At 44.5% G+C, this 115,343-nt stretch carries 98 protein-coding genes, 2 tRNA genes, 1 other RNA gene and 1 pseudogene (1 of these 102 running past the window's edge); 31 read left to right on the top strand and 71 right to left on the bottom strand.

The annotated features are described in order from the left end of the window. The 3 genes from frsA to IJ23_RS06795 all read right to left on the bottom strand — a co-directional run. Positions 1–600, bottom strand: partial view of an esterase FrsA gene (gene frsA, locus IJ23_RS06805; protein WP_033905834.1) — the start only. The gene continues 648 nt to the left of window position 1, outside the view; the window shows 600 of its 1,248 coding nt (coding positions 1–600); the start codon lies at positions 598–600; the stop codon falls past the left edge of the window. A 91-nt stretch (positions 601–691) separates the two neighbouring features. Continuing rightward, positions 692–1,156: an oxytetracycline resistance phosphoribosyltransferase domain-containing protein Tet(34) gene (tet(34), locus tag IJ23_RS06800; RefSeq protein WP_005381590.1), complete on the bottom strand. Its 465-nt coding sequence runs from the start codon at positions 1,154–1,156 to the stop codon at positions 692–694. A 264-nt stretch (positions 1,157–1,420) separates the two neighbouring features. Next, positions 1,421–2,710 carry an NCS2 family permease gene (locus IJ23_RS06795; RefSeq protein WP_005381592.1) on the bottom strand — a complete coding sequence of 430 codons (1,290 nt, stop codon included), beginning with the start codon at positions 2,708–2,710 and terminating at the stop codon, positions 1,421–1,423. Between the two features lie 1,021 nt (positions 2,711–3,731). Between IJ23_RS06795 and IJ23_RS06790 the strand changes: the two genes are divergently transcribed. After that, positions 3,732–5,204: an aminoacyl-histidine dipeptidase gene (locus IJ23_RS06790; protein WP_033905832.1), complete on the top strand. Its 1,473-nt coding sequence runs from the start codon at positions 3,732–3,734 to the stop codon at positions 5,202–5,204. A gap of 64 nt (positions 5,205–5,268) precedes the next feature. On the opposite strand, the gene IJ23_RS06785 is transcribed toward IJ23_RS06790, so the two are convergent. After that, the gene (locus IJ23_RS06785; protein WP_005381596.1) at positions 5,269–5,808 is read right to left on the bottom strand and encodes a DUF3332 domain-containing protein; all 540 of its coding nucleotides are present in this window, start codon (positions 5,806–5,808) and stop codon (positions 5,269–5,271) included. A 330-nt stretch (positions 5,809–6,138) separates the two neighbouring features. On the opposite strand from IJ23_RS06785, the gene IJ23_RS06780 reads away from it, so the two are divergent. From IJ23_RS06780 to IJ23_RS06770, 3 genes are all read left to right on the top strand, one after another. Next, a complete protein-coding gene (locus tag IJ23_RS06780) occupies positions 6,139–7,206 on the top strand; it encodes a succinylglutamate desuccinylase/aspartoacylase family protein (protein ID WP_017635689.1) in 1,068 nt (355 codons plus the stop codon). A gap of 263 nt (positions 7,207–7,469) precedes the next feature. Then, positions 7,470–9,656: a TonB-dependent receptor domain-containing protein gene (locus IJ23_RS06775; RefSeq protein ID WP_033905830.1), complete on the top strand. Its 2,187-nt coding sequence runs from the start codon at positions 7,470–7,472 to the stop codon at positions 9,654–9,656. Positions 9,657–9,774: 118 nt separating this feature from the next. Further along, complete coding sequence (locus tag IJ23_RS06770) at positions 9,775–10,215, top strand: hypothetical protein (RefSeq protein ID WP_005381599.1); 441 nt, start codon at positions 9,775–9,777, stop codon at positions 10,213–10,215. 90 nt (positions 10,216–10,305) lie between these two features. Here IJ23_RS06770 and IJ23_RS06765 read toward each other — a convergent pair whose 3' ends face one another. Both IJ23_RS06765 and purL read right to left on the bottom strand, forming a co-directional pair. Beyond that, positions 10,306–10,614: a DUF3622 domain-containing protein gene (locus IJ23_RS06765; protein ID WP_025998700.1), complete on the bottom strand. Its 309-nt coding sequence runs from the start codon at positions 10,612–10,614 to the stop codon at positions 10,306–10,308. A 295-nt stretch (positions 10,615–10,909) separates the two neighbouring features. Then, on the bottom strand, positions 10,910–14,803 hold the full coding sequence (gene purL, locus IJ23_RS06760) for a phosphoribosylformylglycinamidine synthase (protein ID WP_033905829.1): 3,894 nt from the start codon (positions 14,801–14,803) through the stop codon (positions 10,910–10,912). Between the two features lie 299 nt (positions 14,804–15,102). Here purL and mltF point away from each other — a divergent pair, with 299 nt between their 5' ends. Continuing rightward, positions 15,103–16,680 carry a membrane-bound lytic murein transglycosylase MltF gene (mltF, locus tag IJ23_RS06755; RefSeq protein WP_033905868.1) on the top strand — a complete coding sequence of 526 codons (1,578 nt, stop codon included), beginning with the start codon at positions 15,103–15,105 and terminating at the stop codon, positions 16,678–16,680. A 588-nt stretch (positions 16,681–17,268) separates the two neighbouring features. Here the strand turns inward: mltF and tadA are convergent. From tadA to IJ23_RS06725, 6 genes are all read right to left on the bottom strand, one after another. Continuing rightward, the gene (gene tadA, locus IJ23_RS06750; protein ID WP_064376798.1) at positions 17,269–17,778 is read right to left on the bottom strand and encodes a tRNA adenosine(34) deaminase TadA; all 510 of its coding nucleotides are present in this window, start codon (positions 17,776–17,778) and stop codon (positions 17,269–17,271) included. Between the two features lie 252 nt (positions 17,779–18,030). Beyond that, the gene (locus IJ23_RS06745) at positions 18,031–19,590 is read right to left on the bottom strand and encodes an AbgT family transporter (RefSeq protein ID WP_017635695.1); all 1,560 of its coding nucleotides are present in this window, start codon (positions 19,588–19,590) and stop codon (positions 18,031–18,033) included. A 288-nt stretch (positions 19,591–19,878) separates the two neighbouring features. Further along, positions 19,879–20,289: a type IV pilus modification PilV family protein gene (locus IJ23_RS06740; protein WP_031780848.1), complete on the bottom strand. Its 411-nt coding sequence runs from the start codon at positions 20,287–20,289 to the stop codon at positions 19,879–19,881. After that, positions 20,279–21,574 carry a hypothetical protein gene (locus IJ23_RS06735; protein ID WP_033905827.1) on the bottom strand — a complete coding sequence of 432 codons (1,296 nt, stop codon included), beginning with the start codon at positions 21,572–21,574 and terminating at the stop codon, positions 20,279–20,281. Before IJ23_RS06735 ends, IJ23_RS06740 begins: the two co-directional genes overlap by 11 nt. After that, entirely contained in the window at positions 21,574–22,200 is a 627-nt protein-coding gene (locus IJ23_RS06730) for a PilW family protein (protein WP_033905826.1), read from the bottom strand. The genes IJ23_RS06735 and IJ23_RS06730 overlap by 1 nt, the downstream gene beginning before the upstream one ends. Positions 22,201–22,208: 8 nt before the next feature. Next, positions 22,209–22,724 (bottom strand): GspH/FimT family pseudopilin, encoded by a 516-nt coding sequence (locus tag IJ23_RS06725; protein ID WP_033905824.1) that lies wholly within the window; start codon positions 22,722–22,724, stop codon positions 22,209–22,211. Positions 22,725–22,827: 103 nt separating this feature from the next. Between IJ23_RS06725 and IJ23_RS06720 the strand changes: the two genes are divergently transcribed. After that, positions 22,828–23,259, top strand: a complete 432-nt coding sequence (locus IJ23_RS06720; protein WP_033905821.1) for a type IV pilin protein — start codon at positions 22,828–22,830, stop codon at positions 23,257–23,259. A 69-nt stretch (positions 23,260–23,328) separates the two neighbouring features. On the opposite strand, the gene dnaJ is transcribed toward IJ23_RS06720, so the two are convergent. The 4 genes from dnaJ to grpE form a co-directional block, all read right to left on the bottom strand. Next, entirely contained in the window at positions 23,329–24,477 is a 1,149-nt protein-coding gene (gene dnaJ / locus IJ23_RS06715) for a molecular chaperone DnaJ (RefSeq protein WP_005381620.1), read from the bottom strand. Between the two features lie 204 nt (positions 24,478–24,681). Beyond that, on the bottom strand, positions 24,682–26,595 hold the full coding sequence (gene dnaK / locus IJ23_RS06710) for a molecular chaperone DnaK (protein WP_005381623.1): 1,914 nt from the start codon (positions 26,593–26,595) through the stop codon (positions 24,682–24,684). 347 nt (positions 26,596–26,942) lie between these two features. Then, positions 26,943–28,217, bottom strand: a complete 1,275-nt coding sequence (locus IJ23_RS06705) for a dicarboxylate/amino acid:cation symporter (protein WP_005381625.1) — start codon at positions 28,215–28,217, stop codon at positions 26,943–26,945. Positions 28,218–28,634: 417 nt separating this feature from the next. Next, complete coding sequence (grpE, locus tag IJ23_RS06700; RefSeq protein WP_021034134.1) at positions 28,635–29,231, bottom strand: nucleotide exchange factor GrpE; 597 nt, start codon at positions 29,229–29,231, stop codon at positions 28,635–28,637. 146 nt (positions 29,232–29,377) lie between these two features. On the opposite strand from grpE, the gene nadK reads away from it, so the two are divergent. The 5 genes from nadK to bamE all read left to right on the top strand — a co-directional run bounded on the left by nadK (position 29,378) and on the right by bamE (position 34,655). Beyond that, complete coding sequence (gene nadK / locus IJ23_RS06695) at positions 29,378–30,262, top strand: NAD(+) kinase (protein ID WP_005381631.1); 885 nt, start codon at positions 29,378–29,380, stop codon at positions 30,260–30,262. Positions 30,263–30,527: 265 nt separating this feature from the next. After that, positions 30,528–31,718, top strand: coding sequence for a DUF3103 domain-containing protein (locus tag IJ23_RS06690; RefSeq protein WP_005383752.1), 1,191 nt, complete (start codon positions 30,528–30,530; stop codon positions 31,716–31,718). 166 nt (positions 31,719–31,884) lie between these two features. Next, entirely contained in the window at positions 31,885–33,549 is a 1,665-nt protein-coding gene (recN, locus tag IJ23_RS06685; RefSeq protein WP_005383750.1) for a DNA repair protein RecN, read from the top strand. Positions 33,550–33,570: 21 nt separating this feature from the next. Then, positions 33,571–34,053, top strand: a complete 483-nt coding sequence (locus tag IJ23_RS06680; protein ID WP_005381636.1) for a GNAT family N-acetyltransferase — start codon at positions 33,571–33,573, stop codon at positions 34,051–34,053. Between the two features lie 242 nt (positions 34,054–34,295). Continuing rightward, on the top strand, positions 34,296–34,655 hold the full coding sequence (gene bamE / locus IJ23_RS06675) for an outer membrane protein assembly factor BamE (protein ID WP_017820585.1): 360 nt from the start codon (positions 34,296–34,298) through the stop codon (positions 34,653–34,655). Between the two features lie 101 nt (positions 34,656–34,756). Here bamE and IJ23_RS06670 read toward each other — a convergent pair whose 3' ends face one another. Both IJ23_RS06670 and IJ23_RS06665 read right to left on the bottom strand, forming a co-directional pair. Then, positions 34,757–35,116, bottom strand: coding sequence for an RnfH family protein (locus IJ23_RS06670; RefSeq protein ID WP_005381640.1), 360 nt, complete (start codon positions 35,114–35,116; stop codon positions 34,757–34,759). Continuing rightward, positions 35,106–35,549: an SRPBCC family protein gene (locus IJ23_RS06665; RefSeq protein WP_005381641.1), complete on the bottom strand. Its 444-nt coding sequence runs from the start codon at positions 35,547–35,549 to the stop codon at positions 35,106–35,108. Before IJ23_RS06665 ends, IJ23_RS06670 begins: the two co-directional genes overlap by 11 nt. A gap of 119 nt (positions 35,550–35,668) precedes the next feature. On the opposite strand from IJ23_RS06665, the gene smpB reads away from it, so the two are divergent. The 3 genes from smpB to IJ23_RS06655 all read left to right on the top strand — a co-directional run bounded on the left by smpB (position 35,669) and on the right by IJ23_RS06655 (position 37,615). Beyond that, positions 35,669–36,154: an SsrA-binding protein SmpB gene (gene smpB, locus IJ23_RS06660; RefSeq protein ID WP_005381642.1), complete on the top strand. Its 486-nt coding sequence runs from the start codon at positions 35,669–35,671 to the stop codon at positions 36,152–36,154. A 66-nt stretch (positions 36,155–36,220) separates the two neighbouring features. Further along, positions 36,221–36,588: a transfer-messenger RNA gene (gene ssrA, locus IJ23_RS24045) on the top strand. Positions 36,589–37,129: 541 nt separating this feature from the next. After that, on the top strand, positions 37,130–37,615 hold the full coding sequence (locus IJ23_RS06655; protein WP_050550069.1) for a DUF6795 domain-containing protein: 486 nt from the start codon (positions 37,130–37,132) through the stop codon (positions 37,613–37,615). Positions 37,616–38,299: 684 nt separating this feature from the next. On the opposite strand, the gene IJ23_RS06650 is transcribed toward IJ23_RS06655, so the two are convergent. Continuing rightward, complete coding sequence (locus tag IJ23_RS06650) at positions 38,300–38,863, bottom strand: porin family protein (protein ID WP_033905819.1); 564 nt, start codon at positions 38,861–38,863, stop codon at positions 38,300–38,302. A gap of 398 nt (positions 38,864–39,261) precedes the next feature. On the opposite strand from IJ23_RS06650, the gene IJ23_RS06645 reads away from it, so the two are divergent. The 4 genes from IJ23_RS06645 (at position 39,262) to IJ23_RS06630 (ending at position 44,136) form a co-directional block, all read left to right on the top strand. Beyond that, positions 39,262–40,140 (top strand): LysR family transcriptional regulator, encoded by an 879-nt coding sequence (locus tag IJ23_RS06645; RefSeq protein WP_033905818.1) that lies wholly within the window; start codon positions 39,262–39,264, stop codon positions 40,138–40,140. 120 nt (positions 40,141–40,260) lie between these two features. Next, positions 40,261–41,796, top strand: a complete 1,536-nt coding sequence (locus IJ23_RS06640) for a bifunctional GNAT family N-acetyltransferase/carbon-nitrogen hydrolase family protein (RefSeq protein WP_033905817.1) — start codon at positions 40,261–40,263, stop codon at positions 41,794–41,796. A 204-nt stretch (positions 41,797–42,000) separates the two neighbouring features. Further along, entirely contained in the window at positions 42,001–42,588 is a 588-nt protein-coding gene (locus IJ23_RS06635) for a DedA family protein (protein WP_005381671.1), read from the top strand. Between the two features lie 180 nt (positions 42,589–42,768). Next, a complete protein-coding gene (locus IJ23_RS06630) occupies positions 42,769–44,136 on the top strand; it encodes a Na+/H+ antiporter NhaC family protein (RefSeq protein WP_005381672.1) in 1,368 nt (455 codons plus the stop codon). Positions 44,137–44,210: 74 nt separating this feature from the next. Here IJ23_RS06630 and IJ23_RS06625 read toward each other — a convergent pair whose 3' ends face one another. From IJ23_RS06625 to IJ23_RS06610, 4 genes are all read right to left on the bottom strand, one after another. Continuing rightward, positions 44,211–45,050, bottom strand: coding sequence for a 3-keto-5-aminohexanoate cleavage protein (locus IJ23_RS06625; protein WP_033905815.1), 840 nt, complete (start codon positions 45,048–45,050; stop codon positions 44,211–44,213). Further along, a complete protein-coding gene (locus IJ23_RS06620) occupies positions 45,041–46,372 on the bottom strand; it encodes an aspartate aminotransferase family protein (RefSeq protein WP_033905814.1) in 1,332 nt (443 codons plus the stop codon). The genes IJ23_RS06625 and IJ23_RS06620 overlap by 10 nt, the downstream gene beginning before the upstream one ends. Positions 46,373–46,580: 208 nt before the next feature. Further along, a complete protein-coding gene (locus IJ23_RS06615; protein WP_005381677.1) occupies positions 46,581–47,849 on the bottom strand; it encodes an O-acetylhomoserine aminocarboxypropyltransferase/cysteine synthase family protein in 1,269 nt (422 codons plus the stop codon). Between the two features lie 117 nt (positions 47,850–47,966). After that, positions 47,967–48,878 carry a LysR substrate-binding domain-containing protein gene (locus IJ23_RS06610; RefSeq protein WP_033905813.1) on the bottom strand — a complete coding sequence of 304 codons (912 nt, stop codon included), beginning with the start codon at positions 48,876–48,878 and terminating at the stop codon, positions 47,967–47,969. 106 nt (positions 48,879–48,984) lie between these two features. Here IJ23_RS06610 and IJ23_RS06605 point away from each other — a divergent pair, with 106 nt between their 5' ends. Further along, entirely contained in the window at positions 48,985–50,241 is a 1,257-nt protein-coding gene (locus IJ23_RS06605; RefSeq protein WP_017820572.1) for a D-amino acid dehydrogenase, read from the top strand. A gap of 307 nt (positions 50,242–50,548) precedes the next feature. Beyond that, positions 50,549–52,096, top strand: coding sequence for an alanine/glycine:cation symporter family protein (locus IJ23_RS06600; protein WP_005381681.1), 1,548 nt, complete (start codon positions 50,549–50,551; stop codon positions 52,094–52,096). A 100-nt stretch (positions 52,097–52,196) separates the two neighbouring features. Here IJ23_RS06600 and IJ23_RS06595 read toward each other — a convergent pair whose 3' ends face one another. The 5 genes from IJ23_RS06595 to guaB all read right to left on the bottom strand — a co-directional run bounded on the left by IJ23_RS06595 (position 52,197) and on the right by guaB (position 59,694). Beyond that, positions 52,197–52,787 carry an acetate uptake transporter gene (locus IJ23_RS06595; protein WP_033905812.1) on the bottom strand — a complete coding sequence of 197 codons (591 nt, stop codon included), beginning with the start codon at positions 52,785–52,787 and terminating at the stop codon, positions 52,197–52,199. A gap of 182 nt (positions 52,788–52,969) precedes the next feature. Then, on the bottom strand, positions 52,970–54,673 hold the full coding sequence (locus tag IJ23_RS06590; protein ID WP_033905811.1) for a chitinase: 1,704 nt from the start codon (positions 54,671–54,673) through the stop codon (positions 52,970–52,972). Positions 54,674–54,885: 212 nt separating this feature from the next. Further along, complete coding sequence (locus IJ23_RS06585; RefSeq protein WP_033905810.1) at positions 54,886–56,409, bottom strand: Na+/H+ antiporter NhaC family protein; 1,524 nt, start codon at positions 56,407–56,409, stop codon at positions 54,886–54,888. A 165-nt stretch (positions 56,410–56,574) separates the two neighbouring features. Continuing rightward, positions 56,575–58,128 carry a glutamine-hydrolyzing GMP synthase gene (guaA, locus tag IJ23_RS06580; RefSeq protein WP_005383721.1) on the bottom strand — a complete coding sequence of 518 codons (1,554 nt, stop codon included), beginning with the start codon at positions 58,126–58,128 and terminating at the stop codon, positions 56,575–56,577. Positions 58,129–58,227: 99 nt separating this feature from the next. After that, positions 58,228–59,694 (bottom strand): IMP dehydrogenase, encoded by a 1,467-nt coding sequence (gene guaB / locus IJ23_RS06575; RefSeq protein ID WP_017633908.1) that lies wholly within the window; start codon positions 59,692–59,694, stop codon positions 58,228–58,230. Between the two features lie 231 nt (positions 59,695–59,925). Between guaB and xseA the strand changes: the two genes are divergently transcribed. Next, on the top strand, positions 59,926–61,257 hold the full coding sequence (gene xseA / locus IJ23_RS06570; protein WP_033905808.1) for an exodeoxyribonuclease VII large subunit: 1,332 nt from the start codon (positions 59,926–59,928) through the stop codon (positions 61,255–61,257). Positions 61,258–61,270: 13 nt separating this feature from the next. Here the strand turns inward: xseA and IJ23_RS06565 are convergent, their stop codons facing one another. The 20 genes from IJ23_RS06565 to trmJ all read right to left on the bottom strand — a co-directional run bounded on the left by IJ23_RS06565 (position 61,271) and on the right by trmJ (position 80,053). Continuing rightward, positions 61,271–61,495: a zinc ribbon domain-containing protein gene (locus tag IJ23_RS06565; RefSeq protein WP_012842112.1), complete on the bottom strand. Its 225-nt coding sequence runs from the start codon at positions 61,493–61,495 to the stop codon at positions 61,271–61,273. Between the two features lie 309 nt (positions 61,496–61,804). Beyond that, a complete protein-coding gene (locus IJ23_RS06560; protein WP_033905865.1) occupies positions 61,805–62,680 on the bottom strand; it encodes a metal-dependent hydrolase in 876 nt (291 codons plus the stop codon). A 59-nt stretch (positions 62,681–62,739) separates the two neighbouring features. Next, the gene (der, locus tag IJ23_RS06555) at positions 62,740–64,236 is read right to left on the bottom strand and encodes a ribosome biogenesis GTPase Der (RefSeq protein WP_017820569.1); all 1,497 of its coding nucleotides are present in this window, start codon (positions 64,234–64,236) and stop codon (positions 62,740–62,742) included. 167 nt (positions 64,237–64,403) lie between these two features. Further along, positions 64,404–65,564, bottom strand: a complete 1,161-nt coding sequence (bamB, locus tag IJ23_RS06550; protein ID WP_005381696.1) for an outer membrane protein assembly factor BamB — start codon at positions 65,562–65,564, stop codon at positions 64,404–64,406. Between the two features lie 12 nt (positions 65,565–65,576). After that, positions 65,577–66,191, bottom strand: coding sequence for a YfgM family protein (locus IJ23_RS06545; RefSeq protein ID WP_033905806.1), 615 nt, complete (start codon positions 66,189–66,191; stop codon positions 65,577–65,579). A gap of 126 nt (positions 66,192–66,317) precedes the next feature. Continuing rightward, positions 66,318–67,586, bottom strand: a complete 1,269-nt coding sequence (gene hisS, locus IJ23_RS06540; protein WP_005381698.1) for a histidine--tRNA ligase — start codon at positions 67,584–67,586, stop codon at positions 66,318–66,320. Between the two features lie 26 nt (positions 67,587–67,612). Beyond that, complete coding sequence (gene ispG, locus IJ23_RS06535) at positions 67,613–68,731, bottom strand: flavodoxin-dependent (E)-4-hydroxy-3-methylbut-2-enyl-diphosphate synthase (RefSeq protein WP_005381699.1); 1,119 nt, start codon at positions 68,729–68,731, stop codon at positions 67,613–67,615. Positions 68,732–68,737: 6 nt separating this feature from the next. Beyond that, the gene (rodZ, locus tag IJ23_RS06530) at positions 68,738–69,688 is read right to left on the bottom strand and encodes a cytoskeleton protein RodZ (protein WP_005383707.1); all 951 of its coding nucleotides are present in this window, start codon (positions 69,686–69,688) and stop codon (positions 68,738–68,740) included. 435 nt (positions 69,689–70,123) lie between these two features. After that, the gene (locus tag IJ23_RS06525) at positions 70,124–71,251 is read right to left on the bottom strand and encodes a bifunctional tRNA (adenosine(37)-C2)-methyltransferase TrmG/ribosomal RNA large subunit methyltransferase RlmN (protein WP_017633913.1); all 1,128 of its coding nucleotides are present in this window, start codon (positions 71,249–71,251) and stop codon (positions 70,124–70,126) included. A 373-nt stretch (positions 71,252–71,624) separates the two neighbouring features. Beyond that, positions 71,625–72,050: a nucleoside-diphosphate kinase gene (gene ndk, locus IJ23_RS06520; protein WP_005381702.1), complete on the bottom strand. Its 426-nt coding sequence runs from the start codon at positions 72,048–72,050 to the stop codon at positions 71,625–71,627. Between the two features lie 95 nt (positions 72,051–72,145). Beyond that, positions 72,146–73,444, bottom strand: a complete 1,299-nt coding sequence (gene pepB, locus IJ23_RS06515) for an aminopeptidase PepB (RefSeq protein ID WP_033905804.1) — start codon at positions 73,442–73,444, stop codon at positions 72,146–72,148. 161 nt (positions 73,445–73,605) lie between these two features. After that, positions 73,606–73,800, bottom strand: a complete 195-nt coding sequence (gene iscX, locus IJ23_RS06510; RefSeq protein WP_005381711.1) for a Fe-S cluster assembly protein IscX — start codon at positions 73,798–73,800, stop codon at positions 73,606–73,608. 44 nt (positions 73,801–73,844) lie between these two features. Continuing rightward, positions 73,845–74,183, bottom strand: coding sequence for an ISC system 2Fe-2S type ferredoxin (fdx, locus tag IJ23_RS06505; RefSeq protein ID WP_005381713.1), 339 nt, complete (start codon positions 74,181–74,183; stop codon positions 73,845–73,847). Between the two features lie 13 nt (positions 74,184–74,196). Further along, on the bottom strand, positions 74,197–76,050 hold the full coding sequence (hscA, locus tag IJ23_RS06500; protein WP_017820567.1) for a Fe-S protein assembly chaperone HscA: 1,854 nt from the start codon (positions 76,048–76,050) through the stop codon (positions 74,197–74,199). Positions 76,051–76,071: 21 nt separating this feature from the next. Then, entirely contained in the window at positions 76,072–76,587 is a 516-nt protein-coding gene (gene hscB, locus IJ23_RS06495; protein WP_033905803.1) for a co-chaperone HscB, read from the bottom strand. A 55-nt stretch (positions 76,588–76,642) separates the two neighbouring features. Next, positions 76,643–76,966 (bottom strand): iron-sulfur cluster assembly protein IscA, encoded by a 324-nt coding sequence (iscA, locus tag IJ23_RS06490; RefSeq protein WP_005381717.1) that lies wholly within the window; start codon positions 76,964–76,966, stop codon positions 76,643–76,645. A gap of 70 nt (positions 76,967–77,036) precedes the next feature. After that, positions 77,037–77,420, bottom strand: a complete 384-nt coding sequence (gene iscU / locus IJ23_RS06485) for a Fe-S cluster assembly scaffold IscU (RefSeq protein WP_005381718.1) — start codon at positions 77,418–77,420, stop codon at positions 77,037–77,039. Positions 77,421–77,458: 38 nt separating this feature from the next. Next, complete coding sequence (locus IJ23_RS06480) at positions 77,459–78,673, bottom strand: IscS subfamily cysteine desulfurase (protein ID WP_005381719.1); 1,215 nt, start codon at positions 78,671–78,673, stop codon at positions 77,459–77,461. A 28-nt stretch (positions 78,674–78,701) separates the two neighbouring features. Then, positions 78,702–79,208 (bottom strand): Fe-S cluster assembly transcriptional regulator IscR, encoded by a 507-nt coding sequence (gene iscR, locus IJ23_RS06475; RefSeq protein WP_005381720.1) that lies wholly within the window; start codon positions 79,206–79,208, stop codon positions 78,702–78,704. A gap of 125 nt (positions 79,209–79,333) precedes the next feature. Further along, the gene (gene trmJ, locus IJ23_RS06470; protein ID WP_017633919.1) at positions 79,334–80,053 is read right to left on the bottom strand and encodes a tRNA (cytosine(32)/uridine(32)-2'-O)-methyltransferase TrmJ; all 720 of its coding nucleotides are present in this window, start codon (positions 80,051–80,053) and stop codon (positions 79,334–79,336) included. 231 nt (positions 80,054–80,284) lie between these two features. On the opposite strand from trmJ, the gene suhB reads away from it, so the two are divergent. Next, the gene (gene suhB / locus IJ23_RS06465) at positions 80,285–81,088 is read left to right on the top strand and encodes an inositol-1-monophosphatase (RefSeq protein ID WP_005381722.1); all 804 of its coding nucleotides are present in this window, start codon (positions 80,285–80,287) and stop codon (positions 81,086–81,088) included. Positions 81,089–81,158: 70 nt separating this feature from the next. Here the strand turns inward: suhB and IJ23_RS06460 are convergent, their stop codons facing one another. The 8 genes from IJ23_RS06460 to IJ23_RS06425 form a co-directional block, all read right to left on the bottom strand. Next, on the bottom strand, positions 81,159–81,470 hold the full coding sequence (locus tag IJ23_RS06460) for a hypothetical protein (RefSeq protein ID WP_050550068.1): 312 nt from the start codon (positions 81,468–81,470) through the stop codon (positions 81,159–81,161). A 141-nt stretch (positions 81,471–81,611) separates the two neighbouring features. Further along, positions 81,612–82,028, bottom strand: coding sequence for a hypothetical protein (locus tag IJ23_RS06455; RefSeq protein ID WP_017633921.1), 417 nt, complete (start codon positions 82,026–82,028; stop codon positions 81,612–81,614). 164 nt (positions 82,029–82,192) lie between these two features. Next, positions 82,193–83,140 carry a protein translocase subunit SecF gene (secF, locus tag IJ23_RS06450; RefSeq protein ID WP_033905800.1) on the bottom strand — a complete coding sequence of 316 codons (948 nt, stop codon included), beginning with the start codon at positions 83,138–83,140 and terminating at the stop codon, positions 82,193–82,195. A gap of 14 nt (positions 83,141–83,154) precedes the next feature. Continuing rightward, positions 83,155–85,011: a protein translocase subunit SecD gene (gene secD, locus IJ23_RS06445; protein WP_005381724.1), complete on the bottom strand. Its 1,857-nt coding sequence runs from the start codon at positions 85,009–85,011 to the stop codon at positions 83,155–83,157. 21 nt (positions 85,012–85,032) lie between these two features. Then, positions 85,033–85,362, bottom strand: coding sequence for a preprotein translocase subunit YajC (yajC, locus tag IJ23_RS06440; RefSeq protein WP_005381725.1), 330 nt, complete (start codon positions 85,360–85,362; stop codon positions 85,033–85,035). A 177-nt stretch (positions 85,363–85,539) separates the two neighbouring features. Next, positions 85,540–86,676 (bottom strand): tRNA guanosine(34) transglycosylase Tgt, encoded by a 1,137-nt coding sequence (gene tgt / locus IJ23_RS06435; protein WP_005381727.1) that lies wholly within the window; start codon positions 86,674–86,676, stop codon positions 85,540–85,542. Between the two features lie 147 nt (positions 86,677–86,823). Next, positions 86,824–87,876: a tRNA preQ1(34) S-adenosylmethionine ribosyltransferase-isomerase QueA gene (queA, locus tag IJ23_RS06430; RefSeq protein WP_005381728.1), complete on the bottom strand. Its 1,053-nt coding sequence runs from the start codon at positions 87,874–87,876 to the stop codon at positions 86,824–86,826. A gap of 268 nt (positions 87,877–88,144) precedes the next feature. Next, complete coding sequence (locus IJ23_RS06425) at positions 88,145–89,311, bottom strand: trypsin-like serine protease (protein ID WP_033905798.1); 1,167 nt, start codon at positions 89,309–89,311, stop codon at positions 88,145–88,147. A 323-nt stretch (positions 89,312–89,634) separates the two neighbouring features. Here IJ23_RS06425 and IJ23_RS06420 point away from each other — a divergent pair, with 323 nt between their 5' ends. After that, positions 89,635–90,084, top strand: a complete 450-nt coding sequence (locus IJ23_RS06420) for a CBS domain-containing protein (protein ID WP_152560889.1) — start codon at positions 89,635–89,637, stop codon at positions 90,082–90,084. A 123-nt stretch (positions 90,085–90,207) separates the two neighbouring features. On the opposite strand, the gene aceA is transcribed toward IJ23_RS06420, so the two are convergent. The 3 genes from aceA to IJ23_RS06405 form a co-directional block, all read right to left on the bottom strand. Next, positions 90,208–91,521 (bottom strand): isocitrate lyase, encoded by a 1,314-nt coding sequence (aceA, locus tag IJ23_RS06415; protein ID WP_005381733.1) that lies wholly within the window; start codon positions 91,519–91,521, stop codon positions 90,208–90,210. 120 nt (positions 91,522–91,641) lie between these two features. Beyond that, positions 91,642–93,270, bottom strand: a complete 1,629-nt coding sequence (gene aceB / locus IJ23_RS06410) for a malate synthase A (protein ID WP_017820561.1) — start codon at positions 93,268–93,270, stop codon at positions 91,642–91,644. Positions 93,271–93,876: 606 nt separating this feature from the next. Then, the gene (locus tag IJ23_RS06405; RefSeq protein WP_005383681.1) at positions 93,877–94,782 is read right to left on the bottom strand and encodes a hydrogen peroxide-inducible genes activator; all 906 of its coding nucleotides are present in this window, start codon (positions 94,780–94,782) and stop codon (positions 93,877–93,879) included. Between the two features lie 199 nt (positions 94,783–94,981). Between IJ23_RS06405 and IJ23_RS06400 the strand changes: the two genes are divergently transcribed. From IJ23_RS06400 to ppk2, 3 genes are all read left to right on the top strand, one after another. Further along, a complete protein-coding gene (locus tag IJ23_RS06400) occupies positions 94,982–95,593 on the top strand; it encodes a peroxiredoxin C (protein WP_005381738.1) in 612 nt (203 codons plus the stop codon). A gap of 283 nt (positions 95,594–95,876) precedes the next feature. Then, positions 95,877–96,620: a copper homeostasis protein CutC gene (locus IJ23_RS06395; protein ID WP_152560892.1), complete on the top strand. Its 744-nt coding sequence runs from the start codon at positions 95,877–95,879 to the stop codon at positions 96,618–96,620. Between the two features lie 70 nt (positions 96,621–96,690). Beyond that, complete coding sequence (ppk2, locus tag IJ23_RS06390) at positions 96,691–97,467, top strand: polyphosphate kinase 2 (protein ID WP_005381743.1); 777 nt, start codon at positions 96,691–96,693, stop codon at positions 97,465–97,467. A gap of 62 nt (positions 97,468–97,529) precedes the next feature. Here the strand turns inward: ppk2 and phoU are convergent, their stop codons facing one another. The 4 genes and pseudogenes from phoU to IJ23_RS06370 form a co-directional block, all read right to left on the bottom strand. Then, the gene (gene phoU / locus IJ23_RS06385; protein WP_005381744.1) at positions 97,530–98,228 is read right to left on the bottom strand and encodes a phosphate signaling complex protein PhoU; all 699 of its coding nucleotides are present in this window, start codon (positions 98,226–98,228) and stop codon (positions 97,530–97,532) included. Positions 98,229–98,258: 30 nt separating this feature from the next. Next, positions 98,259–99,077 (bottom strand): phosphate ABC transporter ATP-binding protein PstB, encoded by an 819-nt coding sequence (pstB, locus tag IJ23_RS06380; RefSeq protein WP_005381745.1) that lies wholly within the window; start codon positions 99,075–99,077, stop codon positions 98,259–98,261. A gap of 2 nt (positions 99,078–99,079) precedes the next feature. After that, positions 99,080–100,048: pseudogene (gene pstA / locus IJ23_RS25800) on the bottom strand (phosphate ABC transporter permease PstA); the annotation flags it as partial. Positions 100,049–100,783: 735 nt separating this feature from the next. After that, the gene (locus IJ23_RS06370; protein WP_033905790.1) at positions 100,784–102,988 is read right to left on the bottom strand and encodes an ABC transporter permease subunit; all 2,205 of its coding nucleotides are present in this window, start codon (positions 102,986–102,988) and stop codon (positions 100,784–100,786) included. 207 nt (positions 102,989–103,195) lie between these two features. Here IJ23_RS06370 and ppk1 point away from each other — a divergent pair, with 207 nt between their 5' ends. Together ppk1 and ppx are read left to right on the top strand one after the other, a co-directional pair. Beyond that, entirely contained in the window at positions 103,196–105,286 is a 2,091-nt protein-coding gene (gene ppk1, locus IJ23_RS06365) for a polyphosphate kinase 1 (protein WP_005381748.1), read from the top strand. After that, positions 105,270–106,775: an exopolyphosphatase gene (ppx, locus tag IJ23_RS06360; protein ID WP_033905789.1), complete on the top strand. Its 1,506-nt coding sequence runs from the start codon at positions 105,270–105,272 to the stop codon at positions 106,773–106,775. Before ppk1 ends, ppx begins: the two co-directional genes overlap by 17 nt. Before the next feature lie 34 nt (positions 106,776–106,809). On the opposite strand, the gene IJ23_RS06355 is transcribed toward ppx, so the two are convergent. From IJ23_RS06355 to phoB, 3 genes are read right to left on the bottom strand one after another with little or no spacing between them, the layout of a single operon-like run. Beyond that, positions 106,810–107,769, bottom strand: coding sequence for a PstS family phosphate ABC transporter substrate-binding protein (locus IJ23_RS06355; protein WP_033905788.1), 960 nt, complete (start codon positions 107,767–107,769; stop codon positions 106,810–106,812). After that, entirely contained in the window at positions 107,769–109,067 is a 1,299-nt protein-coding gene (phoR, locus tag IJ23_RS06350; protein WP_005383667.1) for a phosphate regulon sensor histidine kinase PhoR, read from the bottom strand. The genes IJ23_RS06355 and phoR overlap by 1 nt, the downstream gene beginning before the upstream one ends. Before the next feature lie 40 nt (positions 109,068–109,107). Further along, positions 109,108–109,797 carry a phosphate regulon transcriptional regulator PhoB gene (gene phoB, locus IJ23_RS06345; protein ID WP_005381752.1) on the bottom strand — a complete coding sequence of 230 codons (690 nt, stop codon included), beginning with the start codon at positions 109,795–109,797 and terminating at the stop codon, positions 109,108–109,110. 224 nt (positions 109,798–110,021) lie between these two features. Here phoB and rdgC point away from each other — a divergent pair, with 224 nt between their 5' ends. From rdgC to IJ23_RS06330, 3 genes are all read left to right on the top strand, one after another. Further along, positions 110,022–110,936: a recombination-associated protein RdgC gene (gene rdgC / locus IJ23_RS06340; protein ID WP_033905787.1), complete on the top strand. Its 915-nt coding sequence runs from the start codon at positions 110,022–110,024 to the stop codon at positions 110,934–110,936. A 165-nt stretch (positions 110,937–111,101) separates the two neighbouring features. Continuing rightward, entirely contained in the window at positions 111,102–112,502 is a 1,401-nt protein-coding gene (gene trhP / locus IJ23_RS06335) for a prephenate-dependent tRNA uridine(34) hydroxylase TrhP (RefSeq protein ID WP_005381754.1), read from the top strand. A 2-nt stretch (positions 112,503–112,504) separates the two neighbouring features. Then, positions 112,505–112,759 (top strand): YfhL family 4Fe-4S dicluster ferredoxin, encoded by a 255-nt coding sequence (locus IJ23_RS06330; protein ID WP_005381763.1) that lies wholly within the window; start codon positions 112,505–112,507, stop codon positions 112,757–112,759. Between the two features lie 42 nt (positions 112,760–112,801). On the opposite strand, the gene IJ23_RS06325 is transcribed toward IJ23_RS06330, so the two are convergent. From IJ23_RS06325 to IJ23_RS06305, 5 genes are all read right to left on the bottom strand, one after another. Next, a complete protein-coding gene (locus IJ23_RS06325; protein ID WP_005381765.1) occupies positions 112,802–113,110 on the bottom strand; it encodes a hypothetical protein in 309 nt (102 codons plus the stop codon). Positions 113,111–113,433: 323 nt separating this feature from the next. Continuing rightward, positions 113,434–114,270: a penicillin-insensitive murein endopeptidase gene (gene mepA, locus IJ23_RS06320; RefSeq protein ID WP_033905786.1), complete on the bottom strand. Its 837-nt coding sequence runs from the start codon at positions 114,268–114,270 to the stop codon at positions 113,434–113,436. Between the two features lie 12 nt (positions 114,271–114,282). After that, complete coding sequence (locus IJ23_RS06315) at positions 114,283–114,615, bottom strand: DUF1904 domain-containing protein (protein WP_005381768.1); 333 nt, start codon at positions 114,613–114,615, stop codon at positions 114,283–114,285. A 496-nt stretch (positions 114,616–115,111) separates the two neighbouring features. Beyond that, positions 115,112–115,188: transfer RNA gene (locus IJ23_RS06310), tRNA-Trp, on the bottom strand. A 35-nt stretch (positions 115,189–115,223) separates the two neighbouring features. Continuing rightward, positions 115,224–115,300 (bottom strand) — tRNA-Asp (locus IJ23_RS06305). Positions 115,301–115,343 lie beyond the last annotated feature (43 nt).

Below are 115,343 nucleotides of genomic sequence, written 5' to 3'. Positions count from 1 at the left end.
AGCGCTCACCATGACCACAGGCAACTGTTTATCCGTTCTTGGTAAATGGAGGTTCGCGATGATTTTGCGATTTTGGTAAGGCACTTCAATTTGCTTGATGGTGTACTTAGTTTTTTCTGCGCCGTCAGAATACGCTTTGTTTGCCAGTACTTGAGCCTGCGATGCCAAGTTGTCATTTTTTAAATGTGGGTAGCCTGCAATACTAAAACACAAAGAAGCAGTGAAGAGTTCATCCGCTGCCTCTTCTCCTTGCATTTCATTTGCTCGCTTCTGATGAGCCATACCAAGCTTGATCCACTCAAATGTCCAGTTACCACTGTGATAACCCATTACAGTGTCCAACCAATCATCATTGGTTCGCGAGTGAGAAGATGAAGCAATTTTGGACAGTACGCCTTCCATTTCGATCGGAGACAATCCTTGCCAAGCCCATTGCAAGCGACGCAAATGACGATACCAAGCACGATCACCCTGCGCTTCTCGTTCATCAAGTATTTTTTTACTGGTCGGCATGTACTGGGTAAGCGCGGAGGTTTCTTTTGCTTGCTTATGTTTCACGAACAAAGTTTCGGAAAGATTTTTACTGACGTCTTCAGACATAGGAAGAACCCTAGGCTATTAGCATGATTTAATATCATAATAAAAAAAATGCCCCTATAAAGGGGCATTTCTCAATATTCTTTAACCGCGTTTATTTTTGCTTGCGGTTTACTGGCTCAGCATACTGGATTGACATATCCCAAGGCTGCTCGATCCAAGTGTCTTGAGCAATATCTACAACGTAATCATCCAGCAGCTCTTTGCCTGATGGTTTCGCACACACAGCGATCATTTTCGCTTTTGGATACATCTCACGTAGTTTGCGCGCTGTATCACCACTGTCTACTAGGTCTTCAACGATTAGGTAACCTTCGCCATCACCTTCAGGTGCTTTTAGTACCGTCATGTCGCGCTGATGATCATGGTCGTAGCTTGAAATACAGATTGTATCAACGTAACGAATACCCAGTTCACGAGCCAAAATAGCGCCAGGAACCAAACCGCCGCGGCTTACCGCCCAAATTCCTTTCCATTGCTCAGCTGGCATTTGTTTTTCAGCCAGTTCACGGCAGTAAGTCTGCATTGCATCCCAAGTGATAATGAATTTTTTACTCATTGTAATAACCTAATAATTTGAAAATATGCATCCTCAAAATCTAGCGAAGTCACTCAAAAGCGGAATGCTCACTAACTTCTCCAAAATGTTTGGAGACGAGGATTTCAAGCTGCGCAAACGATTATTCTACCGAAACACACCGCTAATACCAACGGTGATATCAAAATTCTCTGCCTATTCCGCAGAAAAACCGTCTTCTGTGAACAACGTAAAAAAAGAAAAAGCCAGCGTGAATAAATCCACACTGGCTTTTTGCTCGAGAAATTAACCGACGAGGTATTTAACGATGAAGATGGCTGACATCACCCATACACTCATCGACACTTCACGGCCCTTACCGCTGAATAACTTGATCGCCGCGTATGCGATAAAGCCTAACGTGATACCTTCTGCAATCGAGAATGTTAGCGGCATAACTAAACAAGTCACAACAACTGGGGACGCTTCAGTTAGGTCACGCCAATCAATGCTTACTAGCCCAGACAGCATCAAGATCGCCACATAGAATAGCGCACCTGACGTTGCATAAGCAGGGATCATACCCGCAAGTGGTGAGAACAATAGAGCAAGTAGGAAGAGTACACCAACAACCACGGCTGTTAGACCAGTACGCCCACCCGCAGCTACACCAGAAACGCTTTCAATATAAGATGTCGTGTTGGAGGTACCAAGTAATGCACCTACTGACGTTGCTGTTGAGTCTGCAAGTAACGCTTTGTTTAAACGAGGGATGTTGCCATTCTCGTCAGTTAGACCAGCTTTTTGAGAAACGCCAACGAGCGTACCTGCGGTGTCAAACAAATCGACAAATAGGAAAGCAAATACGACGGAAATCATGCCTACTTCAAACAAACCAGAGAAATCCAGTTGCATGAAAGTTGGCGCAATGCTTGGTGGCGTTGACATAATACCGCCCCACTGCACATCACCAAATAGAAGACCAAGCGCTGTAACGCCAAGAATGGCGATCATCACCGCACCTTTCACACCACGGTGAACCAGTGCAATCGTAAGAAAGAAGCCAATCGCGGCCAATACAGATGGCAATGATGTGATCTCTCCCATAGAAACTAATGTCGCTGGGTTATCAACGACGATACCTGCATTTTTTAATGCGATAAACGCTAAGAAAAGACCAATACCAGCTGAAATACCTGTTCGTAGAGAATGCGGGATCGAGTTAATAATCCACTCACGGATCTTAAATACGCTTAAAAGAATGAACAGAAGGCCAGAAACAAATACAGCCGCCAACGCAACTTGCCACGTATAACCCATTCCCAATACAACAGAGTAAGTAAAAAATGCGTTCAGGCCCATTCCTGGTGCCTGTGCGATTGGGTAATTGGCAACAAATCCCATGATAAAACAGCCGATTGCGGCAGCAAGACAAGTTGCGACAAAAATGGCGCCACGGTCCATACCGGTATCCGACAGGATCGCTGGGTTTACAAAAATAATGTAAGCCATAGTTAGGAAGGTCGTAACACCTGCAATGATCTCAGTGCGCACATTTGTGCCATTTTCACTGAGTTTAAAAAGCCTCTCGAGCATGATCGAATCCTGTAAAGGTAAAAAGTAAACGGTTGCGTAATCGATTGGCGGGAATTATAAAGTTATCAAATAGCAAATTCTAGATAGAATCTTCACTCTAATGCGTTTTTTTCTTTGGATATGAAACACATTCTCTAATCTATCATAGCAAGCAAAGAAATATATTCTTATAAAACAATAGGTAACCCAGATAACACAGTTCTCTAAAAGAGAATAAAAACTGAGCAATGTACTAAACTTTCAGATGAAAAAGGCCCATTTTAAACATGGTATCTAACAGATTTGATGGAAAAGTCGATAAAACCGAAGAATGGGGAATAGAAGAAGGCTTTGATGGCAATAAGTGAGTCAGGAAGAGAAAATAGAGATAAAAAACGCCACCCAATTTGGGTGGCGGTGAATCATGTCAGCACTATCACTGAAAAAAAATTCCAATTTATAGGGGTGAACAAACTGTTCGAGTCACATGCGTTGACTTCACTTAGTAGCCAAAGCTTGTTGGGTATACAAAGTTACCGGTGTAAACAGACTTGCTATTCCAGAACATTGTACTTGGTAAACCTTTCATAACTATCACCTTTTAAATCAATTAAACATTCGTTGATTTCTCGGTTCCTTGGAGGCGATAAAACGGACTCATCCTTTGAGCATTTCATTCTTCTCTCAGAAGCTGGTTACAAATATACCACCAAGAAATTTAATTACAAGCATTTTAGTGATTGGAATCACAAAAAATGCACAAATTGACCTTTATCAAAGTTTATGTGTAATTAAATTACAATTTTATGAATTAAAAAATAAAGCCACTTTCAGAATATATGATAGAGAACACATAGTGCTTGTTATTGTATTCACAAACTGTGACAGTTCTGAGAGAAATCCTTGTGATCGCGACTACTCGTACTCTTTATCTGGTGGTATGCTAACGGCAATTTGAAGGCCAAATCGTATAGCATTTAATGCTACCTTGATAATATTTTTACGGTATATATTTGGCAAAGCACATCAAAAGGAGTCATCCGTGTCTGAGTTCCATTCTGAGATCAGTACCTTATCACCTGCTCCACTTTGGCAGTTTTTCGATAAGATTTGTTCTATCCCTCATCCATCGAAACATGAAGAAGCATTAGCACAGTACATTATCAACTGGGCAACAGAGCAAGGCTTTGACGTTCGCCGTGATCCAACCGGTAACGTGTTCATCAAAAAGCCCGCGACACCAGGAATGGAAAATAAGAAGGCTGTTGTACTTCAAGCACACATCGACATGGTGCCGCAGAAAAACGAAGACACTGAACACGACTTCACCAAAGATCCAATCCAACCTTACATCAATGGCGAATGGGTAACTGCGAAAGGCACGACGCTTGGTGCAGATAACGGTATTGGTATGGCTTCTTGCCTTGCTGTATTGGCATCTAAAGATATTAAGCACGGTCCACTCGAAGTTCTGCTGACGATTGATGAAGAAGCAGGCATGACTGGCGCATTTGGCCTTGAAGCTGGTTGGTTAGAGGGTGAGATTCTTCTAAATACAGACTCTGAACAAGAAGGCGAAGTCTACATGGGTTGTGCAGGTGGCGTTGATGGCACCATGACTTTCGATATTTCTCGAGAATCAACGCCTGCAGGTTTTGTAACACGCCAACTGACGCTGAAAGGCCTAAAAGGTGGTCACTCAGGTTGTGACATTCACACAGGTCGCGGTAATGCCAACAAATTACTTGGTCGTTTCCTTGCCGGTCATGCTCAAGAGCTTGATTTACGTTTAGTCGAATTCCGTGGTGGTAGCTTACGTAATGCAATCCCTCGCGAAGCGTTTGTTACTGTCGCGCTTCCTGTCGAAAACCAAGACAAGCTTGCTGAGCTGTTCAACCACTACACTGAGCTGCTTAAAACTGAATTGGGTAAAATCGAAACAGGTATCGTAACCTTTAATGAAGTGATCACGACTGACGCGCAAGTATTTTCAATCGCCGATCAGCAACGATTCATTGCGGCACTTAACGCTTGTCCAAACGGCGTAATCCGTATGAGTGATGAGGTGGAAGGCGTTGTTGAAACTTCTCTAAACGTTGGTGTGATCAGCACAGAAGAAAATAAAGTCACCGTGCTTTGCTTGATTCGTTCTCTCATTGACTCTGGCCGTAGCCAAGTGGAAAGCATGCTGCGCTCGATTACTGAGCTAGCAGGCGCGCAAATTCAGTTCTCAGGCGCTTACCCTGGCTGGAAGCCAGATGCAGATTCCGAGATCATGGCAATTTTCCGTGATATGTATGAAGGCATTTACGGTCATAAGCCGAACATCATGGTCATCCATGCTGGTCTTGAGTGTGGCCTATTTAAAGAACCATACCCACACATGGATATGGTTTCTTTCGGTCCAACAATAAAATTCCCTCACTCTCCAGATGAGAAAGTGAAGATTGATACTGTTCAGTTGTACTGGGATCAGATGGTCGCGCTTTTAGAAGCGATTCCAGAGAAAGCATAATTCAATCACGAAAAATGACAAAGGGTGCCATACGGCACCCTTTTTTTGGTTTAGTTGAACCCAACTACACACGGTTTTGCGCGTAAGCGGCTAATTCATCCATTGAGGTTTGTGCAGCAACTTCACCATCAATGTAGTAAGTAACAAACTCACCATCGCGTACACCCATGAGTGTCGCCTTTTCACCGTTACTGTAAGTAATATCCATTTGAACAGTGTTCTCATCGATTTGCTGCATTCGCCCCTGCTCAATGACACGGTTATCCGCTAATGGTGCGATTGGTGCCGTCGTTAACGACTTATCTAACTGGTGATTGACATCAATGTAAGTATCTACCTTTGTATCGAAGATATGTGGCTTACCATTTAACGGGTTCTTACCCGTCCAAAATTCTAGAGAGTTAAACACGATATAATCCGCTGCGATCGCGACACCATAAACAGGCGCTAAAAGCATATTTAGGCCACCTCGAGCGTAACGGTTGTCAACAGCTTTCAAGTTAAACCCCATGACATAACCTGTCACGGCATTACTACCTACGCAACCTGAAAGTGAAACTGCTACCGCAGTCAATGCACCAATTTTAGCAATTGCCTTTTTCATCAAAACCTCTAGTTAGAAAGTGTGAAACCTCAAATTCGGCGCGGATATTATCGGATAAAAAGTAGGGTTAAAAGTCCGTTTTTTTGTCCTCCATGAACAGTATTATTTTTAATACAGTCACATTTTTTAAGGCTATTATTGCGCTCTCTTCTCTATGGCTTGTTATGTATTAAACTGATAGAAAAGATCATATTGAAAACAAAAACTTCACACATACCAAAATTTCACGCATGACGATTAAAGTAATTTGTCGTGTCCTTAATGAGAATGATTAGTGCGATTTTGCAGCAATTGTTACATTGCTGATGACGCATTTGACAGAGATGGTTTATGGCCAGAAGTAAAAAAAGCAAAGTATTTGAGCTCTTAGGACATCAAATACAACCAGGACAACGATTAGAGATCGAATTTGAAGCAGCGAAGCTATATACACATTCGCCTTTATCTATTCCTGTGGAAATCATCCATGGGAAACAAGAAGGACCAGTGTTAATGGTGAATGCCGCTATCCATGGTGATGAGCTTAATGGCGTAGAAATCGTTCGTCAGATCATTAACCAACTGGATCCACAAAAACTGAAAGGCACTGTCATTGCAGTACCTATCGTTAACGTTTTTGGTTTCATCCATAAATCTCGTTACTTGCCCGACCGACGAGATCTCAACCGTTGCTTTCCTGGCAGTGAAAAAGGCGCACTTGCATCTCGTATGGCACACGGGTTCTTTAACAACATTGCCAAGCGTTGTGACTACATTTTGGATCTACACACAGGGGCCATTCATCGCACGAACTTGCCACAGATCCGCGCAAACTTAAGCAACTCAGAAACTCTGCGTATTGCTCAAGCATTTGCAACGCCAGTGATTGTTGATTCAGCATTGCGTGATGGCTCTTTACGCAGTGAAGCAGAAAAATGCGATATTCCAGTGCTCACCTACGAAGCTGGCGAAGCATTGCGTTTTGATCCACTTTCGATCAGCGCTGGTGTACTCGGGGTTCGGCGCGTAATGCAAGCCATTGGTATGTTGCGTGCGAGCAGGAAAAAGCTGCCTGAGCCTATCATAGCGAAGTCCACCAGCTGGGTTCGCGCGTCAGGTAACGGCATTTTGCGTACTGTCGTTAATCTGGGAGACAAAGTAGAACAGGGTGAAACGCTCGCTTATATTAGCTCTCCTCTTGGTCATGACGAGATAGAACTAAAAGCCCCGAAGCGTGGTTTGGTTATCGGTCAACAAACATTACCATTGGTGAACGAAGGCGATGCAATTTTCCACCTTGCCTATTTTAACCAAGGTGATAATGCTTTAGAGCAAGCAGTCGAAAGCTATATTGAAGGCCTCACTGAATTCGATGCCGAGCCGCTGACCACCGGACAGATACCGTTAGAAACTCAGTAATTCCTACCAAGTAGGCGCCTGATTAGCTCAAAAGGAGCAACAGTGCTCGCACTATCTTGTTTAAAGCCAATAAGCTCAGCGTCCATGATGCTGGGCTTTTTGTTTTATGTACGCTAACGATACTTATCGTAGTTTCCACGAATGGATAAAAAACTTTACAATCCGTCGCAAAAACACATTTGATAATTAATCTCATTATCATTTATTAATCGTAATAATGTTCTTATAATCCGAGCTTCATAAAAACACTATAAATCATCAATATGAAACGATTAATAAGTCATCCATTCAAAGTAAATCTCATTTCACTGGCTTTGCTCTTCCCTCTTTATTCATATGCCGAGACAGCGCCAAATGAAGAGCTTGAAGTCATAGGCGTTCGTTATGCCAAACCCATTACCATTGCTGAGCCTGCGCAAACCACCATTAATTGGTCAGAGATTGAAGAGCAACAGTACTCTAATTTTGCCTCAATGATCGATGCCGTTCCCGGTGCATCAATAGATGGTGGCGGTCGTTCTGGTGGCGAACGTATTAACATTCGTGGTTTTGATGATCCAAGCGATATCGCCGTCTTTGTCGATGGCGCTCCAATTGGCTTTCAACAATACCGCTACGGTACCTTCTTTTTTGATCCGTTCTTAATTGGCGAAGCAGAAATTATCAAGGGCGCGCACGACTATCGAGCACTCAACGGGAAGTTTGGTGGCTCCATTCGCATTAAAACCAAAAGTGTCGATGATCTCCTGTACGGCGACAGAAACTTTGGTGCTCGCATCTCAAGTGCATATAACAACAACGGCGATGAGAACGCCTACACGCTAACACTCTATGGTAAAAACGATGCTGGTTTTTATTTTCTAGCGAATGGCTCGGTAAAAGATTCTGATGACATTAAAGTCGGTGGTGGTGAAACGCTGGATTACTCAGGTTATGAGCAAGAAAACATGCTCGTAAAAGTCGGTTATGAAAACAACGATCACGAGTTTGAAATTAGCCACACTCGCTACAAAGATGAAGGTCGTAAACCTTGGGCTAACCGCCGCGGAAAAATGCCTAACATCACCGAATACAATATCAAGAAATACGGCTCATTAGAAAAAGCCCAATACGCTTACACCGTCGATAACAAATACACGGACAACACCACAACCATCTCTTACCACTACATGCCGACTAACCCGTATATTGATTTCAATATCAAAATGGCACGTTCCGAAAACGATCGTCATTGGGTTCGCCCTGACGTAGCATTCGAGAAAATGTTCGTTTCTGTTGGCAGTTACGGTCATGAGTCATGGCTGAGTTACGAGCGTGACTACGTTGATGTGTTTAACCAAGCACAATTCGGAGACCACACTCTAGTCACTGGGCTTCAATATCAAAAAACCGATAGAGACTCGTTAGTATTCAACGCATCATACGACAGTAATGAAGCGAAAAACTACGGTTGGTACACCCCTTACTACGAACCATCTGGCACGCAGTCAATTTATGCCGCTTACATTGCTGATCACTATCAAGCAACAGACCGCCTAACAATCACACCTTCTCTGCGTTACGAATACATCAAGAGTGAAGGAAAAGGGAACGCAGCGCCGGATTATAATGATCCAGCTGCCGGACATGACTATGGTGAAACGACGCATAAAGGCTTTAGCCCACGTTTGGATATCGACTTTGATGCGAGCAATAATACGCGTTTAAACGCCTCCTACGCCTACGCTTTAAAAGCACCAACCGTTGATAACATCTACTCAGTGCAATATGCGCGAGCTACCGCTACGGCTACTGCTTTGAATCTGGACGTGTCTCGTATCCATGCTTATCAAGCAAGCGTTATCAACTTAACGGAAGGGCTGGTGAACTCTCGCGATAACCTCGCAACAGAGTTAACTATGTTCTATAACGATGTTAGCGACACAGTTGATATACGAACGGGCGAAAACCTCGACAAAAATACTACTGAGTTACAAAGCTGGAATACAAACCTAGATGGCTTTAAAAACTATGGCTTTGAGCTAATTTCACAATACCGGATTGAAGATTTCTACAGTAATTTCTCAGCAAGTTACATTCGCGGCAAAAACAAAGGTAGCCTATCTGACTCTACAGGTTCAGATGATGATCATCCTGATGTACCGCCATTAAACATTAATCTGGGTTTAGGTTACGAATGGATTCCTGGTTTACGTACGGGCTGGGAAGTCCGCTGGTATGATGCGCAAACCAAAACCAAGGCAAGCGGTAATAATTTAAAAGTGAAATCGCCAAGTGAGCAATACACGCTACAAAACGCTTACGTGGTTTGGGAAATACAACAAGTCGAAGGCTTGAGCGTTGGCGCGGTTGTGAAAAACTTAACCGATCGTTACTACGAAGCATACCTATCTAATGGCGTGCCTTCGCCTGGTCGCGAAGTCAAACTGCACCTCACTTATCAATACTAACCATACCTAAAAGATGCAGGGCAGACATTAACTGCCCTGTTATATCGTATCCAATGGCCATAATTGCACGCCGTTTTATTTATCAGTATTATCATTTCCTTTTGCTTACATACACATTATGAACAATCTAAAAACACGGCTTCTTCTGATTTGCTTCTTCCCTGTAGGTAGCCTAGCGCAAGCTTCTGAGAACATTGCAGACTACTTACAAGAACAAAGCAAGCACCAAGTTTCAGAAGATTTTTACGCACAGCCAACAGCAAATAACCTGAATCTAGATGCAAAAACTAACTCTTTAACTTGGCACGAAGATGGTAAGCCGGATCACTGTCGTTACGCCAAGCAGCCCAAAGACGTCGCAACACATTTCGACTACGGTGAAGCAAACGATCTATCTGACGGCTTACAACACTTTGATTTACCGGAAAGACATTCTGCAAAGGTCAAATCGACACATCGCACTTATGCTAATAACCCTCACCTTCTTCCTGGCAATAAACAATTTGCAGCCCCTGAAGACGGCACGTTTAGCTTGTCCGTATCGTCGGATTGTTTTTAGCCGATATAAATAAAAAATGCCCTGAGACAAAACTCAGGGCATTTTCACTATTTGTTTGATGGGTAACGTCACCATCTCACCGATTTAAACTTATTCTTCGTCAGTGTCTACTTCGGTTTCACGTGCTTTGCGGGCTTCTTCTTTACGAACTTTTGCCGCTAGTTGTTCTGCTTCGCGCTCTTGACGTTGCGCTGCTTTACGCTCGTTACGAACCACTTGGTTTTGGATAAATCCAGCCAGTTCTTGTTCAGCCCAAGCTTGTGCTTTCTCTTCGCTGTCAAAGCCTGTTTCACGCTTTGATACTACAGTCTTACGAGATGTCACTTGGCGAGTGATTTCTGCGCTCCAGCCGTTACGTTTTTCAGTGACGCGGATAGCAAATTTTGGATTCTTAGACATTTCTTTCATTTCCTAAGGGATTTAGGGATCAATCAGGGATTCGGTCAACTTGATAACTCCATCTAAGCTGAGCTGTTTAACACCATCCCTTGGTAAGCGCGGTATTAGAGCATAAAAGTAATCTAAACGCTGCAAGTTTTTTACGCTAGATAATAGATGACAAAGAAGAGGCAGAACAAAGCAACGTTTCGCCAAGTCACTAGAAAGAGCGACGAAGAAAAAAGAGTGATAAGAAAAAAGAAAGCGCTGGTCTCTCAACCAACGCTTTACTTAAGCTAGATTAACTTTTGGTTAATTAACCGATATTCTTACGGGCATTTTGGAACATACGCATCCAAGCGCCATTTTCACCCCAACCTTCCGGAGCCCAAGAATTTGCAACTGTGCGGAATACGCGCTCTGGGTGAGGCATCATGATAGTTACGCGACCGTCTGCTGTTGTTAAACCGGTAATCGCGTTTGGCGAACCATTCGGGTTGTTCGGGTATTGTTGTGTTGGGTTACCGAGGTTATCCACGTAACGAACCGCAACCGTACCTGATGCCTCGATCGCTGCTAGGTGCTCTGCATCACGTACTTCTACACGCCCTTCTCCGTGGGAAACCGCGATTGGCATACGCGAACCAGCCATGCCATCAAAGAATACAGAATCAGATTTCTGAACTTCAACTAGACTAAAGCGCGCTTCAAAACGCTCAGATTCGTTGCGCACAAAACGTGGCCACAAGTCTGCACCTGGGATCAGCTCTTTCAGGTTTGATAGCATCTGACAACCGTTACATACACCTAAAGAGAACGTCTCTTCACGGTTGAAGAAGGCTTGGAACTGTTCACGAGCTTGTGCGTTAAACAGGATAGACTTAGCCCAACCTTCACCCGCACCTAGTACGTCGCCGTAAGAGAAGCCACCACAAGCTACTAAGCCATGGTATTCATCCAGTACCGCTTGGCCCGTTAGGATATCGCTCATATGGATGTCGGTTGCTTCAAAACCTGCGCGGTCAAACGCTGCTGCCATTTCGACGTGGGAGTTAACGCCCTGCTCACGTAGGATTGCCATCTTAGGTTTAGCACCTTTCGCAATGTACGGTGCTGCAACGTCTTCATTTACGTCGAAGCTGAGCTTAACGTTTAGACCAGGGTCAGAGTTGTCTTTCTTAGCTTCGTGCTCTTGGTCTGCACACGCTGGGTTATCACGTAGACTTTGCATCTTATGCGTTGTTTCAGCCCAGATAACGCGTAGTTCGGTACGTGAACGTTCAAGCACAACTGCATCACCAGAAGTGATAACAAAGTCGTCTGAAGCTTCAACAGAACCAATCACATGTGAGCATGCCTCTAAGCCGTTTGCCGCCAGAGTAGATAGAACTGAATCTAGATCATCATTCTTAACTTGAACAACCGCACCTAGCTCTTCGTTAAATAGAACGGCTAGCGCATCATCACCCAGCTCTGCGATGTTCGCTTTTACGCCACAGTGACCCGCGAACGCCATCTCAGCCAGTGTAACAAAAAGACCGCCGTCGCCTTTATCGTGGTAAGCCACTAGCTTGTCATCACGTACTAACGCTTGCATTGCATCAAAGAAGCCTTTTAGCTGCTCTGCATTATCTACGTCAGCAGGTTTGTCACCCAGCTGTTTGTATACTTGTGCCAATGCTGTCGCACCTAAGCGGTTTTTTCCGTTACCCAAGTCAACAAGAACTAGAGAGGTATCTCCTTTGTCAGTGCGTAGTTGTGGAGTCACGGTCTTACGTACGTCTTCCACACGACCAAATGCCGTGATAACTAGCGACAGTGGAGAAGTGACTTCTTTGCTCTCGCCGTTTTCTTCCCACTTGGTTTTCATCGACATGGAGTCTTTACCAACTGGGATCGTCAAACCTAACGCAGGACACAATTCTTCACCAACCGCTTTCACTGCTTCGTAAAGACCCGCATCTTCACCTGGGTGACCCGCTGGAGACATCCAGTTCGCAGACAGTTTAATGTGTTTAATATCACCGATGTCTGTTGCCGCAATGTTCGTTAGTGACTCACCAACGGCTAGGCGAGCCGATGCTCCAAAGTCTAGTAATGCCACTGGCGTGCGCTCACCCATCGACATTGCTTCGCCATGGTAAGTGTCGTAGCTTGCCGCTGTTACTGCGCAGTTTGCTACTGGTACCTGCCAAGGACCAACCATTTGATCACGAGCAACCAGACCCGTTACTGTTCGGTCACCGATAGTAATTAGGAATGTTTTTTCTGCAACAGCAGGAAGACGAAGTACGCGATCCACCGCTTCATTAAGCTCCATACCATCACGAACAATGGCAGGGCTTTCCACTTTTAGTGTGGTTGCGTCACGGTGCATCTTCGGTGGCTTACCAAGCAGGATATCCATTGGCATATCGATTGGCGTATTGTCGAAGTGAGAATCTTCTAGCGTTAGATGACGCTCTTCTGTCGCCACACCCACCACTGCATACGGTGCGCGTTCACGCTTACAGATGGCGTCGAATGCTTCCATGTTTTCTGGCGCTACCGCTAGAACGTAACGTTCCTGTGATTCGTTACACCAGATTTCCAGTGGGCTCATGCCCGGCTCATCGTTTGGTACATCGCGTAATTGGAACTTACCGCCACGCTCACCGTCGTCGACAAGTTCAGGCAATGCGTTAGAGATACCGCCTGCACCCACATCGTGGATAAATGCGATTGGGTTATCGTCGCCTAACTGCCAACAACGGTCGATCACTTCCTGACAGCGACGTTCCATCTCTGGGTTTTCACGCTGTACCGAAGCGAAGTCCAGATCTTCTGCTGACTGACCAGATGCCATGGAAGATGCCGCACCACCACCAAGACCGATGTTCATTGCCGGACCACCAAGTACGATTAGGCTCGCACCTACAGGGATCTCTTTCTTCTGTACGTGTTCATCGCGGATGTTACCCATACCACCAGCAATCATGATTGGTTTGTGGTAACCACGAATTTCTTCACCCGCATGAGAAGTGACTTTTTCTTCGTAAGTACGGAAGTAACCCAATAGATTTGGACGACCAAATTCGTTGTTGAATGCCGCGCCGCCAAGAGGGCCTTCAAGCATGATGTCTAACGCATTCACAATACGACCCGGCTTGCCGAAGTCGGTTTCCCATGGCTGTTCAAAACCAGGAATACGTAAGTTAGAGGTTGTAAAGCCAACCAGACCCGCTTTTGGCTTACCGCCGATACCCGTCGCGCCTTCGTCACGGATTTCACCGCCTGAGCCAGTCGATGCGCCCGGCCATGGAGAGATTGCCGTTGGGTGGTTGTGCGTTTCTACCTTCATCAAGATGTGCGTATCTTCATGGTGGTACGTGTATTGACGAGATTTAGGGTCAGGGAAGAAACGCCCCGCTTTAGAACCTGTCATAACGGCTGCGTTGTCTTTGTATGCAGACAGTACATAGTCAGGTGTCGTTTCAAAAGTGTTTTTGATCATTTTGAACAAAGACTTAGGTTGATCTACCCCGTCGATAGTCCAATCTGCGTTAAAAATTTTGTGGCGACAATGCTCTGAGTTCGCCTGAGCAAACATCATCAATTCAATGTCGTTTGGGTTACGCCCAAGCTTAGTAAAGTTCTCTACCAAGTAATCAATTTCATCTTCTGCGAGTGCCAAGCCAAGGGAAACGTTTGCCTCTTCAAGCGCAAGACGACCGCCAGCTAAGATATCAACATGTGCGACAGGCTTAGGCTCTGCAACAGTAAATAATGCTGATGCGGCTTCAAATTCTGTGAATACTGTTTCCATCATGCGGTCGTGAATTAACGCTTTAACAGCGTCAGCTTGAGCTTCTGATAGAACAACTGAAGACTCGACATAATAAGCCGTACCACGCTCTAGACGTTTCACTTTATCCAGACCACAGTTAACAGCGATATCGGTAGATTTAGAAGACCAAGGCGAGATAGTGCCAGGACGAGGCGTGACAAGAAGTAGAAGACCTTCAGGCTCATGCTCTTCGATGGTTGGGCCGTAAGTTAGTAACTTTTCAAGTTTTTCTAACTCTTGGTCATCAAGGTCTGACTTTAGATCGGCAAAGTGCATAAACTCGGCATAAATGCCAGTTACAGGCAGATCTTGTTCACGACAAAGTTCCAGTAGTTTATTAACACGAAACTCAGAAAGAGCTGGGGAGCCACGCAAAATTCTCATGTGCTTAGGTCTCTTATGCAATTGATTAAGGTGATATTGGAATAAATTCAGACACTTAAAATAAGCCCTGTCGAACCTATGCCGATTCCACCTCGTCATTGCGAGCGCATTATATAGTAATTGTTTTTGTGATGTAACACCAAAAGCAACCGTTTGCGTCATTTTTTTTGTCAAATTTGAATTACAACTAAAATGTCGATAAAACACACAATGTCACGTTATAAGTGTGTGATTCACTTTGCCCCATGAGCTCGCTTTGATATAAAGGCAAATAGAAATTTTCCAAGATGTACCTATTAATGCAAATAAGTCACTTCAACCGGCTCAAGCGCAGTGCTCTAATTTTAGTTTCTGTTCTTTTACTCTCTGCTTGCCAGATTGAGTCGGAGCCCAAAAGTGAATTTGAAAAAATTCAAGAACGTGGTGTGCTTCGTGTTGGCACGCTAAACAATCAGCTTTCCTACTACATAGGTCCCGATGGTCCCGCAGGGTTGGATTACGAATTGGCGCGTCAGTTTGCGGAGCAGCTCGGCGTCAAACTCGAGATTAAACCAGCCTTTCGCCAGGCTGAGCTTTTTCCTGCTCTTAAGAAAGGAGATATCGATATCATCGCTACGGGTTTAAATCAAACGTCACAAGCAGTCAAACGATTTAGACCAGGCCCTGCCTATTATTATGTAAGCCAACAAGTGGTATATAAAAAAGGGCAACTTCGACCACGTGATATCGAACAACTCATTGAATACCAAGCCTCGAAAGACGACGAGTCCGACGAAGATACAAATGCAGGAGCGCAAACATTAAAGATCGTTGAACAATCGCAATATGTTCCGACCCTAACAGCGTTAAAGAAGCAGTATCCAGAACTTCAGTTTGAAATTGTTGGTGATGCTGACACGAGAGACTTACTCAAATACGTATCGACGGGTGAGTTACGTTTTACTGTGACTGATTCGGTGGAACTTTCCCTAGCTCAACGCCTTTACCCCGATCTTGCGCTCGCATTTGAACTTACAGAAGATCAACCAGTGTCTTGGTTTACTCGACGTTCTGAAGACGAAAGTTTGTATGCGATGCTGATAGAGTTTTTCGGTAACATCAAACAATCAGGAGAACTGTCCACCCTCGAAGAAAAGTACATTGGTCATATTGAGGCATTTGATTACGTTGATACTCGCGCATTCATTCGAGCTCTGGATGACAAATTGCCTAAATGGGCACCTTTATTCCAAAAATACAGCGAAGAGTTCGACTGGCGCTTAATTGCAGCATTGGCTTATCAAGAGTCACACTGGAAGCCAACAGCAAAATCGCCAACGGGTGTTAGGGGGATGATGATGCTGACTCTGCCAACGGCGAAAAGCGTCGGGGTGACTAACCGTTTAGACCCTGAGCAATCTGTTCGTGGTGGTGTCGAGTACTTACGTCGTATTGTAAGTCGCGTGCCTGATAGCATTAACGAGCATGAAAAAATATGGTTTGCGTTAGCTTCATACAATATTGGTTACGGCCACATGATGGACGCACGACGACTCACCAAAGCACAAGGTGGCGATCCGAACGCTTGGGCCGATGTAAAAGACAGGCTGCCTTTACTTCGTCAGAAGCGCTATTACAGCCAAACTCGCTATGGGTACGCCAGAGGCGATGAAGCGCGTAATTACGTAGAAAATATTCGACGTTACTACCAATCCATCATTGGTCATGTCAGCCAACAGCCAGCGATTGATGAGAATAGCGATGACTTGCAAGTGATTCCGCCGCTCAACCCCGACATTTTGATATCGGGCGCAGTAGAGACCGTCGTAGAACAAGTCTCTGGCGCTTCTGACGTCACGGTTGAAGAAGACACCAAACAAGAAAGCATTGAAGAATAAACCCGCGGTAAACTAAAAAATGACGAGCCTATGAAGCTCGTCATTTTTATTGAGTCCTAACGAAAACTTATCTAGAATCCAATATTCTGAGTGACACCAACCACACTCAACCATTCCTTTGGTTGGTCGCCTTTTCTTCATCGTTAGTAAAACTGATTGCTTTGTAACAGATTACTTTACAACCAAATGGTTTAGCTCACTTGATGAAGCGGCGCCTTCGGCTACACTCTGCCGAAATAACGTCACTCCTATTATTAAGCATCGTATTGAAATTGTTTGCTGGCTCTGTGCAATGCAGAAGTCAAATGAAGAACGTTTAAACCATACAATGTTTAGTGCGATTATCGAGCCTATTGCCAAGCATCGATGAGCCGCGCTTTACTGGTATAAGTCTTGTCTGCAGGAGGTTTTGAATATGAGAAGACGTAGAGTGCAGTCAAAGCGTTTAAATAACACAGTAGCTGCTATCCGACGTAAACGTAAACTGACATGTATGAAAAAGAAAGTAAGTTCACGTAATCGTGTTTTTGTACATTTAGTCAATCACTAGTGCGTCCAAGCAAACATCTACCACGTTGTAGGTGTTTGCTAGCCCTCACTACTCCCACTACCTTGTTCGCTCTCTCCATTTTCTAATGCTTTTTGTGCTTGCTTCTTCGCTTTAATTTCCTTTCGGCGGCGCTTAAAAAACGCTTGTAGCTGAGTGCGGCACTCATCTTCTAGCAGCCCCTTTTCAACTAAGGCGTAATGGTAAGCTGCTTGGCTTTCAAACAAATTAAGCACTGTTCCTGCTGCTCCAGCTTTTAAATCTGGCGCTCCAAAAACAACCCGCTTAACGCGGCTATGCAATAAGGCTCCGGCACACATTGGGCATGGCTCAAGTGTTACATATAACGTCGTATCCAGAAGGCGGTAATTTTCTAGCTTTTGGCCTGCTTTACGCAGTGTTTGGATCTCAGCATGTGCGGTAGCGTCATTAGTACCAATAGAGCGATTCCACCCCTCAGCGATAATTTCACCATCTTTGACAAGCACTGCGCCGACAGGTACTTCCCCCTCAGCTTCTGCTTGCTCGGCAAGCACCATCGCTCTGCGCATAAACAATTCATCTTGAGGGGTAAACGGATGGTTAGACAAAGGAGGCTCCAAAGAAACAAAAAACGATTGAAGTCGGGAATTTTATCACCAACTTCGGTTTCACTACAGCAACACATCACGGGACAAAGTCTGCAACCCCAAAAAACCTAGTTACAAGACCTATCGATGTTCGTTGTGCGAGAACAAAAAAGCGCAGATCGAAGACCTGCGCTTTTCGGCTGCCAATTAGCGGCTTTCACACCCTACACGTTTTTACATTGTGTAAGTGTAAGGAGCTTGAATGCCTAGCGGGATACCTACCATCCAATAAGCAACTAGGAAGATAGACCAACCGATCAGCATTGCGATCGAGAATGGCATCATTAGTGACGCAAGCGTACCGATACCAGCCGACTTCACATAACGCTGACAGTAAACCACTACAAGAGGGAAAAATACCATTAGAGGCGAAATGATGTTCGATACAGAGTCACCCACACGGTAAGCCGCCTGAGACAGCTCAGGCGAGATACCAACCGCCATTAGCATTGGCACTAGGATTGGACCAATTAAAGCCCATTTTGCAGATGCCGAACCAATAAGTAGGTTTACAGACGCGGTTAGAAGTATCATACCGATGATGGTCACTTCACCTGGTAGGTTCATCGCTTTTAAGCCTTCTGCGCCATACAACGCTAGCATCGTACCGATGTTTGACTGAGCAAATGCAGATAGGAACTGAGCACAGAAGAACGACATAACAATGTATGCACCCATGGTTGACATAGTATCAGCCATCGCTTTGATAATGTCGTTGCTGGTCTTGAACGTTCCAGACACTTTACCGTAAACGTAACCAGGAATGATAAACAGAATAAAGATCAACGGCACGATAGACTTCATTATCGGTGCTGAGAAGGCAGTAATTTCACCTTCAGGCGAGCGAAGTGCTGATGTTTCTGGAATTAACGCTGCAACAAGTAAAGCAATACCCGCCATCATTGCCCAACCTGCATAACGGAATGCTTTTGATTCCAGTTCAGTAAATGAACCTAGGTTTGGCGCGGTTTCCGCATCATCATCAATTGGCATTTTTGATAAACGAGGCTCGATGATTTTCTCTGTCACGTACCAACCAATCCCCACAATAATGATAGAGGATAGGCCAGTGAAGAAGATGTTCGCTAATGGGTTAACCACATATTCAGGATCAAGAACCTGCGCCGCAGTTTGCGTAAAGCCAGCCAATAGCGGATCGATACCTGAAGGGATAAAGTTTGCAGAGAAGCCACCAGATACACCTGCAAATGCTGCCGCAATACCTGCTAAAGGGTGACGACCTGCCGCATGGAAGATAATACCGCCAAGAGGAATAACCAGAACATAGCCTGCATCTGCCGCAGTATGCGATACAATGGCAACCAAAATAAGCATTGGAGTAAGAAGCTTAGCTGGCGTGAAGTTCAGCATCTTCTTAAGACCCGTCGTAATAAAGCCCGAAGAATCTGCAACACCCACACCTAGCATTGCGACAAGTACGATACCCAGTGGCGCAAAGCCAGTAAACGTCGTCACCATGTTAGCAAGGAAACTTGCTAGCGCTTCGCCCGTAAGTAAGTTGGTGATAGTAAGAGCTTCGCCCGTTCGAGGGTTTGGAAGATCGAATGATACATTCGACAAAAGTGCTGACGCCGCCCAAGTAATGATCAATGCCCAGAAGAACAAAATCGCAGGATCAGGAATTTTGTTACCTGTCCTCTCGATAAAGTTTAAAAAGCGCTCCATCCCGCTCGGCTTCGATGATGGTGCCTTATTTACAGCTTGGTTACTCATGGTAACTCCATAGTGAATGATGTTGGTGCCAAGGCCTATTTGAATAATTATAACGACCTACTATCCAACGAGTATTCTAGTAAACACTAATGGAGAAAGCACAAGGTTCTAGATTTTTTTTCATAATTGGAGACATATTTTGCAAAAACACCACTTCAATTAAACATAATAAAAACAGTAGCACATCAACTCAATTAACAGTTCAAAAACCATTTATTAACCGTGAAAAATCCGGTATCAAACAGAAATTACACCCGCATTTGTCTCAGCCCATGTATGCAATTGAACTTAGTTTTCGAATTCACTGTACTGTGAAATCATAGTTTTCAGCTGAACGGATTGCGTCTGCCCCATTCTATCTTCCCAACTTGTTGTGATGATGATCGTCTTTAGTGAACCTGATACAGTAGCAGGTGGCACATCCCACTCCACCGTGTACGCTCCAGTGGCGGAAGATCCTGTCACGATAGAGGCAAAACTGGCAGTAGAAATCGTAGAAAGCGCATCCGAAGCACCACGCGTTCGGAACCATTCAAGCTGGTTCTCTGTTAGACGCAGTGCTTCAATACTTTTTATGGCATATTCGGATTCGCGTTCTAGATATACGTTTAGCTTAGTTAAACCTAGAGCCCCAACACCGATAAGCAGAAAAGAAATTAGAACTTCAAGAAGGTTAAAACCTTTTTGTTTAGAGATCATTCCAGGAGCCCTTCTTCCAGCGGAAATTAATAATCGGATCAACGACCTCATCGATGTTATCTCGGTTGTAAGCAAAATTTAGAGAGTTAACAAAATAAGCACTGTAACCTGGACTATCTAAGACTTGTCCCCCCGAAAAACTAAATGAGCCACGCTGCAGGTAAACGACTTTATCTAGAGCAAGCGTGGGAAAGTTAGCCGCATCCCCAAAATGATCTTTGGCCTCGAACAAGTTCCAATGTGTATCTAAATCTGTAAGTGAATTAGTCGTAAGTTGATAGAGCATACCAGGGAATGTCATTGAACCATGTACAGCAAAAATACCATCTTGAACCACAAGTAATATTGGAGCTTCTCCAGTAGCGGCAAAAGCTTCATTAAGATAATCAATGCCTCCTTTGATTATTATCCCATCAGAATCATTCTCATACTCTCCAGAGCTATTCTTTTTAGAGGAAGTAAACTCACAGGACCCCGTAACCCAAATATGAGTTTTCCCTGCTGAAATTTGCTCCCCAACTTTCTTTCCACAATCAGTAACGACTTGGTTAGTTGAGTCGTCGTAATCAATCGTAGTAAACCCCCAGCCTGATTTCACCGAGTTCCAGTCACTGCGTTGCTCTCTAAAAATGTCGTAAAATGGCTCTAGGTCTGCATCTTGAATAAAGTCCTCTCCGTAATCTGAGTCAGAAGAGGTCACACTCATATGTTCCGATTTACAATCTATATTGTTGTGAACAAAATCAGCATAAGGAGCAGAACCATGTATAACCCCTTGGTTTGTCGCTCCAGCACGTGAGTGAAATGCATTCTTATAGCGAATAGCAACACACTCCCACCCACTTCCTACAAATTCGCCAGGATCTGGTGTTGAAAATGCGGAGCTACCATTAACGTATAAATCTGTACTACTTTTTAGTGCTCCGGACGCTCTTCCTCTTGAAAGGACAAGTTGTTTTTCAACGGTCCGGCTGGAGTTTGGAGCTGGTTTGCTTAACAGCTTGTTGTCGGGTTCCAATGCTAATTGATGTAAACCTAAAGGTGTTTCACATCGGCTTGAAATTAGTGAAGTTGCAGAAGAAATATCACCGGTACTTTGAACTAAAGAATAGAAACACTCCAATCCCCCTTCTGCAAGCCAATGTTCTTGTCGTGCTTCAATTTGATTGTTGGCACGCTTGATCTGATAAAAAAGAGACTTGTAGCTACCAAGCGACATCATTAATGCCGCAACTAGCAATACACCCACAACTAATAACGCAGCTGCACCTTGTTGTTTCTTCATTACTGCCAGTTCCTTTGCATCGCAGTAAACGACTGCTGCGTGCGAATATCTGTCACGTCTTTCAATTCGGTTCCCAATGTAATGGTCACCAGTGCACTTTTTGCATCAGTGCTTTCTAGCAAATCACTAGTCAGGTCAAATCGATTAACGTGAATAACTTTTTTATCAAAGAGAGTGTTACATGAGCCTGTGCCTGCAAGGTTGACCACGTCATTAACATCCCATATCGTTATTTGCTTTTTTTCACACACAAATAGCGACTCTGGCGTATTAACTCGTTGCTCATAAGCCACGTTTTTATATAAAGGAGCAGAGCCAGAAACACCTATGTAATAGGCGTAAGCAATTAGCCCCCTATCAACATCATCAAGAGTGTAAATTGTGTTCGCTGAGCCCGATATTTTTATAGAATGACCATTGTTACCGTCAAAACCAGCACGCTGAATGTCGCTCTTGAGCATCTGCACGACACTTTCAGAATTCTGTAACAACATTAACTCTTTCGAACGCTCCATTATCACTCGTTGACCACTCACATAGATTGACCCCACTGTCGCAAGAGAAATAAGCCCAAGCACAGATGCGATCATAAACTCAATAAGGCTCGCCCCTTTTTGTTTAAACATAGCCATCCTTAAGAGCAAGTTGAATAACCGTAATATTCTGTGCCGCTGTTATCACTACATACTCTTACGCGGGCTGATAAAGTATGAGAAATGAGTTTTAAGGCTTTTGATGATTCACCAACAGGATGAAACTTCAAGTTTCCTGATGATGGTCGACCATGGACATCGTCGAAGCTGATTTGATCGGAAGCATAGCTCGGGGTAACGACAATACCGTAATACGGCTTACCTGATAAAGAGAACAACACAGTCCCAGCTCCCTCAGCTCCGTTATCTGTCAAATCAATACGCCAGTTTCCGTCACTGGATGAGCTCCCAGACATGATGATGTGTGCCCAAAGTCTTTCACGCCGTAATACTGCTTCAGACTTGCCTTCAATAACAAAGCCATGCAATTCATTAGCTAAGCGCTGCATTTTGTTGGTTTCAAAGACATTCTTGAAAGATGGTGCAGCTGTAGCCAATAAAGCACTCAGTACAGCAACAGTAATAAGAAGCTCCAACAACGTAAACCCGCGAGGCATTTCCCAAATTCCTATGTAAACGGCAAAAGGGCCGTAATTCATCTTGCACAGATGCTATCACCTGCCAAAAATAGGCGGAAAAGTGAAAAGGAAACTACTCGTGATGATTCGAATTTCTCGTTGTAACGGCTACAAAAAAGGATTGAGAGGGATGACATTGATCGAATTACTGATAGCTGTCGTGATTGTCGGGATCATTGCTGCGGTCGCCTACCCCTCTTACACTAATCATGTAATCAAGTCTCATAGGACGGTTGCCTTGAGCGATCTTAGTCGAATTCAGCTAGAGCTAGAGACATCTTATGATGGTGGGTACGACTGGAGTCATATTCTCTCTGGAGGCACATGCACTCTATGTGACTCAGACACAAATAGATTTTCTTTCGATATTGCGAGCTCTGCAAGTACGGCCTATACCATTACAGCAACAGCAAAATCGGCTCTGGGACAAGACGACGACGAGTGCTTGACTGGTTCTAAAACGATTACTTTAACGTCAACAAATGTCGAAGAACCAAGTGATTGCTGGAATTAGGAAGAACACCGAGATGCAAAAAGGCCTGCATTTTAGCAGGCCTTTGTATTTGTGCTTTTCACTAAAGTCTTAGCTGGTTAAATCATCAAAGAACTTTTTCACACCGTTGAAAAAGCCTTCTGATTTAGGCTTGTGCTTAGTTGCAGCTTCACCACCACAAGACTCTTCAAACTCTTTGAGCAGTTCTTTTTGGCGTGAGCTTAGATTTACTGGTGTTTCGACAACCAACTTCACAATAAGATCACCAACACCGCCACCGCGAACGCCTTTCACACCTTTACCACGCATGCGGAACATACGACCTGTTTGCGTTTCTGAAGGTACTTTTAGGCTTACGCGACCATCCAGAGTTGGTACTTCAACTTCACCACCTAAAGCCGCCATCGCAAAGCTTACAGGCACTTCACAGTATAGGTTGTTACCATCACGTTCGAAGATATGATGCTCTTTCACGTGCACTTGTACATACAAGTCACCCGCTGGTGCTCCCATTTCTCCCGCTTCACCTTCGCCAGATAGACGAATACGGTCGCCAGTATCAACACCTGCAGGGATCTTAACATTAAGTGTTTTTGTTTTCTGCTTACGACCTTGACCATGACACTCATTACAAGGGTCTTTAATGATTTTACCTTTGCCGTGACAGGTAGGACAGGTTTGTTGCACTGCGAAGAAGCCCTGGCGCATCTGTACTTGACCATGACCATGACAGGTACCACATGTTTCAGCAGATGAACCTTTCTTCGCGCCACTACCATCACAGGTATCACAGTGTACTAGTGTCGGTACTTCGATCTCCTTCGTTACACCACGAACCGCTTCTTCTAGCGTCAATTCCATGTTGTAACGTAGGTCAGCACCTCGCTGGGCACGATGGCCACCACCGCCACGACGACCACCACCAAAGATGTCACCGAATACATCGCCAAAGATGTCGCCGAAATCAGCACCGCCGCCGCCAAAGCCGCCGCCACCGAAACCACCGCCGCCTTGTTCAAAAGCAGCATGACCGTATTGGTCGTACGCCGCTTTCTTTTGAGGGTCGGTCAGAACTTCGTACGCTTCTTTTACTTCTTTAAACTTGTCCGCCGCAGAATCATCACCCTGGTTTCGGTCTGGGTGGAATTTCATCGCTAGACGCTTATACGCCTTTTTGATATCGCGCTCTGAGGCATCACGGCTTACGCCTAATACTTCGTAAAAATCACGTTTTGACATGTTCTTCGTCACCAGTTAATTACTACAAACGGCATCGATTCACCGCTTGGTGTTTGTATCGTTCTAGGTAAGTGCACTTGTCTGCAACATACTTAACTAGAAAGACAGCGTTTACAAACAGACGGGCGTAAGAGTTGCCCCAAACGCCCGCACACGAAGTCTTATCGACCCCAGATGGCTATGCAGCCATCTGGTTAAGAAATATTATTTCTTGTCGTCTTTAACTTCTTCGAACTCAGCATCTACAACGTCGTCTTCTTTAGACTGTGCACCTGCGTCAGCACCTTGTGCTTGCTGCGCTTGAGCTTGTTGTTGAGCGATTTCCATCAGCTTTTGAGAAGCAGTCATTAGTGCTTGAACTTTAGCATCGATAGCTTCTTTGTCTTCGCCTTTACGTGCTGTTTCTAGCTCAGAAATTGCTGCTTCAATCTTCTCTTTCTCTTCTGCAGGTAGCGCTTCACCAGCTTCTTCTACTTGCTTACGAGTACCGTGAATCATTTGGTCAGCTTGGTTACGTGCAGTCGCTAGCTCTTCGAACTTCTTGTCCGCTTCTTTGTTAGCTTCTGCTTCTTGAACCATTTTCTCGATGTCTTCATCGCTTAGACCGCCAGAAGCTTGGATAGTGATCTTCTGCTCTTTACCAGTCTGCTTGTCTTTCGCAGACACGTGTAGGATACCATCCGCATCAAGGTCAAACGTAACCTCGATTTGTGGCATACCACGTGGTGCAGGCTGGATGCCTTCTAGGTTAAATTGGCCTAGAGACTTGTTGTACATCGCTTGCTTACGCTCACCTTGTAGAACGTGGATAGTTACCGCGCTCTGGTTGTCTTCCGCTGTAGAGAAAACTTGGTTCGCTTTAGTTGGGATAGTTGTGTTCTTCTCAACTAACTTAGTCATCACGCCACCCATTGTCTCGATACCTAGAGACAGTGGAGTTACGTCTAGTAGTAGTACGTCTTTAACGTCACCAGCAAGTACACCACCTTGAACTGCAGCACCCATTGCTACTGCTTCGTCAGGGTTTACGTCACGGCGCGCTTCTTTACCAAAGAACTCAGCAACTTTCGCTTGAACCATTGGCATACGAGTCTGACCACCAACTAGGATTACGTCAGTGATGTCGTTTACTGATAGGTCAGCGTCAGCTAGAGCTACTTTTAATGGCTCAAGAGAGCGTTGTACTAGGTCTTCAACTAGAGATTCTAGTTTTGCACGAGTCACTTTAATGTTCATGTGCTTAGGACCAGTTGCATCTGCAGTAACGTAAGGTAGGTTTACGTCTGTTTGAGAAGTAGAAGAAAGCTCGATTTTCGCTTTCTCTGCTGCTTCTTTAACACGCTGCATTGCTAGTGGGTCGTTCTTAAGGTTGATGCCTTGCTCTTTGTTGAACTCATCAACCAAGTAGTTGATTAGACGGTTATCAAAGTCTTCACCACCTAGGTGAGTATCACCGTTAGTTGCTAGAACTTCGAATGTTTTCTCGCCTTCAACTTCATCGATTTCGATGATTGAAATATCGAATGTACCACCACCAAGGTCGTATACCGCGATAGTGCGATCGCCGCCTTTCTTATCTAGACCGTAAGCTAGTGCAGCTGCCGTTGGTTCGTTGATGATACGTTTAACTTCTAGACCTGCGATACGGCCAGCATCTTTTGTCGCTTGACGCTGAGCATCGTTAAAGTAAGCAGGTACTGTGATAACTGCGCCAGTTACTTCCTCACCAAGGAAGTCTTCAGCAGTTTTCTTCATTTTCTTAAGAACTTCAGCAGAAACCTGAGGAGCTGCCATTTTTTGGCCTTTCGCTTCTACCCAAGCATCACCGTTGTCAGCCTTAACGATTTTGTAAGGCATGATTTCGATGTCACGCTGAACTTCTTCGTCTTCAAAACGACGACCGATTAGACGCTTAATTGCAAATAGCGTGTTTTCTGGGTTAGTTACTGCTTGACGTTTCGCTGGTTGACCTACTAGCGTCTCACCGTCAGTGTAAGCAATAACCGATGCAGTAGTACGTTCGCCCTCTGCGTTTTCAATTACACGTGGTTTGTCGCCGTCTAATACAGCAACACATGAGTTAGTAGTACCTAAGTCAATACCAATGATTTTACCCATCTGGCTATCTCCGAATAAATTCTATTTTCGTTTGGTTATAACCCCAATGTGGGGGGAGGAGAATCGGGTTTCAACCCTTGCTCACAAACAAAAATAATCAATGTTTGCTTCTCTATGCCACATAGATAAGGGCGGCAAAATGCTTTTCAAGGGCAGAATTAAAAAAAAGCGTCTTTTTTCGAAATTTATGTGTTTCTTTCTGATTAGTTGGGAACTCGTCACACTGCTGTAGCGCAACAAAACGTCATTTCCCAGATAAATTTATTTATGCCCGACTCTTCCTAAATAAAAAACGAGCTCATAAGAGCTCGCTTCAATATTAGGGTTAAAATAAATGATTCAAGGTATTAGGCGTTCGCTTGAGCAGGCTCAGCATCAACACCTTCTTCTTTACCTATCTCACCTTCTGTTTTTGCAACAATGGTGTTCACTGCCGTGTCGCCGACAACGTTAGATGATGTACAGAACATATCATTAATACGGTCGACCGCTGCAATGATTGCCAAACCTTCAGGTGGTAAGCCTAGCTGGTGAAGCAAAACACCTACCATTACCACGCCGCCCCCAGGAACGCCGCCAGCACCAATAGATAACAGAAGAATAGTTAAGCCAAGTGTGAAGATGTCTGCGGTGTTAATTGGCTGGCCAAAAGCGTTCGCAACAAACATCGTTGCTAGAGCAATATAGATAGACACACCAGACATATTCATCGTTGCGCCCAGTGGTACACCGAAGCCAGCAACCGATTTAGAGACCTGAAGCTTTTCTGTCAGTGTGCGCATCGTTACCGGGATAGTCGCGTTTGAGCTCGCGGTAGATAGAGAGAAAAGAATCTGCTCACGAGTTGCACGTAGGAAAGTCTTTGGAGAAGTTCCTGTCGCAATACTCACTGCCATTGGGTAGAAGAAGAAGATCCAGAACACCAACATCGCAACCACCAAAGCCACGTAACCGGCAACGGACATTAATGTATTGGCGTTTAGCGTTGCACCTAGTTGAATCATTAGTGCGAACACACCATATGGTGCAAGACTCATCACTAATCCAACCAATTTCATCATGATTTCATTTGCCATTTTGAATGTGCGAATAGCTGGGCCACCACGAGAATCCAAAGCTTGAATTGCAAGCCCCGTCAAAATTGCCATAAAGATGATTTGCAGCATGTCGCCGCTAGCAAACGCTTGTACAGGATTGCTAGGAACAATGTTAACAACTAAAGAGAAAATGTCCGGCGTCTCTGTCGTTGTCAGCTGTACAGCCTCAGATACCGTTCCTGCTAGATTAGCGCCCGCTCCTGGCTGGAAGATCAAGCCGACAGTCAAAGCCGCCGTAATCGCAATGATGGTGTTAAGAATGTAAAGGGTAAAAGTTTTTCCACCAAGACGACCAAATGCACTGATGTCTTTCAAGTCAACAATGCCGCATACGATTGAAACGTAAACTAAAGGAACAACAAGCAATTTGATCAGTGAGACGAACATGCCGCCAACACCTTCTGCAGCTCCAAGTAGGTATGTATCAAAAATCGCAATACCGCTAAATAAGTACTGAATTGCTGTCCCCAGCACAAGGCCGGCAAACAAGCCTATAAAAATCTTACTAGAAAGCGATTTATCCATTATAAATCTCCGATATGTTGTGTTTGCTATTTACATTTTTGTAGTTATATATGCTTACTTTTAAAGCATTAGTCGCAAATCATACACACCAAAGTTACAAAATAAAGTGATAATTTACATTTTTGTTAACGAAATTGTTTTAGAAAAAATGACTATATTTACATTCCTATGCAGAACAAACATTCACGCAGCGAATGATTACAATCACTTATAGCCCTTCCCGTTAATAAACACGCAGCGAGATGAGAGAAAATCTCCTATAGGAAAATAATTAACCAATAGGAAAAAATATGAAGGGGATCAAATTTTCATTTATCGATATACAACGAAGTTCGATGCAGTCATTTATGTTTAAAACAAAAAAGCGCCCATCAAAAATGATGGGCGCTTTTATATTTAAAAAACAGGGAGTTAAAGTTACTTAGCAACCATTACCATTGCCGGACGAATCACACGGCCGTTTAGTTCGTAACCTTTTTGCATAACAAACATAACAGTGTTTGATTCATGATCAGGGCTCTCCTGAATCGACATCGCTTGATGGAACTCTGGATTGAATGCTTCACCTTCAGGGTTGATTGCTTTCAAGCCAAATTTCGCTACAACGTCTACAAACGTTTTATGGGTTAGTTCAACGCCTTCTAGGAACGGCTTCACAGTTTCATTCTCTGTATCTGCCGCTTGAATTGCACGCTCTAGGTTATCAATAACAGGAAGCAGCTCTTCTGCAAACTTGTTCAACGCAAACTTACGTGCTTTATCGATCTCTTGCTCAGTGCGACGACGCATGTTTTCTACTTCAGCTTTAGAACGCAACACCGCATCTTGTTGCTCTTTTACTTTTGCCTCGCTAGACAATAGTGCCGCTTCTAGTTGAGCAATCTTAGCGTCTGTCTCATCACCAAGCTCTTCAAGCTCAGCTTCAACTTCTTGTGCTTCAGCTTCTACTTTTTCAGCCTCTTCGATGATTTGATCAAGCTCTTCTTCTGTAACTTTGTTTTCTTCGTTGCTCATGATATCTCCAGAATTCAACATAATGCCCTTAAAGCCATGCGCGTTTTTGCGGGCTTTAACCACATAAAAATTCGCATATTTAGGTGACTTGCCATTATTATGGGGATGAAGATTCCTGATTCAAGCCTCTTTAATGCGGAAATGCTATGAAAAATCCATGTAACGTGATCGCGATTATCGGAAAACCAAGAGATCAACAAGCAATTCAAACTCATAAAGAGTTGTACCAATGGTTGACCTCTGAGGGCTATAAAGTATTCATTGACGATCGCCTTGCCGCAATACTGGATGATATCCCACAGAGTCAGTTTGCTAGCTTAGTTGAACTAGGAAAAAATGCCGATCTAGCCATTGTGGTTGGTGGCGATGGCAACATGTTAGGTGCGGCAAGAATTTTATCCCGATTTGATGTGCCAGTTATAGGCGTGAACCGTGGAAATTTGGGCTTCTTAACTGACTTGAACCCAGACGACTTCCAAGCGTCTCTGCAAGCGGTACTCGACGGTGAGTATATTGAAGAGGAACGTTTTCTTTTAGAGGCGGAAGTACACCGCCACGGACAAATAAAGAGCCATAACGCTGCGCTAAACGAAGCCGTACTTCACCCAGGGCAAATTGCTCATATGATTGAATTTGAAGTGTATATTGATGAAAGCTTCGCCTTCTCTTTACGGGCCGACGGTTTGATTGTCTCCACTCCGACTGGCTCGACGGCATATTCACTTTCTGGCGGCGGCCCAATTCTTTCTCCTAGCTTGAATGCCATTTCACTCGTGCCAATGTTCCCTCATACATTGTCGAGTCGACCTTTGGTGGTTGATGGAAAACGTCGAATTAAATTGGTGGTATCACCAGAAAACCGTGGAACACAAGAAGTTAGCTGTGATGGACAAGTCTCACTTCCAGTTACCCCTGGCGACGAAATTCACATCTATCAAAGTCCAAATGTACTAAAGCTCATCCATCCAAAAGACTACAGCTACTATCACGTCTTACGGAATAAGCTTGGCTGGTCTAGTAAATTGTTCTAACACTTGTTACTCAGGGCAATAACTTCAATAAAAAAGCCAGCAGCTTAATTGCTACTGGCTTTTGGCTTTCTTAGACAAGAAATAGACACAAAGTAGTGAGGCGACACGATATTTGTCATCATTAAAGAGAAGCTTATAAATTTTGATCCTGTGGGCAAACTTTACACAAAAGATAGAAAAGCAAATTCAATGATCTATGTCCGGTGATATTCTCACCATGAATAGAGTATTAACTCTATTTCATACAATCAATAAAGGACATATTATGAAGAAAACCATCATTCTGTCTGTTCTCAGTACATTAGCACTTATTGGCTGCCAATCAGAGGAAACGCAAGTCAACAGTGTATCCAACGCAAAAGCGGAAGATATCACTAAGACGAAGCGTGCCCTAGCTCAACAATTGAGTGAGAACTATGCTGCCATTGAACCCATGTTGAGAAGAGATATTACTCCACAACAGACTAACGTGTCTGTATCAGCATTTGTTAAGCAAAACCCTAACTCAGAGTTCAGCCGCCAGCTTGTACAAGCTGACACTCAAATTCGTAGCTGGAAAGGTATTTCTGAATACTCAGATCAGTTGTTAGAAGTTCGCTTGGCAAATGAAGCCATGATAACAGCATGGCAAAGTGGCGAGGTCGAGCCATTATTTGCGTTTGAACCAAGTGGTGATGATGAGAATTGGCAATACATCGAAGCATTTGATGTTTATGGCAACATCCATCAACTCGATGTTTACCAGCTCCCTGAGGTACCTGTACTTGTCGTTGATAACAATAGCTCTGCAGAGCTAAAAGCAGGCTTGCAAGCTATGCAAGCTGAGATGAAAAAACTCGGTCAACCAGCTTTAGTTCAACCATATATTGCTGATGAACAACGCCAAAATACACCGTTATTGTCAAGTAGCGCAGTGGGCGAAGCGGCTCCAATTCAAACCACGCAGTTGAAAAAGATCCGTCTAGCCGATGACAAAGAACCTTGGATCTCTGGCAAGGCAGAAATCTACGCTATCGTAACGGGCGTCAATCCAAGTCGTGATGAACCTACTCTCGATTTGGTGGAGCTTCCATACTTAGACTACGATAACCAAGATTATTATCCAAATCAGATCATTATTCACTGGTCTCGTTACCGCTGGGGTGCGGCAGACATTGTGCTCATGGAGCAAGATGACGGCACAGACTATAAACAATTGGCAAAACTCCTTGTTCAAGTTGCCGAAGAAGTATTGAAAGCGATTCCAGATCCAGAAGTTCAGGCTTATGCGATTATTCCGCAAATCACGAACAAGATCATCGACACTATCCCCGATGGTGTACTCACGAATGATGATGACTTCGTCGACGTTTACTACACTCTAATGCAAGACACTTCATACGTGGATCACCCAGGTGCAGGTGTGAATGCAGTCGTCACACTAGAACCATTAACGATTAACCCAACTCGTCCGTAACCTGTTCAATTTTAATGAGTCGTTGTAATCACATCGGCTCATTTTTCCCACTTCATCACAAAAAAACAGCCTACAAAGAAAATTTTCCTTACCTGACTTTACTGTATAAAGAAACAGTATATACTGTTCTCTTATACAGTATTGTTCAGTTATACAGGTAAATAAAATGCTGGCTCATCTAAGTGTTAATAATTTTGCGATTGTTAAGTCTTTACAACTCGAGCTTTCTAAGGGCATGACCACCATTACAGGTGAAACAGGCGCGGGTAAATCCATTGCTATCGATGCTTTAGGGCTCTGCTTAGGCGGACGAGCCGATGCCGGCATGGTGCGACAAGGTGAAGAGAAAACCGAAGTTAGCGCCGCTTTTTTATTGGACAACAACTTACATGCAACACGTTGGTTAGAAGATAACGATCTGCTAGATGGCAGTGAGTGTATTTTGCGTCGTATTATCACAAAAGAAGGCCGCTCAAGAGCCTTCATTAATGGCAGCCCTGTTCCACTATCACAACTCAAATCTCTAGGGCAGCTACTTATCAATATCCATGGGCAGCACGCTCATCATCAATTGATGAAAAGTGAGCACCAAATGGCCATGCTCGACCAATATGCTGGGCATTTAAACCTACTAAAAAGCACACGAAGTGCTTACCAGCATTGGCGTCAGGCGGATAATAACCTCAAGCAGCTAAAAGAAAATAGCCAGCAAAACCAGGCGCAAAAACAGTTGCTTGAATACCAAATCAAAGAACTGAATGAGTTATCGCTAGGTGAAGAAGAATTTGCAGAGCTCGAGCAAGAGCATAAACGACTATCCAACAGTGGTGAACTCGCCACTACCTGTCAGCAAGCCATCGAACTTATTTACGAAGGTGAAGAAGTCAATGCGCTTGGTATTTTGCAATCGGCCAATCACTCCCTAATTCAATTAGCCGAATTAGATGAAAAGCTATCTGAGCTACCTAACATGCTGTCAGAAGCGATGATTCAACTTGAAGAAACGAAGAATGAATTACGCAGCTACTTAGATGGCATCGATGTTGATCCTGCTCGTATGGCTTATGTAGAAGAACGTTTTTCTAAAGTGATGTCTGTAGCTCGTAAACACCACGTAATGCCAGAAGAACTATACCAACATCATCAAGATCTTCTGGCCCAAGTAGAAGCGTTAGATTGCTCCGATGAACGTTTAGATGAGCTTGCTCAAGAAGTAGAACACAAGTACCAAAGCTTTCTAACACAAGCAGAAAAACTGCACAAATCACGCAGCCGTTACGCAAAAGAACTGAACAAACTGATCACACAAAGCATGCACGAATTGAGCATGGAGAAAGCAGTATTCAGTATCGAAGTTAGCAATGACAACACGCACCCATCGCCGCTTGGCATGGACAGCGTGTGCTTCTTAGTATCGACCAACCCGGGACAACCATTGCAACCTATAGCAAAAGTTGCGTCAGGCGGTGAGCTATCACGTATCTCTCTAGCGATCCAAGTGATCACCGCTCAGAAAGTAGATACACCAAGTTTAATCTTCGATGAAGTGGATGTAGGTATTAGTGGCCCAACAGCTGCCGTAGTGGGCAAAATGCTACGCAAGCTTGGCGAATCTACTCAAGTATTGTGTGTCACTCACCTCCCTCAAGTTGCCGGATGCGGCCATCAACAAATGTTTGTTGCTAAGCAAACCAAAGCAGGCCAAACCGAAACCCAAATGCACGCATTAGATGAACAACAACGTGTGGCAGAATTAGCTCGCTTACTTGGTGGTAGTCAAATAACCGACTCAACGTTGGCCAACGCAAAAGAACTGCTTATCGCCGCTTAATAAATCGACAAGGGATGATATATGGATATCAGAGCAATACACAAAACCAACTGCTTAGATCTCATCCCTATTTTTATTGAGTTAGAACATTACTACTTCAAAGAAAAAGCTTCATCAAAACACGATCTGGTCCATTATCTAAAGAGCCAAGTCTTCTCTGAACATTCTGGTGTTAATATCATTGCGGTTTACGATAATGATGACGTCGTAGGCTTTGCATCTTATACCGTCATGTTCCCTGCCCCAAAACTCTCAGGGCAGATGTACTTAAAAGATCTGTTCGTATCTTCGAAGGTTCGAGGAAAAGGGGTTGGTCTCAAGTTAATGAAGTATCTGGCATCTTTGGCGATCAAGTGTGGATGCCAAAGGTTGGACTGGACAGCTGAAAGTAGTAACCCTACCGCAGGTCAGTTTTACCGCTCAATTGGTGCAACACTAATTCATGAAAAAGAGTATTATCGTTTTTCAGGTGATGCATTACGCGAATTCGCCAAAACCGACTAACGAGTCACTAGGCTTGGCTCACCGCTGAAAGCGTCCATCACCCTACCTCCGATTGAAATGTGCTCTTCGTCACCTAACTAATACGTCATGTGGTGACATTTACCGCCTAATATCGGTGAATAAATGCAACTCAACTCAAAATTCGTTGTCAGATTGTCTACCATACGACGCATAGCTTTTTACATCTGCGTCGAGCTTGTTTATTATCAGCGCAGTATTTTAAAGGTTACTAAGAAATTATTATGCAATTAAAGAAGTGGTTAGTTGCCGTACCATTAGCAATGACATTGCTGACAGGATGTTCGGTATTGGAAAGACTGGTTTATCGTATTGATATCAACCAAGGCAACTATGTAGAACAAAGTGCGGTTGATAAATTAAAGTTTGGGATGACTAAAGCACAGGTTCGCTTCGTATTAGGGTCGCCAATGCTTATTGAAAACGGCTATCCAAACACTTGGTATTACATCTATCATCATACTCCTGGCCATGGCGAACCAGTACAGAAAGATCTGATTGTAAACTTTAATGACCAAGGCACACTCGCAGACATCAGTGGTGACTTTCCAAAAAGTGACGCATTTTACGAGCAAATTCAGTAAACTGACTTTTGCAAAAAAACCTCCCGTTTGGGAGGTTTTTTATTATATAGAAATCACGTTAGTCAAACTTTGAGTAACTCACATGAGCTATTGGGTTTATATTAATCCTGCTTATTTTTACGTACAGAACTAGGCTTGCCACCGGTGACTGGGTCTGCACTTCCCTCGGCTTTAGCCTGCTCCGCCCGCTTACGGCGAATCTCTTTCGGATCGGCGAGTAACGGACGATAAATCTCTATTCGGTCTCGATCTCGAACGGTCGCATCCAACTTCACGTTACGACTAAACACACCCACTTTGTTCTTGGACAAATCAATTTCAGGGTACAACTCCAATACACCGGATTGTCGAATGATCTCTTCTACCGTTGCGTGATTATTTACCACTAAGTTAAATACACGCTGTTCATGAGGAAGAGCATAGACAACCTCAACGTGAATCATATCTGACTCAATACTCATAACACTCGTAGACCTGTTTTGCGCGTTTAGTAAATGCATTTACCATATTACTAGTAAGCTCGTTAAAAATCTTACCGAAGGCCATCTCAATCATTTTACTTGAGAATTCAAACTCAAGCTTTAGTTCAACCTTGCAAGCTTGTTCATCTAGCGCGGTAAAAATCCAACCACCACGCAACGTCTTAAACGGGCCATCCACCAAGTTCATCATAATTGCCTGACCGGGGATCAACTCATTTGAAGTCGTAAACGTTTTGCTGATTCCAGCCTTCGCCACATCGACAGAAGCCACCATACCATTCCCCGAAGACTCAATGATTCTAGAGCCCGAGCAACCAGGCAGAAATTCAGGGTATTTAGCAACATCATTAACCAGATTGAACATCTGTTCGGCGCTAAAAGACACAAGCGCAGAACGGCTGACTTGCTTCATACATACTCCTATCGATACATGTACAGATTTAAAGCTACTCGCCAATTTTACTTTTATTCCACGATTGCGCAAATAAAAGGATTTCCTATCCGATATCCAACCCGTATAATGACGCTATTATGGCAAAGAAAAAAACGAAACAAAAAGCGGGTAGCAATACTATCGCGCTGAATAAAAAAGCTCGCCACGAGTATTTCATCGATGATGAAATCGAAGCTGGCTTGGAGCTCCAAGGTTGGGAAGTGAAAGCCCTTCGCCAAGGTAAAGCCAATATTTCTGAAAGTTACGTATTTATGCGTGACGGTGAAGCCTTTGTGAGTGGCATGACAATCACTCCTTTAAATCAGGCATCGACACACGTTGTGGCGAACCCTACACGTGTGCGTAAACTACTAATGAGTCGTCGTGAGCTGGATAACCTATTCGGACGTGTAAACCGTGAAGGTATGACATTAACGGCCCTCTCACTGTACTGGTCTCGCTCTTGGGTGAAACTAAAAATTGGCGTAGCAAAAGGTAAAAAGCTGCACGATAAACGTACGGATCTAAAAGAAAAAGACTGGGCAAGAGAAAAAGCACGCGTAATGAAGAGCGCGCTGCGTTAATCTTGACCACTTAAACGCATAGTACTGGACAGCCAATGCTTTTCTGTTACTATGCGAATATTACCTGGGGCTGATTTAGGATTCGACGGGAATTCAGAAGTCTGAGGTGCATGCCGAGGTGCGGTAGGCCTCGTTAACAAACCGCAAAAAAATAGTCGCAAACGACGAAAACTACGCACTAGCAGCTTAATAACCTGCTAAGAGCTCTCTCGCCCTAGCTTCCGCACGTAAGACGGGGATCAACGAGGGATCAAACCCAAACGCGCTAGCCCGGATTCTCCCGCCTGAGAGATGAACGGCGAATTTTAATTCAGGCTAGTCATTCATTAGCGTGTCGGTTCGCAGGTGGGTGGCGAAATTAAAGATCGACTAAGCATGTAGTACCAATGATGAACGGTTTTCGGACGCGGGTTCAACTCCCGCCAGCTCCACCAAACGTTTGGAAAAGGCCACCTTCGGGTGGCCTTTTTTGTATCAACTAAAATAGTCTCTTTTTTCAAACATTCATGCTTTCTGAAATCTTACTACATGGATTACCGCATACCTTTGGCCCATGTAGGTTTACAAACTCGTTGAGTATTAATCAGTAAACAAGAAGTTCATAAGTACTAATCAAAAAGGCAGAAAGCATGGTACTAAAAGCCCTGCAACTTAAAAGTCTTCTGCTTACCTATCCTTTCTAAGAGATAACTAGATCTAAGTCTAAAGTCTAAAGTCTAAAGTCTATACTCATCTCCCTCGATGAATTGATTGATGTATTCATTGTTAGTCCCTACTCGCTTGTTTCATTACAACTCTATAGATGTAATGACTACAAACAGTAGTTACAAAAAATAATGTAACTCTAATCACAAAGTTAACCTTAGATATTGAACAGAAACACAACATATATAGATTTTTAAATTTCAAAATGAAAATATTGTTGTGAAAAATTAAGTTGCTGGAATTATTACAGTCATATTAGTGAGCATTGTAATGAATTTTGAAGAAAGTAAATTGAATGACGAACACGTTAATCAATACACACCGAAAATCAATGGTGTGTTAACAAAGAAAGGAAAACCACTTAGTAGCCTGAAGGTTAGCCTTAGTATTGGTTTAAGCACCTCAGGGAAATCAATAGACTTATCAACATTCACAGACAGTACTGGTCGCTTTGAATTTTCTCCAGTCTATGAAAATAAAAACATCATAAGCACTCCTCTTATTGAGCACTATGTAACTATTGTTTTAGTCGCAGAACTCAGTAATGATGAAAGTACTATTATTTGGGAAGGAAGCTTTGATGGTTATAAAATAGAGGATTACGTAAAAAATAACATGGCTAACCTTTCTTGTGACACTGAGAACCCTCTTAAGTACTTTGCTTTTTCAATTGATGATGGAGAAAACGATGACTACTACGTGAACAGTCAATGTAACTTATTTGGTTATATAGACTCTGACTTGTATGGAAATTAAATAATGCACTCATGATGCAACTCCAGTTCCTATGTCTCCTCTTTGGCCATTTACTCACGGTGGTATTGAGTATCGGCTAGATGGAAGTTCTGGCATCTACTTCTGCGCTCATGGACTAGGAAAAACATCTGTTCCGGGTTATGTCAATACCGCTACAAGTAATGAGTGGTCGGCACTACAACCCAAATCTCAAGCTTACCTAGAACGCAACGTATTTCTTGACTTCAACAATAGATATAATGCTCGGATGACTGATGGTTGGGTAAGTAAAATAGTCTCTTCAACTTTGACTTTACTAAGAATTTCAGGTCTGGGTCATATAATACAACAGATGCGACCGTAGGCCTTGCTACTTGGGTTCAATTAGCTAATTTCAGAGCTAAAAGATGAATGTAACGAACACGTGCGCGGTATTATAGGCCACATAAATGTAATGTCAGGCAATGCGGAAATTAACCTATCTAATATTACTTGTAGAGCAATAAAGCTTTGTTTTTCAAGGTTAGTAAAAAGGCTAGACAGTCATGCTAGTAACGTATTAAATACCCTGGAGTAACAATAAAATAAATTAGCCATCGTTTTATATATACGCTTCATCGGTCTTAAATTATTTGAATGATAAATAATAAAAGTGCGAAGCTATTTTGCTTCGCACTTTTATTGAGTCCAGCACGGCTAACTATATTAGAAGCGATACTCTACACCTAGTGATGCTTGGTTAAAGTCTGTTTCCGTGTTTGCACCGTTCGCGACATTCTCCGCATTGAGTTCTACGTCGTACCACATATATTCTGCGTTAACTAAGAAGTTATCAGTAACTTTAAAACCGATACCGGCACCAGCGAATACACCTTCATCATCTTTGTTGCCTTGGAAGCCCGCAACGTTGTAATCCGTCGAGTACCACATTTGACCGCCTTTTGCGTAAAGGTCGACACGATCAGCAATGGGAGCGGTAACTTTTAGAGCCGCTGTATAGCCGTCCGTTTCGGCATTTGCTAGGTTATTACCATAGCTACCGAAATCAATGTAACCACCTTCCAACGCTAAGTAAGGATTAAAACGGTAACCAACTAAACCTTGAATAACATCGCTGTCATCATCAAAGTCATCTTGTCCATCAACTTTTAAGTAACCGTAGTTGGCGCCAACATATACACCATGATCGTTGGAGTCCGCAGCATGTGATAAAGTACTAAACGTTGCTAAAGAAAAAAGGCTAATCAAAGTAACAACATTGCTTTTCATTTCGTTCTCCTAATATAAGTTCCATTGAAGGTTCGAATAGTAAAGAGCAAATGCAATGCCAACTTTAAATTAATGAAAAATATATTTAATTTTATAGAATACTGACAATCCTCTAAAGAACGCCGAACAAAAACAGAAAAAAAGATCTGTCTGTTTACTTTATATAAACAATACTAAATTGAGGTTAATCGATGATGTGAAAAAGATTCTTGTTAATTTGTAGATTTTTCAAAGAAATTAAATAAACATCTAAAATACTCTTGTAGATTAATCAGTAAAAAAACGCTTAGCTAGTTTTTATAAGAAAGGAAGCTAATCACACATACGTTGCATCTTACTTTGCTTCAAGCCGTGAATATTCTACTCTTTGCCTAAGCAGAGTTTAATGGAACTGAAGTATGTTAAAAGGCAGTGAATACCCTTCTATTCGAGCATTAAGGACGTTTGTCGCGGTCTCTAATTACCTCAGTTTCTCTAAAGCAGCGGATGCCCTATGTATTACGCAAAGCGCAGTAAGCAAACAAATCGCATCGCTGGAGCAATTGGTGGGTTTACCTTTAATACAAAGATGGGCGAGTGGTATTGAGTTAACCGAAGAAGGCAAGCGTTATCTGCCGCAAGTCACAGAAGCTTTGGAGCTTATTCAGCATGCAACTGCCAACTTAATCCAGTCAGATTCAAAGCAAGAATTACTCACCGTGGACGTAACCCCTTCTTTTGCCAGTCTTTGGTTGATACCTAATATTGATGACTTCCACCAGCAACATCCTAACATCCGAGTAAGAGTCTGTACTGGGGATGGGAACGTCAAAGATTCGAGCAACGAAAGTGACTTACATATTCGCTGCCTTCCATTATCCACGCATTATGAATACAGCCACTTACTATGCGAAGAAATACTACTATTGGTCGGTACTAACGCTCCTGCACTCAAGAATGTGCACGCTGTTAGCGACTATCCGCTGATACCTCAAATCACTCGTCCTCAGTTGTGGGAGCAATTTAAGGCGGCACATGCAGTAGAATCAACCGTTACCTATCACTCTGTAGGCTTTGAACATTTTTACCTAGCTTACGAAGCCGTCAAAATGGGAAAAGGACTCGCCTTACTTCCTGATTTTATGGCGCAGAATTCTATTTTAAGAGGGGATATCCAACATATTCTCAACCTAACTTTACAGAGTGGTTATGGTTATTACGTGATGATCCCGAATTATCGCCTATCGGCTAAGAAAGTGGCGGCGTTTTACGAATGGTTGAAGAGCAAACTAAGCTAATATTGTTTTCTTGAAATGCTTTTGGTAAACCAAAACAACTCAAAGACTTCAGTATCTGTCTGCTCCAAATTGTGGCATTCTCATTAACACTGTTTCAAAAGGATAAATGGATTGAAAGATATGGACAGCAATTCGCCCAAACTCTCATTACGTACCATTGAGCCAACGGATTACCCTGAGCTTGCAGAACTAATGGACTTAGTGTTTCCTGATGTTGGCGGCTCATGGCCACGGCTGACTATTATGGATCTCATTCATCAGTTTCCTGATGGCCAAATCTGTATTGAAGATAACGGCAAAATAGTCGGTGCAGCATTGACCATTAAAGTGGACTACAACCGCTTTTCTCTTCCTCATCTATATACCGACATCATTACCGAAAACAACGTCATACAGAATCAAGTAACCGGTGATGCAATGTATGGTCTCGATGTATTTGTCCACCCGGACTATCGAGGGCTACGTTTAGGTCGACGTTTGTATGATGCGCGTAAAGAGCTTTGCCGGAGTAAGAACTTCAAAGCAATTTTAGCCGGTGGCCGCATCCCGAATTACCACAAATATGCTGACGAATTGAGCGTGGCTGAATACATCGACAAGATAAAACGCCGTGAGCTTCACGATCCTATTTTGTCTTTTCAGCTTGCAAATGACTTCGATGTAAAGCGTATTATGCGTGGTTACTTGCCAGAGGATAGTGCTTCTAAAGGCTACGCAACTCTACTGGAGTGGGATAACTTTTTCTACGAAGAGGATATTCAATCCGTCCATGATGTAGAAAAAACGCTGATTCGTATTGGTGTTGTGCAGTGGCAAATGCGCGCCATGAATGACTTAGAGGACTTGCTCGATCAGGCTGAGTTCTTCATTTCTTCTCTTGCGAACTACAAAGCCGATTTCGCCCTATTCCCTGAATTCTTTAACGCGCCGCTGATGGGATTGCAAAACGACCAAAATTCCGTCGAAGCAATTCGCTTTTTGGCTAGCTTTACGGAAGAGATCAAAAACCGTTTCTCGCAGATGGCAGTCACCTACAACATCAACATTATTGCAGGCAGTATGCCCGTTATCGAAGATGGCAAACTGTATAATGTGGCCTACTTGCTGCAACGAGATGGTGAAATTAACGCTCAATATAAAATCCACATCACGCCTCATGAACAAAGAGACTGGGTGATCGACGGTGGTGACAATGTTCAAGTGTTCGAAACCGATGCGGGCAAAGTCGGCATACTGATTTGTTATGACAGCGAATTCCCTGAATTGGGAAGAATGTTAGCAGAACAAGGCGCACAAATTGTATTCGTTCCTTTCTGGACGGACACAAAAAATGGCTATCAACGAGTACGAATTTGTTCCCAATCGCGTGCTATTGAAAACGAATGCTATGTTGCAATTGGTGGCAGTGTTGGCAACTTACCTCGTGTTGATAATGTCGATATCCAGTACGCACAATCTGCCGTATTTTCACCGTCGGATATCTATTTTCCACACGATGCGACCTTGACAGAAGCAAGCGCCAACACCGAAATGATAATCTTCGCTGATGTTGATTTGACTAAGTTGAAACAGCTTAATACCGAAGGCTCTGTCACCAACTTACGTCATCGCCGCCTTGATTTGTATGGTGCATTCACCAAAGCCAAAGAGTCATAAGGATCTCCCTAATTCGCCGCTACCAAAGAGCGTGGCGGCGAATAAAGCCTGCTGCAGGTTGATTCTGCGCAATTATCAGAGGCATGTCAGTTTTTCTCAATGGTGAGAAACAAGAATTGACCCAATAGGACATTCGGAGTATCACTCCAACTTCGTTCCGCTTTTATTGGGGGAAAGCTTTTGGAACAGATTAACGAACTTCTCGTGTCAATGAAGCCTTTGCTTGAGCAATACGGCTACGTTGCGCTGATTGTCAGTATATTTCTAGAAGGGATAGGTATCCCGATGCCTGGTCAATCACTGATGATCGCGGCATCTTTGCTCTCGTCAGAACAAGTCATGAACCTAAGTATGGTAATGATGGTATCGTGGCTGAGCTGCTTTTTGGGTAATACCTGTGGTTACCTAATCGGCTATTACTTTGAAGGCTGGTTGGATAAAAAAGGCTACATTTCCGGCCCGAAGATGCAAACGCTTCAATTGACTATCCAGAAATACGGCCCTACGTGCTTGGTCGTCAGCCGCTTTATTGAAGGAATGAAGCAATTTATGCCTCTTGCATGCGGTATCGCGAAAATGCCACGTAGAGAGTTTTTGCTCGGTAACGCTCTCGCGGCGACGGTTTGGGTATTGGTATTCAGCTTGTTAACTCACTTTGCATTTGAGCATTTAAGCGTGTTGAGCAACCTGTACACCGAATACAAATATCTGGTATGGGCATTTGCTGCTGTCTTATTTACGTGGATGGTTTTAGGTATTGTTAAACGCAAAAAAGCCAAATCAATGCAATAACGACAGTCTCTTCATTAGCGCATAACTAAAGCTCGTGGTATCAGTGAGATACGCAACACGAGCTTTTCTCTTTTTCTTTACGTGTAAAATTTAAACGGCCATTTAGACGTCTAGACGTTGACAATGTAGAAATGTGATATTAGTCTGCTCTTCTCTCTTATCATTAACATTGTCGTTTACATGTCCGGTTCCCAACAAACTACTAAAACAGTTGCACCGTCTGCGGTCGCACTGATCCCATTAATTGTATTCCTTGCGCTATTTATTGGCGTAGGCACTTACTTATCTTTGCAAGGCGTGGAATTTGCCTTCTACCAGCTGCCAGCACCCATCGCGGTATTACCAGCCATCATCATTGCGTTTCTTTTAAGTAAAGAGAAACTTAACCGCTCAATCGAACACTTCATGCGTGGTGTTGGCCACCCAGACATCATCGCAATGTGTATGATCTATCTGCTTGCAGGTGCCTTTGCTGCGGTAGCAAAAGCCTCTGGTGGTGTTGATGCAACAGTGAACCTTGGTTTATCCGCTATTCCAACCAGCATGATTTTACCGGGCATTTTTCTGATTTCTGCTTTTATCGCAACAGCAATGGGCACTTCGATGGGTACCATCGCAGCCGTTGCCCCCGTAGCGTTGGGTATTGCTGAATCAGCAGGAATGAGCTTACCGTTAACCGCAGGCGTTGTGCTGAGCGGCGCTATGTTTGGTGATAACCTTTCTATCATCTCTGACACCACGATCGCGGCGACACGCTCTCAAGGTTGTGAGATGAAAGACAAGTTTAAAGAGAACATTCGTATTGCTTTGCCTGCGGCGTTGATCGCGATTGCAGTGTTCGCTTTCAACAGCACCGCGACTCAAGTGCCTGCAACTGGCGATATTGAGTGGCTAAAAGTCTTGCCGTACATCACTATTTTGATCCTAGCGGTATCTGGTGTGAATGTGTTTGTGGTTCTGTCGATTGGCATTCTTTTGGCTGGCGGCGTGAGCTTGGCATCGATTGACAATTACGGACTAACTAATCTAGCCCAAGACGTATACAAAGGCTTTGGTAACATGCAAGAGATCTTCTTGTTATCCATGCTGATTGGTGGCTTGAGTGAACTGATGCGTCGCCAAGGTGGTCTTGCTTTTCTAACAAATTTCGTTAGTAGCCTTATCCACGCGTTTGGCTCTAGTCACTCTAAGCATGCGAACAGTCGTGCAAGCGAGCTAGGTATTGCAGGTTTGGTATCAATGGTCAATGGCTGTACGGCAAACAACACCGTAGCCATCATTGTATCGGGCAGCGTTGCTCGCCAACTGGCGGAAGAGAATAATGTCTCTCCTCGCCGCTCAGCAAGCTTGTTAGACATTTTCTCATGCGTGGTGCAAGGCGTGTTGCCTTACGGTGCTCAAGTACTACTGCTAGGTTCCGTGTTCAACCTCTCGCCACTTGAAGTAGTTGCCAATTCTTACTACTGTTTTGCATTAGCGATAGCGGCTGTTGTCGCGGTGTTTATCAAACATCCCGCTCGTCAACCTGTAGCGCAAACTGAGAACTAACGACAAATACCGAAAAGGCTCCGATGGAGCCTTTTTACTTTCCTTTCTTCTTTTTTTCTTTTCCGCGAGCAGATTTACTTCAAAGCTGAACGCAAACTTTGCGCACTGCGTAAAGGAATCGCAAAGCGATGCGCCACATCGCGTAGAGCTTCCACCTGAGCCGCGTTACTGATTGCTAATTCGCCTGCCACATCGACGTGGTTATTCTCAAACCCCACTCTCACATCGAATCCAAGTAACATCGCACTCGCTAAACAGTCTTGCTCTCGCGCGCCAAAAGCACAAATGGCACATCGAATTTCTTCCTCGACAAAACGCGCCAAATTCAAACCTCGTAAATCCCATGGCGAAGACTGTTGAGCTTGGTGATAACGCCCTAACACCACTAATGCATGCTGATGCGTTTTAGGTAACACGCCCGCATCACGCAGTTGGAAATAACGTTCAATGTCGGTTGCATCGTAGAGAATAATTTGGCTCACGATGTTGTGTTCTGCCACCCAATGGAAAAAGGCATGCCCTTCTTTCTCACTTGCGCGATCAGGGATTAACTCCCTCAATGCAAAAGAAGCCGCTTCTGGTTTCACAGCTTTAACTAACGCCATCTGTTGTGGCGGAGAATACAAGCCCACCGCCTCTGTGGTGAGCTGTACCATCATGTTTTGTCCCACCGCTTCTTTCACGGCATGGTAAATTGCCATGTTGTCGTCGATGTCTAATGAATGACGTCCGTTGGCGTCTCTAGCATGCAAATGGATCATGGCAGCCCCTACCGTTTGACAAGCGATAGCCTCTGCAACCAGTTCGTCTGTTGTCATGGGTAAGCTGGCGTGATCGTGCTTAGTTTTTCTTGCACCGTTTGGGGCCACGATAATAGCGATAGGCTCTCGTATACATCGATTTTCTAATTCCATTCCTTCGCTACCTCTTTTAGCGTTAATGAGAGTTTGCCAACTAGCTCATCAATATGGTGAGGCTGAATAATGAATGGCGGCGCAAGCAAGATATGGTGCCCATTAACGCCATCAATCGTTCCGCCCATTGGATAGCACATTAAGCCATTTTCCATTGCTCGCTGTTTGATGCGTTTGTCTGCCAATGTGGCTTTACTCAGAGGCGCCTTGCTTTCTTGATCGGCCACCAGCTCAATGCCAAAAAACAAACCTTTACCACGAATGTCGCCAATGTACGGTAAATGGGCCAATGCAGAAGTAAGCTCATTACGCACCAAAGCACTTTGCCGATTCACCGCCGTTAACAAATCATCTTGGAAGATGGTTTGAATGGTCGCCACGGCAGCAGCGCACGCCACAGGGTGCGCCATAAAAGTATGACCATGTTGGAAAAAACCGCTTCCACCGGCAATAGCTTGGTAGACTCGATCATTCGCAACCACCGCGCCAATAGGTTGATAACCCGCACCAAGCCCTTTAGCCATACAAACCAGATCGGGCTCTGCCTCTTCTTGCTCAAACGCAAAAAAACTGCCACTGCGTCCAACGCCACACATGACTTCATCCAAGATCAATAACACATCGTATTGGTCGCATATTTCGCGAATACGCTTGAAATAGCCTTGCGTTGCAGGCACAGCTCCAGCGGTGGCACCCACAATGGGCTCGGCGACAAAAGCCATGACATTATCAGCCCCCAACTCAAGAATTTTTGCCTCTAGCTCATTCGCCGCTCGCAATGAGTAATCCAATTCCGACTCATGACTCTGCTGATAACGATAAGCATAGCACGGGGCGATATGATGGCTCGGGTGTAAGATGGGTTTGAACGGTTCACGTCGCCATTCATTACCTCCGACAGCCAAAGCCCCCAAGGTATTGCCGTGATAACTTTGCTGACGCGCGATGAATTGCTTTTTCTCTGGCTTACCTGATTCCACGAAATACTGCCGCGCCATTTTTAGTGCCGACTCCACCGCTTCTGACCCGCCACTGACTAAGTACACATGGTTGAACTGTTCAGGCATGTGCTGACAAATCAATTCTGCTAGGCGCTCACTGTTGTCACTAGTAAAAAATCCAGTATGAGCAAATGGCACTCGCTCGAGCTGTTCCAACATGGCTTTTTTAACGGCGTGATGACTGTGGCCAAGGTTTGATACCGCAGCACCACCACAAGCATCGAGATACTGCTTTCCATGCTTATCGAATAGATAAACACCTTCACCTCTATCGATGATTGGTAGCGTAGCATGGCAATGACGGTGAAATACGTAAGACATTTGAGTCCCTTCCAATGTATAAGATTTGCACACATCATCAGGAACAAACCCAAACGTGACAAGAGAATAAATCTCACCCTCTATGAGCTTTTGGAATACCACAAACCAAAAACACCAAAACCCTTGATATTTAAACAATAAAATAAAAATAGGCCAGCTTTTTTAAAGGCTGGCCTATGGGTAACCCAAAGCTAAAAACAGAATCGTTTTACGCGTTTAGTGCCTGTTCTAAATCGGCTAGAATATCGTCAATATGTTCAATACCCACCGATAAACGAATCATCTCTGGAGACACACCAGCTTGTTTTTGTTCTGCTTCGCTCAATTGACGATGAGTCGTCGATGCAGGATGGCAAGCCAATGATTTTGCATCGCCAATGTTCACCAAACGCTTAAAGATTTTCAAAGCATCATAAAAACGCACACCAGCGTCATAACCATCTTTTAAACCAAACGACAAAATCGCAGAAGGCTTACCTTTCATGTATTTTTCGGCGAGATGGAAGTGTTCAGAACTTGGCAATCCGGCATAACTTACCCAACTGACTTTGTCATTCTGTTCCAAGAATTCAGCCACTTTGAGTGTGTTCTCGGTATGGCGCTCCATACGCAGCGGTAACGTTTCTAACCCTTGCATAAGCATAAATGCATTCATCGGTGATAATGCTGCTCCGGTATTACGCAGTGGTACGGTACGCGCACGCCCGATAAATGCCGCCTCACCAAACGCTTCGGTATACACCACGCCGTGGTAAGAAGGTTCTGGTTGGTTGAAAACAGGAAAGCGGTCTTTGTGCTGTGCCCAAGGGAATTTACCGGAATCCACAATCACGCCACCTAATGTGGTGCCATGCCCACCAACGTATTTAGTGAGAGAGTGAACTACGATATCCGCACCAAATTCGATGGGTTTGCAAAGCACTGGCGTCGCAACAGTGTTATCCACAATCACAGGCACGCCTTGTGCGTGAGCAAGCTCCGCCACACGTTCTAAATCGATGATATTACCTGCAGGGTTACCAATGCTCTCGCAGTACACCGCTTTGGTATTTTCATCAATTAACTCGGCCAAACTTTCTGGTTTGTCATCTTTAGCAAACTTCACCTGAATACCCTGATTTGGCAGCATGTGCGCAAACAAGGTATAAGTACCGCCATAAAGTTGCGGCGTAGAAACGATGTTATCGCCCGCTTGCGCTAAGGTCAGAATCGCATAGTTAATCGCTGCACTCCCCGCACTCACGACCAATCCAGCAATGCCGCCTTCTAACGCTGCCATGCGTTTTTCCAGCACGTCATTAGTCGGATTCATGATGCGAGTGTAGATATTCCCCGGCACTTCCAAGTTAAACAGATCAGCACCATGCTGCGCGTTATCAAACTCGTACGCGACCGTTTGATAAATCGGTGTCGCGACAGATTTGGTGGTCGGGTCAGTTTCGTAACCAAAATGGATAGATAGCGTTTCGTCTTTCATGTTCTTCCCTGTCTTTCATCACTCAAATAGCGGCAAGCAAAGCACTTACCTTGCTTAAAACTTATATTGCCCAATTTTTCAACAAATAACGTAGGGATGAATCACAGAGATAAAACGCTAATTCAACTGTCCAAGTAACCAGTGACGAAACGTTTCTGTCGCATTCGTACGTGTGTTCATGATCAAGTAATACCCTGCATTGGCAGGAATCGGTTTGAATGGAGAAATCAAACGCTCTGTCGTCAATTCATCCTCAATCAGTGCCATTCGTGCCATCGCAATCCCAACGCCTGCTTCGGCTGCAGACATCGCCATATCCGTTCGATTAAAAAAGTGTCCGATATCGGTTTTAAAATCCAACCCCATCGCTGACGCCCAATATAGCCACTCATAGTCACGCGTTGCTTTTTCCCATGGCATCGCATCGTGTAGTAGCGTCGCCTCTTGCCATTGCTTCACTGGCATTGAGGTTTTTTGTTCACCAAACAACGTTTTTAGCCAGCCATGATCCTCAAGGTATTTTGGACTCATCACCGGTAGCAGATGCTCATCCAAAATCAGCTCCGCGTTAGCATTTCTATAAGGATGAAGACCATAGTCAATTGCGACGTCATAGTCTTTTATCTCACTATTTACCAGCGCACCTTCCGCAAAGATTTGTACTTGGATATCCGGATTATCATGATGGAAGCTTTCGAGCTTTGGGACTAACCATTTGAAAGCAAAAGAAGGCGTCAACTTCAAACGAATTTCATTGGTTTGTTTTTCTACTTTGAGCTCATCAAGCAATTTGCTCAGTTCCGAAAAGTGAAACTGCGTCGCTTGGTGTAACTGAGTGCCTTTTACGGTTAAACGAGTACCGCGAGAGTGGCGTTCAAATAAAGTAAAACCTAATAACGCTTCCAAATGAATAATTTGTTGGCTTATGGCACCAGTGGTGAGGTGTAAATGTCTTGCAGCACCAGTAAAGCTGTTGTACTCCGCGACTTGGCTAAATAGACACAAGCCACTTATCAGATTACTTTTCATCCTTGAGCCTATAGTTTTTCTAAACGCTGTGTGTAATTTATATCGATTGTTAACAAAAGGTAAAGAAAAGAAACTGAGCACTCTGATAAATGTGTGGAGTGCATCAATGGAAGTCATCGTATTAGGCAGCGGCGTTATCGGCTTAACCTCTGCTTGGTATTTATCTCAAGCAGGCTATCAAGTTACCGTCATTGACCGCCAACCAAGCAGTGCCATGGAAACGAGCTTCGCCAATGCCGGGCAGATCTCATATGGCTATTCTTCGCCTTGGGCTGCGCCTGGTGTTCCTGTTAAAGCCATTAAGTGGTTAATGGAGGAGCATGCTCCACTTAAAATCAAACCCACTCTGAATGCCGACATGATCCGCTGGGCGAGTAAAATGGTCGCGAACTGCACCCTACCTCGCTATCAAGTTAACAAGGCTCGCATGCTTTCGATCGCTAACCACAGCCGTATTTGCTTAGAACAGTTACGCCAAGAACACGCCATTGAGTATCAAGGACGTCAGTTTGGGACCTTGCAAGTATTCCGAACACATCAACAGCTGCAAGCTATTGAAAAGGACATGCAGCTCCTTGAACAAAGCGGAACCCGATTTAAGCTAATGGACGTCGAACAATGTATTGAACAAGAGCCAGGGCTTGCACTTGTGAAAGACAAACTGGTTGGTGGCTTGCATCTACCTGATGACGAAACGGGCGATTGCCATCAATTTTGCCAACAACTAACGGAGCTTGCTAAGGCACACGGTGTCCGATTTGAGTTCGATACTGAAGTAAGCAATTGGGTTACAGTAGGCAAAAAGATCATAGGTGTCCAAACGAACCGAGGACAATTTAAAGCAGACCAATATGTAGTGGCCTCTGGCAGCTACTCTACAGCGCTACTCAAGCAACTCGATATTGATATTCCGGTCTACCCTGTCAAAGGCTATTCACTCACCATCCCGATGGAAGATGAACACTTCTCTCCTCGATCTACTGTGATGGATGAAACCTATAAAGTCGCTATGACTCGATTTGATGACAGAATTCGCGTAGCTGGCACCGCAGAATTAGCAGGGTTTGATGCTTCCCTTCCACAAAAGCGCAAAAACACCATCGAAATGGTCATCCGTGATCTTTTTCCTCGTTGTGGTGACTTCAGCCAAGCTGAGTTTTGGAGCGGCTTTAGGCCAATGACGCCTGATGGCACACCAATTATCGGCGCGACTAAATACGATAACCTTTTTACTAACACCGGACACGGAACTCTGGGTTGGACGATGGCTTGTGGTTCAGGTCAATTGCTAGCAAGCGTAATGAAAGGTGAAAAAACAAAAGTGATGGATAATGCGGAGCTTAACCTTTGTCGTTACGCCTGAGGACATGACTGAACAAAAAACAGGCAGACACTTACTCCACAAAATGCATAACCACTGGCATTTTTAACTCATCAAAATCGCAGCACATTTAAATGACAATGTGCTGCATAATTAATCATCAGGCAAATCTTCTACCTAAAAGGAGCAAATAAGCAACAAGAACCAAATTTTAACAACTACTCTCCATTCTGTGTTCATCATCACGCTACAAAGGATTTGTAGCTAAAAAAGTTAACAATTGCATTACATAAAGGGTAATGTATTGTGTGAAAAACAACCACAAACACAACTAACAGGGAAAATACTCATGCAGTCATTAGTTGATTTTCTGAATGGAATTATTTGGAGCCCGGTACTGATCTATTTGTGCCTTGGCGCAGGTTTGTTCTATTCAATCATGACGCGTTTTGTACAAATTCGTCACTTCTTTGAGATGTGGCGCTTATTACTTTCAGGGAAGAGTTCAACAAAAGGGATATCATCATTTCAGGCACTTGCCGTTTCACTATCTGGCCGTGTAGGTACAGGTAACATTGCTGGTGTTGCTGCTGCTATCGGTTTCGGTGGCCCAGGCGCAGTATTCTGGATGTGGGTCGTTGCCTTCTTTGGCGCTGCAACCGCATACGCAGAATCAACACTTGCACAAATTTATAAAGAAGAAGACGAAGGCGAGTTCCGTGGTGGCCCTGCTTACTATATTGAGAAAGCAATGGGACAAAAATGGTACGCTTGGATCTTTGCTATCGCGACCATCTTTGCTTGTGGTGTTCTACTTCCTGGCGTTCAATCGAACAGTATCGGTAACGCAGTAGAAGCCGCATTTGGCTCAGGTGACATGATTGAAACCGCTATTGGTACCTTCAGTTTTGCTAAAATTTTCACTGGTACGGTTGTTTGTGTCATTTTGGCTTTCATCATTTTTGGTGGCGTAAAGCGTATCGCGAACTTTACCCAAGTCGTTGTGCCATTTATGGCGTTAGCTTACATCATTACTGCGTTTGTCATCATCCTTCTAAACATTGGTGAGGTTCCACGCATTTTCGGCATGATCATTGGTGACGCGTTCACACCAATGGCAGGCGTTGGTGCAGCAATCGGCTGGGGTGTAAAACGTGGTGTCTACTCCAACGAAGCAGGTCAAGGTACTGGTCCTCACGCAGCAGCAGCAGCGAGTGTTGATCACCCTGCTCAGCAAGGTCTTGTTCAATCTTTCTCTATTTACATCGATACACTACTTGTGTGTTCAGCAACCGCGTTCATGATTCTTATCACTGGCGCGTACAACGTAAATGGTGCGATTGAAGGTACATTCCTGGTTCAAAACCTACCAGCGGATATTGGTGCAAATGGCCCTGTGTTTACACAGATGGCGATCGAAAGCGCACTACCTGGCGTGGGTAAACCATTCATCGCAATCGCTCTATTCTTCTTCGCGTTTACGACCATTCTGGCTTACTACTACATTGCAGAAACGAACATTGCTTACATTCGTCGTACGTTCAAAGTAAATGGACTGATGTTTATTCTGAAAGTCATCATTATTTCATCCGTGTTCTACGGAACCGTGAAAACCGCCAACTTAGCATGGGCGATGGGTGATGTAGGTGTAGGACTGATGGCGTGGCTAAACATCATCGGTATTTTGATCATTTTCTTTATGTCGAAGCCTGCACTCAAAGCACTGAACGACTACGAAGAACAACAAAAACGTGGTGTGACCGATTTTACATTTAACCCTGTTGCACTGGGCATTAAAGGCGCAGATTACTGGGAAGATAAGTACCGACGTAAAACGGGTAAAGCTCCAACGGCAGACAGCAATAGCGCAGAAACTGTTGAGCAACCATCAACATAGCGTTATCACATAAATAAGAAAAAGCAGTGGTCCGATTGAGGACATAAAAAAGGGGGATTAACCAATGGTTAATCCCCCTTTCTTCATTATGAGTAACAGCTTAGGCGATAACCGCTTCAACTTTACGAGCGATTTTTGCTTTACCGACAGGTAACACTTCACGACCAAATTCGTTGTTCAGTACTTGCGCCATTGCGAAGTAAATTGCACTTGCGCCACAGAAGATACCCTCGAAGCCAGCGATAGCACCGATCACTTCGCTACCAGTGAAATCACGAGCAGCAAGCAAGAAGAACAGGATAGTTAGAGAACCAAATACCACTTGCTTCGCTGTTGGGTAACATAGAGAACCAATGAACATGAAACCAGTGAAGATGCCCCAAAGCGCTAGGTACCAACCCATAAAGCTTGCAGGGCTTGCAGGAAGACCCATGTGAGGCATTACGATTAGACCAACCAATGTTAGCCAAAATAGACCGTAAGAAGTAAACGCAGTTGTGCCGAATGTATCACCGCGTTTAAAGCACATGATGCCAACGATTACTTGGCTAAGGCCACCGTAAAAGATGCCCATCGCTAGAATCATAGAGTCCATTGGGAAAAATCCTGCATTATGAATATTGAGCAGAATAGTGGTCATACCGAAACCCATAAGACCTAGCGGTGCTGGGTTAGCCAGTTTTGTCGACATGTACAAATACCTTTTTTCAAAAATGTTGATAAAAAATGCGCGCGAATTTTAATGGGCTCCAGAACAAAAGAGAAAAGCTGTTATTGAAAACTTAGATTCCATAAATAAACCACTACATATATAAAAAAAGACCCTGCAAAAAAGCAGAGTCTTTATAGATGGTTAGGTTGTTTTTTACTCGATCACTGACAAGAAATCTCGTCCCAGAACCAGTTGCTTTGCGTTGGGCTTTCCCACACTCCTGGGCCATTTTTCGCAACAAAACATTTGTTTTGGTACGTCACTTTATCGCCGTTAGCGACTTGCGTTACACCCGGCTCCCACTGAATAAAATTGCCTGTCACTGGTGGTTCTGGCTCGGTTACTGGCGGCTCAGGTTCTGTGACGGGCGGCTCTGGCTCAGTCACCGGTGGTTCAGGTTCCGTTGTAGGCGGCTCCGTAGGAGTGCCTGAAACCAGCTTCCACGGGTCTCCTTTCGTTGGCTCATTACCTTGTGACCACCATTTCGCTTCGTAAACAGCACCTTGGTAAGAGACTTGTTCCCCCGTGTTATATACTTTGCCAGAATCCCAAGCTGCCACACCACCTACAGGCGGCTCAACCGGATCCACTGGATCTAACTTGTCAACTACACGAACTTCTGGCCAACCCGCATGAGATTGGTAGAAGTTAGTTACACATTTCTCATAATCACCTGCAACTAGCGCAGAGTAAGCCGTTTGGAAACCAACAAGTTCACATTCAAAAGAGTGGCCTCCCGGACGATCTGAGTAGTATTTCCAGTTTCCATCCCAGTTGGTGTACAACACGTCTGTCGCACCATTCAGATTTAAGCTACCGTAAGGCGTCTGCTGCCAACAGGTATTGGTCTCATCGGCTTCAATTGGAATTTGATAATGGGCGGCAAGACCTTCCCAATAACGAATACGGTTAACAGGTTGACCTTTATCCTTGTTTTGCTCACCACACTCAATACCACCATTGATCACGTTGATGGTGGTACCAAAGCCGTAACCAATGCCAGCATCAAGCTCACGCTGTGAAGGCACCCAAGTACGGTCAATCACATGTAGCATTGCAGGTTTCGGTGCTTGTGGGGTTAGGAAGAACCAGATAGCCGATGCTAAGTTCAGCCACGAATCCGCAACCAAGCCTGGATTTTTCAGCAATACAGATGCATCGCCATCAAACATCACTTCAGAGAACGCGCCATAGTTAAAATGGTAAGAAAGCTGTTTAGCACCACGTCCAAAATAACCTTGTCCTGGTTCACATGGCCAACGCTTATTTTGCCAGTCATTCTGACCACAACCTGTTGTGTAACCTTCTTGCCCTTCAGACCATCCCATTTCTCGCACATGAACCAAAGCTTGCTGCCACTCTTCCAACCCTAGCGGATTATCCGATACGTTATCAATCGAAATATGGCCACCGGTTTCTTGTGCAAAGTGAGCAAACGCTGTCACGATCGATTTTTTACAAATTGCATCCGAATCACGACCGTCTGTGTACTCACCACAGAATGCAGGGAACTTACCAATTGCACGTAGGAAACGCGTGTAAGTGTATTCAGGTGCCGCCATTTGAGTCAGGAAGTCCCACTCACTTTCGGGGAATACACGCTCTACACGCTTCACGTTTTCTGGGTTGGTTGCCGCTCCAGGAACAATCGCCTCAACCACTGAGTTCGGGCGTGTCTCTAATGCTTGTGACCAAATGGCATACATAGGATCAGAAGTTTTGCTTTGCTCTACGGCTTGAACGTCACCACGAGCAATAACATAACCATTCGGATTTTGCGGATCGGGCTGAATATTCATACTCGCATTCACTTGTGCTGCTAAGACACAACTCAATGCAAGAGGAAGATGTTTGAGTGCAAACATGTCTAGTCTCCGGATTTCAACAATACAATATACGAGGAATAACTAGACATATAGTGGATCATATATACGAAACACCGAGCCAAGTACGTTGATTCTGCGAGACAAAATGAATAAATAGGTCCTCACACACATTTTGTCACAAGAAAAATGTTACCTTGACTCAAAAGAAAAGCGGAGACCCTGTGAGCCTCCGCTTTGTGATGTTTCTCTCTTTATTGTCCTGCCGAAACCACCTCTAGCTTCGCGGTTGACTTTTGTTTAGACAGCACAAAATAAACCACACACTGAGAAATAATTGCGGCAAGCACAATCACTGGTGAGGCGTTGATTCCAGCTAAAAGAAAACACCCCAATGCGATCATTCCATTGAGTAATGCGTAAGGCAATTGTGTACGGAAGTGCTCATACTGTTCACACCCCGCTCCTGTCGACGACAAAATCGTAGTTTCAGAGATGGGAGAACAGTGATCGCCAAACAAGCCACCAGATAATACCGCACCAATACAAACCAACAGTGGTGCATCAATCGCAACGGCAGTTGGGATCACTAATGGCATCATGATGGCGAACGTCCCCCAAGATGATCCCGTAGCGAATGAGATAACACCAGCAAGCAAAAAGGCGACTGCTGGCAATAGCCAGTAAGGGAAACCGGCTTGAGCTTGTTCAGCAATGTATGCAGCTGCACCTAATTCTTTCCCAACCGAGCTAAGCGCCCAAGCCAATACCAGAATCACCGCCACTGACATCATGTTTGACATCCCTTTCAGATAAACCTGAATACCATCCGAAAGCTTTCTTACGCCATAAAACGCCATCAGCGCAATTAAAGTGAAGGCCGCGAAGAAATATGCAGAAGAAAGTGCAGCCCTAAACGTTGATCCTGCCACTTTTTGAATTGGAAAACCGTGTGGCACGAGGATGGTACATAGAACCACCAGCATAACGAGCAAAGGCGCCCATACAAAACTGGATTTTGCATTTTTATGCGTAAACACATTCATAGACTCCTGTACTTTCCCAAAGTCGGAGCCCTGTTCTGCTAACTGCTCAGCCTTCGCCATCGGTCCGAAATCTAATTTGAAGAAAGAGACAATCGGCACAATCGCGATCGCAAGAAAGGCGTAAAACTGATACGGGATCGCGCCAATGAAAGCATCCCAATCACTCATACTGACATTCAGGGCAGTAAACTCTTTTTGAATCAATCCCATGATGTAAACGCCCCATCCGATAAAAGGGATCAAGATTGCGACGGGAGAGGAAGTAGAGTCGATAATAAAAGCTAATTTTTGGCGTGATACTTTTAACTTATCAAATAAAGGGCGAAAAACAGGACCAACAATCAACGGTGTACCAAGGTCAGAGAAGAAAATAACCACACCACCGAACCATGCGGACAGTTGAGCTTGGCACTTACTCGCCACCCATTGAGTGACCTTTTTAGCAAACGCCACACCACCGCCAGATTTCTCCATCAAGGCAACAAAGCCACCAATAAAGACCAAGAGCAAAATGACGCCCGCATTGTAGCTGTCAGTTAATTGCGGCAGTAGATAGCTTTTCATCAATGCACTAAACGAGTCTAGTGGCCCTTTTTCGACAAATGTCCCTTCAAGCATAGCGACACCACTCACCACACCGGCGAATAAACCAACAACGACATTTCTTGTGGTCAGCGCGAGGAAAAGAGTAATAAGGATGGGAATGAGAGAGGTAACGTCAGCCTGTTCCATAGCAATACCATTTATGATAATTAAACAACTAAAATGAATATATATTTAATTTAACCGCATGTATATATCTCTCACAAAAAAGTTGAGCCACCTCTTCACAAACTTGAAGTACAAAAAAACCAGCCCGAAGGCTGGTTCTTATAAACTCAACTGTCTAGAGGAAAATTATTCCCACTCGATAGTCGCTGGTGGCTTACCAGAAATGTCGTAAACAACACGAGAAATGCCATCAACTTCGTTGATAATACGGTTAGATACCTTACCTAGGAAGTCGTATGGTAGGTGCGCCCAGTGTGCCGTCATAAAGTCGATGGTTTCTACTGCACGCAGTGATACAACCCAGTCGTATTTACGGCCATCGCCCATTACACCAACAGAACGTACTGGTAGGAATACCGTGAACGCTTGAGATACTTTGTCATATAGGTCTGCAGCGTGAAGCTCTTCAATAAAGATAGCATCAGCACGGCGTAGCAAGTCACAGTATTCTTTCTTGATTTCACCAAGAACACGAACACCTAGACCAGGACCTGGGAATGGGTGGCGGTAAAGCATGTTATAAGGCAGGCCTAGCTCTAGACCAATCTTACGTACTTCATCTTTGAACAGCTCACGTAGTGGCTCAACAAGACCCATTTCCATGTCATCGGGAAGACCGCCCACGTTGTGGTGCGATTTGATCACGTGCGCTTTACCAGTCTTAGATGCAGCTGACTCGATTACATCAGGGTAAATCGTACCTTGAGCTAGCCATTTCGCATTTTTCAGCTTCTTAGACTCTTCATCGAATACATCTACGAATACGTGACCGATAGTCTTACGCTTCTCTTCTGGGTCAGACTTGCCTTCAAGTGCTTTGAGGAAGCGTTCTTCAGCGTCAACTTTGATGATGTTCAAACCAAATTGGTCGCCGAACATATCCATTACTTGTTGACCTTCGTTTAGACGCAGTAGACCGTTATCAACAAATACACACGTTAGCTTGTCGCCGATTGCACGGTGAACCAGCATCGCAACTACCGATGAATCAACACCACCAGATAGACCTAGGATAACTTCGTCGTCACCCACTTGCTCTTTAATGCGAGCAACCGCGTCTTCGATGATAGATTCCGAAGTCCATAGACGCTCACAGCCACATACGCCAAGAACAAAGTTCTCAAGCATTTGTAGGCCACCTTTTGTGTGTGTCACTTCTGGGTGGAACTGAACGCCGTAGTATTTCTTCTCTTCGTTCGCCATCGCAGCGTAAGGACAAGTGTCTGTCTCACCAACTTTTACGAAATCGGCTGGGATCTCTACTACTTTGTCGCCATGGCTCATCCAAACGTCTTGAGTTGCTTCAAGGTCTTTAAATAGAGCACATTCACCAGAAACTTTAACCTGAGCGTAGCCAAACTCACGTTCGTTAGAGCCCGCTACTTTGCCTCCTAACTGTTCCGCCATGGTTTGCATGCCGTAACATACGCCAAGCAAAGGAACACCAGAATCAAACACATATTGAGGCGCGCGTGGAGAGTTCTCTTCCGTTACGCTTTCTGGACCGCCAGATAGGATAATGCCATCTGGGTTGAATTCGCGAATATCCGCTTCTTCTACATCCCAGCTCCATAGTTCACAGTAAACGCCGATTTCACGTACGCGGCGTGCTACTAATTGAGTGTACTGAGAACCGAAGTCCAAGATCAGAATACGTTGGTCATGGATATTTTTAGTCATTTTGAGCAGTCTTTTTAAGGCTAAGTGATTAAAACCGAGGCGAGTGTACTCGCCTCTTCTTAATGCTTCAAGGAAAAAGCAAACGTTTCCGTTAGGTAATTAGTTCCCTAGACGGTAGTTCGGTGCTTCCTTAGTAATTTGAACATCGTGTACATGAGACTCTTGCATACCAGCACCAGAGATACGTACAAATTCAGCTTTCGTACGCATATCTTCGATAGTTGCAGAACCAGTTAGACCCATGCTTGAACGTAGACCACCCATTTGTTGGTGTACGATCTCTTTTAGACGGCCTTTGTATGCGATACGACCTTCGATACCTTCTGGTACTAGCTTGTCCGCTGCGTTGTCAGACTGGAAGTAACGGTCAGAAGAACCTTGAGACATAGCACCAAGAGAACCCATGCCACGGTAAGACTTGTAAGAACGGCCGTTGTATAGAATCACTTCACCCGGCGCTTCTTCAGTACCTGCAAACATAGAACCAACCATCACACATGATGCGCCAGCTACGATTGCTTTACAGATATCACCTGAGAAACGGATACCACCGTCAGCAATAACCGGAATACCATAATCATTAGCCACTTCTGCCGCATCTGCGATTGCAGTGATTTGTGGAACTCCCACACCCGTTACAATACGAGTTGTACAGATAGAACCAGGGCCGATACCCACTTTCACTGCGCTTACGCCAGCTTCGATTAGTGCTTTAGCACCAGCACCTGTTGCTACGTTACCACCGATGATGTCTAGATCTGGGTAAGCAGCGCGAGTTTCGCGGATGCGGTTTAGTACACCTTCAGAATGTCCGTGTGAAGAGTCGATAAGTAGAATGTCAACGCCTGCTTCAACTAGAGCAGCAACACGCTCTTCGTTACCCGCACCAGCACCAACTGCTGCGCCAACACGTAGGCGACCACGCTCATCTTTACATGCGTTTGGTTTACGTTCTGCTTTGTGGAAGTCTTTCGCAGTAATCATACCGGTTAGTTGGAACTCATCATTCACAACCAATACTTTCTCTACACGAGCTTCGTGCATTTTCTCTTGCACTTCTTCTCGTGTTGCACCTTCTTTAACTGCTGCCAACTTCTCTTTTGGCGTCATTACTGAAGATACTTTCTTAGAAAGGTCCGTCACAAAACGAACGTCACGACCAGTGATAATACCAACAAGCTCATTGCTCTCAGTGACAACAGGGAAACCTGCAAAACCATGCTTTTCAGTGAGTGCAACAACATCAGCGATGGTCGCGTCAGGGTTTACAGTAACCGCGTCAGTTACCATACCAGCTTCGAACTTCTTAACTTTACGAACTTCGGCTGCCTGCTGCTCAATAGACATGTTCTTGTGGATAAAGCCAATGCCACCCTCTTGCGCTAGCGCAATTGCTAGACGAGCTTCAGTAACAGTGTCCATAGACGCTGAAATCATTGGGATGTTTAGGGTGATGTTCTTAGTTAGCTGAGTGCGAAGATCAGCTGTGTTTGGGAGAACGGTGGAGTGTGCTGGCACAAGTAGTACGTCATCGAATGTCAGCGCTTCTTTGGCAATTCTTAGCATTTGCAATATCTCACAATTAGAGGAGTAAAAAGAACAATCCAATCTCATCGTTTCGCATAATGAGGGTAACCTGCGTTAGCAACTAGCTACATTTGGATTAGATATTGCGGAGGGATTATACGGTTAACGCAATCGCTTGACCACAAATTTTTTAATTTTTTTCTTGCAATTACCCCCTTGCTATGTATTATATTGCCGCTAATTTCCATACTCACGTCTAAGAGATTAGCTGTGCTCTCCAAGACCAATCAAAACATCTTTACTGTTTCTCGTCTCAACGCAGAAGTTCGTTTACTCCTTGAAAACGAAATGGGGATCGTTTGGCTCGTCGGAGAGATATCCAACTTTTCAGCTCCTGTCTCTGGTCACTGGTACCTCACTCTTAAAGACTCTCGCGCTCAAGTTAAATGTGCCATGTTTCGTGGTAACAATCGCCGCGTTACTTTCAAACCCGCTAACGGTAATCAAGTCCTAGTAAAAGCTCGTCTGTCTCTTTATGAGCCTCGCGGTGACTACCAATTGATCATCGAAAGCATGCAACCGGAAGGTGATGGCCGTCTTCAACAAGAGTTTGAAGAGCTGAAAATGAAGCTTGCAGCAGAAGGGTTGTTCGCGCAAATCAATAAGAAATCTTTGCCTGAGCACCCTAAACGTGTTGGCGTCATCACATCGAAAACTGGTGCCGCGCTTTACGATATCTTAGACGTATTGAAACGTCGTGATCCTTCCCTACCTGTTGTGATTTATCCGACAGTGGTACAAGGTGAGGACGCAGCCATTCAAATTGCACAAGCCATTGGTCGCGCTAACAGCCGTGATGAATGTGATGTACTAATTGTGGGCCGAGGTGGTGGTTCATTAGAAGACTTATGGTGCTTTAACAACGAGATATTAGCTCGCACGATTGCAGCAAGCCAAATTCCTATTATTAGCGCCGTTGGACATGAAGTTGACGTGACAATAGCTGATTTTGTCGCCGACGTACGCGCGCCTACTCCATCAGCAGCCGCTGAGCTAGTAAGCCGTGATAACAGCCACAAAGATCAAGCTTTAGTTACCCGCCAGCATAAGTTAGCGAGCGCGATGCGTTACTACCTAGCACAACAAAAGCAGCAATTTGCTCAATTAGTGCACCGTCTAGAGAGACAGCACCCAAGCTATCGCTTGCAACGTCAGACGCAACAGTTAGATGAGTTGGACATGCGCTTACAGCGAGCGATGAGTCGTTTTATTGCCTTGCGTCAACAGCGAATCGAGCGTCAACATTATCGGCTGCAATTAAATTCTCCTGTAACACGCCTTGCCGAGCAGAAGTCGAAGCTAGAACGTGTTGAGCAAAAGCTCATGGATGCAATGGATCGCAAATTACTGACTATGCGCCATCAACTCGCGATTGCTGCAGAGAAATTAGACACCGTCAGCCCACTAGCGACATTGAAACGAGGTTACTCAATTACTCAAACTGAGCAAGGTAAAGTGATTACTCAATCTTCAGATGTAAAATCGGGAGATGTATTGATTACTCGATTAGCCGAAGGCGACGTTCGCTCTACCGTTAACTGAATACAAACTCTGGTTAACTGATTTTCTGGAACTCAAATCGGACACGTGATTTTGATTTGAGTTCATTACACACATTACAAAAGTAACTCGCAGCACCGCATGCTTGCAGCTTCTCCAGCTCCGCCTCACAATCAGGGCAAAAACCTACTTTTTTAAAATCCGATTCACACTGTGCACAATGGTATTGTCCTGTCCATTCCAGTTCGACATTGCAAGTCGGGCAAATGTTCTGCTGCATATCCCGTTCCTCTCTCTAAACTAAGCAATTTCGAGTAACGCATGCTACTCAAAATAACGAACAAGTATGTTGATCTTCATCACCGCCCCAACAAGTTTCACGAGGCGTTAACCATACTTGATACGTAGGATCTTATACTGATCGTCTGATATTTACTCCTTGATCAGCGATCACCCCTTAAAAGAATATTTATATAACCACACACCGAAAGCATAAGTTACATATTCTGCATTCCAATTTAAGATAGAATAAAAAACCTTAAAGAGATTTAATTAAACGAAAAATCAGAATTTAATAAAAAGATCTTATTCAAAAAGCAGTGTTTACATTGGTGTGCATTTCGATAGTTTGAGCGTCGAGCTTAACGAGTTTAACTTGGATAAAAGCAAACTCATTTAAATGGCTCGCATGCGTTCCACCACAAGGGATTACCGCTAATTGACCTTCCCCTAAATCGCACTTCCAATAGCGAGAATCCGTTAATCTGTCACCGTGGCATTCCATGGTGATCATCGCATCTCTTTGAAGCCATTCAACCAGTTGGCCATTCACTTTTTCTGCAATCGCCTGGAGGTCATTCAGCATATCTGCACTGTTTAATCCTCTTTTACGGAGTGTTTTGCCTAAACGGTACGTATCGAGGCACTTGTCTGGAGTGACATAACTAGTAACTTGCGCATAGCTATTAAAGTCATAATAACCATGTGGGTCTTTGCGGTCTGCGTCTTTTCGCCAATAGTCTTCCGATAGTACTTTATTCAACGCCAAATACGCTAAGTGTCCTGCAGTGTGGCCTCGACTCACAGCATTTTGATAGTCTTTATCTACCGCTAATGTTACCAAGTCATTAATTGCAAATGATTCCGTACGTGATAAAACATGCACGACGACAAACACCCAACCTTCAGCATCACGCTTTACAGGGATGTCACTACCCACATACAAAGCACCACTCTCCTGCTCCACTGCTCCAACTTGGCAATCTACTACGTCATGCTCAGACCCATTCACCTTCAACGTTCCTTTATCTGCAGGGTGATCCGGCCATATGTGACTAACGGGATGGAACGGCGTGACATCTGTAATAACGTAAGTCACTTCTTCCGTAGATTGAACGAGCTGTATTTGTGCTTCTAATTGCCATGTTTGATGACAAAAACGAGTCTTTGTTGCTGTGATAGTCATTTTTACGATTACTTTTGATAAAAAAATACCCAAGTAGAAACTTGGGTATTCGAATTTCATTATTTATTGCGGTTTTTCACCATCGACATCATACGTTTGCGTTTACGCTCTTGTGATAGCGTAAGCTTATTCGTACGGTTCTCGTATGGGTTATCACTGTTGTGGAAGTTAATGCGAATCGGTGTTCCCATAATTTCCAGAGACTTACGGAAGTAGTTCATCAGATAACGTTTATACGAATCTGGCAATTCACGAACCATGTTACCGTGGATAACAACGATCGGTGGGTTGTAACCACCTGCGTGTGCGTATTTGAGTTTGATACGACGACCACGAACCATTGGCGGTTGGTGATCATCCACAGCCATCTTCATGATACGCGTCAGTACTGACGTACCCACACGCGTTGTCGCCGAGTTATATGCTTCTTGAATAGATTCAAACAAGTGACCAACGCCAGTACCGTGCAGCGCAGAGATAAAGTGGATACGCGCGAAGTCGACGAATCCTAGACGGCGGTCCAGTTCTTTCTTCACGCTTTCTTTCACGTCACTGTCTAGACCATCCCACTTGTTAACGGCGATGACAATTGAGCGGCCAGCATTCAGTGCAAAACCAAGCAAGCTTAGGTCTTGGTCTGAAATATTTTCACGTGCATCAATCACCAGTAGAACGACGTTTGCATCTTCTACCGCTTTCAGCGTCTTAACAACAGAGAACTTTTCAACCGTTTCATTGATACGACCACGACGACGAACACCTGCGGTATCAATTAGTACGTATTCGCGTCCATCACGCTCCATCGGGATGTAGATAGAATCGCGCGTTGTACCAGGCATATCGTATACAACCACACGTTCTTCACCCAGAATACGGTTAGTCAGTGTCGATTTACCTACGTTAGGACGACCGATGATCGCCAACTTAATCGGCTGCTCTTGAAGGCGTTTGAACTCTGCTTCTGCGTCTTCTTCAGTGTAATCTTCAACAAGAGGCTCTTCGTCTTCGAATCCAGTCAGGTCTTCAATCTCACCTTCTTCAGATTCACTTGTTAGTAGATCATCAAAGAATGGAGATAAAGCACGCTCAAGCAAAGCGGTCACACCACGGCCATGAGCGGCCGCAATCTGGTACATATCATCCACGCCGAGCTGCCAAAAGTCAGCACACGCCGCATCGGCATCAATACCATCGATTTTGTTTACTACCAGCATCGCTGGCTTTTCAATTTTACGCAGATGCGCAGCAATTGCTTCATCTGAAGGTGTCAGACCAGCACGACCGTCAACAAGGAACAATACAACATCAGCCTCATCAATCGCGGCTAATGACTGTTCTGCCATCTTTGTTTCCACGCCTTCTTCTGTGCCATCGATACCACCAGTATCAATCACAATGAATTCGTGCTCTTCACCAAGTCTCGCCTGGCCATATTTACGGTCTCGCGTTAGGCCTGGAAAGTCCGCAACCAACGCGTCACGAGTGCGAGTCAATCGGTTAAATAGTGTAGATTTACCTACGTTCGGACGCCCTACTAGAGCTACAACAGGTACCATAACAACCTCTACAATAATCTTTCTTCTGTAGTTATAGGTAACGACTTGCTCGATGCCAAATCAAACCAGCTTTTTACCTATAACCACGTCAGGGTTAATAAATTCAAACAACAAAACGGCTCCTAGCTGTCACCAGCCAGGAGCCGAATGTGAATTATATCACGATATTATTCGTTAATGGTTAGTTTCTTTACATCGCCGTTGCGAGTTGTAATCACATAACCATCCGACAATAACGTCGGGCCAACTGCCAAGCCACTATCATCGACAAACTGCTGCGCAACAAATTCGCCCGTTGAACGATCCATCCAGTGAAGGTAACCAAGCGTGTCACCGACAACGAGATAATTGCCAACAATAACTGGCGCTGTAAGTTGTCGGTGCTCAAGCAAGCTGTTTTCCCACAACTCAGTCCCGCTTCGTGAATCAACGGCAACAACATGATCTTTTTCCGTTATCACAAAGATGCGACTACCATCTGTAGAAATGTCTGTCGCAGATGAGTAATTACGTTTCCAAATCGGGTTCGCTGAACGCAAGTCAATGGCGATAAGTTGACCATTGTATCCAATGGTGAAAAGAGTACCGCCTAGCACAATTGGCGATGAATCAACGTCAACCAAACGATCAATTTCTGTCGCGCCTTTTGGCGTACCAACAGGCTGTTGCCAAATCAACTGACCACGCTCAACGATAGCAGCTGCGAGTCGGCCATTTGCCGTTCCCCAAAATACACCGCCGCCAATTGCAGTTGGAGTACTGTCGCCACGTAAAGTTAAGTTCGGCACTTCTGTACTCAATGCCCAGCGTTGCTCACCTGTACTCTCATTAAGGGCAATCAACATGCCTCGGCTAGTATTGATGATAATAAGGCCTGAATCTGCAACTGGCTTCGCCAGTACCTCACCACCAACTTTTACACGCCAAACAATTTCACCTGTTTCTTGGTCAAGAGAGATGACTTCACCATTCTCAGAGCCAATGTAAAGGTTTCCGTATGCCGCTGTGATACCACCAGAGAGACGAGCAATGACATCTTCTTCTAGGTCCGTTTGCCAACGTTGTTTACCATTCTCAGGATCCAGCGCTTTTACTAAGCCATCACGACTTGCCACGAACAATGTATCATTCGCAAATACAGGGGATAGCTTTGAAAAGTAATGACCGACACCATCGCCAACCGATGTGCTCCACTCACTACTGGTTGTAAACTGACTGTCTACCTGAGGTAGTGGCGCCATTACAATGGTGTCTTTCTCACCTGCACAACCGGCAAGTACTCCCATTGTTAACGCCCCTAGCAAGGCTTTCTTAAAGACTCTTTTCATCCAATGCGGTCCTTATTTCGCCAGATCGTCCAATTTCATTTGTAGTGTCGGGCTTGCATCTACCGCTTGCTGAGCTTCAGTATACGCAGCGTACGCAGCATCTTTGTCACCTTGGCGAATCGCAATATCGCCACGAAGTTCAGCAATACGACCTGTCCATGCTGTATCAGTGACGTTACTTAGCTCTGCCGTTGCAGCGTCGAAGTTACCCATTTCCGTCTCAATACGCGCAATGCGGTAACTAATCAATGGTAACAACGCAGCATCTTGAATGTTGCTTTGCGCCCACTTCAGTTGCTCCAATGCAGCAGAAAGGTCTTGAGCTTCAACTTGTGCTTTAGCAAGTTGTAGCGCAGCCAATACTGAGTATTCTTTTACTTCATTTGACTCAATGAAAGCTTTCACGTCAGCTTGAGCATCAGTGCCTTTGTCTTGCAAAGCATTCATTGCTGTCGTGTAGCTTTGAGAAGCTGCTTCACTCGCCTGAATCACAGAATCCTGGTAGTAACGCCAGCCAAATAGACCACCTAAACCAACGACCGCACCGATGATGACGGCTTTGCCGTTTTCCTTCCACCAGTCTTTAATGGCTTCAACTTGTTGTTCTTCAGTATCGTAAAGTTCCACTTCCTGTCCTCTTAAAACATGTAAATGGCAGCTTAGCTGCCATTGTTCCTATTTCGTTTAAAGGCTCCACATTTGGGAGCCTTAGCTTACGAACTAGGATGTAATTTTGTTAGATTACTAAAAGACTTAAATCAGTGCTGCGATCTTTTCTGCAACTTCTGCTTGGTTGTAAGTCTCTTGCTCACCACCAGCTAAGTCTTTCAGTACTACGGTATTATCCGCAACTTCGTTTTCGCCCAGAACCAATGCTACAACAGCACCAACTTTGTCTGCGCGTTTAAACTGTTTCTTGAAGTTACCGCCACCGAAGTGATTCATCACACGAACGCCTGGAACAGACTCGCGAAGCTGTTCTGCTAGCTTCATTCCTGCCATCATGGTGCCTTCACCCGCTGTGACTACGTACACGTCAACACTGCGACGAACGTCTGTCAGTTCCAACGTTTCTAGCATCAGTACTAGACGCTCTAGGCCCATTGCAAAGCCAACCGCTGGTGTTGGTTTACCACCTAATTGCTCTACAAGACCATCGTAACGACCACCGCCACATACAGTGCCTTGAGCACCTAGGCTCTCAGTGATCCACTCAAATACCGTGCGATTGTAGTAATCCAGACCACGAACTAGACGTTCGTTAACTGTGTATTTGATACCTGCAGCGTCTAAAAGTTCACATAGACCTGCGAAGTGTGCTTTAGATTCTTCACCCAAGTAATCTGAAAGGCGAGGCGCATCACCTAAAATAGCTTGAACGTCTGGGTTCTTCGTATCCAGAACACGCAGTGGGTTCGTGTGCATGCGACGCTTACAATCTTCATCTAGCACATCAATATGTTGCTCAAGGAATGCAACCAGTGCAGTACGGTAGTCTGCGCGGTCTTCTTGAGAACCGATAGAGTTCAGCTCAAGACGAACATGTTCATTGATACCTAGCTCACGCCATAAACGCGCCGTCATCATGATAAGCTCTGCATCAACATCTGGACCATTTAGACCAAACACCTCAACACCACACTGGTGGAATTGACGGTAACGACCTTTCTGCGGACGTTCATGGCGGAACATAGGCCCCATGTACCACAGACGCTGTTCATCACGGTTGATAAGGCTGTTTTGAATACATGAACGTACACAACCCGCCGTACCTTCAGGGCGAAGTGTTAGGCTGTCGCCGTTACGGTCATCAAAGGTGTACATTTCTTTTGAAACGACGTCTGTTTCTTCACCAACAGCGCGGCTGAATAGGTTTGTTTCTTCAACGATTGGCATGCGCACTTCGTTATAACCGTATGCGCTAATTACATTTTTCACTGTGTTTTCTAGTTTTTGCCACAGTGGCGACTGAGTTGGGAGGCAATCGTTCATGCCTCGAATTGCTTGAATTGTTTTTGCCACAATACTTACCGTAATTCTCGTTGAGATTAATCTTGTACTTTAACTTCGATGCGGTTTTCGCCATTCATCATAGCTGCTTTCGCACGGATCTTAGCTTCTAGCTTATTCACAAGGTCATCGTTATCAAAGCGCTCTTTCTGGCGTTTACCATCTTCGTAGAATGCGCTCTTCTTGTTACTACCTGCTAGACCTAAGTGAGAAACTTCTGCTTCACCAGGGCCGTTTACCACACAACCGATGATAGACACATCCATTGGCGTGATGATGTCTTCTAAACGTTGCTCCAGTGCATTCACCGTACCAATCACATCGAATTCTTGGCGTGAGCAGCTTGGGCACGCAATAAAGTTGATGCCTCGAGAGCGAATGCGCAGAGATTTAAGGATGTCGAAACCGACTTTGATTTCTTCAACTGGATCGGCAGCCAAAGAGATACGCAGCGTATCGCCTATCCCTTCAGATAACAGCATACCTAAGCCAACAGATGACTTAACAGCGCCAGCTCGAGCACCACCCGCCTCTGTGATACCTAAATGAAGAGGCTGATCGATTTTCTTCGCCAGCAGACGATATGAATCCACCGCAAGAAAAACGTCTGAAGCTTTCACGCTAACTTTAAATTGGTCAAAGTTAAGACGATCGAGATGATCTACGTGACGCATCGCCGATTCAACCAAGGCTTCTGGCGTAGGCTCACCGTATTTCATCTGTAGATCTTTTTCCAAAGATCCACCATTGACACCAATACGGATCGGGATATTTTTATCGCGAGCGCAATCAACAACAGCGCGAATGCGCTCTTCATTGCCGATGTTACCTGGGTTGATACGTAAACAGTCAACTCCGTACTCCGCCACTTTCAGCGCGATACGATAGTCGAAATGAATATCAGCCACTAATGGTACAGAAACTTGCTGTTTAATCAGTTTGAAAGCTTCTGCTGCGTCCATCGTAGGTACAGAAACTCGAACGATATCTGCGCCGACTTTTTCTAGTGCTCGGATTTGAGCGACTGTCGCTTCTACGTCAGTCGTGCGAGTGTTAGTCATTGACTGTACTGCAATTGGCGCACCATCACCAATTGGCACATCACCCACATAAATACGCGTCGATTTACGACGAATAATTGGAGATTCGTGTTGCATAATTTTTTATAACGGTAGAGTGAATCTAGCTACTTTGCCTGAAGTATACCCAGAAAGGTCGACAGGTTCACTTGCAAATGTCATTGTAACCCCTTCCGGTGCGCCTAATATCACTTTAAATGGCGCTTTTCCGGTAAGTTCTACATCTTGTCCTGGCTTATGAGTACCACTTACCAGCGTTTTACCATTGGTGTCTTTTACTTGAATCCAACAGTCCGCTTTAAACTTCATAGTAAGAAGTGTCATGCCTTCAGGTACTACTGGCGCAGGCTGTTCCTCTTCCGCCGCTTCAATCACGGCAACAGGTTCTTCAGAATCTACGCTTGTTGTATTTTCAGTTTCAGTCAGCAAAGGATCCGCCCCTTGCTCAACGGGTGCTTCAGTCAATTCAGCAACACCTTCATTAGTTGAAGCAACTTCTTCAGGAGTGCTTGCGATTAACTCTTCAGCCGTCATCAAATCGATATCAGCTAATTCTTGAGCAGTGGGCTGCGGCGCTTCAACACTTGAATCCGTTACTTCCTTAGTTAGGCTATTCTCTTGTTGGTTTTGCCACCACCATGCAGCTGAAATGCCAATAATGACTAGCCCGATAACCCAAGTAAGGAGCATAATACGGCTATTGTGCTTCTCGTCTTTTGTTTTACGAGAGAAGCTTTGCATTTCAATTTCTTGCTCTTGAGGCTGAGCATCGGCAGTCTGCTCTAACGCCGTCAAAACCACCTTCTCATCAAGACCTACGAATTTAGCGTAAGAGCGTAAGTAACCACGCGTAAATGTCGCGACTTGTTGAGATTCAAATCGGTTATTTTCAATATCTTCAATCACAGAAATGCGAAGCCTCAGGCGGTCGGCAACTTGCTTTTGGCTCATTCCCAAGGATTCACGTTTGTTTTTCAGTAATGTGCCAGCTTCAATAGAGAGTGGCACTTCATTCGTATTTTCGTGTTCTGTCATAATGGCGGTATTTAATCTGTTTTAGTGGCTAACGTGGTCATGTATTTTCGTTATTTTTCTTAAGCCTCTTTAAAGATAGCTAGCCAAAACGCGTTAACCAAAAATAATAATTTTAAGAAACTCTCAGCGATCTGAGTGCGAATACCCGTTTTGCAAAAATCAGCAAAACGTATGTGAGAAAGTGCTGAGAATTATCGGTGTCATCGTTAGTGTTACATATCATGATAAGCGAATGCGCAACGAAGACAAAAACTCTTTACACTCAAACTAACAGATAGCTCAAGCTTTTGTCCAAACTTTGACAAAGGAATTCGAAATTATACCCAAATAACCTTAGGTTGAAGAGTGATAGTCCCAAATCTTGGCGAAAATGTCCTAAACAATAAACAAAATAGCCAGAGCGAATGGCTCTGGCTATTTTTGAATTCCGGTCGTTTATACAGCTTTCACTTCAATGGTATCGGCACCGCGTGACGCTTTCAGCATTGCCGTACGTTTAGTTCGGTCAATTACATCACCGACCAACTGACCACATGCGGCATCAATGTCATCACCACGTGTTTTACGAACCGTAACTGTGTGCTCGTATTGCATCAATGTTTTTTGGAAGCGATCAATACGTGAGTTACTTGGTTTCTTGTAAGGTGAACCTGGGTACGGGTTAAACGGAATCAAGTTAATCTTACATGGTGTGTCTTTCATCAATTCAGCCAGCTCGCGTGCATGGTCCATGTCATCGTTCACATGATCAAGCAACACGTACTCGACTGTTACCTTGCCACGGTTTGCATTCGATGAAGCAATGTAACGACGAACGGATGCTAGGAAATCTTGAATATCCCAACGATCGTTAATTGGCATGATTTCACTACGCAGCTTATCGTTTGGCGCATGAAGAGAGATCGCCAACGCAACGTCGATTTTGCCCGTCATCTGATCAAGACCAGAAACCACACCTGATGTTGATACGGTTACGCGACGCTTCGACAAACCAAAGCCAAGGTCATCCAACATTAACTCCAGTGCTGGAATCAAGTTCTTCATATTAAGAAGCGGCTCACCCATACCCATCATCACGACGTTCGTAATTGGGCGACGGCCTGTTTCTTTCTCAAGACCAATTTCACGTGCAGCACGCCACACCTGACCGATGATCTCTGAAACTTTCAAGTTACGGTTAAAGCCCTGCTGTGCTGTTGAGCAGAACTTACATTCCAATGCACAACCTACTTGAGAAGATACACAAAGCGTTGCGCGATCATCTTCTGGAATGTAAACCGTTTCTACATCCTGATCACCAACCTTCATTGCCCACTTGATCGTGCCGTCTGAAGAATGCTGAGCTTCTGCTACAGTTGGTGCTTTAATTTCACACTTGTGTAAAAGCTTTTCGCGCAGCTTCTTGTTGATGTTTGTCATTTTTTCGAAGTCATCTACACCGAAATGGTAGATCCACTTCATAACCTGATCGGCACGAAACGCTTTCTCGCCAAGTTCTTCCGCGAAAAACTGACGCATGCCTTTGCGATCAAAGTCGAGTAGATTGATTTTTTCAGTGGTCATGTTGCCTCTCAATGACTGAAACAAGAATAAGGGCGCGAATTGTACAGCCTTTATGCAGCTACAACAAGGGGTGTAAGACCCTGAGTTTGCTAAGGCATTAAAATAAAAACGATTAAATTTTAATCAGGCTTTACGGTGAGAATAATGATTAGACAACCGACAACAAAAGCGTAGAAGTGGTACAGAGAAAACAGTGAGAACAAACACACGTAACTAAGCTTTCACCCCTGTAAGATGCTCAGATTAGCCAACATCTTCGCGAATAATTACGAATGAACTCGCCGGTGAAATGGAGAATGCGGAATAAAAAACCTCGGACAATTCCGAGGTTATTACGAACTAGATCATCACGCAAAAGTGATGCATGAACGAGTTAGCGAGAGAAAACTTCTGATTCAGGGAAGAAAAACTCAATTTCACGAGCGGCAGACTCAGGGCTATCTGAACCATGAACTGAATTGTGACGCATGCTGAGTGCGTAATCAGCACGCAAAGTGCCACATGCCGCGTCCTCTGGGTTGGTTTTACCCATTAGCTCGCGGTAACGTGCAATCGCATTTTCGCCTTCCAATACCTGAACCATAATAGGACCAGATGTCATGAACTCTTTTAGAGGAGGGAAAAACTCTTTACCTTCATGCTCTGCATAAAAGCCGCTTGCCTGATCTTCTGTCAGGTGAACCATTTTGGCAGCGATGATACGTAGGCCAGCCTTTTCAATACGATTGTAGATTTCACCAATTAGGTTTCGCTCTACAGCATCAGGCTTAATGATTGAAAATGTTCTTTCTAGAGCCATAAAATTTCCTTTCTGTACTTGTAATAATAGTTGTGCTTTTAAAGTGACTTACTGGGTAAGAGCAGCACTCAAACAAGAGAGTGCTGCAATCAATCTTATTTTCCAGCTTGCTCATTGAGGAAACGAGCAAGTGTACGAACACCCATACCCGTTGCTCCCGCAGCCCATTTATCAGAAGCGGCTTTACGATACGTACCCGCACAGTCGAAATGTAACCAGCCTTTTTTGTAGTCCTCAACGAAGTAAGACAAGAATGCAGCTGCAGTACTTGCACCTGGAGAATAATCACCAGAGCTGATATTCGATAAATCGGCAAAATTAGATGGCAGCATTTCTCGATGGAAATCAGCAAGTGGTAGCGGCCACAAGCCTTCTTTTTCCTGGCTTGCCGCCGTAAGCGCTTGATGCGATAGCTCATCATCAAAGCTCATTAGCGCATGGTAATCGTTACCTAACGCATTCTTCGCTGCGCCTGTTAGCGTCGCGCAGTCAATGATTAACTCAGGCTTTTGCTCACTGGCGTAGATAAGACCGTCTGCAAGCACCAAGCGACCTTCCGCGTCGGTATTCATAATCTCAACGGTTTTGCCGTTTTTGTAAGTGATGATGTCGCCAAGCTTAAGGGCACGGCCAGAAACCATGTTCTCAGCACAACACAAGATCAGTTTTACGCGCTTGTTTAAACCGCGCAAGATAGCTAATCCTAGGCCACCAGTGATAGTACCCGAGCCACCCATATCTGCTTTCATTGCACTCATGAAGGTAGAAGGCTTCAAGCTGTAACCACCGGAATCAAAGGTGATGCCTTTACCCACAAGACATGCGAATACAGGTGCGTTTTCGTCACCAGTTGGGTTGTAGTCTAACTGAAGCATCGCAGAAGTACGCTCAGAACCACGGCCTACTGCGTAAATACCTTCCCAACCTTCTGCCAACAAGTCTTTGTCTTTGACGATACGTGCTTTCACCGTGCCTTTCGGCGCAACAGATTTGATGAATTCAGCAGCCATTGTCGCTAGCTGACGAGGAGCAACTTCTTCTGCCGTTTTGTTGATAATATCGCGGGTAAAATCAGTCGAAGTAATACGAGCTTGAAGCTCTGCTTGATCTTCATCAGACAATGCAGCCCACTCAACTGAGCCATGTTTTTTAGGGTTACGGAACCCTTGGTGGAAAGCCCATACGCTCTCTAGATCCCAGTTATCACCAGAAAGAAAAATAGAACGAATTCCTTGGCCATCTAGCTGACGAGCTGCACGTTGAATTGCGCCGAGATCATAACCTTCACCTAAGTGAATAGTTGCGCCGTTTTCAGCGAATGAAAGCAGTGCTTTTTCACCCCAATGTGGTGCTGCCGACTCTTGACTTAAAAATACAGACATCTGTGTAGACATGGTTTCTCCTTGTCTTATAGCAGCGTTGCCTACGCTGCTTCTTTTTAATAACTCACGGATGTTAGCATTATGTAGGGCAAAAATGTCAATTGGATAAAAAAACGGACCTAAAGGTCCGCTTTTTTTAGTAAGAATTGTTAACTAGGCTGTGTTTTACAGACTTAGTCTGCTTCGTCCATCCAGCACATGATAACGGCTTCTAGAATCTTTTCATTAGAACGGTTTGGCTCATCGTCAAACTCATCTAACTCCATGATCCATTGATGAAGATCGGTAAAACGCACTGTTTTTGGATCGACATCTGGAAACTTGTCACAAAGTTCAATCGCGATATCGCGAGAATCTGTCCATTTCATTGCTCATCTTCCTTTTGCTTCTTCCCTATATTGGGAAGATAGTTTTAGTGATCTTCTGAAGCGTGGTTTAGTGTGTATTTAGGAATTTCTACCACCAAGTCTTCATCAGCGATTCTCGCCTGACACCCTAGGCGTGACTCAGGCTCTAGACCCCACGCTTTATCTAGCATGTCGTCTTCTAGTTCTTCACTTTCTTCTAGTGAATCAAAACCTTCACGGATGATTACGTGGCAGGTAGTACACGCACATGACTTCTCACACGCATGTTCAATACCGATACCGTTTTTTAGCGCTACGTCTAGAACGGTGTCACCAGAGTTTGCTTCCAACACTGCACCTTCTGGGCACAAATCGTCGTGTGGTAATACAATAATCTTAGGCATAACTACTTATCTCTTATATATCGTCTACTGATTGACCTGACAACGCAGCTCGAATCGATTTATCCATACGGCGTGATGCGAAATCTTGACTCGCTTTATCGGTATCTTTAATGCCTTGCTCTATCGCATCTGCATCATCACCATTACGCAGCTCAATCAAGGCTTCGATGGCTTTAATCAAGTTTTGTTTCTCTTGTTCTGATAGTAAGTCATCACCATCAGCTTGCATCGCTGCAATCAAACCTTCTATCACTCGGTCGGCTTCAACACGCTGCTCAGCTAAGGCACGAGCTTGCATGTCTTCTTTTGCGTGCGTCATTGAATCACGCAACATATCCGCCACTTCATTGTCACTTAAGCCGTAAGAAGGTTTTACTTGAATCTCTGATTGAACACCAGTGCTCTTCTCCATTGCCGTAACAGAAAGAAGGCCATCTGCGTCAACTTGGTAAGTCACGCGAATATGTGCCGCACCCGCTGCCATCGGAGGAATACCTTTTAACGAGAAGCGAGCAAGTGAACGACAGTCATCAACCATTTCACGTTCACCTTGTACCACATGAACACTCATCGCCGTTTGGCCATCTTTGAATGTGGTAAATTCTTGCGCACGCGCAACGGGAATCGTAGTGTTGCGGGGGATGATCTTCTCGACCAAACCACCCATGGTTTCAATACCGAGCGACAGTGGAATCACATCAAGAAGCAACATTTCAGAGTCAGGTTTGTTACCCGCTAGGATATCAGCTTGAATACCCGCACCGATTGCAACAACTTCATCTGGGTTAATGCTTGTCAGTGGTGTACGGCCAAAGAATTCGCCAACCATTTCTCGTACAAGCAATGTGCGTGTTGAGCCACCAACCATGACGACCTCGAGTACTTCATCTGCGTCGACATCCGCATCTTTTAATGCGCGACGACAAGACATCAGGGTTTTCTTCACTAGCGGACGAATCAGATCTTCGAACTGCTCGCGAGTCACGGTGCCTTTCCAACCAAAAACGTCAACGTCAACACTGTCTTGCTCAGAGAAAGCAATCTTAGCTTCAGTAGCAATGTTCAACAGTGTACGGTTCTTTTCTGCAGAAAGCGGCGCTTCTAGACCCGCTTGCTCCATTAAATAATCGGCAAATAAATGGTCGAAGTCGTCACCGCCTAATGCAGAGTCGCCACCTGTTGCTAATACTTCAAATACGCCTTTCGATAAACGTAGGATAGAGATATCAAAAGTACCGCCACCTAGATCGTAAACCGCAATCACACCTTCTTGACCTGAGTCTAGGCCATAAGCAATTGCCGCAGCGGTTGGTTCGTTAAGTAGACGGAGAACATGAAGACCAGCTAATTTCGCCGCATCTTTTGTACCTGCACGTTGCGCGTCATCAAAGTAAGCAGGAACGGTAATAACGACACCTGCTAACTCACCACCTAACGTATCTTCAGCTCGCTTACCCAATACTTTTAGGATGTCCGCAGATACTTCAATCGGGTTTTTGTCACCTTGAGGTGTTTGCAAAATTGGCAGGCCGTTTTCACTCTCTTTAAAACGATAAGGAAGTGAAGAGTAACGGGACTGAATGTCCTTTAATGAACGACCGATCAAACGTTTTACAGAGATAATCGTGTTCTCTGGTTCAAACTCTGCTTTGGCTTTGGCTTCGTGGCCGACCGTTAACGTTTCCTCAGCGTAATTAACGACTGAAGGTAAAATAGTACGGCCCTGCTCGTCCGCAAGTGGAGTTGCATCGCCGCTACGTACAGAAGCAACCAAAGAGTTGGTAGTACCTAAGTCGATACCCGCTGCTAACTTATGCTCATGAGGTGCCGAGCTTTGGCCCGGTTCTGCGATTTGAAGTAGTGCCATGATAGGTCCTTGTCACGCTTACTAGCCGAGGAGTTTGTCTTCGACTAGCTCAATTTCGTTCTTTAGTTTGGCAATGAATTTTAGCTTACGAACTCGGTCTGCGGCTTCAGCCCATAGACCATCATCAAGCTCTTGCTCGACGCTTGCCAGATGCTGTTTGTACATTTTGCTGACCTTAGAGTCGAAGTCAAAAAGCGCCGATTCAGGATCGGACTTGTCAGCAATCTCTTCCAGTTCTTCGCGCAGTTCCATTTGCTCCATTAAGAACATCGGATCTTGCATTGTTTGCTGTTCACCTCGGATCTCAACACCTTGCTCTGCGAGGATATACTCGGCGCGAGAAATAGGATTTTTCAGAACTTGATAGGCATCGTTGATTTGCGCCGCCTTTTGCACCGCCATCAAACGGTCACGTTCTGAGCCCGTTGCAAAGTTATCCGGGTGGAAGCGTTTTTGTAGTTCTCGGAACTGAGAAGAAAGAAGGCTACCATCCAGCTTAAACTGACTTGGTAGCCCAAATAATTCAAAGTGATTCATTAAGTTCGGGTCCTAGTAAAGCCTTCCGGACTCGTTTGCCCAGAAGGACAATCAATTAGACGTTGAAGCTTTCACCACAACCACATTCACTTTTCGCGTTAGGGTTGTTGAATTCAAAACCTTCATTCAACCCTTCTTTCACGTAATCCAATTCAGTACCATCTAGGTACACTAAGCTCTTTTGATCGATGATAATTTTCACTCCAGAGAGTTCAAATACTTCGTCTTCTTCATTGAGCTCATCAACAAACTCAAGTACGTATGCCATGCCGGAACAGCCAGTCGTCTTCACTCCAAGACGTAAACCGATACCTTTGCCTCGGTTATCTAGGAATGCTCTTACGCGACTTGCCGCTGATTCTGTCATTGTGATGGCCATACTGCACCTTAGTCTGTCTAAATTTCGATTGGAATGGGAGCGTCAAAGCTCCCATTATATTACGGAATAATTATTCTTGGTGTTTTTTCTTGTAGTCAGCAACCGCTGCTTTGATTGCATCTTCAGCAAGAATAGAACAGTGAACTTTCACTGGTGGAAGCTCTAGCTCTTCAGCAATCTCAGAGTTTTTAATTGCTGCCGCTTCATCAACTGACTTACCTTTTACCCACTCAGTTACTAGTGAGCTTGATGCGATTGCACTACCACAACCGTATGTTTTGAACTTCGCATCTTCGATGATACCTTCAGGTGTCACTTTGATTTGAAGCTTCATTACGTCACCACACGCAGGAGCGCCAACCATGCCGCTACCTACTGATGGATCTTCTTTATCGAATGAACCAACGTTACGTGGGTTCTCGTAGTGATCAATTACTTTTTCGCTGTATGCCATGATAAATTACCTCGAATCCTCTATTTCAATCCCTGAGATTAATGGTGAGCCCATTCAACAGTGCTCAAATCAATCCCTTCTTTGTACATATCCCATAGAGGAGACATGTCGCGTAGCTTAGTCACTGCAACGCGGATTTGTTCAATTGCGTAATCAATTTCTTCTTCAGTCGTGAAACGACCAAACGAGAAACGAACCGAGCTGTGAGCCAATTCGTCATCCATGCCTAGGGCACGAAGAACGTAAGAAGGCTCAAGGCTTGCAGACGTACAAGCACTACCAGAAGATACCGCTAGATCTTTAAGCGACATTAGTAGTGATTCACCTTCTACGAATGCGAAACTGATGTTTAGGTTGTGTGGTACACGCTGCTCAAAGTCACCGTTTACCGTCACTGCTTCTAAGTCTTTCACGCCATCAAAAAGACGGTTACGAAGCGCTAAAGCATGATCGTAATCTTTTTGCATGTCTTCTTTTGCAATGCGGAATGCTTCACCCATGCCTACGATTTGGTGAGTAGGTAGTGTACCAGAGCGGAAACCACGCTCATGACCGCCACCGTGCATTTGCGCTTCAAGACGAATACGAGGCTTACGACGTACGTAAAGTGCACCGATACCTTTAGGACCGTAAACTTTGTGAGCAGAAAGTGAAATTAGATCAACTTTCATCTCTTGAACGTCGATTGGTAATTTACCTGCAGATTGCGCAGCGTCCACGTGGAAAACAATTTTACGCTCACGGCACAGTTCGCCGATCGCTGTAATGTCTTGAACCACACCAATCTCGTTGTTTACATGCATAATAGACACAAGCACGGTGTCATCACGCATGGCTGCTCTAAGCTTCTCTAGATCGATCAAGCCATTTGATTCTGGCTCAAGGTAAGTCACTTCAAAGCCTTCACGCTCAAGTTGACGACATGGGTCAAGAACGGCTTTGTGCTCTGTTTTACAAGTGATTACGTGCTTGCCTTTCTTCGAGTAAAAGTGCGCTGCACCTTTAATCGCAAGGTTGTCTGATTCTGTCGCACCAGATGTAAATACGATTTCGCGAGGATCTGCATTTAGAAGGTCAGCAATTTGCTCACGAGCAGTATCGACCGCTTCTTCTGCCTGCCAGCCGTAACGGTGCGAACGTGACGCTGGGTTGCCAAATGTGCCATCCATTGTCATGTACTGAACCATTTTTTCAGCAACACGTGGATCAACTGGACATGTAGCGGAATAATCAAGATAAATCGGCAGTTTCATTCTCTACTCCAATGTAAAAAGCTGACCGCTAAGAGCGGACGTTTACACCGATGGGCGCGGCGGTTGTATTTTTGTTTGATAGCCCATGGGTTACCGCCAGATCAATGTCCTGACGATCAGAAATTTCGAGTACTTCATTGTCTGTCATCAACTCACCAAGAGTGATGTTATTCAAAAAGTCACTAATGCGAGAGCTTAGGTCACGCCACAGCGTGTGAGTAAGGCAACGTGTTCCACCTTGGCAATCTCCTTTACCTTGGCATTTGGTTGCATCTACTGACTCATCAACGGCAGCAATCACGGTACCAATAGCGATACTGTGAGCGTCGGCACCAAGTCGGTAACCACCACCAGGACCACGAACGCTGGCAACGAGACCTGCTTTACGCAATTTTGAAAATAGCTGCTCTAAGTAAGAGAGCGAGATCCCTTGACGCTCTGAAATATCAGCCAGAGGTACAGGGTTTTGTTGCGAATGCAGTGCCACATCCAGCATGGCTGTCACCGCATATCTTCCTTTAGATGTAAGTTTCATACCACACCGTATCCACATGGTTTGTAATGGTTAAGATTTTTCCATACCTGAGTAATTTGGTCAAGTATTTATTTGACCATTTTACTCAGGTATTCATCCTCACATCTAAAGTGGTTATTATTCACTCAGAACTTCTTTTCTATCGAAGTCAAAACGCCTCGTAGAATATTAAGTTCTTGGGTTTCTGGTCGAGCACGAGAGAACAAACGGCGCAACTTATTCATCACCTGTCCAGGTTGCTCTTTGTTAATAAACTGGGTCTCAACCATCACCTTTTCAAGATGCTCGAAGAACAATTCGAGTTCTCGATGACGCGGGTATTCTTCCGATTCATTTGGGGAAAACTGGCTTTGCTCTAAGTTCAAGTGTGCAACTCGCACTTCGTAACTGAGAGTTTGTACAGCCATCGCTAGGTTAAGCGAGCTGTACTCAGGATTAGCGGGAATACAAACATGGTAGTGGCACTTTTGTAGCTCTTCGTTTGTCAAACCAGTTCTTTCTCGGCCAAACACGAGCGCAACCGGATGCTTTCGGCCTTCAACTGCAAATTTCTCACCGCATTCACGTGGCTCGAGCATTGGCCATTCTAATGTACGAGAGCGGGCGCTAGAACCCACAACAAGGCCACAATCTTCAACCGCTTCTTCTAATGTGCCGACAATCTTTGCATTTTGAGCAATATCACCAGCACCCGCAGCTAAAGCAAGAGTTTGTTCATCCACTTCACATTGTGGATCGACTAATACTAGTTGGTTTAAACCCATCACTTTCATTGCTCGAGCTGCTGAGCCAATATTGCCTGAATGAGAGGTACCTACGAGTACAATTTTTACTTGATCCAACATCTGTGTTTGCTACCTAAATTAAAACCGCAGAATGTTATCATAGTTTTTTAAGACACCCTAGAGGCAAGCAGACCTCTCTTCTCATTCTTGGTTATTGTTCTCGTCCGCAGTATGATCTGTACACTCAGTCGGCCGCAATTAGAGTAAAAAATAACCACTTCCCTTTTTGATTATCTCTGGTATACTCGCCGCCGCTTTCATTTGTTCTTTAACATCCGTTGGGAAATTCGTATGCATCCAATGCTAAACATTGCTATTCGCGCTGCGCGAAAGGCAGGCAATCATATTGCTAAATCATTAGAAAACACTGATAAAGTAGAATCTACTCTTAAAGGCACTAATGACTTTGTCACTAACGTAGACAAAGAAGCAGAATACATCATCATCGATACTATCAAGCAGTCTTACCCTGAGCACTGTATCGTTGCTGAAGAACAAGGTCTTATCGAAGGTAAAGATAAAGACGTACAATGGATCATCGACCCACTGGATGGCACCACTAACTTTGTAAAAGGTTACCCAACTTTCGCGGTTTCTATCGCTGTTCGTATTAAGGGCAAAACTGAAGTTGCTTGTGTTTACGATCCAATGCAAAACGAGCTATTCACTGCACAACGCGGTGCCGGCGCTCAACTAAACAGTGCACGTATTCGTGTTGCTCAACTAAAAGACCTTCAAGGTACTGTTCTAGCAACAGGCTTCCCATTCAAGCAGAAACAACACGCTGAGTCTTACATCAAGATCGTTGGTGCGCTATTCACTGAATGTGCTGATTTCCGTCGTAGCGGCTCTGCTGCTCTTGACCTTTGTTACGTGGCTGCTGGCCGTGTTGATGGTTACTTCGAGCTAGGCCTAAAACCTTGGGATATGGCAGCAGGTGAGCTTATTGCTCGTGAAGCTGGCGCAATCCTAACAGACTTTGCTGGCGGCACTGACTACATGAAGTCTGGTAACATCGTTGCTTCAAGCGCTCGTGGCGTAAAATCTATCCTTAAGCACATCCGCGAAAACGGTAACAGCGCGATCCTTAAGTAAGATTTGAAAGTCATATATAGCCCGTCACGCTGATGACTTTAGAAAGCCCCGCTCATTGAGCGGGGCTTTTTTATTTCGAACAATCAGCCTGTTTGTAGAAACGGTCGTAGTCAGATAAGTGGTCTATTTTTACGTGCTTAACCTTCCATATTTGTTCCTTCATTAAAAACTGCAGCGAAACCGTGACTGGCTGGTATACATCACCAAAGCCGTTTACAGAAAGACATCCAACTCCTCCACCCTCACTGTACTCTTCAAAGTAAGACAGCTCTGTAACCAAACTTGATGGGATAGATGATAAAAATGGAAATTGATGACCAAATTTTATTGGGTGAGACTTAATACTGTTCAGCTCTTCAATCGATAGATTTGGTCCTGCCATAGCTTCTACCACCTCTATATACTGCATCTTGTATAAATTATTACGTATATCAAGGTAAGTATCGTGGAGTGGACTTGCGATGCAGGGCGTTGAAACACTTAGTAAAACCGGAATAGGTAGAATTCTATTTAGCATAACCAACTAAACCCCAGCTTCACGGAGCGCTTGATCAATTTTACTCGGCTTAAATCTGTACTTACAAAGCCCCCACTCGCACTGCTCTAAAAGCTCACGGACATTTACCTGCCCAGTAACTCCAAAGGAAACAACACCAAAAAGAGAAACACTCCCACTGTATGTCAAAACACCATCACGAGTAGTTTTAAAAGTAACAGAAACGGCTTTTAATTTTATGCCCAGCTCTTCAACCATTTCTTTTGAAACTTCAAACTTAGTAAATCCAAGCTCACCAGATAAAGTTACTTTACCTGACTCATCAACTGCTAACTTGAACCTTTTCCCTCCAGTAACTAGCTTGGTGGTAACACCTTTATTGTGCTTGTAAGAAATCTCTACAAACTTCAGTAACTGTACTTTTATTTCAGCTTGCCTTGACATTATTTCCTCCCGAAATTGTTGAACATACTTCCGATATTCAACTCAATCAAAAAACTACAATTCAAGCTGGAAGTACCTCAAAAAAAAATGAAACTTTCAAATCTATCAGGCATAAAAAAACCGCTGATTGTTCAGCGGTTTTTGTTTTCGGTTCTCAATCTGCCTTATGGCATTTCGTCGAACTCTGCACCCTCTTTTTCTACTTGAGGTGGCATCAAGTGCTCTTTCTGGATACCCAGTTTTAGAGCCAGTGCTGATGCTACGTAGATAGAAGAGTAAGTACCTACAGTGATACCGAGTAAAAGTGCGGTTGCAAAGCCGTGAATCATAGCACCACCCTGCATGAACAGTGCAATTACCACGAACAACGTCGTACCAGATGTAATCAATGTACGGCTCAACGTTTGAGTGATTGAGGCGTCCATAATGTCTGAAGGTTCACCCTTACGCATCTTACGGAAGTTTTCACGAATCCGGTCAAATACAACGATGGTATCGTTGAGTGAGTAGCCCACAACCGTCAGTAGCGCAGCTACGATAGTCAGGTCAACTTCAATTTGTAGAAACGAGAAGACACCTAGCGTGATAATTATATCGTGAGCCAATGCCATTACCGCACCAGCCGCTAGACGCCATTCAAATCGCATCGATACATAAAGCAGGATACAGATCAGCGATACCAAGATCGCTAGACCACCAGCTTCTGTTAGCTCATCACCAACGTTGGGACCTACGAACTCAATACGACGCATTTCTACGCTTTCGCCAGTACCATCTTTGATAGCACCAATGATTTGGTTACCTAGCGTTTCACCAGAAACGTCATCACGTGGACGAAGACGGACCATGACTTCACGAGCACTACCGAAGTTTTGTACTGTCGCATCACTAAAGCCTTTGGAATCTAGTGCTGCACGAATCTCTTCAAGGTTTGCTGGCTGTTCAAAACCGACCTCGATAAGCGTACCGCCAGTGAAATCTAGACCCCAATTAAGCCACTTGGTTGACAAAGTGAAGATAGAAGCAGCAATCATTATAATTGAAAAAACGAATGCTACTTTCGACCAACGCATAAAGCCGATCGTCTTCTCTGCTTTTAGAATTTGAAACATATTAATTCCCAGCCTTAGATCGACAATTTATCAACGCGTTTGCCACCGTAGATCAGGTTCACGATACAACGTGTACCAATAATGGCGGTGAACATTGAAGTTAAGATACCGATAGATAGAGTAACTGCGAAACCTTTCACCGCACCTGTACCGACCGCAAATAGAATGATTGCAGTAATTAGTGTTGTGATGTTCGCATCAGCAATCGTGCTGAATGCATTCGCGTAACCTTGGTGAATCGCTTGTTGTGGACTACGTCCATCACGAATTTCTTCACGGATACGCTCGAAGATCAGTACGTTCGCATCAACCGCCATACCGACTGTTAACACGATACCGGCTATCCCCGGAAGCGTCATGGTAGCGCCTGGAATCATCGACATAACACCAATGATAAGCACCAAGTTTGCCATTAGAGCGATGTTTGCAATCAAACCAAAGCCGCGGTAGTAAAGCAGCGTAAATAGCATTACGGCAACCATACCCCAGATACATGCTTGGATACCCATATCGATGTTTTGCTGGCCCATTGATGGACCAATGGTACGTTCTTCAACGATAGAGATAGGTGCAATCAGTGCACCAGCACGTAGTAGAAGTGCTAGGTTGTGTGCTTCTGCAGCAGAGTCGATACCTGTGATACGGAAGTTACGACCAAGAGCCGATTGAATCGTTGCTTGGTTGATGACTTCTTCATGCTTATCCAGAATAACTTTGCCTTCAGGCGTACGACGGCCACTGTCTTTGTATTCTGCAAACACGGTAGCCATTAGCTTACCAATGTTCTTCTTAGAGAACGCAGACATCTTATTACCACCTTCGCTGTCTAGCGAGATGTTAACTTGTGGACGACCATATTCATCAACACTTGAGCTTGCATCTGTGATGCTTTGACCGCCAAGAATAACGCGCTTCTTAAGCACAACTGGGCGACCATCACGGTCCATCTTGATTTCACTACCTGCTGGCGCACGACCATTTGCCGCTGCCGATAGGTCAGCTTTATCATCAACTTCACGGAATTCAAGCGTTGCCGTAGCTCCGAGAATTTCTTTTGCACGAGCAGTGTCTTGAACACCAGGCAGTTCAACCACAATGCGACTAGCACCTTGACGTTGAACCAATGGTTCCGCAACACCTAGTTCGTTGACACGATTACGTAAAATCGTAATGTTTTGCTCAACAGCATAGTTACGGATCTCTTGTAAACGTTGCTCAGTAAAGGTTGCAGTAAGAGCGTAACGGCCATTTGAATCAGAATCGACAAAAATCATGTCCGGGTGATTCTTTTCTAGCGTTGCTTTCGCTTCTGCTAATTGCTCTTCGTTACGCAACAACACTTCTACCGCTTCTTTTCCAGAAGGGCGGATTGCACGGTAACGAATCTTGGCGTCACGAAGTTCGCTACGGAAAGCTTCTTCTTGTTGACCAACAAGCTTTTCCATCGCTGCATCCATATCCACTTCCATTAAGAAGTGAACACCACCGCGAAGGTCAAGACCTAGCTTCAATGGTGACGCGCCAATCGCTTCTAGCCAATCGGGTGTAGAAGGTGCAAGGTTAAGTGCAACAATTGTGTCTTTGCCTAGCGCTTCGCTGATGACATCACGAGCACTGATTTGTGTGTCAGTGTCGTTAAAACGAACAAGAATTGATCCATCTTCGAGAGCAATGGATTTATGAGAAAGTTGCTCTTTGTTAAGAGCAGTAGTGACAGCATCCAGCGTTGACATATCTACAGAGGCGCCACGCGCCCCTGTAACTTGAATAGCCGGATCTTCACCGTAGATATTTGGAAGTGCGTATAACGCAGCGGTGATGATGGCAAAAAGCACCATCAAGTACTTCCATAATGGATAACGGTTTAGCACAGCGAGGATCCTTTAGCTGTTTTATAGAGACTTAAGCGTACCTTTTGGTAGCACTGCAGTGATGAAGTCTTTCTTGATTACTACTTCATTGTTCGCGTTAAGCTCAATTGAAATGTAGTCATTGTCTTCAGCAATCTTAGTGATTTTACCCACTAGGCCACCGCTAGTTAAAACTTCGTCGCCTTTGCCCATAGAAGCCATTAGGTTTTTGTGTTCTTTTACGCGTTTCGCTTGTGGGCGGTAAATCATGAAGTAAAAGATCACTGCGAACATGCCAAGCATGATTAGCATTTCAAAACCACCGCCTGCTGGCGCGCCTTCTGCTGCTGCGTGAGCCTGAGAAATAAACATTAAAACATCCTCATTATATTTTATTGATAATCAAACAAATTGGGCTTTCGCATTTTAGATTCAAGTCTGAGAGTAACTAATAGAGATCGCTCTCTCAAAAATAACGTGCGTTAGCCTACTTTATTAGCAAAAGCCTCTGGCGACATGCCAAAGGCTTTAATTCTTTTAGTTTTTCAATTACTGCTCTTTTGCTAGTGGTGGCACTTCACGGCCACGACGCTCATAGAACTCAGTAACAAATTCATCGAAGCGATCTTCATCAATTGCTTTACGAATGCTTTCCATCAGACGCTGGTAGTAACGCAGGTTATGGATTGTATTCAAGCGAGCGCCTAAGATTTCATTACAACGCTCTAAATGGTGAAGGTACGACTTGCTGTAGTTTTGACAAGTGTAACAGTCACAATGCGGATCCAATGGTGTTGTATCCGTTTTATGTTTCGCATTACGGATCTTGATCACACCACCAGTCACAAATAAGTGACCATTACGTGCGTTACGCGTTGGCATTACACAGTCAAACATGTCGATACCACGACGAACACCTTCAACCAAGTCTTCTGGCTTACCTACGCCCATCAAGTAGCGAGGTTTGTCTTCAGGAAGTTGAGGACAAGTATGCTCAAGAATACGGTGCATGTCTTCTTTAGGCTCACCTACTGCCAAACCACCAACCGCGTAACCGTCAAAACCGATTTCCGTTAGACCTTTTACCGACACATCACGTAAATCTTCGTAAACACCACCTTGGACAATACCAAATAGGTTGTTCGGGTTTTCTAGCTTCTCGAAGTGGTCACGTGAACGCTGTGCCCAGCGTAATGACATTTCCATCGATTTCTTCGCTTCATCGTGTGTCGCTGGGTAAGGCGTACACTCGTCAAAAATCATAACGATGTCAGAGCCCAGGTCTTTTTGAATTTCCATCGACTTTTCTGCGTCCATGAAAATCTTGTCACCGTTTACTGGGTTACGAAAGTGAACACCTTCTTCAGTGATCGTACGCATCTTACCAAGGCTGAATACTTGAAAGCCGCCTGAATCAGTAAGAATAGGACCGTGCCAGTTCATAAAATCGTGCAGGTCACCGTGCATTTTCATCACTTCTTGACCAGGACGTAGCCACAGGTGGAACGTATTACCTAGCAGAATTTCTGCACCAGTACCTTTTACTTCTTCTGGTGTCATACCTTTAACGGTACCGTAAGTACCTACTGGCATGAACGCAGGAGTTTGAACAGTGCCGCGTTCGAAAGTCAGTTGACCACGACGTGCATTGCCGTTTTTCTTCTTAAGATCGAATTTTAATTTCACGATGCCTCCGGGTGTCAGAGAAACAGTCTGACTGAGTGTTTAGGGCTCTACCCTACTTTAAGGAGCGGTCGCTTTTCCTTGCGAGAGACAAAGCAATGGATGCTTTATTTCCTAGCTTACTGCTAGCACTCGTAAATCTATTTTTAACTACGCTGTTTTCTTCTTGATGAACATTGAATCGCCATACGAGAAGAAACGGTATTTGTTTTCCACCGCATGTTTGTAAGCATTCATGGTGTTCTCGTATCCAGCAAATGCACTCACCAACATGATCAGTGTTGATTCAGGCAAGTGGAAGTTTGTGATCAAGCAATCCACTAGCTGATATTCGTAACCAGGGAAAATAAAGATTTCAGTATCGCCAAAGAATGGGGCCAGCTCAGTCCCTTTTTGCAATGCGTCTTGCGCTGCACTTTCAAGTGAACGCACAGATGTGGTACCAACAGCAATAATTCGTCCGCCACGCGCTTTCGTCGCTTTAATTGCTTCGACGACTTCTTGCGGTACTTCTACGTACTCGGCATGCATGTGGTGATCGTTGATATTTTCCACTTTTACTGGCTGGAATGTACCCGCCCCAACGTGCAAAGTAACGTAAGCAAACTCTGCACCTTTCGCTTTGATTTTCTCCAAGAGAACATCATCAAAGTGAAGGCCCGCTGTCGGTGCCGCAACCGCACCTGGCTTTTGATTATATACCGTTTGGTAACGCTCTTTATCTGCATCTTCGTCTGGACGGTCGATGTAAGGAGGAAGCGGCATATGGCCGATTTCTTCCAGAATTTCTAGTACCGTCTTATCAGAACTAAATTTCAGTTCAAATAAAGCATCATGGCGTGCAACCATTTCTGCTGAATATTCATCATTCTCGCCAACAATAATGGTTGTACCTGGTTTTGGTGATTTAGAGCAACGAACGTGCGCGAGGATGCTTTTCTCATCCAACATACGCTCCACCAGCACTTCTAATTTACCGCCCGATTCCTTGCGGCCAAAAAGACGAGCAGGAATAACGCGAGTATTATTAAACACCACTAAGTCACCGGGTTGAACTTGGCCCAATACATCAGTAAATGTGCCATCAATGAGCTCTCCGGTATTGCCGTCCATTTGCAGCAGTCGGCTAGCGGTACGCTCTGGTTGAGGGTAGCGAGCGATGAGTTCATCTGGAAGGTCGAAATGGAAATCTGATACTTGCATGTTACTTGTCTTATCTATTGGTCAAATCACGTCTAGGCGACGATAAAATTGCGACGAGTTTTTCGCAGCAGACTAGTATATGTTTACATGCTGCAATAGCAAGCAAATCACCAGAATATAGCAGTAAAAGCCATGGTGAAGAGTGTAATAAAACGTGAAAAGCCTCGATTACTTGGCACTATTTTTAATTTGAGCCCCAAAGAGAGAACATGAAAAAAGCAAAGCAGCGTATACCGCTGCTTATTAGTTTGGCATTCCAATCGCCCTATCAAACCTCACGCTTTCGCCACAAGAATAACGGCACGAATAAACCCAATAACCAAAACCCTAGACTGCCACCTTCATCATCTGAGCCTTTGAAATCACAGTTATTGGTCGCAATGCCATCGTGACACTCTTTATTGTCACCACTTTCATTGTTAGCACTTTTGATAAAATTCGGCGCAATGATGTAACGACTTGGTGGCGCATCGGCAGTGATGTAAGACTGTACCCAGTCGTAATAGTGGCTCACCTTGGTGTAGAAACTTGGGATCGTCAAAGAGCCACACGTTGGTAGAATAAGGGGGCCGCCACTAACAATACCAATTTGTTTGCCGGTCGCCACATCGACCAACGGGCCACCACTGTCACCTTTACATGCAGAGTTGCCATATTGAGTATGGCTATCTGGCTCCAATACATGGTTTTGTGTTGGTAGCGTACAAATTTTGGTTTGGTTGTCTCTTGAATCAATGATCCCCGGAAAACTGCTGCCAATTTCTAAACGCTCATAACATTTGTCGATGGGTAAAAATGTGCTAATGGTGGTTTTGAGCGTATTAGAAGGTTCAGAAGCATCCGGCTGAGTAGCCCCCCATCCAAACACTTGCACATTTTCGACACGTTGATTGGTCAGGTAATTATCGTTCCAATCCGCCGCCAAACGTGCTTCGATACTCTCCATGTCAACTTTACTCGCTAGGTCAGCAAAGCTCGCGTTTGCCACTGGGCGCGTGAGATACAGCAACGCGATGTCTGAATCTAAACCGGTTTGGATAGGTTTCACGTTGCCATTACTGTCGGCCTCAGCTTTTGAAATCCGGGTGTAATCCGGATGAACCACAACGTGAGACACCGGATAGAAGTTATCAAGCCCTGCAGAATTAAGTTCATACACATTCGCATTCACCGACAACTCACCCGGCGGGGTCACATAGTAGGTTGCTTCATTGGTTCCTTGTCCCATCACCACACAGTGCGCCGCAGTCAGTACCCATTGCTCTGTCAGCATCGTTCCCCCACACAGCGGAAACTCTGCCATATTACTTGCTCGCAAAGTAACGCGGTCAACAGGATCGGTTTGTTCATCTCCTAACACAATCGCCTGTGTTGATGGCACACTGAATGCCGCCACTGCCAGCGCAATAAGTTTGTTACACGTTGTTCGTTTCATCTAGGTTGCTGTCTTCAATTTGGTAAGCCTGGGCGTATCTTCTTCGAGAGAAGAATCTTGGAAAATCCAGCGAATAAAAATGTGCGATTCAATTCATTGGATTACCTTGGGGACACATTCAATATCAACTAAAAATGCCAACTGACTCGCACACAAACCGACTTATTCAAATTAATAAAAACACCAATAAAACACCAATAAAACACAGATTACGCAGCCCATCAGCATTGTGCTATTTAATTGATGAAAAACGAGTTAGCTCCCAGATATACAGAAAAATATTCTCTATATTTAAGAGAAGGACAATGCCGCTGGAGGTCTCTATGATCAAGGTTGAAGACATGATGACTCGTAATCCTCATACCTTACTGCGCACGCACACCTTGCGTGATGCAAAAAGCATGATGGATGCGCTTGATATTCGACACATTCCGGTTGTTGATGCCAATAACCACTTACAAGGCTTGGTGACTCAACGCGACATTCTTGCTGCTCAAGAATCGAGCTTGCACCCAGATGAGGCTGAACAATCTTTTACTTTTGACACACCGCTCTACGAAATGATGCACACCAATATCATGACGGCAGAGCCTATCGCGGGGCTCAAAGAGAGCGCTATCTATATGCAAAAGCATAAAGTTGGCTGTCTACCTGTTGTCACCAAAGGTCGATTGGTCGGCATTATTACTGATAGTGACTTCGTGACGATTGCGATTAACTTATTGGAACTACAAGAAGAAGTGGAACCTGAAGAAATCGAGCAGGAAGAATAGTACGCAAGCGTATTCTCTTTGTTGTAAGTTTCGTTTTTACACCGGTTAAACGAAAAAAGAGCGGCAGGGTTGCCGCTCAAAATGCCATTACTGACGCTGATTAAGGAAGTGTTTCTCTGCCAATTAGAATTGGTCTTCTTCGGTCGAACCTGTCAATGCTGTCACTGAAGAGTTACCACCTTGGATAGTATTGGTCATTCTATCGAAGTAACCTGTACCTACTTCTTGTTGGTGCGCAACAAACGTATAACCTTTTTCAGCCGCTTGGAATTCAGGACGCTGAACTTTCTCAACATAATGACGCATACCTTCACCTTGAGCGTAAGCGTGTGCCAGTTCAAACATGTTGAACCACATGTTGTGAATGCCTGCTAGCGTGATGAATTGGTACTTGTAGCCCATGTCTGCAAGCTCTTGTTGGAACTTAGCAATGGTTTCTGCATCTAGGTTTTTCTCCCAGTTGAATGAAGGCGAGCAGTTGTATGCCAACAATTGATCTGGGTATTCAGCGTGAATTGCTTCTGCAAACTTACGTGCTTCTTCCAAACATGGCGTAGCCGTTTCACACCAAATCAAGTCTGCATATGGTGCGTAAGCCAGACCGCGAGAAATCGCTTGGTCGATACCCGCGCGAACGCGGTAGAAACCTTCTTGAGTGCGCTCACCTTCAATAAAGTCTTTATCATATGGGTCGCAATCTGAAGTAATGAGATCCGCCGCATTCGCATCAGTACGAGCAATAACTAATGTTGTTGTTCCCGCTACGTCAGCAGCCAAACGAGCTGCAACGAGCTTTTGTACAGCTTCTTGCGTAGGAACTAATACCTTACCACCCATATGACCACACTTTTTCACCGATGCTAACTGGTCTTCAAAGTGAACGCCCGCGGCACCGGCTTCGATCATCGATTTCATTAGTTCGTAAGCGTTAAGCACACCACCAAAGCCCGCTTCCGCATCCGCTACGATAGGTAGGAAGTAATCAATACCACCTTCATCTTCAGGCGTCTTACCAGCAGCCCACTGAATTTGGTCTGCACGACGGAATGAGTTGTTGATACGCTTTACTACTGACGGTACAGAATCTACTGGGTAAAGAGATTGGTCTGGATACATCGTCGAAGCGGTGTTGTTATCCGCCGCTACCTGCCAGCCTGACAGATAGATCGCTTCAATACCTGCCTTAGCTTGTTGAACGGCTTGACCACCCGTTAGCGCACCAAGACAGTTTACGTAACCTTTTTTCGCACTACCGTTGACCAGTGACCAAAGTTTGTCTGCACCACGTTGTGCAATTGTGTTTGCAGGCACCATAGAGCCACGCAGTTCCACCACTTCCTCGGCAGTGTAAGTACGCTTCACATTTTTCCAGCGTGGGTTAGTTGCCCAGTCTTTTTCCAGAGCTTCAATTTGTTGGCGGCGAGTTAAGTTAGTCATTGGTCTATCCCTCTTTATAATTTGCACTTTATGCGTGTGCGTTGAGTTTCCGTTCTCAGGCAGTACTTCCCTATCTGCCTTGAAAATCCTTCACGTTATTGGTGTTACAGTTATTCTTTATTAATCCAGGTAGTCATAACCAGGAACTGTCAAAAAGTTGGTCAGTTCATCGCTCGTCGTGAGCCTTGCCATTAAGTCTGCTGCTTCTTCAAATCGACCCGCATGGTAGCGCTGCTCGCCAATTTCTTGCTTCACGACTTCAATCTCCTCTTTGAGATAGAGCTCGAACAGCTCTTTAGTGACCTTTAATCCGTTGTCTAGCGACTTGCCGTGTTGAATCCATTGCCAGATAGAGGCGCGTGAGATTTCTGCCGTTGCTGCGTCTTCCATCAGTCCGTAAATCGGCACACAACCATTGCCAGAAATCCAAGCTTCGATGTATTGCAGCGCAACGCGAATATTGTGGCGCATTCCGCCTTCAGTGCGCTCGCCTTCACAAGGCTCAAGCAGTTCAGCTGCTGTAATAGGCGCATCCTCTGCACGGCTCACATCCAACTGGTTGGTGCGTTCACCCAGCACAGCACTAAAGACTTCCATAGCAGTGTCAGCCAAACCTGGATGAGCCACCCAAGTACCGTCGTGGCCGTTGTTAGCTTCTAACGATTTGTCAGTCTGGATCTTGTCTAATACTTTTTGATTCTCTTTCGGGTCTTTAGCTGGGATAAATGCGGCCATTCCTCCCATCGCGAAAGCACCTCGTTTATGGCAAGTACGTACCAATAATCGCGAGTAAGCGTTTAAGAATGGCTTGTCCATCGTTACCACTTGGCGATCTGGCAGTACTCGGTCTGAGTGTTTTTTCAATGTTTTGATATAGCTAAAGATGTAATCCCAGCGACCACAGTTCAAACCAACGATGTGTTCTTTAAGCGAGAACAGAATCTCGTCCATTTCGAATACCGCTGGTAAGGTTTCAATCAGCACAGTCGCTTTGATGGTGCCTGTATCCAAACCGAAATAGTCTTCCGTGAAATGGAACACTTCGCTCCACCACTTCGCTTCGTGATGCGATTGCAGTTTTGGAAGGTAGAAATAAGGGCCGCTGCCTTTTTGAAGTAACGCTTTGTAGTTGTTATAGAAATACAGTGCGAAATCGAATAGCGCACCTGGAATGATCTGACCGTGCCACGTAACGTGTTTTTCTTTTAAATGAAGGCCGCGAACACGGCAGATCAACACCGCTGGGTCATCTTCCAGCTGATAATGTTTGCCATTGCCAGGATTGGTGTAACTGATGGTGCCATTAACAGCATCGCGCAAGTTAATTTGACCATCCAGCACTTTACTCCATGCAGGAGACATTGAATCTTCGAAGTCTGCCATGAACACTTTTACATTCGCATTCAGTGCGTTAATCACCATCTTGCGGTCAGTTGGTCCGGTAATCTCCACACGGCGATCTTGCAGATCTTGTGGGATTCCTAGGATCTTCCAACTTCCTTCACGGATGTCTTGTGTCTCTGGTAGAAAATCTGGTAGCTCACCAGCATCAATACGTGCTTGCTTCTCTTCTCTTGCTTCCAGCAACTGTTCAACACGTCCGGCAAATTTTTCACACAGTAGAGATAAAAAGGTTTGGGCTTCAACAGGGAAAATTGCTTGATGTTCTGGAGCAACGACTCCATTCACCTCAAGCATGCCTTGGGTTTGCTTTAGTTGTTGTGTTTTTTGTTCTGTCTGAGCAAGCATAATCATTCATCCTTAACGTGCTTTATCAATCTTGGGCAGTCAGCGTAAAGCTACATTTGTAAGTTATGAACAACAAATTACATCCTTTAACTTTGTGTTCAACTCGTCTAGCCATGCCGATAGATTGCGTAATGCTACGTGTATTTTCAATCTAGACATAAGTCGTATCGGCCTTTAAATAAGCTATATCAACAAAGGGTTTAGTGAAACCCCTAATATAAACAAAACAGAAAATTCAAAGTTTTATTCCGCAAGGTAAAAACCATCTATCAAGCGCCTTATTTTGTAAGTTATTACGTAATAAAATTACATTAAATTTAAAGTCGCTTTATAATTTCAAACAAGCGTATGAATATTGACAGGTAAACAAACACCTTGTATTCACAAGGGCTGAAGAGATGGATTTAAACAGGGGTCAAACAAGACATGCAGGGCTTTGTGTAAAATTAACATTGTGAAATTTCACTATTTTATGAAAGCTTCATCAAAGAAGAGCTGTAAAATTTTACAAGTCAAAGTTTACCAGCAGAATAAAATACTAGAAAGCGCACTGTTTCCAGTGCGCTTTTAGATAAATAATGGAGAAGTAAGGGCTAATACTAATAGCTAAAGCAGCTCTGAAACGACTTCTGCAAGTTGATTAAATGTTTTCGTTCTTGACGAGCTCGGACGCCAAACTAAGCCGATTTCGCGATAAGCTTGTTTACCTGGAGGATCGATCACGACTAAATTCTGGTTATGCAGCAAGCCATGGTCGATAGCCATTTGAGGAATGAACGTTGTTCCCAAACCATTCGCAACCATTTGCACCAGTGTATGGAGGCTGGTTGCCGTAAACGGATTGATTTTTTCTTTGTCTGTTAATTTACACGCTGATACCGCATGTTCCGTTAAGCAATGTTCTTTCTCTAGTAGAAAGACGGATTCGTCAGGTAAATCCGCGTAACGAATCGGCACAGGGACCGATTGGGCTTGATTAGCGCTTATAACCATTCGAAACGGATCCTTACCCACTACTCGGCTTTCCATGCCATCAATTTCGACTGGTAACGCTAAAATAAGCACATCCAGCTCACCATGTCTGAGCGCTTGAAGTAAGTTTGTCGTCGTGTCTTCTCTTAATAAAAGATTCAGTTGTGGAAAACGGTAGTTCACCTCTTGTACCAAATCACACAGTAAAAACGGAGCAATTGTTGGTATACATCCTACTTTTAGCTGGCCTTGCATATCGTCGCCTTGGCACATACGTCCAAGCTCGACCAAATCTTGCCCTTTTGCTAACAGCTCTCGCCCCTGCTTTACTACCATTTCTCCTGTTTGGGTAAAAACCAGTGGACTTTTCTTGTCTTTCTTTTCATATAATGGACAGCCAATCAACTCCTCTAAGTTTTGAATACCCTTACTTAAAGTCGACTGACTGACAAAACAACGCTCTGCAGCGTCACTAAAATGTCTTGTTTCATGCAGTGTGACTAAATAGTGTAACTGCTTCAAACTGGGCCATTTATTCATAATTGTATTTGTATCTACCGCCGTTCCAGTGATCGAGTTAAGAGTTTTGTTATTATCGTTTTTTTCGATTAACTCAATCTATTTATTTCGCTTTTTTCAATACTACAATCTGTACTATAGTTTGTCTCGTACAAACACGAACCAAACCGACACAACTGAATTCGGTTTGGAGCTAACCATACTTTTTAGGAGCAAAAAAATGGTACTAGTAGGTCGTCAAGCCCCTGATTTTACTGCAGCAGCTGTTCTAGGTAACGGTGAAATCGTTGAAAACTTCAACTTTGCAGAGTTCACTAAAGGTAAGAAAGCAGTAGTATTCTTCTACCCACTAGATTTCACTTTCGTTTGCCCATCTGAGCTAATCGCATTCGACAACCGTCTAGCTGACTTCCAAGCTAAAGGTGTTGAAGTAATCGGTGTTTCTATCGATTCTCAGTTCTCTCACAACGCATGGCGTAACACTGCTATCGAAGATGGCGGTATCGGTCAAGTTAAGTACCCACTAGTTGCTGACGTTAAGCACGAAATCTGTAAAGCTTACGACGTTGAGCACCCAGAAGCAGGCGTTGCTTTCCGTGGCTCTTTCCTAATCGACGAAGAAGGCGTTGTACGTCACCAAGTAGTTAACGACCTACCACTAGGCCGTAACATCGACGAAATGCTACGCATGGTTGACGCTCTTAACTTCCACCAGAAGCACGGCGAAGTATGTCCTGCACAATGGGAAGAAGGTAAAGCAGGTATGGACGCATCTCCAAAAGGTGTTGCAGCGTTCCTATCTGAGCACGCAGCTGACCTAGGCAAAAAATAATAGACCTTCACCCTAGCTCAACGGGTGTGATGGTTGGATGTATATAAAGCAATAAGCTAATGCGGAAAACCGCAAACGCCAATCAGTCTAAGTAAAGTCCTATCAAAGCCCAGAGCCTCTGCTCTGGGCTTTCTTTTTCCTTCAGATAAACCGCCAAAATGAGGTAACGCTTTAGCGTAAACTTTACCTCTATTTATCATCCCCTCCATACAGATTCTGCTTACTGGCCCTGTTAATATCTTAGCCACAACACTTATTTGTAACGTTAGCAGGATAAATGAACGTGGTTACTCACCTAGAAGTCTGTATTGATAATATTGAATCTCTGCACTACGCCATTGCTGGCGGCGCCACTCGGATTGAACTTTGCTCCTCTTTGGCTTTAGGCGGACTAACACCCAGTTATGGCTTTATGCAGCAAGCGGCTAAGCTTTCTAGTGTTCCAGTTTATGCCATGATCCGCCCACGCCAAGGTGACTTCTTCTACAATGAAGAAGAGATCGAAATGATGCGTTGGGATATTGAAGCGGTTCACCAATCAGGCTTGAGCGGTGCCGTGTTCGGCGTGCTCACTCAAGACGGTGATATTCATATGCCTTACGCGGCTACGCTGTGTGAATTTGCTCAAGCGCTTGGCTTAGGCGTGACCTTCCATCGTGCCTTTGACCAGTGTCGTGACGCTGAAAAAGCTTTGGAAGAAGTGATCAGCTTAGGTTGTGAACGTATTTTAACCTCCGGTCTTGCGCCTTCAGCACCACAAGGGATCGATGTGCTTAGAGCTTTGGTTAAGCAAGCCCAAGGACGTATAGCAATCATGGCGGGTGCTGGCGTTAATGCGAGTAACGTACGTGAGCTAGTAGAAGACACTCAAGTTCCTGAAATCCATCTGTCAGGCAAAACCACACGCCCTAGCCAAATGACCTTTGTTGCTGAACAAAGCAAAATGGGCGCATCCGATGTCGATGATTTTTTAATCCCCATCACAAGTACACAAGCCATTACCGATGTCGTAGCAGCTCTCAAATAGACCACCGTAACCTCACGCGCATAGCTTTTGAGTGCTAACATATTGTTTATCAAGGAGTGAGGAAATGTGTATGTCTAAATTGAAGAAAAAGGAATACGAAAAGGAGCTCAAAAACCTTCAAGTTGAGCTCGTAAAACTTCAAGAGTGGGTCAAACACAAAGGGTTAAAAGTGGTGGTTCTGTTTGAAGGACGTGATGCTGCGGGCAAAGGCGGAGTGATAAAGCGAATTACAGAAAAGCTAAACCCGCGTGTTTGTCGCGTAGTGGCTCTGCCTGCACCGACCGAAAAAGAAAAAACGCAATGGTACTTCCAACGTTACGTCGCTCATTTACCATCTGCTGGTGAAATCGTTTTATTTGACCGAAGTTGGTATAACCGAGCAGGTGTCGAAAAAGTCATGGGGTTCTGTACTCCAGACGAATACGAGGAGTTTTTACGCTCTTGCCCTGAATTCGAGAGAATGTTGCAACGCTCTGGGATTATTCTGATTAAGTATTGGTTTTCGGTTTCAGACGAAGAGCAGGAAAAACGTTTTCTAGGTCGAATTAATACGCCGATCAAACGTTGGAAATTCAGCCCCATGGATTTGGAGTCACGTCATCGCTGGGCGGAGTATTCGGAAGCAAAAGATAAGATGTTTGCCTATACAGACACGAAAAACTGCCCTTGGTGGGTCGTCCCTTCTGATGACAAAAAGAAAGCGCGCTTGAACTGTATCAGTCATTTACTAAGCCAGATTGACTACAAAGCACTTGAGTACTCACCCATCGAATTACCTGAACTCAATAAAGAAGGTTACGTCAGAGCGCCCATTGATGATCAGACCTTCGTTCCTGATAAATATTGACGTGCTTTCCTTCTCTCTAATAAATAGGCCAGCCTAAAAGCTGGTCTATTTGTTGAAGTCAGTTACTTCAGTACGTCATCAATACTTTGATCACCTAGGTGGCGTACATCTTTCCCTTTCACAAAGTAAATAATGTATTCACAGATGTTCTGGCAGCGGTCCCCCACGCGTTCAATCGCGCGTGCAGACCACATCACTTGCAGAATATTAGGGATATTTTTTGGATCTTCCATCATGTAAGTCATCAACTGACGAATCACCGCTTCATACTCGGCGTCTAGTTTGTCATCTTGTTTGTGCACCTCTGCTGCCGCTTCTACATCCATACGGGCAAACGCGTCTAAAACCTGATGCAGCATATTAATTGCCTGACGGCAGAGAGGCTCTAACGACACTTGGAATTGTCGTTCTTTTGATGATGGGCTTTCAATGGCAACGTAAGCAATACGTGTCGCCACGTCACCGATACGTTCTAAATCAGTGATCGTTTTGATGATAGCCATAATTAAGCGCAAGTCTTTTGCCGTTGGCTGACGCTTAGCAATAATGCGTGTACAAGCGTCATCGATCGAGACTTCCATCGCATTCACTTTATGATCGTCACGCACAACCTTACGCGCCAGTTCGATGTCTTCTTTATGCAAGGCTTGAATAGCATACGAAAGCTGCTGTTCTACCAAGCCCCCCATGGTTAATACATGAGTACGAATCGATTCTAGCTCTACGTTAAACTGTCCTGAAATATGACGTCCAAAGTGCATGATGTTCCTTATTCCGTATAGAGTCGCGACTTAACCGTAGCGACCCGTAATGTAATCTTCGGTCTGCTTCTTCATTGGCGAGGTGAAGATCGAGTCCGCGTCAGAGTATTCAATTAACTTACCCATATGAATGAATGCAGTATGATCACTCACTCGCGCCGCTTGTTGCATGTTATGGGTAACGATAACGACAGTATATTGAGTCTTCAGCTCATTGATAAGCTCTTCAATAGTTAAAGTTGAGATTGGATCCAACGCTGATGTTGGCTCGTCCAATAACAGGACTTCCGGCTCAATCGCCACCGCGCGCGCAATGACCAAGCGCTGTTGCTGCCCCCCAGATAAGCCAAATGCGTTCTCATGCAAGCGGTCTTTTACCTCATCCCACAACGCCGCCGAGCGCAAGGATCGCTCCACTGCGTCATCTAAACTGCGGCTGTTTTTTACACCTTGTAAGCGTAAGCCATAAACTACGTTTTCATAAATAGACTTAGGAAATGGATTGGGTCTTTGAAACACCATCCCCACTCGGCGTCGAAGTGTCGCAACATCGACATTAGGATGATAAACATTCTTTCCATGGAGACGCACTTTGCCTGTGACTCGACATCCTTCCACTAAGTCGTTCATGCGATTGATGCAACGTAATAACGTCGACTTTCCACACCCTGAAGGACCGATAAAAGCGGTGACTCGCCCTTTGGGAATTCGCATCGAAATATCATGCAGCGCCTGAGTTTGACCATAGAACAGATTAAGGTTCTCGATTGAGATGGCTGTTTGTTCATCCGTTAAATTATGAACGTCCAATGGTGGCTCATAACCTAATGTACTATCAAAATTAAACATACTTAATCTTGTCCTAACGTTCTGTATTTTTCTCGTAAATTATTGCGAATACTGATTGCTGTTAAGTTTAGCCCGACAATCACTGTCACGAGTAAGAAAGAGGTGGCATAAACTAATGGTCGCGCCGCTTCGATGTTGGAGGTTTGAAAGCCAACATCGTAAATGTGAAAACCTAAATGCATGAACTTTCTATCCAAATGCACATAAGGGAATTGTCCGTCAACCGGTAAACTGGATGCCAATTTCACGACCCCCACCAGCATCAGTGGCGCTACTTCGCCAGCTGCACGCGCAATCGCAAGGATCAAACCTGTGATAATAGCTGGCGTCGCCATAGGCAAAACCACGCGCCATAGCGTTTCGAACTGAGTTGCACCAAGTGCCAGAGAGCCATGTCGTACTGAACTCGGAATACGAGTTAAACCTTCTTCCGTCGTCACAATCACAACTGGAAGCGTCAGCACGGCAAGAGTTAGTGCAGACCATAACAAACCCGGCGTACCAAAGGTTGGTGCCGGTAGCTTCTCCGCATAGAATACGTTGTCGATAGAGGCACCAATCGTATAAACGAAGAAGCCTAAACCAAACACGCCATAAACAATCGATGGAACACCCGCTAGGTTTATAACCGCAATACGAATAACTCTGGTTAGAGCGTTATTCTTAGCGTATTCATGTAGATAGATAGCGGCGATCACCCCGAGTGGCATCACAATGATCGACATGATGAGTACTAAGAAAACCGTACCAAATATCGCAGGGAACACGCCTCCTTCGGAGTTAGACTCTCTTGGATCTTCAGATAAAAACTTCCAAACCTGTTTTCCCCAATGCATGACTTTATCAGGCAGTGACATTTGGTTTGGATACCAGTAGTCCAAAATATCTTCGAGCGGAATCGATACTTGTGACCCCGTCATATCCTCGGCAATCAAGGCATAGTCAGAGAGCTGAAGTCGTAAACCATCAAGTTGCAAATCTAACGTCGCAAGCGCTTTTTCTATCTGCTCTTTTTTCGTCTGATTTTCCTTTAAGAAGCTTTCTGTCAGCGTGTCATTCAATTCATGCTTGCGCTTTTCTAATCGCAACTGCTCTAGCTTCCAACCAAGCTCTTTAAGCTGATCGACCACCAAAGAATCAATCTCATGGCGCAGAGTTTCTGCATCATCAAGCTTTTTATTTAGTATCGATTGAATATCACTGGTGTATATATTATCGCCATCTTGAAACGCCACCAGCTTACCAAAGAAATAACCACCGCTACTGCGCTCTATCACCGCCCACTCTTTTGGCGTCGTGGGCTCATCCAACTGCATTTGCAATACGGAGATAAAATCGGCGGGATACAACTCTCGGTTAGCGATTTTGATACTGAGTCGAGTGGCAAAATCTTCATCGTCTTCTAACTGTTGTGCTGCGCTTTCAGGCAAATAACTCTTCGGTACAAAGCTGCGCTCATACACTTGACCAATCAGAATAGTATTTTCATGTAGCACTTCGCCTTGTACAGGAGTCAACGACGTTACGTTCCATTGATACAATGGCGCAGGCCAGAAATAGGTTAATCCTTTCCAACCAATGAGGAGCAATAACCCTAACACCGACAACAGACTGATGCTGACCGCACCGCCTGTTAGCCATATCCACGGTGCGCCAGAACGAATCCAATTTAACATTCTGTAACTCGCTCTTTTTCCTGATCTAAACTACAACGCACGGTATTTATCTCTCAATCTTTGACGTACCAACTCTGCCAGCGCGTTCACCGCAAAGGTGAAGACAAACAAAATCAACGCAGCGAGGAACAACAAACGATAATGCGAACTGCCAACCTCTGACTCTGGCAATTCCACCGCAATGGTTGCCGATAAGCTGCGCAATCCTTCCAAAATATTCCAATCCATTAATGGCGTATTGCCCGTTGCCATTAACACAATCATGGTTTCGCCAACAGCGCGTCCCAGGCCCATCATAATGGCAGAAAAAATACCTGGACTTGCAGTAAGCAAGACAACATAGATTAAAGTTTGCCAAGGCGTGGCCCCTAATGCCAAAGAGCCATCCGATAAATGCTTCGGTACAGAGAAAATGGCATCTTCGGCAATGGTAAAAATCGTCGGGATAACAGCAAACCCCATCGCTAACCCCACCACCAATGCATTGCGTTGATCGTAACCAATACCATGCTCGGTTAAGAATAAGCGCATATCGCCACCAAAGAACGTCTGCTCAATCGTAGGCGAAATCCACACTCCAAGCACAATCAGTACCAATATGACAGGCATGAGCACTAAAGCATGCCAACCATTGGGCAGACGATTCCGCAAAGGTTGCGGTATTAATGCCCATAGCCCGCCCATAATCATGGTGCTCAAGGGCAAAACAAACAGCATAACGACGATCGTAATCAGGTGATCTTCGACAATAGGCGCGAACCACAATCCCGCGAGGAAACCTATGATCACCGTCGGCAGTGCTTCCATTAGCTCAATCGACGGTTTTACTACACGACGCATGCGTGGCGACATAAAGTAAGCCGTATAAATAGCACCTAGCACTGCGAGCGGTACTGAAAACAGCATCGCAAACATCGCCGCTTTTATCGTTCCAAACGCAATAGGTACTAGGCTGAACTTAGCCTCAAAGTTATCGCTCGCCGAAGTCGATTGCCACACAAATTCAGGCTCAGGATACCCTTCGTACCACACTTCTTGCCATAATGAAGACAATGAAATTTCCGGATAGGCATTGTCCACTTCCGCAACATTTAACGCATTATTTTGCCAAGTGATTAAGTAGCGTTCATTGTTAGACATTGCTGCGATTGCGGGCGCTTGATTGTACGCACGCTTAAACAACACCAGTTTTTCACTGGTTGTATAATGGCTTTGCAACGTGCCGTTGGTGTAAAAGCTATAAAATCCTTTTCGATGAGAATCCGGCAACAAATACTTAAGCTCTGATGCCAATTTAAAATCACGAATATGCGTTAACGTGCGTTTTTCTTCTTGCAGCGTATCAAACCATTGCGACACCCGACCATCGTTGTGCGTCACCAAAAGCGAGTAAGCACCAGCCAATAAGTCTATCGTACGAACGGAATGCTTCTTATCACCTTGAGTGAGATCGACCACCTCTCGTACAGCAAATTTACGTGCGGTTTTCTTTAACACTATCAACTCAGAGCCATCGCGCAAATAAAGCGTTTCACCGTCAGGTGTCAACAACATTTGCTGAGGCGTATTAAAGCCTGAAGAGAACGTAAAATCGATCGTTGTAGGAGACGTACCCAAAGACGAAGCCACTTGCCAGCGAGCTTTCACTTCACCGCTTTGCGTCTGCCAAACAACCGTTGGTAAGGGCGTCGAAGCTGCAAATACAAACTGAGTCACAGGTTCTTGAGGCATACTCAGCGTCAGATCCATGCTGGTGTCTAGCTCAATCACTTCCGGAGGACGTGTATTTTCTCTCAATGTGGCATTAAATTCTGGCTTGAAAAGGTTCGCTTTACCCTGCCCATCAACAAATCCATACCAACCTAGCCCAGGAGCAGATTGAGAGAAAGCGACGGGTTTCTGGACGATTTGCTGTGTATACACCGCAGGTTTCGTAGGATCGTCCATCGACAAATATTGAATCTCACCACTTTGGGTTAGAACGAACGCGAGCTGAGCGTAATCATCCACTGAAATCGCAAGTGGTGTTTCAATATGAGTAGCTCGAATGGCTTGGTTGGTTTTGATCTCCGCATCAGAAAAAAGCGGAATGATCACCATAGCGAGGTAGACAAAGATCAAAATAAGCGCCGCGAGTACGCCGACACCACCGGATGTCACTGCAAGTCGAACTAAACGATCTTTTATCAGTCGTTTCTTATCTTTTTCCTGCAATGAAAACTCGGCTTGTGCCATTTAAATCTCTACCTTTTTTGACTTAGTACTAGAATATGTCGTTAAGATGACAATTATATTACAGATCACATTAAACACCTGAAAAGAATACAACTCTTATGCAATGCGTGGTATGAAATAAATCTGTAATGAAAATCTCATAATGTTCTCACTCATCCATTTTTCCAAGATGAGTACGTATTACTTCACTTTTGGCTAGGTAAGGTTATGAGCGCAGAAAAACTATATATAGAAAAAGAACTGAGTTGGTTGTCTTTCAACGAACGAGTATTACAAGAAGCTGCCGATAAAACCGTCCCTTTGATCGAACGTATTCGCTTTCTTGGGATCTTTTCCAACAATTTAGATGAATTTTACAAAGTACGCTTTGCGGACGTGAAGCGCAGAATCCTAATCAGCCAAGAGCGCGGTGGCAGTGATAGCCCTAAACGACTGTTAACCAAAATGCAGTCGAAAGCACTAAAGCTTAACGAACAATTTGATGAGCTTTACAGCGAGTTGATTCGAGAAATGGCGCGACGTCGCATTTTCTTGGTCAACGAGCAACAACTGGATGAATCGCAACAAAAGTGGATCGCGAAATACTTCCGTAGAGAGGTAATGCCGCATATCACTCCCCTCCTAATGAAAGACGAGATCGATGTTCTGCAATTTCTCAAAGACGAGTACGCTTACATCGCCGTAGAACTGCGTAAAGAAGAACATTACCAGTACGCTCTGATCGAAATTCCGACCGATCACCTTCCCCGCTTTGTGATGGTACCAGAACAGAAAGGAAAGCGTCGAAAAACCATCATCTTACTTGATAATATAATCCGCCACTGTTTGGACGAGCTGTTCAAAGGCTTTTTTGATTATGATGAGCTTAGCGGCTATGCGATGAAAATGACACGTGACGCTGAATACGATTTACGCAATGAAATCGAGTACAGCTTGCTTGAACAAATGTCAGAGGGTGTCAATCAGCGACTGACAGCAAAGCCCGTTCGCTTCGTCTACGAACGCGATATGCCGCCTCAAATGTTAGAGTTTCTGTGTAACAAACTTAATATCTCTAACTACGATAATCTTATCCCCGGCGGACGCTATCACAACTTTAAAGACTTCATCGGGTTTCCAAATGTTGGACGAGAATATCTTGAAAATAAACCTCTCCCGCCAATGAAATGTGCCGATTTCGAAGGTTATGCCAACAGCTTTGACGCGATTAAAGCGAAAGATATTCTGCTCTATTATCCCTACCACACTTTTGATCACATTAGTGAGTTAGTGCGCCAAGCCTCCTTCGATCCCAAAGTACTTAGTATCAAGATTAACATTTATCGCGTCGCGAAAGATTCTCGCTTGATGAACTCTTTAATTGATGCAGTGCACAACGGCAAAAATGTCACTGTGGTCGTCGAACTGCAAGCTCGCTTTGATGAAGAAGCCAATATCGAATGGTCAAAAGTATTAACCGAAGCGGGTGTGCACGTCATCTTTGGTGCGCCTGGTCTTAAGATTCACTCAAAGCTACTGATGATTAGCCGCCGCGAAGGTGAAGAAATTATTCGCTACGCACACATCGGCACAGGCAACTTCCATGAGAAGACGGCACGAATTTATACCGACTTCTCCCTGCTTACGGCAGATCAAGAAATCACTAATGAAGTCCGTAATGTCTTCGGTTACATTGAGAACCCATACCGACCAGTGAAGTTCAATCACCTTATGGTATCTCCTCGTAATTCTCGAACCCAAATCTACCGCTTAATTGATAATGAAATTGCGAATGCCAAGCTAGGGAAAAAAGCCGCTCTTACGATCAAGGTCAATAACCTAGTCGATAAAGGCATCGTCAATAAGCTTTATGGAGCAAGTACTTCCGGTGTAAAAATAAACATGATCATTCGAGGCATGTGCTCATTAGTACCGGGCATTGAGGGGATCAGCGACAATATTCGCATCATCAGTATTGTTGACCGCTTTCTTGAGCACCCTCGCGTGGTGATCACCCACAATGATGGCGATCCGCAAGTTTATATCTCCTCCGCAGACTGGATGACAAGAAATATTGATCACCGTATCGAGGTAGCAGTACCAGTCCGTGATCCACGTTTGAAACAGAGAATTATTGATATAACGAATATCCATTTTACCGATACAGTAAAGGCTCGTTTAATAGATAAAGAAATGAGTAACGCTTACGTACCACGAGGTAATCGCAAAAAAGTTCGCTCTCAAATCGCTATCTATGACTATCTTAAAAATATAGAAAAGCAAACTAGAAAACAAAATTCAGATGCCTCAAATACTTGAACAAGATACTCGCTACATTGCCGCGATAGACCTCGGCTCAAACAGTTTCCATATGGTGGTGGCCAAAGTTGTCGGCAGTGACCTACAACTGGTTAGTCGTCATAAACAACGTGTTCGCTTAGCTTCAGGACTCGACAGTGAATTGAACTTAAGTCACGCCGCAATGGAGCGTGCGCTAGAATGCTTAGCCATGTTCGCTGAGAGGCTGCAAGGGCTTGATGAGTCAAATGTACGTATCGCCGCCACACACACACTAAGACGCGCTAAAAATGCCCACCTTTTCATCGAGCGTGCGAAAGAAGTGATGCCTTTCCCAATAGAAATTATCCCTGGAGAAGAAGAAGCCCGCCTGATTTACTTAGGTGTCGCGCACACTCAAGTAGAATCCAACTCCAAACTAGTCATCGATATCGGAGGCGGCAGTACCGAGATGATTATTGGACAAGAATTTGAGCCTGAGCTTCTCAACAGTAAACAGATGGGATGCGTCAGTTTTACAGAGCAATACTTTAAAAACGGAAAACTGTCAGGCAAAAACTTCAGTAAGGCGATGTTAGCGGCCGAACAAAAACTCGAGTCCATCGCCTCAACATATCGTAAAAAGGGCTGGGATATTGCTCTCGGCTCATCAGGAACCATCAAAGCGATTCAAGAAGTGCTAGTAGGATTAGGTTTTGAAGATGGCCTGATCACAGCGAGTCGACTGGATACACTTATCGAAACTCTGTGTAAATTTGATTCAATTGAAGATATTGAGCTGGCGGGTCTAACAGAAGAACGTAAACCCGTATTCGCAGCAGGCGTAGCGATTTTGTCCGCGATTTTCAAAGCGCTTCGCATTGAGCAAATGTTTTTCTCCGATGGTGCTCTACGCGAAGGCCTGTTGTACGAAATGGAAGAACGTTTTGCACGCTCCGATATTCGCATGCGCACCACAGAAAATTTAGCCAACAAGCACCGGGTCGACTTAGAGCATGCCGCTCGTGTTAAGGGGCATGCACGTGAGATGTTATGTCAGGTACGCTCTGAACTAGGCATTAAGAAAAAGAGTGAGTTATTTGACTTACTAGAGTGGGCAGCGTTGCTTCATGAAGTCGGATTAAGTATTAACTTGCGTAGTTTCCATCGCCACTCTTTTTATATTCTGTTGCACTCCACCCTACAAGGCTTCAACCGTGAGCAGCAATTAGTGCTTGCAACATTAGCTCGCTTCCAGCGTAAAGCGCTCAAATTGCAAGAACTACCAGATTTCAACCTCTATAAACAGAGTGACGTTATAAGCCTCATCAAAATATTACGACTTTCTATCGTATTAAATGGGCAGCGTAATGAAGATCCATTGCCTGATATCACCTTATCTATCAAAAATGACGAATGGATTCTCACATGCACAGATGAAGCATGGCTAGAAAACAATAAATTACTTCACGCGGATTTACAGGAAGAACAAGAACGTTGGGACAGCGCGAAGTGGACACTCACTTTCTGATCTCGTACTCTTCATACCTAAATAAAAAGTCGGCTTACAGGCCGACTTTTTTTAACTCTTCTTCTGCAAAATCTGCCGTAATGGGCACATAACCATCTTTCTCAACCAACGCTTGTCCCTGAGCAGAAAAGATAAAGCGAATAAATTCAGCTTCAATTGGTGTTAATGGGTAATCAGGGTGCTTATTCACGTAAACATATAAGTAACGTGATAGTGGGTACTTACCACTAACAATATGTTCTCGCGTTGGAGTCACGTAGTCATTTCCCATTTTAGCCACAGAGACTAAGCGCACGCCTGCCACTCGATAACCGACACCGGAATAACCAATTCCACTGATGGTTGACGCTACAGCTTGCACAACTGACGCGGAGCCTGGCTGCTCGTTAACTCGGGTCTTGAAATCGCCGCCACACAAGGCATTGCTTTTGAAGTAACCGTAAGTTCCAGAAACGGAGTTACGACCAAACAACTGGACGTTTCGCTTTGCCCACTGTGATTCAAGACCGAGTTGCTGCCAGTTTGTGACAAATTGACTTTCACCACAGCGCAGCGTGGCAGAAAACAAAGCATCTAACTGACTAAAGTTAAGCCCTTGAATTGGATTATCTTGATGAACAAAAATACCGATTGCATCGATGGCGACCCTGAGCGCAGTTGGCTTGTAGCCATGTTCACGTTCAAACGCTTCAACCTCTCTTAAACGCATAGGGCGGCTCATGGGACCAAACTGAGCTGTTTGTTCGGTCAATGCTGGAGGGGCAGTAGAAGAGCCAGATGCTTGGACTTGCGCATTAATATTCGGGTAAATGGATTTAAACTCTTCAACCCAAAGCGTTGTCATACCCGCAAGTGTATCGGAGCCAACAGAGAGCAAGTTCCCGACAATCCCCGTCGTTTTATGATAAGTCGGCAATGGTTTATCTTGAGCGGCAGCCATAAAAGAACAAACAAGCGCGAATAAACTGAATGTTTTTGCCAATCGTAAAGCCATTATTTCACCACCAAACGCTCAGGCAATACGAAAGAAAACTTACTGCCCACACCTACTTCACTGTGAATTTCTAAATGAGAGTCATGGTGACTCAGCGCGTGTTTTACAATGGCTAGCCCTAAACCACTTCCACCAGTATCACGTGATCTTGCTTTATCCACTCGATAAAAACGCTCGGTAAGTCGGTGTAGGTGCTGAGGTTCAATACCATCACCACTATCTTCCACCTCTAAGCATGCGCCTTGAGAGGTCTGGAACCAGCGAACATTAATGTTTGCACCAGGCGGCGTGTATTTGACGGCATTATAAACGAGGTTAGAGATAGCACTACGTAACTGGTCATCATCGCCCAACACGCGTAGGCTAGCATCAACATCAAATTTCAATTTATGTTGGTTGTCCCCACTAAGGCTAACCGCCTCTTTTTCTAACACTTCAAGCATCGCGGGCACATTCACGACTTCCTCAAGCTCATGCATAGGTGCCGCTTCAATTTTAGATAGTGTCAGTAGTTGGTTCACCAAACTGTTCATGCGGTTAAGCTGCTCCGTCATGACACCATGAGCTTTGCTCCACATTGGACCCACGACCATATCAGGGTCTTCAGTCATCTCCAAATAACCTTGTAGCACCGTCATTGGTGTACGCAGTTCATGAGATACGTTGGCAAAGAAGTTGCGACGCATTCCCTCAAGTTGTTTTAACTGGCTCACATCACGCACTACCATCAAGTGCTCCCCCTCGGTATACGGTACGATACGCAATTCCAGCATCCGTTCGACGTTGAGTGGTGAACGCATTTCTAATGGCTCTGAAAAGTCTTTCTTGTTGAGGTACTTGATAAAATCAGGTGTACGAATGAGATTGGAGATAGGTTGACCTGAATCTTCTGGCCAATGGAAGCCCAGTAAGTGCTGAGCCAGCTTGTTGCACCAAACAATATTGCCTTCAGCACGGAATACCACTACCGCATCGGGTAGCGATTCTGCACCATTTCGGAATCGACGAATAAGATTAGTAAGCTCTTTTCGTTTGCGGCGTTGGCGCTGTTGTAAGCGATACAACCCATTGAACAAAGATTCCCAATTACCGCTACCAGATGGTGGCGTGAGGCGTTTTTCATCCCATAACCAAGAAGATAAACGTACTTGGTTATGCAAATGCCACACAAGCTGCAATGCCGTAGCAGCCAAAAGCAACCACGGCATATAACCGAATATCCAACCTACTATCACCCATGGTGTGTAAAAAAAAGCCAGCTCCCAGGCCAGCTTTTTCCACGTTAATCTTTCAACCACTCATAACTCCAGAAATGGTACCGATAAGCTGCGTGTTAATTTATGCCTTCGTCGAGAAGCGGTATCCAGCACCACGAACAGTTTGGATCAGCTTATCATGCCCTGCAGCTTCCAATGCTTTACGCAGGCGGCGAATGTGAACATCGACTGTACGGTCTTCGACATACACGTTGGTGCCCCAAACATTGTTTAATAGCTGCTCACGGCTGTATACGCGTTCTTGATGCGTCATGAAAAAATGAAGCATCTTAAATTCTGTAGGGCCCATGTCTAATGGCGCATCATTAGCCGTAACACGGTGCGATACAGGGTCAAGCTTCAATCCCTGTACATCAATTACATCTTCTAGTGCAGTCGGAGTAACGCGACGAATGACCGCTTTTAAGCGTGCAACCAACTCTTTAGGAGAGAATGGCTTAGTAATGTAGTCATCCGCACCAACTTCTAAACCACGCACTTTATCTTCTTCTTCACCACGAGCGGTAAGCATCACAACTGGAATGTTGCGTGTTAATTCCTCTCGCTTCATATGTTTGATGAAGTTAATGCCACTACCGCCTGGTAACATCCAATCCAGTAAAACTAAATCAGGGAAGGGTTCAGCCAGTTTGGTTACTGCAGTATCGTAATCTTCCGCTTCTACCGCTTGGTAACCTTTCTGCTCAAGTACGAAGCACAGCATTTCGCGAATAGGAGCTTCGTCTTCAACAACCAGAATCCTTCTAGACATAATTGAGTAACCTTATGTTCGTTGAGCTAATGAATTTAAGAGACAAAGCGCCTCTCTTTGCATAAGCATTATCACTACCAATTATGACACTTTTGTGACCTTTGAAAACAAATTTTCATATAACTTTCTTTTGAGGTTCATTCGGATATTTTTCATTTCTATTAAGACATCAGCACAAAAATTCCCTATGATTAGTCCCTTGTCATCAAGCCTAGAGAAGATTTATGTGGTTTAAAAACTGTCTGGTATACCGCGTTAACCGCGAGGTTACTTTTAACGCCGAACAACTAGAAACTCAGCTGTCTGAATTCCGATTCACCCCGTGTGGCAGTCAAGACAAACAGAAATTTGGCTGGGTCAGTGCAATGGGTAGACATGGCGATATGATGACTCACGTGTCAGAAAACCGCATTCTGATTTGCGCCAAGAAAGAAGAGAAAATGCTACCTGCCTCTGTGATCAAAGAATCATTGAATGCAAAAGTAGAAGCAATGGAAGCGCAAGAAGGTCGTCCTCTGAAGAAGAAAGAGAAAGACAACCTGAAAGATGACATCGTAATGGATTTACTGCCGCGCGCATTCAGCCGCAGCAGCCACACTCACGTGCTTATCATGCCAAAAGAAGGTTTTATCCTTGTTGATGCAAGCAGCTACAAAAAAGCAGAAGATGTATTAGCATTGCTTCGTAAAACCATGGGTAGTTTACCTGTTATTCCTGCTATTCCAGAAGTGGCGATTGAAACTACGCTAACCGAGTGGGTGAAAAGCGGTGACACACCTCAAGGTATCAGCATGATGGACGAAGCTGAGCTAAAATCCGTACTTGAAGAAGGCGGTGTGATTCGCTGTAAGAAGCAAGAGCTCACCACTGATGAAATCCGCAACCACATCGCTGCGGATAAAGTCGTGACGAAACTTGCGCTTAATTGGCAAGATCGTATTGAGTTCATTATGACGGAAGATGCAGGCATCAAACGTCTAAAATTCTCTGATGAATTGAAAGATCAAAACGATGATATTCCACGTGAAGATCAAGCAGCTCGATTTGATGCAGACTTCTCTCTAATGTGTGGAGAGTTCAGTGCTTTCCTTCCCAACCTATACGATGCGCTAGGCGGCTTACCGAATCCTAACGCATAATATTGTATAAAGGTTAACCATAACGCCCTTACTTTTTTTGAGGGCGTTTTTCTATCTGAAGCACAATTACCCTAGTCACAGTTCACATTTTGACGTAAAATTTGCGCCCCATTTCCATTAGGTGGAATTGGCCTGACTTGTGATCAGATAAAAGAGAATTGAGCAATGACAACTGAGAAAGCATTCGTGCCTGAGCTACTATCTCCAGCGGGCAGCCTGAAAAACATGCGTTACGCATTCGCCTACGGGGCAGATGCAGTTTACGCTGGCCAACCTCGCTACAGCCTTCGCGTACGTAACAACGAGTTTAACCACGAGAACCTAAAAATCGGTATCGATGAAGCCCACGCCCTAGGCAAAAAGCTTTATGTGGTATGTAACATTCAACCACACAACTCGAAGCTAAAAACGTTCATCCGTGATCTTAAGCCAATCGTAGAGATGGGCCCTGACGCATTGATCATGTCAGATCCAGGCCTAATTATGATGGTTCGTGAAGCTTTCCCAGAAATGCCAATTCACCTTTCTGTACAAGCAAACGCTGTAAACTGGGCAACCGTTAAGTTCTGGGCAGCGAATGGCGTGGAACGTGTGATCGTTTCTCGCGAGCTGTCTCTAGAAGAAATCGAAGAAATTCGTGAGCATTGCCCTGAAACTGAGCTTGAAGTATTCGTTCACGGTGCATTATGCATGGCTTACTCAGGTCGTTGCCTACTTTCTGGCTATATCAACAAACGTGACCCTAACCAAGGCACTTGCACTAACGCATGCCGCTGGGAATACAAAGTTGAAGAGGGTAAAGAAAACGACGCTGGTGATATCGTAGAGAAATTCGACCCGACTGAAGCACAGCCTGTCGAAGTACAAGACGAGCGCCCTGAAACCACAATTGGTCGCGGCAAACCAACAGATGAAGTCGTTCTGCTTTCTGAAGCACACCGTCCAGAAGAAAAAATGGCAGCTTACGAAGACGAGCATGGTACTTACATCATGAACTCTAAAGACCTACGAGCGGTTCAGCACGTTGAACGCTTAACTAAGATGGGTGTTCACTCATTGAAAATTGAAGGTCGTACTAAATCGTTTTACTACTGCGCACGTACCGCTCAAGTTTATCGTAAAGCAATTGATGATGCTGTAGCAGGTCGACCATTCGATGAAAGCCTAATGGGTACACTAGAAAGCCTAGCTCACCGTGGCTACACTGAAGGCTTCCTACGCCGTCATACACACGATACTTACCAAAACTACGATTACGGTTACTCAGTCTCTGATGCTCAACAGTTTGTTGGTGAATTCACTGGCAAACGTCGTGGTGACATGGCTGAAGTAGAAGTAAAAAATAAGTTTCTTGTCGGTGATAGCCTTGAACTAATGACGCCAAAAGGCAATATTGTTTTCACGCTAGAGGCAATGGAAAACCGCAAGTCAGAGTCTATTGAAGACGCGAAAGGAAACGGTCACTTTGTATTCATTCCAGTACCAGCAGAGCTAGATTTAGAATATGGCCTATTAATGCGTAATCTAAACTCAGGGCAGGACACCCGTAACCCGACTGGTAAGTAACCATGGCCTTGCTCATTACTGATAAATGCATTAACTGCGACATGTGTGATCCCGAATGCCCCAATGGGGCAATCAGTATGGGAGAGAGCATTTTCGAAATTGATCCAGCGCTATGTACAGAGTGTAAGGGGCATTACGAAAAGCCGACCTGTCAGTCAGTGTGTCCAATTACAAAATGCATAATCACTGATCCGAACCATGTCGAAACTGAAGAGCAGTTGCTTGAAAAATTCGTGATTATTCAAGGGTTAGCATAAGAGCAATTAGGTTCAACTTTGGCATCAAAGTTGAACCTTTTCTCAACCTGATTTTTCAATAGGGATAATATTGCAGAACAGCTCTTTTTCAAAATGATACTCTAGTCTCTCACGCCAATTTTCCGCTTGAGAAACAGGTATTAAATAAAAGTTTTCTCGGCTCGTATCAGTAACGAAAGCCATTCCATATTGCATCAGCTCATAATGCACATCATTAACAAAACCCGGATCAAGGCGTTGACGCCCAGTCAGGTGATTCACATCCTCTCGAGTCAAAGAGACTCCTTTAGTATCACTGCTAAATCTGTGTCTTAACCACTCTGCAAATTCTTTTGCACAAATCATAGTCATGGTTTTGTCCTTGATTTACTCTTCTAACAGGAAAAGGGCATATCCCTGCCTTACACACTTGTCTGCGTTGTTATCGCTTTTTAGCCAACTGACAGACATATTGCTAAGAAACCAGAGTATCGCGACGAAAGATCTTTTTCTAAACAGAGAAGTTACAACTTCCCCATACTACAACTCTTTGTTTAATTTAGATTTCTATAATATGTCCCCAAAACTAATTGGGTTAGTTTTTGTATTGGTACTATTCAATGTAGACAAAAGTATGATGTTTCTCCAGTTTCATAAAAGAGATCACCAAGTACAGATAAACCTGAAGAGTAACACTAATTAGGATTGATAAGCGGCAAGCATTGAGGTGGAACGACTTTTTTTCGTTTGGGCTTAGAGGTTGTTTTTACCCGTGGAGGGATATCAATAGGTTTCGCTTTCGGGGCCCAACTTGCAAGCTCAGCACCGCAGCCATCGCCTACTGGAGGTGGTGATTGATCAACACAATAGTCGCTCGAATCAGGACAAGACAACCTGACGTGAAAGTGGTAATGATGCCCCCACCATGGACGCACTTTACGTAACCAAGAACGATCTTTGCCGTTTTCTTGCAAGCAAAGTTGCTCCTTAATAACAGGATGTACAAAAATTCGTGCAACATCCTTACTTTTTGAAGCGTACCGAATTAGTTTAAAGTGTCGTTCTTCCCAGCGATGATTAAGTATGGAATAACCTTTTAAATCCACCACACTCATGGGCTTAGGAAGTTGTAATTCGTTATAAGAAAGCGGTTGGTCAGCAAGTCTTAACCAAATATCGATATCTAACCCGGTTTGATGACTAGAATGACCAGAGGAGAACCTTCCACCTCTAGGTAAAGACAAATCACCAATCAGCAGAGTGGTGTTGAGATTTTGGTGAGCTTTAAGCGCCAGATTTTCAATAAACTCTATCGTTTTAGGGTGCCCATAGTAGCGCTTCGTTTTACTACGTAAGACTTGATAACCAACGCCATCGAGAGGCAAGGGTAATGCACCATCTAAACAACCGTTAGCATAACTACCAATAGAGGAGGAAGAGTTTCGGGTAGGATTAACCGCAGACTCCCAAGGAGTAGAACATACTGAAGCTGAGAAACATAAACCCAAAGTTACAATGAAACTCAGCCTCATAGCCTTTAACCTTTAATAGTGTTCGCCATTATCGTAATAAGCTTTAGGAGATAAGGCGGAAAAGATAACTGCAACATCAATATCGGCACCAGCGATACCGCGCACTTGTTGCGTAATAAGCTTGGCAACTTCATCTTGCACTTCCTGACCACGGTCGAACCAAAGCACTTCGACAAAAGGATATGCAGCACTCACCTCACCCTCATTGAAAAACGTAGTGTAGATATACTCAAAAGTAAAATCCTCACGCGGACAGTCCATTAGAGGCTGAAGTTCATCCGTAAGGGGTTTTGATAATGCCTGAACAGCTTGTGGCTCTACAGCACGGAATCGAAAATGTGGCATAAACTTACTTCCTAATTATTAGCATTAATGCATGATGATAACAGGAACCAAGTCAGTAATCATCCAAGTCAATGTAACCACTAACCTTTCAATAAATTGTGAATCAGATGTGCTCGATAACGAAGAAAAAGTGTTATGAAATTCGAAGGTAAACCAGAAAGAACAAAGCGATACATCAACATTTAGTAATTACATTACTAGAAAATAAATCTACCTGAAGCAAAGGTATGCCATATTCGCTGGATAAACATACACCTGACATCGGAACTATACGTTAGGAATAAAAGACATATTCGTTAGAAATAAAAGAGCCCCTGACCTAAGCCAGAGCTTATGAACATGGGGGATAGGTGAAGTGGACCAATATCCCGGAGATATGAGCTTTCAATCCCCCGATACTTTGGTATCAGAGGAGTCGACAACTCTTCCAACTAGTCAGCTTCTCTTTTCTTCAGATGCCAAAAAGCCCCAGCATTACTGCTGAGGCTTCAGAGTATGGCAGGGGTGGAGAGATTCGAACTCCCAACACGCGGATTTGGAATCCGCTGCTCTGCCAATTGGAGCTACACCCCTGTAATTCGTGTTTATTGAGACGACCCTCAAATAAGTGGCGGAGTGGACGGGACTCGAACCCGCGACCCCCGGCGTGACAGGCCGGTATTCTAACCAACTGAACTACCACTCCGCAGTGGTATCACTCGCTTTGATAAGCAAGTGTCCGCTTTTGT

This window comes from Vibrio sp. OY15 (assembly GCF_000742455.1).
Lineage (GTDB): Bacteria > Pseudomonadota > Gammaproteobacteria > Enterobacterales > Vibrionaceae > Vibrio > Vibrio alginolyticus.
This window is presented reverse-complemented; position numbering and strand designations above follow the sequence as displayed.

What these genes read in the sequence shown, in the direction of transcription:
- IJ23_RS06795 (WP_005381592.1), bottom strand. Translation starts at nt 2,710, where the DNA reads ATGCTCGAGAGGCTTTTTAAACTCAGTGAAAATGGCACAAATGTGCGC.
- IJ23_RS06785 (WP_005381596.1), bottom strand. Translation starts at nt 5,808, where the DNA reads ATGAAAAAGGCAATTGCTAAAATTGGTGCATTGACTGCGGTAGCAGTT.
- IJ23_RS06780 (WP_017635689.1), top strand. Translation starts at nt 6,139, where the DNA reads ATGGCCAGAAGTAAAAAAAGCAAAGTATTTGAGCTCTTAGGACATCAA.
- IJ23_RS06775 (WP_033905830.1), top strand. Translation starts at nt 7,470, where the DNA reads ATGAAACGATTAATAAGTCATCCATTCAAAGTAAATCTCATTTCACTG.
- IJ23_RS06770 (WP_005381599.1), top strand. Translation starts at nt 9,775, where the DNA reads ATGAACAATCTAAAAACACGGCTTCTTCTGATTTGCTTCTTCCCTGTA.
- IJ23_RS06765 (WP_025998700.1), bottom strand. Translation starts at nt 10,614, where the DNA reads ATGTCTAAGAATCCAAAATTTGCTATCCGCGTCACTGAAAAACGTAAC.
- purL (WP_033905829.1), bottom strand. Translation starts at nt 14,803, where the DNA reads ATGAGAATTTTGCGTGGCTCCCCAGCTCTTTCTGAGTTTCGTGTTAAT.
- mltF (WP_033905868.1), top strand. Translation starts at nt 15,103, where the DNA reads ATGCAAATAAGTCACTTCAACCGGCTCAAGCGCAGTGCTCTAATTTTA.
- tadA (WP_064376798.1), bottom strand. Translation starts at nt 17,778, where the DNA reads ATGCGCAGAGCGATGGTGCTTGCCGAGCAAGCAGAAGCTGAGGGGGAA.
- IJ23_RS06745 (WP_017635695.1), bottom strand. Translation starts at nt 19,590, where the DNA reads ATGAGTAACCAAGCTGTAAATAAGGCACCATCATCGAAGCCGAGCGGG.
- IJ23_RS06740 (WP_031780848.1), bottom strand. Translation starts at nt 20,289, where the DNA reads ATGATCTCTAAACAAAAAGGTTTTAACCTTCTTGAAGTTCTAATTTCT.
- IJ23_RS06735 (WP_033905827.1), bottom strand. Translation starts at nt 21,574, where the DNA reads ATGAAGAAACAACAAGGTGCAGCTGCGTTATTAGTTGTGGGTGTATTG.
- IJ23_RS06730 (WP_033905826.1), bottom strand. Translation starts at nt 22,200, where the DNA reads ATGTTTAAACAAAAAGGGGCGAGCCTTATTGAGTTTATGATCGCATCT.
- IJ23_RS06725 (WP_033905824.1), bottom strand. Translation starts at nt 22,724, where the DNA reads ATGCCTCGCGGGTTTACGTTGTTGGAGCTTCTTATTACTGTTGCTGTA.
- IJ23_RS06720 (WP_033905821.1), top strand. Translation starts at nt 22,828, where the DNA reads ATGATTCGAATTTCTCGTTGTAACGGCTACAAAAAAGGATTGAGAGGG.
- dnaJ (WP_005381620.1), bottom strand. Translation starts at nt 24,477, where the DNA reads ATGTCAAAACGTGATTTTTACGAAGTATTAGGCGTAAGCCGTGATGCC.
- dnaK (WP_005381623.1), bottom strand. Translation starts at nt 26,595, where the DNA reads ATGGGTAAAATCATTGGTATTGACTTAGGTACTACTAACTCATGTGTT.
- IJ23_RS06705 (WP_005381625.1), bottom strand. Translation starts at nt 28,217, where the DNA reads ATGGATAAATCGCTTTCTAGTAAGATTTTTATAGGCTTGTTTGCCGGC.
- grpE (WP_021034134.1), bottom strand. Translation starts at nt 29,231, where the DNA reads ATGAGCAACGAAGAAAACAAAGTTACAGAAGAAGAGCTTGATCAAATC.
- nadK (WP_005381631.1), top strand. Translation starts at nt 29,378, where the DNA reads ATGAAAAATCCATGTAACGTGATCGCGATTATCGGAAAACCAAGAGAT.
- IJ23_RS06690 (WP_005383752.1), top strand. Translation starts at nt 30,528, where the DNA reads ATGAAGAAAACCATCATTCTGTCTGTTCTCAGTACATTAGCACTTATT.
- recN (WP_005383750.1), top strand. Translation starts at nt 31,885, where the DNA reads ATGCTGGCTCATCTAAGTGTTAATAATTTTGCGATTGTTAAGTCTTTA.
- IJ23_RS06680 (WP_005381636.1), top strand. Translation starts at nt 33,571, where the DNA reads ATGGATATCAGAGCAATACACAAAACCAACTGCTTAGATCTCATCCCT.
- bamE (WP_017820585.1), top strand. Translation starts at nt 34,296, where the DNA reads ATGCAATTAAAGAAGTGGTTAGTTGCCGTACCATTAGCAATGACATTG.
- IJ23_RS06670 (WP_005381640.1), bottom strand. Translation starts at nt 35,116, where the DNA reads ATGAGTATTGAGTCAGATATGATTCACGTTGAGGTTGTCTATGCTCTT.
- IJ23_RS06665 (WP_005381641.1), bottom strand. Translation starts at nt 35,549, where the DNA reads ATGAAGCAAGTCAGCCGTTCTGCGCTTGTGTCTTTTAGCGCCGAACAG.
- smpB (WP_005381642.1), top strand. Translation starts at nt 35,669, where the DNA reads ATGGCAAAGAAAAAAACGAAACAAAAAGCGGGTAGCAATACTATCGCG.
- IJ23_RS06655 (WP_050550069.1), top strand. Translation starts at nt 37,130, where the DNA reads ATGAATTTTGAAGAAAGTAAATTGAATGACGAACACGTTAATCAATAC.
- IJ23_RS06650 (WP_033905819.1), bottom strand. Translation starts at nt 38,863, where the DNA reads ATGAAAAGCAATGTTGTTACTTTGATTAGCCTTTTTTCTTTAGCAACG.
- IJ23_RS06645 (WP_033905818.1), top strand. Translation starts at nt 39,262, where the DNA reads ATGTTAAAAGGCAGTGAATACCCTTCTATTCGAGCATTAAGGACGTTT.
- IJ23_RS06640 (WP_033905817.1), top strand. Translation starts at nt 40,261, where the DNA reads ATGGACAGCAATTCGCCCAAACTCTCATTACGTACCATTGAGCCAACG.
- IJ23_RS06630 (WP_005381672.1), top strand. Translation starts at nt 42,769, where the DNA reads ATGTCCGGTTCCCAACAAACTACTAAAACAGTTGCACCGTCTGCGGTC.
- IJ23_RS06625 (WP_033905815.1), bottom strand. Translation starts at nt 45,050, where the DNA reads ATGGAATTAGAAAATCGATGTATACGAGAGCCTATCGCTATTATCGTG.
- IJ23_RS06620 (WP_033905814.1), bottom strand. Translation starts at nt 46,372, where the DNA reads ATGTCTTACGTATTTCACCGTCATTGCCATGCTACGCTACCAATCATC.
- IJ23_RS06615 (WP_005381677.1), bottom strand. Translation starts at nt 47,849, where the DNA reads ATGAAAGACGAAACGCTATCTATCCATTTTGGTTACGAAACTGACCCG.
- IJ23_RS06610 (WP_033905813.1), bottom strand. Translation starts at nt 48,878, where the DNA reads ATGAAAAGTAATCTGATAAGTGGCTTGTGTCTATTTAGCCAAGTCGCG.
- IJ23_RS06605 (WP_017820572.1), top strand. Translation starts at nt 48,985, where the DNA reads ATGGAAGTCATCGTATTAGGCAGCGGCGTTATCGGCTTAACCTCTGCT.
- IJ23_RS06600 (WP_005381681.1), top strand. Translation starts at nt 50,549, where the DNA reads ATGCAGTCATTAGTTGATTTTCTGAATGGAATTATTTGGAGCCCGGTA.
- IJ23_RS06595 (WP_033905812.1), bottom strand. Translation starts at nt 52,787, where the DNA reads ATGTCGACAAAACTGGCTAACCCAGCACCGCTAGGTCTTATGGGTTTC.
- IJ23_RS06590 (WP_033905811.1), bottom strand. Translation starts at nt 54,673, where the DNA reads ATGTTTGCACTCAAACATCTTCCTCTTGCATTGAGTTGTGTCTTAGCA.
- IJ23_RS06585 (WP_033905810.1), bottom strand. Translation starts at nt 56,409, where the DNA reads ATGGAACAGGCTGACGTTACCTCTCTCATTCCCATCCTTATTACTCTT.
- guaA (WP_005383721.1), bottom strand. Translation starts at nt 58,128, where the DNA reads ATGACTAAAAATATCCATGACCAACGTATTCTGATCTTGGACTTCGGT.
- guaB (WP_017633908.1), bottom strand. Translation starts at nt 59,694, where the DNA reads ATGCTAAGAATTGCCAAAGAAGCGCTGACATTCGATGACGTACTACTT.
- IJ23_RS06565 (WP_012842112.1), bottom strand. Translation starts at nt 61,495, where the DNA reads ATGCAGCAGAACATTTGCCCGACTTGCAATGTCGAACTGGAATGGACA.
- IJ23_RS06560 (WP_033905865.1), bottom strand. Translation starts at nt 62,680, where the DNA reads ATGACTATCACAGCAACAAAGACTCGTTTTTGTCATCAAACATGGCAA.
- der (WP_017820569.1), bottom strand. Translation starts at nt 64,236, where the DNA reads ATGGTACCTGTTGTAGCTCTAGTAGGGCGTCCGAACGTAGGTAAATCT.
- bamB (WP_005381696.1), bottom strand. Translation starts at nt 65,564, where the DNA reads ATGAAAAGAGTCTTTAAGAAAGCCTTGCTAGGGGCGTTAACAATGGGA.
- ispG (WP_005381699.1), bottom strand. Translation starts at nt 68,731, where the DNA reads ATGCAACACGAATCTCCAATTATTCGTCGTAAATCGACGCGTATTTAT.
- rodZ (WP_005383707.1), bottom strand. Translation starts at nt 69,688, where the DNA reads ATGACAGAACACGAAAATACGAATGAAGTGCCACTCTCTATTGAAGCT.
- IJ23_RS06525 (WP_017633913.1), bottom strand. Translation starts at nt 71,251, where the DNA reads ATGACCACTGAAAAAATCAATCTACTCGACTTTGATCGCAAAGGCATG.
- ndk (WP_005381702.1), bottom strand. Translation starts at nt 72,050, where the DNA reads ATGGCTCTAGAAAGAACATTTTCAATCATTAAGCCTGATGCTGTAGAG.
- pepB (WP_033905804.1), bottom strand. Translation starts at nt 73,444, where the DNA reads ATGTCTACACAGATGTCTGTATTTTTAAGTCAAGAGTCGGCAGCACCA.
- iscX (WP_005381711.1), bottom strand. Translation starts at nt 73,800, where the DNA reads ATGAAATGGACAGATTCTCGCGATATCGCGATTGAACTTTGTGACAAG.
- fdx (WP_005381713.1), bottom strand. Translation starts at nt 74,183, where the DNA reads ATGCCTAAGATTATTGTATTACCACACGACGATTTGTGCCCAGAAGGT.
- hscA (WP_017820567.1), bottom strand. Translation starts at nt 76,050, where the DNA reads ATGGCACTACTTCAAATCGCAGAACCGGGCCAAAGCTCGGCACCTCAT.
- hscB (WP_033905803.1), bottom strand. Translation starts at nt 76,587, where the DNA reads ATGAATCACTTTGAATTATTTGGGCTACCAAGTCAGTTTAAGCTGGAT.
- iscA (WP_005381717.1), bottom strand. Translation starts at nt 76,966, where the DNA reads ATGGCCATCACAATGACAGAATCAGCGGCAAGTCGCGTAAGAGCATTC.
- iscU (WP_005381718.1), bottom strand. Translation starts at nt 77,420, where the DNA reads ATGGCATACAGCGAAAAAGTAATTGATCACTACGAGAACCCACGTAAC.
- IJ23_RS06480 (WP_005381719.1), bottom strand. Translation starts at nt 78,673, where the DNA reads ATGAAACTGCCGATTTATCTTGATTATTCCGCTACATGTCCAGTTGAT.
- iscR (WP_005381720.1), bottom strand. Translation starts at nt 79,208, where the DNA reads ATGAAACTTACATCTAAAGGAAGATATGCGGTGACAGCCATGCTGGAT.
- trmJ (WP_017633919.1), bottom strand. Translation starts at nt 80,053, where the DNA reads ATGTTGGATCAAGTAAAAATTGTACTCGTAGGTACCTCTCATTCAGGC.
- suhB (WP_005381722.1), top strand. Translation starts at nt 80,285, where the DNA reads ATGCATCCAATGCTAAACATTGCTATTCGCGCTGCGCGAAAGGCAGGC.
- IJ23_RS06460 (WP_050550068.1), bottom strand. Translation starts at nt 81,470, where the DNA reads ATGGCAGGACCAAATCTATCGATTGAAGAGCTGAACAGTATTAAGTCT.
- IJ23_RS06455 (WP_017633921.1), bottom strand. Translation starts at nt 82,028, where the DNA reads ATGTCAAGGCAAGCTGAAATAAAAGTACAGTTACTGAAGTTTGTAGAG.
- secF (WP_033905800.1), bottom strand. Translation starts at nt 83,140, where the DNA reads ATGTTTCAAATTCTAAAAGCAGAGAAGACGATCGGCTTTATGCGTTGG.
- yajC (WP_005381725.1), bottom strand. Translation starts at nt 85,362, where the DNA reads ATGTTTATTTCTCAGGCTCACGCAGCAGCAGAAGGCGCGCCAGCAGGC.
- queA (WP_005381728.1), bottom strand. Translation starts at nt 87,876, where the DNA reads ATGCAAGTATCAGATTTCCATTTCGACCTTCCAGATGAACTCATCGCT.
- IJ23_RS06425 (WP_033905798.1), bottom strand. Translation starts at nt 89,311, where the DNA reads ATGAAACGAACAACGTGTAACAAACTTATTGCGCTGGCAGTGGCGGCA.
- IJ23_RS06420 (WP_152560889.1), top strand. Translation starts at nt 89,635, where the DNA reads ATGATCAAGGTTGAAGACATGATGACTCGTAATCCTCATACCTTACTG.
- aceA (WP_005381733.1), bottom strand. Translation starts at nt 91,521, where the DNA reads ATGACTAACTTAACTCGCCGCCAACAAATTGAAGCTCTGGAAAAAGAC.
- aceB (WP_017820561.1), bottom strand. Translation starts at nt 93,270, where the DNA reads ATGCTTGCTCAGACAGAACAAAAAACACAACAACTAAAGCAAACCCAA.
- IJ23_RS06405 (WP_005383681.1), bottom strand. Translation starts at nt 94,782, where the DNA reads ATGAATAAATGGCCCAGTTTGAAGCAGTTACACTATTTAGTCACACTG.
- IJ23_RS06400 (WP_005381738.1), top strand. Translation starts at nt 94,982, where the DNA reads ATGGTACTAGTAGGTCGTCAAGCCCCTGATTTTACTGCAGCAGCTGTT.
- ppk2 (WP_005381743.1), top strand. Translation starts at nt 96,691, where the DNA reads ATGTCTAAATTGAAGAAAAAGGAATACGAAAAGGAGCTCAAAAACCTT.
- phoU (WP_005381744.1), bottom strand. Translation starts at nt 98,228, where the DNA reads ATGCACTTTGGACGTCATATTTCAGGACAGTTTAACGTAGAGCTAGAA.
- pstB (WP_005381745.1), bottom strand. Translation starts at nt 99,077, where the DNA reads ATGTTTAATTTTGATAGTACATTAGGTTATGAGCCACCATTGGACGTT.
- IJ23_RS06370 (WP_033905790.1), bottom strand. Translation starts at nt 102,988, where the DNA reads ATGGCACAAGCCGAGTTTTCATTGCAGGAAAAAGATAAGAAACGACTG.
- ppk1 (WP_005381748.1), top strand. Translation starts at nt 103,196, where the DNA reads ATGAGCGCAGAAAAACTATATATAGAAAAAGAACTGAGTTGGTTGTCT.
- ppx (WP_033905789.1), top strand. Translation starts at nt 105,270, where the DNA reads ATGCCTCAAATACTTGAACAAGATACTCGCTACATTGCCGCGATAGAC.
- IJ23_RS06355 (WP_033905788.1), bottom strand. Translation starts at nt 107,769, where the DNA reads ATGGCTTTACGATTGGCAAAAACATTCAGTTTATTCGCGCTTGTTTGT.
- phoB (WP_005381752.1), bottom strand. Translation starts at nt 109,797, where the DNA reads ATGTCTAGAAGGATTCTGGTTGTTGAAGACGAAGCTCCTATTCGCGAA.
- rdgC (WP_033905787.1), top strand. Translation starts at nt 110,022, where the DNA reads ATGTGGTTTAAAAACTGTCTGGTATACCGCGTTAACCGCGAGGTTACT.
- trhP (WP_005381754.1), top strand. Translation starts at nt 111,102, where the DNA reads ATGACAACTGAGAAAGCATTCGTGCCTGAGCTACTATCTCCAGCGGGC.
- IJ23_RS06330 (WP_005381763.1), top strand. Translation starts at nt 112,505, where the DNA reads ATGGCCTTGCTCATTACTGATAAATGCATTAACTGCGACATGTGTGAT.
- IJ23_RS06325 (WP_005381765.1), bottom strand. Translation starts at nt 113,110, where the DNA reads ATGACTATGATTTGTGCAAAAGAATTTGCAGAGTGGTTAAGACACAGA.
- mepA (WP_033905786.1), bottom strand. Translation starts at nt 114,270, where the DNA reads ATGAGGCTGAGTTTCATTGTAACTTTGGGTTTATGTTTCTCAGCTTCA.
- IJ23_RS06315 (WP_005381768.1), bottom strand. Translation starts at nt 114,615, where the DNA reads ATGCCACATTTTCGATTCCGTGCTGTAGAGCCACAAGCTGTTCAGGCA.